General features: G+C 47.3%; 90 protein-coding genes, 14 tRNA genes, 12 rRNA genes, 1 pseudogene and 1 riboswitch (2 of these 118 cut by a window edge). Of the genes and pseudogenes, 31 read left to right on the top strand and 86 right to left on the bottom strand.

The window, feature by feature from the left end; translation table 11 throughout:
* Both J4N39_RS00860 and hupA read right to left on the bottom strand, forming a co-directional pair.
* Positions 1-83: the 5' portion of a DUF1481 domain-containing protein gene (locus J4N39_RS00860; protein ID WP_252021111.1), read on the bottom strand. It extends 637 nt beyond the left edge of the window; the window shows 83 of its 720 coding nt (coding positions 1-83); the start codon lies at positions 81-83; its stop codon lies off the left edge, out of view.
* A gap of 38 nt (positions 84-121) precedes the next feature.
* Positions 122-394, bottom strand: a complete 273-nt coding sequence (gene hupA / locus J4N39_RS00855; RefSeq protein WP_117236022.1) for a nucleoid-associated protein HU-alpha — start codon at positions 392-394, stop codon at positions 122-124.
* 259 nt (positions 395-653) lie between these two features.
* Between hupA and J4N39_RS00850 the strand changes: the two genes are divergently transcribed.
* Entirely contained in the window at positions 654-1,709 is a 1,056-nt protein-coding gene (locus J4N39_RS00850; protein WP_252021110.1) for a CNNM domain-containing protein, read from the top strand.
* A gap of 35 nt (positions 1,710-1,744) precedes the next feature.
* Here the strand turns inward: J4N39_RS00850 and brnQ are convergent, their stop codons facing one another.
* Entirely contained in the window at positions 1,745-3,049 is a 1,305-nt protein-coding gene (gene brnQ / locus J4N39_RS00845) for a branched-chain amino acid transport system II carrier protein (RefSeq protein ID WP_252021109.1), read from the bottom strand.
* Positions 3,050-3,262: 213 nt separating this feature from the next.
* Positions 3,263-3,850: a YjaG family protein gene (locus J4N39_RS00840; RefSeq protein ID WP_252021108.1), complete on the bottom strand. Its 588-nt coding sequence runs from the start codon at positions 3,848-3,850 to the stop codon at positions 3,263-3,265.
* Positions 3,851-3,919: 69 nt separating this feature from the next.
* Between J4N39_RS00840 and J4N39_RS00835 the strand changes: the two genes are divergently transcribed.
* Positions 3,920-4,846, top strand: coding sequence for a D-2-hydroxyacid dehydrogenase (locus J4N39_RS00835; protein ID WP_252021106.1), 927 nt, complete (start codon positions 3,920-3,922; stop codon positions 4,844-4,846).
* An 18-nt stretch (positions 4,847-4,864) separates the two neighbouring features.
* Entirely contained in the window at positions 4,865-5,470 is a 606-nt protein-coding gene (locus J4N39_RS00830; RefSeq protein WP_252021104.1) for a uracil-DNA glycosylase family protein, read from the top strand.
* Between the two features lie 447 nt (positions 5,471-5,917).
* Here J4N39_RS00830 and hemE read toward each other — a convergent pair whose 3' ends face one another.
* Together hemE and nudC are read right to left on the bottom strand one after the other, a co-directional pair.
* A complete protein-coding gene (hemE, locus tag J4N39_RS00825; RefSeq protein ID WP_252021102.1) occupies positions 5,918-6,985 on the bottom strand; it encodes a uroporphyrinogen decarboxylase in 1,068 nt (355 codons plus the stop codon).
* Between the two features lie 249 nt (positions 6,986-7,234).
* Positions 7,235-8,005 carry an NAD(+) diphosphatase gene (gene nudC, locus J4N39_RS00820; RefSeq protein WP_252021100.1) on the bottom strand — a complete coding sequence of 257 codons (771 nt, stop codon included), beginning with the start codon at positions 8,003-8,005 and terminating at the stop codon, positions 7,235-7,237.
* A gap of 175 nt (positions 8,006-8,180) precedes the next feature.
* On the opposite strand from nudC, the gene rsd reads away from it, so the two are divergent.
* Positions 8,181-8,651: a sigma D regulator gene (gene rsd, locus J4N39_RS00815; protein WP_252021097.1), complete on the top strand. Its 471-nt coding sequence runs from the start codon at positions 8,181-8,183 to the stop codon at positions 8,649-8,651.
* Between the two features lie 292 nt (positions 8,652-8,943).
* Here the strand turns inward: rsd and rpoC are convergent, their stop codons facing one another.
* The 13 genes from rpoC to J4N39_RS00750 all read right to left on the bottom strand — a co-directional run bounded on the left by rpoC (position 8,944) and on the right by J4N39_RS00750 (position 22,858).
* Entirely contained in the window at positions 8,944-13,146 is a 4,203-nt protein-coding gene (gene rpoC, locus J4N39_RS00810; RefSeq protein WP_252021095.1) for a DNA-directed RNA polymerase subunit beta', read from the bottom strand.
* A 91-nt stretch (positions 13,147-13,237) separates the two neighbouring features.
* Positions 13,238-17,266, bottom strand: a complete 4,029-nt coding sequence (gene rpoB, locus J4N39_RS00805; protein ID WP_252021093.1) for a DNA-directed RNA polymerase subunit beta — start codon at positions 17,264-17,266, stop codon at positions 13,238-13,240.
* Positions 17,267-17,511: 245 nt separating this feature from the next.
* Positions 17,512-17,880, bottom strand: a complete 369-nt coding sequence (gene rplL / locus J4N39_RS00800) for a 50S ribosomal protein L7/L12 (protein ID WP_252021091.1) — start codon at positions 17,878-17,880, stop codon at positions 17,512-17,514.
* A gap of 57 nt (positions 17,881-17,937) precedes the next feature.
* A complete protein-coding gene (gene rplJ / locus J4N39_RS00795; protein WP_252021089.1) occupies positions 17,938-18,432 on the bottom strand; it encodes a 50S ribosomal protein L10 in 495 nt (164 codons plus the stop codon).
* Positions 18,433-18,695: 263 nt separating this feature from the next.
* Positions 18,696-19,397, bottom strand: coding sequence for a 50S ribosomal protein L1 (rplA, locus tag J4N39_RS00790; protein ID WP_252021087.1), 702 nt, complete (start codon positions 19,395-19,397; stop codon positions 18,696-18,698).
* 4 nt (positions 19,398-19,401) lie between these two features.
* Positions 19,402-19,830 (bottom strand): 50S ribosomal protein L11, encoded by a 429-nt coding sequence (gene rplK, locus J4N39_RS00785; protein ID WP_101114260.1) that lies wholly within the window; start codon positions 19,828-19,830, stop codon positions 19,402-19,404.
* 148 nt (positions 19,831-19,978) lie between these two features.
* Positions 19,979-20,527, bottom strand: a complete 549-nt coding sequence (gene nusG, locus J4N39_RS00780) for a transcription termination/antitermination protein NusG (protein WP_005451123.1) — start codon at positions 20,525-20,527, stop codon at positions 19,979-19,981.
* 12 nt (positions 20,528-20,539) lie between these two features.
* Positions 20,540-20,917, bottom strand: a complete 378-nt coding sequence (secE, locus tag J4N39_RS00775) for a preprotein translocase subunit SecE (RefSeq protein WP_252021085.1) — start codon at positions 20,915-20,917, stop codon at positions 20,540-20,542.
* Between the two features lie 264 nt (positions 20,918-21,181).
* Entirely contained in the window at positions 21,182-22,366 is a 1,185-nt protein-coding gene (gene tuf, locus J4N39_RS00770; protein WP_252021083.1) for an elongation factor Tu, read from the bottom strand.
* Between the two features lie 96 nt (positions 22,367-22,462).
* Positions 22,463-22,538, bottom strand: a tRNA-Thr gene (locus J4N39_RS00765).
* A 13-nt stretch (positions 22,539-22,551) separates the two neighbouring features.
* A tRNA-Gly gene (locus J4N39_RS00760) sits at positions 22,552-22,626 on the bottom strand.
* A gap of 35 nt (positions 22,627-22,661) precedes the next feature.
* Positions 22,662-22,746, bottom strand: a tRNA-Tyr gene (locus tag J4N39_RS00755).
* 36 nt (positions 22,747-22,782) lie between these two features.
* A tRNA-Thr gene (locus J4N39_RS00750) sits at positions 22,783-22,858 on the bottom strand.
* A gap of 205 nt (positions 22,859-23,063) precedes the next feature.
* Here J4N39_RS00750 and coaA point away from each other — a divergent pair.
* Positions 23,064-23,987 (top strand): type I pantothenate kinase, encoded by a 924-nt coding sequence (gene coaA / locus J4N39_RS00745; RefSeq protein ID WP_252021081.1) that lies wholly within the window; start codon positions 23,064-23,066, stop codon positions 23,985-23,987.
* Here the strand turns inward: coaA and birA are convergent, their stop codons facing one another.
* Both birA and murB read right to left on the bottom strand, forming a co-directional pair.
* Positions 23,988-24,959, bottom strand: a complete 972-nt coding sequence (gene birA, locus J4N39_RS00740; RefSeq protein WP_252021079.1) for a bifunctional biotin--[acetyl-CoA-carboxylase] ligase/biotin operon repressor BirA — start codon at positions 24,957-24,959, stop codon at positions 23,988-23,990.
* On the bottom strand, positions 24,956-26,002 hold the full coding sequence (gene murB, locus J4N39_RS00735) for a UDP-N-acetylmuramate dehydrogenase (RefSeq protein WP_252021077.1): 1,047 nt from the start codon (positions 26,000-26,002) through the stop codon (positions 24,956-24,958). The genes birA and murB overlap by 4 nt, the downstream gene beginning before the upstream one ends.
* 57 nt (positions 26,003-26,059) lie before the next feature.
* Between murB and J4N39_RS00730 the strand changes: the two genes are divergently transcribed.
* Positions 26,060-26,485 (top strand): GNAT family N-acetyltransferase, encoded by a 426-nt coding sequence (locus tag J4N39_RS00730; RefSeq protein ID WP_252021075.1) that lies wholly within the window; start codon positions 26,060-26,062, stop codon positions 26,483-26,485.
* Positions 26,486-26,588: 103 nt separating this feature from the next.
* Positions 26,589-27,929 (top strand): CDP-diacylglycerol--serine O-phosphatidyltransferase, encoded by a 1,341-nt coding sequence (gene pssA, locus J4N39_RS00725; RefSeq protein ID WP_252021073.1) that lies wholly within the window; start codon positions 26,589-26,591, stop codon positions 27,927-27,929.
* 395 nt (positions 27,930-28,324) lie between these two features.
* Here the strand turns inward: pssA and J4N39_RS00720 are convergent.
* The 16 genes from J4N39_RS00720 to J4N39_RS00645 form a co-directional block, all read right to left on the bottom strand.
* Positions 28,325-28,401 (bottom strand) — tRNA-Asp (locus J4N39_RS00720).
* Positions 28,402-28,443: 42 nt separating this feature from the next.
* Positions 28,444-28,560, bottom strand: a 5S ribosomal RNA gene (gene rrf / locus J4N39_RS00715).
* 177 nt (positions 28,561-28,737) lie between these two features.
* Positions 28,738-31,627, bottom strand: a 23S ribosomal RNA gene (locus tag J4N39_RS00710).
* Positions 31,628-32,011: 384 nt separating this feature from the next.
* Positions 32,012-32,087 (bottom strand) — tRNA-Val (locus tag J4N39_RS00705).
* A 30-nt stretch (positions 32,088-32,117) separates the two neighbouring features.
* A tRNA-Lys gene (locus tag J4N39_RS00700) sits at positions 32,118-32,193 on the bottom strand.
* Between the two features lie 2 nt (positions 32,194-32,195).
* Positions 32,196-32,271: transfer RNA gene (locus J4N39_RS00695), tRNA-Glu, on the bottom strand.
* 96 nt (positions 32,272-32,367) lie between these two features.
* A 16S ribosomal RNA gene (locus J4N39_RS00690) occupies positions 32,368-33,920 on the bottom strand.
* Between the two features lie 315 nt (positions 33,921-34,235).
* Positions 34,236-34,352 (bottom strand): 5S ribosomal RNA (gene rrf / locus J4N39_RS00685).
* A 90-nt stretch (positions 34,353-34,442) separates the two neighbouring features.
* Positions 34,443-37,330 (bottom strand): 23S ribosomal RNA (locus J4N39_RS00680).
* Between the two features lie 313 nt (positions 37,331-37,643).
* Positions 37,644-37,719: transfer RNA gene (locus tag J4N39_RS00675), tRNA-Ala, on the bottom strand.
* Between the two features lie 124 nt (positions 37,720-37,843).
* Positions 37,844-37,920, bottom strand: a tRNA-Ile gene (locus J4N39_RS00670).
* Between the two features lie 90 nt (positions 37,921-38,010).
* Positions 38,011-39,563 (bottom strand): 16S ribosomal RNA (locus J4N39_RS00665).
* 470 nt (positions 39,564-40,033) lie between these two features.
* Positions 40,034-40,150, bottom strand: a 5S ribosomal RNA gene (rrf, locus tag J4N39_RS00660).
* Between the two features lie 177 nt (positions 40,151-40,327).
* Positions 40,328-43,218: ribosomal RNA gene (locus tag J4N39_RS00655) — 23S ribosomal RNA — on the bottom strand.
* 305 nt (positions 43,219-43,523) lie between these two features.
* Positions 43,524-43,599: transfer RNA gene (locus J4N39_RS00650), tRNA-Glu, on the bottom strand.
* A gap of 184 nt (positions 43,600-43,783) precedes the next feature.
* Positions 43,784-45,335: ribosomal RNA gene (locus J4N39_RS00645) — 16S ribosomal RNA — on the bottom strand.
* Together the 16S, 23S and 5S rRNA genes with 7 tRNA genes alongside form the textbook arrangement of a ribosomal RNA operon.
* A gap of 570 nt (positions 45,336-45,905) precedes the next feature.
* Between J4N39_RS00645 and J4N39_RS00640 the strand changes: the two genes are divergently transcribed.
* Positions 45,906-46,352 (top strand): RNA recognition motif domain-containing protein, encoded by a 447-nt coding sequence (locus J4N39_RS00640; protein ID WP_252021071.1) that lies wholly within the window; start codon positions 45,906-45,908, stop codon positions 46,350-46,352.
* Here the strand turns inward: J4N39_RS00640 and murI are convergent.
* The 3 genes from murI to J4N39_RS00625 are packed head-to-tail and all read right to left on the bottom strand — an operon-like array spanning position 46,324 to position 49,659.
* Positions 46,324-47,139 (bottom strand): glutamate racemase, encoded by an 816-nt coding sequence (murI, locus tag J4N39_RS00635; RefSeq protein ID WP_252021069.1) that lies wholly within the window; start codon positions 47,137-47,139, stop codon positions 46,324-46,326. The two genes, J4N39_RS00640 and murI, sit on opposite strands and share 29 nt — an antisense overlap.
* Positions 47,140-47,190: 51 nt before the next feature.
* Positions 47,191-47,865: a Dph6-related ATP pyrophosphatase gene (locus J4N39_RS00630; protein ID WP_252021067.1), complete on the bottom strand. Its 675-nt coding sequence runs from the start codon at positions 47,863-47,865 to the stop codon at positions 47,191-47,193.
* A 39-nt stretch (positions 47,866-47,904) separates the two neighbouring features.
* Positions 47,905-49,659 (bottom strand): TonB-dependent receptor domain-containing protein, encoded by a 1,755-nt coding sequence (locus J4N39_RS00625; protein ID WP_252021065.1) that lies wholly within the window; start codon positions 49,657-49,659, stop codon positions 47,905-47,907.
* Between the two features lie 66 nt (positions 49,660-49,725).
* A riboswitch (cobalamin riboswitch) is annotated at positions 49,726-49,947 on the bottom strand.
* Positions 49,948-50,123: 176 nt separating this feature from the next.
* On the opposite strand from J4N39_RS00625, the gene trmA reads away from it, so the two are divergent.
* Positions 50,124-51,230 carry a tRNA (uridine(54)-C5)-methyltransferase TrmA gene (trmA, locus tag J4N39_RS00620; RefSeq protein WP_252021063.1) on the top strand — a complete coding sequence of 369 codons (1,107 nt, stop codon included), beginning with the start codon at positions 50,124-50,126 and terminating at the stop codon, positions 51,228-51,230.
* 57 nt (positions 51,231-51,287) lie between these two features.
* Here the strand turns inward: trmA and J4N39_RS00615 are convergent, their stop codons facing one another.
* Together J4N39_RS00615 and fabR are read right to left on the bottom strand one after the other, a co-directional pair.
* Positions 51,288-51,659, bottom strand: coding sequence for a YijD family membrane protein (locus J4N39_RS00615; protein ID WP_252021060.1), 372 nt, complete (start codon positions 51,657-51,659; stop codon positions 51,288-51,290).
* 4 nt (positions 51,660-51,663) lie between these two features.
* The gene (gene fabR, locus J4N39_RS00610) at positions 51,664-52,290 is read right to left on the bottom strand and encodes an HTH-type transcriptional repressor FabR (RefSeq protein WP_252021058.1); all 627 of its coding nucleotides are present in this window, start codon (positions 52,288-52,290) and stop codon (positions 51,664-51,666) included.
* 292 nt (positions 52,291-52,582) lie between these two features.
* Between fabR and J4N39_RS00605 the strand changes: the two genes are divergently transcribed.
* The gene (locus tag J4N39_RS00605; protein WP_252021056.1) at positions 52,583-53,317 is read left to right on the top strand and encodes an RNA methyltransferase; all 735 of its coding nucleotides are present in this window, start codon (positions 52,583-52,585) and stop codon (positions 53,315-53,317) included.
* Positions 53,318-53,369: 52 nt separating this feature from the next.
* On the opposite strand, the gene fdxA is transcribed toward J4N39_RS00605, so the two are convergent.
* Positions 53,370-53,693 (bottom strand): ferredoxin FdxA, encoded by a 324-nt coding sequence (gene fdxA / locus J4N39_RS00600; protein WP_252021054.1) that lies wholly within the window; start codon positions 53,691-53,693, stop codon positions 53,370-53,372.
* Positions 53,694-53,893: 200 nt separating this feature from the next.
* Between fdxA and J4N39_RS00595 the strand changes: the two genes are divergently transcribed.
* Together J4N39_RS00595 and sthA are read left to right on the top strand one after the other, a co-directional pair.
* A complete protein-coding gene (locus J4N39_RS00595; RefSeq protein ID WP_252021052.1) occupies positions 53,894-55,510 on the top strand; it encodes an NAD(P)/FAD-dependent oxidoreductase in 1,617 nt (538 codons plus the stop codon).
* 242 nt (positions 55,511-55,752) lie between these two features.
* Positions 55,753-57,150, top strand: a complete 1,398-nt coding sequence (sthA, locus tag J4N39_RS00590; RefSeq protein WP_252021049.1) for a Si-specific NAD(P)(+) transhydrogenase — start codon at positions 55,753-55,755, stop codon at positions 57,148-57,150.
* A gap of 1 nt (position 57,151) precedes the next feature.
* Here the strand turns inward: sthA and J4N39_RS00585 are convergent, their stop codons facing one another.
* Both J4N39_RS00585 and lexA read right to left on the bottom strand, forming a co-directional pair.
* The gene (locus tag J4N39_RS00585) at positions 57,152-58,000 is read right to left on the bottom strand and encodes a class I SAM-dependent methyltransferase (RefSeq protein ID WP_503063707.1); all 849 of its coding nucleotides are present in this window, start codon (positions 57,998-58,000) and stop codon (positions 57,152-57,154) included.
* A 71-nt stretch (positions 58,001-58,071) separates the two neighbouring features.
* Positions 58,072-58,692: a transcriptional repressor LexA gene (gene lexA / locus J4N39_RS00580; RefSeq protein ID WP_252021047.1), complete on the bottom strand. Its 621-nt coding sequence runs from the start codon at positions 58,690-58,692 to the stop codon at positions 58,072-58,074.
* 283 nt (positions 58,693-58,975) lie between these two features.
* Here lexA and plsB point away from each other — a divergent pair, with 283 nt between their 5' ends.
* A complete protein-coding gene (plsB, locus tag J4N39_RS00575) occupies positions 58,976-61,411 on the top strand; it encodes a glycerol-3-phosphate 1-O-acyltransferase PlsB (protein ID WP_252021045.1) in 2,436 nt (811 codons plus the stop codon).
* A gap of 72 nt (positions 61,412-61,483) precedes the next feature.
* Here the strand turns inward: plsB and ubiA are convergent, their stop codons facing one another.
* The gene (gene ubiA / locus J4N39_RS00570; protein ID WP_252021043.1) at positions 61,484-62,341 is read right to left on the bottom strand and encodes a 4-hydroxybenzoate octaprenyltransferase; all 858 of its coding nucleotides are present in this window, start codon (positions 62,339-62,341) and stop codon (positions 61,484-61,486) included.
* On the bottom strand, positions 62,342-62,881 hold the full coding sequence (locus tag J4N39_RS00565; protein ID WP_252021041.1) for a chorismate lyase: 540 nt from the start codon (positions 62,879-62,881) through the stop codon (positions 62,342-62,344).
* A 139-nt stretch (positions 62,882-63,020) separates the two neighbouring features.
* Between J4N39_RS00565 and J4N39_RS00560 the strand changes: the two genes are divergently transcribed.
* A complete protein-coding gene (locus J4N39_RS00560) occupies positions 63,021-63,431 on the top strand; it encodes a flagellar basal body-associated protein FliL (RefSeq protein WP_252021039.1) in 411 nt (136 codons plus the stop codon).
* Positions 63,432-63,480: 49 nt separating this feature from the next.
* Here the strand turns inward: J4N39_RS00560 and glpG are convergent, their stop codons facing one another.
* The 6 genes from glpG to ftsY all read right to left on the bottom strand — a co-directional run bounded on the left by glpG (position 63,481) and on the right by ftsY (position 68,935).
* Positions 63,481-64,317 carry a rhomboid family intramembrane serine protease GlpG gene (gene glpG, locus J4N39_RS00555; protein WP_252021037.1) on the bottom strand — a complete coding sequence of 279 codons (837 nt, stop codon included), beginning with the start codon at positions 64,315-64,317 and terminating at the stop codon, positions 63,481-63,483.
* A 12-nt stretch (positions 64,318-64,329) separates the two neighbouring features.
* The gene (gene glpE, locus J4N39_RS00550) at positions 64,330-64,650 is read right to left on the bottom strand and encodes a thiosulfate sulfurtransferase GlpE (RefSeq protein ID WP_252021034.1); all 321 of its coding nucleotides are present in this window, start codon (positions 64,648-64,650) and stop codon (positions 64,330-64,332) included.
* Between the two features lie 380 nt (positions 64,651-65,030).
* Positions 65,031-65,888, bottom strand: a complete 858-nt coding sequence (gene rpoH, locus J4N39_RS00545) for an RNA polymerase sigma factor RpoH (RefSeq protein ID WP_252021032.1) — start codon at positions 65,886-65,888, stop codon at positions 65,031-65,033.
* A gap of 206 nt (positions 65,889-66,094) precedes the next feature.
* Positions 66,095-67,027 carry a permease-like cell division protein FtsX gene (ftsX, locus tag J4N39_RS00540; protein ID WP_252021021.1) on the bottom strand — a complete coding sequence of 311 codons (933 nt, stop codon included), beginning with the start codon at positions 67,025-67,027 and terminating at the stop codon, positions 66,095-66,097.
* Positions 67,017-67,691, bottom strand: a complete 675-nt coding sequence (gene ftsE / locus J4N39_RS00535) for a cell division ATP-binding protein FtsE (protein ID WP_252021019.1) — start codon at positions 67,689-67,691, stop codon at positions 67,017-67,019. The genes ftsX and ftsE overlap by 11 nt, the downstream gene beginning before the upstream one ends.
* Positions 67,692-67,702: 11 nt before the next feature.
* Positions 67,703-68,935, bottom strand: coding sequence for a signal recognition particle-docking protein FtsY (gene ftsY / locus J4N39_RS00530; RefSeq protein WP_252021017.1), 1,233 nt, complete (start codon positions 68,933-68,935; stop codon positions 67,703-67,705).
* A 100-nt stretch (positions 68,936-69,035) separates the two neighbouring features.
* On the opposite strand from ftsY, the gene rsmD reads away from it, so the two are divergent.
* Together rsmD and J4N39_RS00520 are read left to right on the top strand one after the other, a co-directional pair.
* Positions 69,036-69,638, top strand: coding sequence for a 16S rRNA (guanine(966)-N(2))-methyltransferase RsmD (rsmD, locus tag J4N39_RS00525; RefSeq protein WP_252021015.1), 603 nt, complete (start codon positions 69,036-69,038; stop codon positions 69,636-69,638).
* On the top strand, positions 69,635-69,901 hold the full coding sequence (locus tag J4N39_RS00520; protein ID WP_252021013.1) for a DUF1145 domain-containing protein: 267 nt from the start codon (positions 69,635-69,637) through the stop codon (positions 69,899-69,901). The genes rsmD and J4N39_RS00520 overlap by 4 nt, the downstream gene beginning before the upstream one ends.
* Before the next feature lie 52 nt (positions 69,902-69,953).
* Here the strand turns inward: J4N39_RS00520 and J4N39_RS00515 are convergent, their stop codons facing one another.
* The 4 genes from J4N39_RS00515 to J4N39_RS00500 all read right to left on the bottom strand — a co-directional run bounded on the left by J4N39_RS00515 (position 69,954) and on the right by J4N39_RS00500 (position 72,639).
* The gene (locus tag J4N39_RS00515) at positions 69,954-70,544 is read right to left on the bottom strand and encodes a YhgN family NAAT transporter (RefSeq protein WP_252021011.1); all 591 of its coding nucleotides are present in this window, start codon (positions 70,542-70,544) and stop codon (positions 69,954-69,956) included.
* Positions 70,544-70,780, bottom strand: a complete 237-nt coding sequence (locus J4N39_RS00510) for a YecH family metal-binding protein (RefSeq protein ID WP_252021009.1) — start codon at positions 70,778-70,780, stop codon at positions 70,544-70,546. The genes J4N39_RS00515 and J4N39_RS00510 overlap by 1 nt, the downstream gene beginning before the upstream one ends.
* 38 nt (positions 70,781-70,818) lie before the next feature.
* Entirely contained in the window at positions 70,819-71,406 is a 588-nt protein-coding gene (locus J4N39_RS00505) for a hypothetical protein (protein WP_252021007.1), read from the bottom strand.
* 867 nt (positions 71,407-72,273) lie between these two features.
* On the bottom strand, positions 72,274-72,639 hold the full coding sequence (locus J4N39_RS00500) for a DUF4145 domain-containing protein (protein WP_252021005.1): 366 nt from the start codon (positions 72,637-72,639) through the stop codon (positions 72,274-72,276).
* A gap of 173 nt (positions 72,640-72,812) precedes the next feature.
* Here J4N39_RS00500 and J4N39_RS00495 point away from each other — a divergent pair, with 173 nt between their 5' ends.
* Entirely contained in the window at positions 72,813-73,145 is a 333-nt protein-coding gene (locus J4N39_RS00495) for a DUF2500 domain-containing protein (RefSeq protein WP_252021003.1), read from the top strand.
* A 10-nt stretch (positions 73,146-73,155) separates the two neighbouring features.
* Here J4N39_RS00495 and J4N39_RS00490 read toward each other — a convergent pair whose 3' ends face one another.
* From J4N39_RS00490 to rhtB, 7 genes are all read right to left on the bottom strand, one after another.
* A complete protein-coding gene (locus tag J4N39_RS00490; protein WP_252021001.1) occupies positions 73,156-74,169 on the bottom strand; it encodes an acyltransferase in 1,014 nt (337 codons plus the stop codon).
* Positions 74,170-74,262: 93 nt separating this feature from the next.
* Positions 74,263-75,492: an organoarsenical effux MFS transporter ArsJ gene (gene arsJ / locus J4N39_RS00485; RefSeq protein WP_252020999.1), complete on the bottom strand. Its 1,230-nt coding sequence runs from the start codon at positions 75,490-75,492 to the stop codon at positions 74,263-74,265.
* An 11-nt stretch (positions 75,493-75,503) separates the two neighbouring features.
* Positions 75,504-75,995, bottom strand: a complete 492-nt coding sequence (locus tag J4N39_RS00480; RefSeq protein WP_252020997.1) for a cyclin-dependent kinase inhibitor 3 family protein — start codon at positions 75,993-75,995, stop codon at positions 75,504-75,506.
* 26 nt (positions 75,996-76,021) lie between these two features.
* Positions 76,022-77,023: an ArsJ-associated glyceraldehyde-3-phosphate dehydrogenase gene (locus J4N39_RS00475; RefSeq protein ID WP_252020995.1), complete on the bottom strand. Its 1,002-nt coding sequence runs from the start codon at positions 77,021-77,023 to the stop codon at positions 76,022-76,024.
* The gene (locus J4N39_RS00470; RefSeq protein ID WP_252020993.1) at positions 77,020-77,370 is read right to left on the bottom strand and encodes a metalloregulator ArsR/SmtB family transcription factor; all 351 of its coding nucleotides are present in this window, start codon (positions 77,368-77,370) and stop codon (positions 77,020-77,022) included. Before J4N39_RS00470 ends, J4N39_RS00475 begins: the two co-directional genes overlap by 4 nt.
* Positions 77,371-77,491: 121 nt before the next feature.
* Positions 77,492-78,718, bottom strand: a complete 1,227-nt coding sequence (locus J4N39_RS00465; protein ID WP_252020991.1) for an EAL and HDOD domain-containing protein — start codon at positions 78,716-78,718, stop codon at positions 77,492-77,494.
* Positions 78,719-78,789: 71 nt separating this feature from the next.
* Complete coding sequence (rhtB, locus tag J4N39_RS00460) at positions 78,790-79,407, bottom strand: homoserine/homoserine lactone efflux protein (RefSeq protein ID WP_252020989.1); 618 nt, start codon at positions 79,405-79,407, stop codon at positions 78,790-78,792.
* Positions 79,408-79,518: 111 nt separating this feature from the next.
* On the opposite strand from rhtB, the gene J4N39_RS00455 reads away from it, so the two are divergent.
* Positions 79,519-80,499 carry an alpha/beta fold hydrolase gene (locus J4N39_RS00455; protein WP_252020987.1) on the top strand — a complete coding sequence of 327 codons (981 nt, stop codon included), beginning with the start codon at positions 79,519-79,521 and terminating at the stop codon, positions 80,497-80,499.
* Between the two features lie 87 nt (positions 80,500-80,586).
* Positions 80,587-81,408: a Cof-type HAD-IIB family hydrolase gene (locus J4N39_RS00450; RefSeq protein WP_252020984.1), complete on the top strand. Its 822-nt coding sequence runs from the start codon at positions 80,587-80,589 to the stop codon at positions 81,406-81,408.
* Here J4N39_RS00450 and J4N39_RS00445 read toward each other — a convergent pair.
* Positions 81,405-81,863: an EVE domain-containing protein gene (locus tag J4N39_RS00445; protein WP_252020981.1), complete on the bottom strand. Its 459-nt coding sequence runs from the start codon at positions 81,861-81,863 to the stop codon at positions 81,405-81,407. The genes J4N39_RS00450 and J4N39_RS00445 overlap by 4 nt on opposite strands.
* 39 nt (positions 81,864-81,902) lie before the next feature.
* Between J4N39_RS00445 and J4N39_RS00440 the strand changes: the two genes are divergently transcribed.
* Positions 81,903-83,408 (top strand): COG3650 family protein, encoded by a 1,506-nt coding sequence (locus J4N39_RS00440; RefSeq protein WP_252020979.1) that lies wholly within the window; start codon positions 81,903-81,905, stop codon positions 83,406-83,408.
* Complete coding sequence (locus J4N39_RS00435) at positions 83,409-84,005, top strand: tRNA-uridine aminocarboxypropyltransferase (RefSeq protein WP_252020977.1); 597 nt, start codon at positions 83,409-83,411, stop codon at positions 84,003-84,005.
* Here the strand turns inward: J4N39_RS00435 and J4N39_RS00430 are convergent.
* The 7 genes from J4N39_RS00430 to lptM form a co-directional block, all read right to left on the bottom strand.
* Positions 83,992-86,523: a bifunctional diguanylate cyclase/phosphodiesterase gene (locus J4N39_RS00430; protein WP_503063702.1), complete on the bottom strand. Its 2,532-nt coding sequence runs from the start codon at positions 86,521-86,523 to the stop codon at positions 83,992-83,994. The two genes, J4N39_RS00435 and J4N39_RS00430, sit on opposite strands and share 14 nt — an antisense overlap.
* A gap of 177 nt (positions 86,524-86,700) precedes the next feature.
* Positions 86,701-87,411: a 5-amino-6-(5-phospho-D-ribitylamino)uracil phosphatase YigB gene (gene yigB, locus J4N39_RS00425; protein WP_252020973.1), complete on the bottom strand. Its 711-nt coding sequence runs from the start codon at positions 87,409-87,411 to the stop codon at positions 86,701-86,703.
* A gap of 6 nt (positions 87,412-87,417) precedes the next feature.
* Positions 87,418-88,347: a tyrosine recombinase XerC gene (gene xerC / locus J4N39_RS00420; RefSeq protein WP_286036821.1), complete on the bottom strand. Its 930-nt coding sequence runs from the start codon at positions 88,345-88,347 to the stop codon at positions 87,418-87,420.
* Complete coding sequence (locus tag J4N39_RS00415; protein WP_252020969.1) at positions 88,316-89,035, bottom strand: DUF484 family protein; 720 nt, start codon at positions 89,033-89,035, stop codon at positions 88,316-88,318. The genes xerC and J4N39_RS00415 overlap by 32 nt, the downstream gene beginning before the upstream one ends.
* Positions 89,036-89,050: 15 nt before the next feature.
* Complete coding sequence (gene dapF, locus J4N39_RS00410) at positions 89,051-89,881, bottom strand: diaminopimelate epimerase (RefSeq protein ID WP_252020967.1); 831 nt, start codon at positions 89,879-89,881, stop codon at positions 89,051-89,053.
* Positions 89,882-89,905: 24 nt separating this feature from the next.
* Positions 89,906-91,159 carry a diaminopimelate decarboxylase gene (gene lysA / locus J4N39_RS00405; protein WP_252020965.1) on the bottom strand — a complete coding sequence of 418 codons (1,254 nt, stop codon included), beginning with the start codon at positions 91,157-91,159 and terminating at the stop codon, positions 89,906-89,908.
* A gap of 17 nt (positions 91,160-91,176) precedes the next feature.
* Positions 91,177-91,296, bottom strand: a complete 120-nt coding sequence (gene lptM, locus J4N39_RS23045) for an LPS translocon maturation chaperone LptM (RefSeq protein WP_503063700.1) — start codon at positions 91,294-91,296, stop codon at positions 91,177-91,179.
* 76 nt (positions 91,297-91,372) lie between these two features.
* Here lptM and cyaY point away from each other — a divergent pair, with 76 nt between their 5' ends.
* Positions 91,373-91,687 (top strand): iron donor protein CyaY, encoded by a 315-nt coding sequence (gene cyaY, locus J4N39_RS00395; RefSeq protein ID WP_252020963.1) that lies wholly within the window; start codon positions 91,373-91,375, stop codon positions 91,685-91,687.
* A 60-nt stretch (positions 91,688-91,747) separates the two neighbouring features.
* Here cyaY and J4N39_RS00390 read toward each other — a convergent pair whose 3' ends face one another.
* On the bottom strand, positions 91,748-94,279 hold the full coding sequence (locus J4N39_RS00390) for a class I adenylate cyclase (RefSeq protein ID WP_252020961.1): 2,532 nt from the start codon (positions 94,277-94,279) through the stop codon (positions 91,748-91,750).
* A 356-nt stretch (positions 94,280-94,635) separates the two neighbouring features.
* Between J4N39_RS00390 and hemC the strand changes: the two genes are divergently transcribed.
* The 8 genes from hemC to J4N39_RS00350 all read left to right on the top strand — a co-directional run bounded on the left by hemC (position 94,636) and on the right by J4N39_RS00350 (position 102,024).
* Positions 94,636-95,598 (top strand): hydroxymethylbilane synthase, encoded by a 963-nt coding sequence (gene hemC / locus J4N39_RS00385; RefSeq protein WP_252020959.1) that lies wholly within the window; start codon positions 94,636-94,638, stop codon positions 95,596-95,598.
* A gap of 2 nt (positions 95,599-95,600) precedes the next feature.
* Positions 95,601-96,335 carry a uroporphyrinogen-III synthase gene (locus J4N39_RS00380; RefSeq protein WP_252020957.1) on the top strand — a complete coding sequence of 245 codons (735 nt, stop codon included), beginning with the start codon at positions 95,601-95,603 and terminating at the stop codon, positions 96,333-96,335.
* A 9-nt stretch (positions 96,336-96,344) separates the two neighbouring features.
* The gene (locus tag J4N39_RS00375; protein ID WP_252020954.1) at positions 96,345-97,487 is read left to right on the top strand and encodes a uroporphyrinogen-III C-methyltransferase; all 1,143 of its coding nucleotides are present in this window, start codon (positions 96,345-96,347) and stop codon (positions 97,485-97,487) included.
* Positions 97,487-98,662 carry a heme biosynthesis HemY N-terminal domain-containing protein gene (locus J4N39_RS00370; RefSeq protein ID WP_252020952.1) on the top strand — a complete coding sequence of 392 codons (1,176 nt, stop codon included), beginning with the start codon at positions 97,487-97,489 and terminating at the stop codon, positions 98,660-98,662. The genes J4N39_RS00375 and J4N39_RS00370 overlap by 1 nt, the downstream gene beginning before the upstream one ends.
* A 117-nt stretch (positions 98,663-98,779) precedes the next feature.
* Positions 98,780-99,355, top strand: coding sequence for an LON peptidase substrate-binding domain-containing protein (locus tag J4N39_RS00365; protein ID WP_252023573.1), 576 nt, complete (start codon positions 98,780-98,782; stop codon positions 99,353-99,355).
* Positions 99,356-99,370: 15 nt separating this feature from the next.
* Entirely contained in the window at positions 99,371-100,732 is a 1,362-nt protein-coding gene (locus J4N39_RS00360; protein WP_252020950.1) for a DUF4397 domain-containing protein, read from the top strand.
* Positions 100,733-100,783: 51 nt separating this feature from the next.
* Positions 100,784-101,368, top strand: coding sequence for a sigma-70 family RNA polymerase sigma factor (locus J4N39_RS00355; RefSeq protein ID WP_252020948.1), 585 nt, complete (start codon positions 100,784-100,786; stop codon positions 101,366-101,368).
* Entirely contained in the window at positions 101,365-102,024 is a 660-nt protein-coding gene (locus J4N39_RS00350) for a ChrR family anti-sigma-E factor (protein ID WP_252020946.1), read from the top strand. The genes J4N39_RS00355 and J4N39_RS00350 overlap by 4 nt, the downstream gene beginning before the upstream one ends.
* Before the next feature lie 101 nt (positions 102,025-102,125).
* On the opposite strand, the gene J4N39_RS00345 is transcribed toward J4N39_RS00350, so the two are convergent.
* The 13 genes and pseudogenes from J4N39_RS00345 to trxA all read right to left on the bottom strand — a co-directional run bounded on the left by J4N39_RS00345 (position 102,126) and on the right by trxA (position 114,000).
* Positions 102,126-102,216: transfer RNA gene (locus J4N39_RS00345), tRNA-Ser, on the bottom strand.
* 160 nt (positions 102,217-102,376) lie between these two features.
* A 5S ribosomal RNA gene (gene rrf / locus J4N39_RS00340) occupies positions 102,377-102,493 on the bottom strand.
* A gap of 176 nt (positions 102,494-102,669) precedes the next feature.
* Positions 102,670-105,558: ribosomal RNA gene (locus J4N39_RS00335) — 23S ribosomal RNA — on the bottom strand.
* A gap of 303 nt (positions 105,559-105,861) precedes the next feature.
* A tRNA-Ala gene (locus J4N39_RS00330) sits at positions 105,862-105,937 on the bottom strand.
* A gap of 43 nt (positions 105,938-105,980) precedes the next feature.
* Positions 105,981-106,057, bottom strand: a tRNA-Ile gene (locus J4N39_RS00325).
* Positions 106,058-106,126: 69 nt separating this feature from the next.
* Positions 106,127-107,679 (bottom strand): 16S ribosomal RNA (locus J4N39_RS00320).
* A 512-nt stretch (positions 107,680-108,191) separates the two neighbouring features.
* Positions 108,192-108,905 carry an NAD(P)H-flavin reductase gene (fre, locus tag J4N39_RS00315; RefSeq protein ID WP_252020944.1) on the bottom strand — a complete coding sequence of 238 codons (714 nt, stop codon included), beginning with the start codon at positions 108,903-108,905 and terminating at the stop codon, positions 108,192-108,194.
* Positions 108,906-108,914: 9 nt separating this feature from the next.
* Entirely contained in the window at positions 108,915-109,187 is a 273-nt protein-coding gene (locus J4N39_RS00310) for a 2Fe-2S iron-sulfur cluster-binding protein (RefSeq protein ID WP_252020942.1), read from the bottom strand.
* On the bottom strand, positions 109,184-109,633 hold the full coding sequence (locus J4N39_RS23040; protein WP_503063889.1) for a hypothetical protein: 450 nt from the start codon (positions 109,631-109,633) through the stop codon (positions 109,184-109,186). The genes J4N39_RS00310 and J4N39_RS23040 overlap by 4 nt, the downstream gene beginning before the upstream one ends.
* An 8-nt stretch (positions 109,634-109,641) precedes the next feature.
* Positions 109,642-111,028: pseudogene (gene ubiD / locus J4N39_RS00305) on the bottom strand (4-hydroxy-3-polyprenylbenzoate decarboxylase); the annotation flags it as partial.
* Positions 111,029-111,116: 88 nt separating this feature from the next.
* Positions 111,117-112,103: a hypothetical protein gene (locus J4N39_RS00300; protein ID WP_252020940.1), complete on the bottom strand. Its 987-nt coding sequence runs from the start codon at positions 112,101-112,103 to the stop codon at positions 111,117-111,119.
* A 110-nt stretch (positions 112,104-112,213) separates the two neighbouring features.
* Positions 112,214-113,473: a transcription termination factor Rho gene (gene rho / locus J4N39_RS00295; protein WP_252020939.1), complete on the bottom strand. Its 1,260-nt coding sequence runs from the start codon at positions 113,471-113,473 to the stop codon at positions 112,214-112,216.
* Between the two features lie 200 nt (positions 113,474-113,673).
* Positions 113,674-114,000, bottom strand: a complete 327-nt coding sequence (gene trxA, locus J4N39_RS00290) for a thioredoxin TrxA (protein ID WP_252020938.1) — start codon at positions 113,998-114,000, stop codon at positions 113,674-113,676.
* A 111-nt stretch (positions 114,001-114,111) separates the two neighbouring features.
* Between trxA and rhlB the strand changes: the two genes are divergently transcribed.
* Positions 114,112-115,343: the 5' portion of an ATP-dependent RNA helicase RhlB gene (gene rhlB / locus J4N39_RS00285; protein ID WP_252020937.1), read on the top strand. The gene runs 61 nt beyond the window's last position; the window shows 1,232 of its 1,293 coding nt (coding positions 1-1,232); its start codon is at positions 114,112-114,114; its stop codon lies off the right edge, out of view.

Here is a 115,343-nt window from a genome sequence, read left to right as displayed (position 1 = left end):
TGATTGGCCTGAACGATTTTATCGCCAGAAGCACATCCTGCGAGAAGAGCAAGAAGTGCAGAAGTGATTAATAGCTTTCTCATAAAAAACTACGCCGGGATAACACCCGGCGTAGATTCAATTACTTCACTGAATCCTTCAGTGCTTTACCCGCTACGAATGCTGGTACGTTCGCTGCTGCAATTTGAATCTCATCACCAGTCTTAGGGTTACGACCAGTGCGAGCAGCACGATGATTTACTTTGAAAGTACCAAAACCGATTAGCTGAACTTGATCGCCTTCTTTAAGAGCGTCAGTTACACCGCCAAGAGTTGCTTCTAGAGCTGCTTTAGCTTGTGCTTTAGAAAGGTCTGCTTTCTCAGCGATAAAATCGATTAGTTGGGTCTTGTTCATTAGGTTTCCCTTCTTATATGTTCTGAAAACTTTTCCACTCTAAATCATAAACGCCTGTCGTGGCAAAGGTTTGTCAGCCACTATTGGCGCTAATGCTGAAGTTTTGCACGATTAATGAGCCACACCTCACAAATTGTTACTACTTTTGTCACTCTAACCATTGTAATTGAGGCATAAAGCGCCAAGATCAGCGTTACCAAAGGGCAAAAACTAAACAGCCAATTTGGTAAACATCACTCATTAAATAACGTAGGACACCATGTTACTGCTAACATTTTACGTTTCGATTGCGATCGGCGTATCATTCATTTGCTCCGTTCTCGAAGCCGTACTGCTGAGTATCACGCCCAGCTATATTGCGCAGCTGCGCCAACAAGGTCACCCATCGGCGGACCGTCTTTCTGAATTGAAAAAAGACATCGACCGTCCACTGGCATCCATCCTGACCCTAAATACTATTGCTCACACCATAGGTGCGGCGACTGCTGGTGCTCAAGCAGCCGTGGTATTTGGTAGCCAATGGCTTGGTGTTTTCTCCGCCGTTTTGACTCTTGGTATCTTGGTGCTGTCAGAAATCGTACCAAAGACCATTGGTGCGACTTACTGGCGCCAGTTATCCCCAATGACCGCTAATGTTCTACGTTGGATGGTGTGGGCACTGAAGCCTTTTGTCTGGTTCTCAGAGCAAATCACAAAACGCCTCGCCAGCGGTCATCAAGCCCCTAAAATGCGTGATGAGCTCTCTGCCATGGCGATGTTGGCTAAAGAGTCGGGTGAGTTTGCAGAAGGTGAGTCTAAAATCCTTAGCAACTTGCTAAAAATTGACGACATACCAGTCACTCAAGTGATGACACCAAGACCGGTGGTTTTCCGTGTCAGCGCAGAGATGACCGTGGATGAGTTTTTACAAGAGCACAAAGAGACGCCGTTTTCACGACCTTTGATTTACAGTGAGCAGAAAGACAACATTCTAGGATTTGTCCACCGCTTAGAGCTATTTAAGCTTCAGCAGCAAGGTTGTGGCCACAAACAGCTTGGTGCTGTGATGCGTCCAATCCACGTGTTACTCAACACACAAACACTGCCAAAAGCATTTGACCAAATGATGGCCAAAAGGCTGCAACTGTCGTTGGTCGTGGATGAATATGGCTCAATTCAAGGTCTGGTGACCTTAGAAGATGTGTTTGAGCACTTGCTAGGAGAAGAGATTGTCGATGAAGCAGACAAGAATCACGACATGCAGGAGCTTGCGTATCAGCGCTGGGAACACTGGAAACACAAACACGGTGTGATAGAAAGCAAAGACGATGAATGACAAAAAGGGGCTTAACGCCCCTTTTTTACAACCTGTTAAGCCACTGCAGCTTGCGCTTGCTTTGGCTTGCTACCTGTCAACACACCAACAGCCAAACTCGCAACCACTGGCAACAACCAGCCAGCATAGTATTGATACAAAGGCCAGTTTGCCTCTAACCACTGGTGAGGAGTTTCTGGCATCATACCGATGATGTGCATCGCATCAGCACTGCCACACAATGCCGCCACCAGCACAACGACCATTGCCATCATACGACCAATACGCTTACGAAAAACCGCCACCAACATCAGTGCGATCGCAATTGGGTGCAATGCAACTACAGCTGGCAAAGTAATGGTTAACAGCTGATTCAAACCAATGTTAGCGACCAATGCCGCAGAGACCATCATAAACGCCACGGCATAACGATATTTAGCCCAGTTGAACGTTTTTGAATAAAACTCAGCGCCTGCAGTCGTGACACCAATAGCAGTAGTCAAACACGCAAGTAAGATAACAATACCCAACAAAATGGTGCCGACTTGACCAAAGTGATACTGCGTATATGCCGTTAAGATTTCACCACCGTTGGCAAATTCAGTCTCTAGATAACCACTGGTTAAGCCAATGTAAGCCAATACCAAATAAACCAAGGTAATCGCCCCTGCGTACATGCTGGCCGCAATCAAGGTGTATTTAGTGATATCTTTTGGCTCACTCACCCCCATACCCTGAATCGCACGGAAAATGATCCAGCCAAAACCAATCGAGCCCAACGCATCCATGGTCATATAACCTTGAGTTAAACCTTCTGCTAAGGCCTCGCTCTGATAAGCACCTTGCGCCATAGTGTGCCCAAGATTCGGGAAGTACATTACAGAGAAAGCTAACGCCCCAAGCAACAACACCAATAAAGGTGTGAGCACTTTACCTAAGCTATCAACTAGCTTGGTTGGATAAAGGGAAAACAGAATTGCCACAATACAAAACAGTGCCGAAAACCAAGCCAGTGCGTCGTCGCCCATAAAAGGAGCAAAAGTAAATTGGTAAGCGACAGTAATTGCACGAGGTACCGCAAAGGCAGGACCAATCACGATAAACAGCATGACCCAAAAACCAACCGCTGCCCGCTTAGGCAAGGCTTTGGTAAGGTTGTCAGAACCGTTCACTAAGGCAATGACCACCAGCGCCGCCGCAGGAAGGCCGACTCCGGTGACAAGAAAGCCAATCATGCTTTCTACAAAGTTTTCACCAGACATATAGCCAAGCAAAGGAGGAAAAATAAGGTTGCCAGCACCCAAATACATGGCAAATGTCATAAAGCCTAAAGCGACTAAATCTTTGGCTGCAAGTTTCATCAAACACCACTTATGTTTTACATCAAAGTATGTTTACTATGCTTTTTATAATTTAACTTGCAATATCTCAGATGAAAATAAGTAACTACGTTCAACCTTAATCCAAATGTTAGCACTTTCCACTAAATTTAATATCAAACCAAAGAATATATGACTAGAGATTACAGGCATAAAAAAGGGTGCGACCAGCGCACCCTAGTGAAATTTAGTTAATTAAAGGCTTAAGCCAATATTACTGACACCTTGGTCTCGAAGCTCGTCACGTAGGTCTTTAATCAGCTCGATATCTCGAGAAGTCGCCTCTTTTAACGGACGGAAAATAGCCCACTGCACATCCCACTCTTCGCAGACTGCTTCGTTTTCTTTTTGATTGGCGTTAGTAACCTCAACACCCGTTTGTGCTTCTTCTAACTGAGCTACAGTCTCAACTGACTGATGGCTCACTTTGATCATTGCCTCAAACATAGCTTCACGGTCCAGTAAGCCATGCAGCATATCAGACAAGCCGACACACGCATCGATAGCTGGATACACACCATAGAAATCAAACTCATCAGCCACTGGGATCAATTCTTCAAGCTTTTCCAACTGACGTTCAAAATTCACTTTTGCCGTCTTAACTGTTAGTTGCTCCCAAATACTGTCTAAAATATCTCTATAGATACGAGCTTCGGCAAACTCAGTATTCTCACAAAAGACCGCATAGTTCGGGTACATGCGCTCACACAAAGACGCCATAAAAGTAATCTGCTGCCAAGGTTCAAGTTTTTCGAGACGCAGATGAAGAGGATTCTGTAACATAGTGGCCTAACAGTTGTTGGAAAAGACAGCGGAAGTGTACTTGATTCACACCAAGGAAAAAACAAACCAATGAATAAAATCGACAACAAAGTCTTTATCTTGTGCCAAGATCCAACCCCTTATGAAACCTTGCTTTCCCAAGCAGAGTGTGAAGATTTAACCCTCACGGATAAACCTGATGAAGCAAACATCTTACTGGCTGATCCCCCACTAGCGGCCAAACGTCTAAGTGAATTTACCCAATTAGAATGGCTTCAGTCGACCTTTGCTGGCATTGATGCCTTGATTGACGAATCACTCAATCAAGATTACGAACTCACCAAGGTGCACGGGATCTTTGGTCAACAAATTTCTGAGTATGTCATTGGCAACACTCTTAACTATTTTAGACACCTACCGCGATACCGCCACCAACAACGACAGCAAGAGTGGCAACCACACCCTTACCAATCGCTGAATGAAAAATCGATCTTAATCCTTGGTTGCGGCAGCATCGGTAGCCATTTAGCCAAAGTATGTAATGCTTTTGGTATGAAAACAGGTGGTGTGAATCAAAGCGGTATCCCACCCAAAAACTCGCCGTTTAAGCACATTTTCCATATTCATGAGCTCGACGTGGTGGTCAAAGATGCGGATATCATCGTGAATACCCTACCTAGCACCCCGGAAACTCGTGGGATGCTTAATATGAAACTACTTAATCAAGCCAATCATGCTTTACTATTTAACGTCGGGCGTGGCGATGCGCTGGTAGAAGAAGATTTGCTGACTGCGATGGAGCAAGGCCATATCGCTCACGCCTATCTAGATGTTTTTAACCAAGAGCCTCTAAGTGCTGAGCATCCATTATGGAAGCACCCGAAGGTGTCGATAACCCCTCACATTGCGGCAACCAGTTTTCCTAATCAGGTGATGGAGATTTTTGTTGAAAACTACAAACGCTGGCACGATGGCTTTCAACTTCAACATCGAGTCGATTTCAACAAAGGTTATTAGGGTGTCTTGGTCTTGAATATGGATTTAGAAAACCTTCTCACCGAAGTAAGGTCTTGCCGCCTCTGCGAAGAAAGTCTAGAGCTAGGCGCAAATCCTGTCGTGCAAGCGGCAAAAAGTGCTAGGCTGCTAATTATCGGCCAAGCCCCAGGAACGAAGGTACACCACAGCGGTATTCCATGGAATGACCCCAGTGGCGATCGCCTACGTCACTGGTTAATGATGGACAAAACGACCTTTTATGACCCAAACAAGGTCGCCATCATCCCGATGGGACTGTGTTACCCCGGTAAAGGACGCTCTGGCGATCTTCCGCCAAGAAAGGAATGCGCCCCCAAATGGCACCAGCAACTACTTGCCGAGCTTCCCAACATCGAACTGACTTTGCTCATCGGTCAATATGCTCAAAACTACTACCTAGACGACAAACCCAAAACTCTCACCGCAACCGTACAACAGTGGCAACAGTGGCAACAGTGGCAGCCCAAAATTCTACCACTACCTCACCCTTCCCCAAGAAATACGCTATGGTTAAAAAAGAACCCATGGTTTGAAGCCGATGTAGTACCAAATCTGCGCCAACAAATTCAGCAGCTTAATCTCGACGTACAGCCTGAGGAGCTTTAGGTCACCAGCAACCCTCCCCTAGAAAAAGCTGCACACCATGAAGAGACAACCACCTAAGCAGCTGTTTAATAGGACTTAAAATACTCACAGAAAGCTTATCTAGCTTTTAGACACCAACAACCCTTCCTTACCAAAAGCTGCACATGTACAGTTTAAATAGCTTTAGGTCACCCATGCACCAAAAGCTATTTAAACTGATTTCAATCTGTAGAACGCACGATGTGTGCTTTGATGTTGATTGAACACAGATGTATTTCGTCTGTAATTCAGTAAGACATGCATTACCACGTAAAATGCGGGAACGAGCTTTACGAAAGCAGATAGCCCTCCCAAATCACCACCAACGCCCCCTTTTACCCTTTTACCCTTTTACCGTTTTACCGTTAGCACCAGCGTCCGCTTTCAAATACAAAAAAAACCGGCCAACTGACCGGTTCTTCAAACTACTTATTTATGATACGGCTTAGAAAGCTCATGCACCGCATCCACAAACACCCCAGCATTCTCTGGTGGCACATCTAGGTGGATACCGTGACCAAGGTTAAACACGTGACCTGTGCCTTCATCGCCATACCCTTCAAGGATACCAGCAACTTCTTTACGAATACGCTCAGGAGAGGCGTAAAGCATGGATGGGTCCATGTTGCCTTGCAGCGCTACTTTGTCGCCAATACGTGCTTTTGCATCAGCAATATTAATGGTCCAGTCTAGGCCAACCGCATCACAGCCTGTTGCGGCGATCTGCTCTAGCCACATACCACCATTCTTAGTGAATAACGTAACTGGCACACGGCGACCATCGTTTTCACGGATAAGGCCATCCACAATTTTGTGCATGTATTGCAATGAGAACAGGTTGTAATCACGAGGTGTCAATACACCACCCCAAGTATCAAATACCATCACAGATTGAGCACCTGCTTTGATTTGAGCGTTGAGGTACTCAATCACACTGTCTGCAAGCTTATCGAGCAATAGGTGCAGTGTTTGCGGCTCAGCGTACATCATCTTTTTGATCTTAGTGAAGGCTTTAGAACTGCCGCCTTCAACCATGTAAGTAGCCAGTGTCCACGGGCTTCCAGAGAAACCGATCAGTGGTACGTCACCGTTAAGGTCTTTACGGATCTGGCGAACGGCATTCATTACATATTGCAGCTCACCTTCTGGATCTGGCAAACCAATCTTCTCTACATCAGCTTTACAGGTGATCGGGTTATCAAACACCGGGCCTTCACCAGTTTCAAAGCGTAAACCTAAGCCCATCGCATCAGGGATGGTCAGAATATCAGAGAACAGGATCGCAGCATCAAGCGGGAAGCGACGTAACGGCTGTAATGTGACTTCAGAAGCCAGCTCTGCATTACGGCAAAGAGACATAAAGTCGCCCGCTTCTGCACGAGTCGCTTTGTATTCAGGTAGGTAACGTCCTGCTTGGCGCATCATCCAAACCGGGGTGTAATCTACAGGCTGCTTCAATAGCGCACGTAGATAGCGATCATTTTTTAATTCAGTCATCCTGGCTGTCTTTACTTTTTTCTAAGAAATTTTGCTCATTCTATCATTATTTATCGGAGGCGATATCAGGGCTTTGCAACCCAGATCAAGTTATTCAAATTTAAAACAATCCCGTAATTGCTTATACATCAGCCGCATGTTAAAAATTTGTTCGCTAGCGAAAACTATAATAAGCGAGCTTTGATCTCGCCGAACATCTCATAACGACATCTTACTTACCCCTCCGGCATCCCCGGAGGTTTTTTTTGTCTATCGATCTTTCTTGATCAGCTCAACCGTGTGCTCGATTAACTGCCGTGCAATTGTTCCGTGCGGAGCCACTTCTGGCATTTCGTCCGTATCGAACCATTTTGCATCGGTTAACTCCCGATAATCAGGTTTTACCACACCACCAGCAAAATCCGCCAAAAAGCCCATCATCAAACTGGAAGGAAAGGCCCAAGGTTGGCTGCCAAAGTATCGAATGTTATCAATGTCGATACCTGTCTCTTCTTTCACTTCGCGGGCGACGCACTGCTCCAAGGTTTCACCGACTTCGACAAAACCTGCGATAACTGTATACATGTTGCCTTTATGTCTCGGATGTTGCGCCAACAGAATCTTATCTTGGTTACGAACCGCCACGATAACGCAGGGGAATATGCGTGGGTAATGCAAAGTTCGACACGATTGACACTGCATCGCAAGCTGGTTGTGATTGAGGTGAGTTCTGCCGCCACATTGAGGACAAAATCGAATCGATTGGCTCATATGACCAAACTGTACGGCTCGGCTGACCAACAAAAATAGCGACTCAGGCAGATGCAATAGCTCTCTAAGTGAGGTCATCTCTAGATCTTGCTCGATGTCGGCACTGTTCAGCCACCTCACATCATGCCCGTTGTAATGGCCTACGGTGATTGCATCGTGAGTATCGAACGGTAAATTCTGCGCACTCAAGCAGGGCAACTCGCCATCTACTAGCCAGACATCACTACCGTTAACAACACACCAATAAGCCAACTCTCCATTTTTGATCATAGGATCCTCCCGATACTTGCAGTCCGACTATTTTACTGGCAATCTAAAATTGTTCTAGATTTGTAGCAAGTGAATCTTGCCGCTATAAATATTATGTAAAGCAAAAGTTTACTTCCGATGGACCCCTCACTCTGTGAGGTTATAAGACCACCGATTGTGGTCGGATCATGAGGACATGGTCATGCTAAATAAATTCAAACAAGTACAAGAACAATGGGGTGGCTCCAGCGAAGTCATCGACCACTGGTTAGAGACAAGGCAGTCTTTGATCGTGGAGTATTGCCAACTCATCACCTCTTCTGACAGCTTGCCGTCAGCAAAAGAGCTGCAAAGCTATTGCCAGCATTTAGTCGATTATATCTCTGAAGGGCATTTTAAAATCTACGATATGGTAATGGATCGATGGAAAGCAACTGGCTTTTCTCCAACAGAAGAGATCGATACCACCTATGGCCGTATCGTACTCACTACAGAGCCTCTGCTCAACTTTACCGACAAGTACGCCAATGTTGACCCAAACGGCTCGCTTGAGGGCTTAGACAGCGATTTATCTTTGATCGGAGAGATCATGGAAACCCGTTTTGAAGTGGAAGATCAACTGATCCAAATGATTGCGGATAGCTTGGCAGTTCCACCTGGGGCTTGATATAAATTAGGCGGTGATACGCCATTGAATAGCCTAACTTCTTCGAAATTTGAAAGCCCTGCTTTTAACCCCCTCTAGCTCCCCCCGGATCGCCGGCCGCGTGAAAAGGGGGGAGGACTGTATTGCACACGCTTTAATTCCACCCGTCAATAATAAACACTTTCGCCCCCTTATACCCTTTCCCTTTTCCCCAACAACCGTACTCCGTTTACCGTTTACCGTTTACCGTTTACCGATTAAAACATACAAAAAAGGCACCCATTCGGGTGCCTTTTCTCATATCCGCTTGCAATTACTCGTCAGACGAGAAACCTGCGTTAAGCAGTGCAGCTAGGTTGTCAGTTGCTTGTTCCGCTGAAGGACCTGCTTGCTCTTCTTCACGCTGAGCTTGACGCTCTTGGTGGTAAGCAAAACCAGTACCTGCTGGGATCAGACGACCAACGATTACGTTCTCTTTCAGGCCACGTAGCTCGTCACGCTTACCAGAAACTGCTGCTTCTGTAAGTACGCGGGTCGTTTCCTGGAACGATGCTGCTGAGATGAACGACTCAGTTGCAAGAGACGCTTTGGTAATACCTAGAAGATCACGCTCGAAACGTGCTGGCTCTTTGCCTTCTGCTTCTAGTTTACGGTTAGCAATCTTAACTGTTGAGTATTCTACTTGCTCACCTGGTAGGAACTCAGAGTCACCAGCATGAGTAATAGTACACTTACGCAGCATCTGACGTACGATAGTCTCGATGTGCTTGTCGTTAATCTTAACGCCTTGCAGACGGTAAACTTCTTGTACTTCGTTTGCGATGTACTCAGTTACCGCACGGATACCACGTAGACGTAGAATGTCATGTGGAGTCTCTGGACCATCGGCGATTACATCACCGCGTTCAACCTTCTCACCTTCAAATACGTTCAGCTGGCGATGCTTAGGAATCATTTCTTCATAAGTCTCACCACCGTCACGGGTGATTACTAGGCGACGCTTACCTTTGGTTTCTTTACCAAAGCTAACGGTACCAGTGTGCTCAGCAAGGATCGCAGGCTCTTTCGGCTTACGTGCTTCAAATAGGTCTGCTACGCGTGGTAGACCACCGGTGATATCTTTGTTACCGCCAGATTTCTGAGGGATACGTGCAAGAGTGTCACCAACGCCTACTTCAGCGCCATCTTCAAGCTGTACGATTGCTTTACCAGGTAGGAAGTAGTGAGCTGGCATTTCAGTACCAGGGATCATTACATCGTTACCTGCAGCATCAACTAGCTTAACTGCTGGGCGCATGTCTTTACCTGCAGAAGGACGAGCTGCTGCATCAGTTACCTCTGAAGACGATAGACCCGTTAGGTCATCAGTCTGACGAGAAACTGTGACGCCATCGATCATGTCAACAAACTGGATGCGACCTGCCACTTCAGTGATGATTGGCATGGTGTGCGCTTCCCAGTTAGCAACTACGTCGCCAGCGGTTACTGCATCATTGTCTTTCTTGCTTAGGATCGAACCGTAAGGAAGTTTGTGCTTCTCTTTCGTACGACCGAACTCATCAATGATGGTTAGTTCAGAAGCACGAGAAGTGATCACTAGTTTGTCATCGTTGTTGATAACGAACTTAGCGTTGTGAAGCTTCACTGTACCTGTCGTCTTCGCTTGGATGCTGTTCTCTGCTGCTGCAGTAGATGCCGCACCACCGATGTGGAACGTACGCATCGTAAGCTGTGTACCCGGCTCACCGATAGACTGAGCAGCGATTACACCAACTGCTTCACCTTGGTTCACTAGGTGACCACGAGCAAGGTCACGACCGTAACACTGTGCACAACAACCGAAGTCAGAGTCACAAGTTACAACTGAACGTACCTTGATCTTGTCAACAGACATCTCTTCCATGATCTGACACCACTTCTCATCAATCAGAGTATTACGTGGGATCAGTACGTCTTCAGTACCAGGCTTCAGTACGTCTTCAGCAATTACACGACCAAGCGCTAGCTCAGATAGTGCAACTTTAACGTCACCACCTTCGATGTGAGGCATCATAGAGATACCTTCGTGAGTACCACAATCGTGTTCGTGTACTACAACATCCTGTGCAACGTCTACTAGACGACGAGTTAGGTAACCCGAGTTCGCTGTCTTAAGTGCAGTATCCGCAAGACCCTTACGAGCACCGTGGGTAGAGATAAAGTACTGAAGTACGTTCAGACCTTCTTTAAAGTTCGCGGTGATTGGCGTCTCGATGATTGAACCATCTGGACGTGCCATCAGACCACGCATACCCGCTAACTGACGAATCTGTGCCGCAGAACCACGAGCACCTGAGTCGGCCATCATGTAGATGCTGTTGAAAGACTCTTGCTGCTCTTCTTCACCGTCACGGTTGATAACCGTTTCAGAAGACAGGTTGTCCATCATCGCTTTCGCTACACGATCGTTGGTCGATGCCCAGATATCGATCACTTTGTTGTAACGCTCACCAGCAGTTACAAGACCCGATTGGAACTGGTCCTGGATCTCACGTACTTCTTCTTCCGCTTCTGCGATTTCAGTGTACTTAGCTGGCGGTACTACCATGTCGTCGATACCAACAGATACACCAGACAGTGCCGCATATGCGAAACCGGTGTACATGATCTGGTCAGCGAAGATTACTGTGTCTTTCAGACCCAGTTTACGGTACGCCTCGTTCAGTAGGTTAGAGATTTGCTTCTTACCTAGCTTCTGGTTTACCAAGCTAAATGGTAGGCCAGCTGGAACGATTTGCCACAGCATTGCACGACCGATAGTTGTATCAACTAGACCAGTCCAAGTAGTGCTGTTGCCGTCTTCGTCTTTCACAGTTTCTGTGATACGAACTTTAACGCGAGTGTGCAGTTCAACGCTCTTAGTGCGGTAAGCTTTTTCAGCTTCCTCAGGGCCAGCAAGGTACATACCTTCGCCCTTCGCATTGATCTTCTCACGAGTCATGTAGTACAGACCCAATACAACGTCCTGAGAAGGTACGATGATCGGATCACCTGACGCTGGCGACAGAATGTTGTTTGTCGACATCATCAGAGTACGAGCTTCAAGCTGAGCTTCCAGAGTTAGAGGTACGTGTACCGCCATCTGGTCACCATCGAAGTCGGCGTTGTACGCAGCACACACAAGTGGGTGTAGCTGGATCGCTTTACCTTCGATCAGTACTGGTTCGAACGCCTGGATACCTAGACGGTGAAGTGTAGGTGCACGGTTCAGTAGTACTGGGTGTTCGCGGATTACTTCGTCTAGGATATCCCATACGATAGCTTCTTCGCGCTCTACCATCTTCTTAGCAGCTTTGATTGTCGTCGCCATGCCACGAGTTTCTAGCTTGCTGTAGATGAATGGTTTGAATAGCTCAAGTGCCATCTTCTTAGGAAGACCACACTGATGTAGACGTAGGTAAGGACCTACGGTGATTACCGAACGGCCTGAGTAGTCTACACGCTTACCAAGTAGGTTCTGACGGAAACGACCTTGCTTACCCTTGATCATATCAGCAAGAGATTTCAGAGGACGCTTGTTCGAACCTGTGATAGCACGACCGCGACGACCGTTATCTAGAAGCGCATCAACAGACTCTTGCAGCATACGCTTTTCGTTGCGTACGATGATGTCCGGAGCTGCTAGCTCTAGTAGACGCTTCAAACGGTTGTTACGGTTGATAACACGACGGTATAGGTCGTTCAGATCAGATGTCGCAAAGCGACCGCCATCTAGTGGTACTAGAGGACGTAGATCTGGCGGAAGTACCGGAAGAACGTCTAGGATCATCCACTCAGGCTTGTTGCCAGATTGAATGAAGGCTTCAACGATCTTAAGGCGCTTAGTAACCTTCTTACGCTTAGTTTCAGAGTTGGTAGTTTCCAGCTCTTCGCGCATTTGCTCAGCTTCGTGCTGAAGATCCATCGTTGAAAGCAGATCTTTGATCGCTTCCGCACCCATCTTAGCGGTGAACTCGTCACCCCACTCTTCTAGGCGATCCAGGTATTCTTCTTCCGTTAGCATCTGACTCTTTTCAAGGTCAGTCATGCCTGGTTCTGTAACAACGTACATTTCGAAGTAAAGTACGCGTTCGATATCACGTAGAGGGATATCCATCAACAGACCGATACGAGACGGCAGTGATTTTAGGAACCAGATGTGCGCTACTGGAGACGCAAGCTCGATGTGGCCCATACGGTCACGACGAACTTTAGTCTGAGTTACTTCAACGCCACACTTTTCACAGATAACACCACGGTGCTTCAGACGCTTGTATTTGCCACAAAGACATTCGTAGTCTTTAACTGGGCCAAAAATACGCGCACAGAAAAGGCCGTCACGCTCAGGTTTGAACGTACGGTAGTTGATAGTCTCAGGCTTTTTAACCTCACCAAAAGACCAAGAACGGATCTGGTCAGGTGAAGATAGACCGATTTTGATTGCATCAAATTCTTCGGTCTTATGCTGTGCTTTTAGAAAGTTTAATAAGTCTTTCACAATCAGCTCCTGTAAGGAGTTAAAAGTAGCTCACCGCTAAGTGAGCTACTTTCTACCGGATAATCGCTTTCTCAATAGATTGAGAAACTGATTACTCTTCGTCTTCTAGCTCGATGTTGATACCTAGCGAGCGAATCTCTTTCAACAGTACGTTGAACGATTCTGGCATGCCAGGTTCCATGCTGTGATTGCCATCTACGATGTTCTTATACATCTTAGTACGGCCGTTCACATCATCCGACTTAACTGTCAGCATCTCTTGAAGGGTATATGCAGCACCGTATGCTTCTAGTGCCCATACTTCCATCTCACCGAAACGCTGGCCACCGAACTGAGCTTTACCACCAAGTGGCTGCTGAGTTACTAGGCTGTAAGAACCAGTCGAACGAGCGTGCATCTTGTCATCAACAAGGTGGTTTAGTTTCAGCATGTACATGTAACCTACAGTTACAGGACGCTCAAACTCGTCACCAGTGCGACCATCAAATAGGCGTAGCTGACCAGATTCTGGTAGATCGCCTAGTTTCAGTAGCTCTTTGATTGATGCTTCTGGAGCACCGTCAAAGATTGGAGTCGCAATTGGTAGACCACCACGAAGGTTCTTAATAAGTGTGCGAACCTCGTCGTCAGATAGTGCAGCGATGTCTACTTTCTGGCGAGTGTCGCCTAGGTCGTAAACTTTTTGCAGGAAGTCGCGGAATTTCGCTAGTTCTTGCTGCTCTTTCACCATCTGGTTGATCTTGTCACCGATGCCTTTCGCCGCCAGGCCCATGTGTACTTCTAGGATCTGACCGATGTTCATACGAGACGGTACACCCAGTGGGTTCAGTACGATATCTACTGGCTGACCTTTCTCATCGTATGGCATGTCTTCAACAGGGTTGATCTTAGAGATTACACCCTTGTTACCGTGACGACCTGCCATCTTATCACCCGGCTGGATGCGACGTTTAACTGCCAGGTAAACCTTAACAATCTTCAGTACGCCCGGCGCTAGGTCATCACCTTGAGTGATCTTGCGACGCTTGTTTTCGAACTTCTTATCGAATTCAGCTTTTAGCTCATCGTTCTGCTCAGCCAGTTTTTCTAGCTGCTCTTGAAGCGCTTCGTCATCAAGAGTTAGCTCTAGCCATTTAGCACGGTCGATAGAGTCTAGTTTCGCTTCTGAGTAACCACCTTGTAGCAGTACTGCACGTACACGTGCTAGTAGACCGCCTTCAAGGATTTGGAATTCCTCAGTAAGGTCTTTCTTCGCTTCCTTCAGCTGCATTTGTTCGATTTCAAGCGCACGCTTGTCTTTCTCTACGCCATCGCGAGTGAAGACTTGTACGTCGATAACCGTACCAGATACAGAGTTAGGTACACGTAGAGATGAATCTTTAACGTCAGATGCTTTCTCACCGAAGATTGCGCGTAGTAGCTTCTCTTCAGGAGTCAGTTGAGTTTCACCCTTAGGTGTCACTTTACCAACTAGGATGTCGCCACCCTTAACTTCAGCACCGATGTAAACGATACCTGACTCATCTAGCTTAGATAGCGCTGATTCACCTACGTTTGGAATATCCGCAGTGATTTCTTCAGAGCCCAGCTTAGTATCACGAGCCACACAAGATAGTTCTTGGATGTGGATAGTCGTGAAGCGGTCTTCTTGAACAACACGCTCAGAAACTAGGATGGAATCCTCAAAGTTGTAACCGTTCCAAGGCATGAACGCGATGCGCATGTTTTGACCAAGCGCTAGTTCACCAAGGTCAGTTGAAGGACCATCAGCTAGTACGTCACCTTTCGACACTGGCTCGCCAGGAAGAACGGTAGGACGTTGGTTGATACATGTGTTCTGGTTAGAACGCGTGTACTTAGTCAGGTTGTAGATGTCGATACCAGCTTCGCCTGGTACTAGCTCTTCTTCGTTTACTTTAATAACGATACGAGAAGCATCTACTGACTGAACTTGACCACCACGTTTAGCAACTGCAGTTACACCTGAGTCAACAGCTACGTTACGCTCGATACCTGTACCTACTAGCGGTTTGTCCGCTTTCAGAGTTGGTACCGCCTGACGTTGCATGTTCGCACCCATCAATGCACGGTTCGCATCATCGTGTTCTAGGAACGGGATAAGCGATGCCGCTACAGATACTACCTGGTTGGTTGCAACGTCCATGTAGTTCACCTGATCGCGTGGGTGCAGACCAGATTCACCTTTTTGACGTGCAGTAACAAGTTCTTCAGCGAAAGTGCCGTCGTCATTGATCGCAGAGTTCGCCTGCGCAATGATGTACTGACCTTCCTGAATTGCAGATAGGTAATCTACTTCATCAGTCACAACACCATCGATAACGCGACGGTACGGAGTTTCTAGGAAACCGTACTCGTTACAACGCGCAAACGCCGATAGTGAGTTGATTAGACCGATGTTTGGACCTTCAGGCGTTTCGATAGGACATAGACGACCGTAGTGAGTTACGTGAACGTCTCGAACCTCGAAGCCAGCACGCTCACGTGTCAGACCACCCGGACCAAGTGCAGAAATACGACGCTTGTGCGTTACTTCTGACAGCGGGTTGTTCTGATCCATAAACTGAGATAGCTGTGAAGAACCAAAGAATTCTTTAACTGCTGCTGAGATAGGCTTAGCGTTGATCAGATCTTGAGGCATGATTGCGTCTAGGTCACCTAGGCTCAAGCGCTCTTTCACTGCACGTTCAACACGAACCAGACCTACACGGAATTGGTTCTCTGCCATTTCGCCGACGCTACGGATACGACGGTTGCCAAGGTGGTCGATGTCGTCCACTTCGCCAATACCGTTACGAATACCGATAAGCTTCTTCATCACTTCGATGATGTCGGTCTCATCCAGCGTGCCTTGCTCTAACGCATCTTCACGCTCGATCGAGCTGTTGAACTTCATACGGCCAACAGTGGATAGATCGTAACGCTCTTCAGAGAAGAACAGGCTTTCAAATAGGGCTTCTGCCGCTTCTTTCGTTGGCGGCTCACCAGGACGCATCATGCGGTAGATTTCTACCAATGCAGAGATGCGATCTACGGTGCTGTCGATACGTAGTGTATCTGACATGAATGGACCGTGGTCCAGATCGTTGGTGAACAGTGTTTCAAGCTGCTTGTGGCCTGCTTGAGACAGGTTCGCAAGTGCTTCCAGGCTGATTTCCTGGTTAGCGCCAACGATGATTTCGCCAGTTGCTTCGTTGATGTAATCTTTCGACGCAACTTTACCCACGATGTACTCAACAGGTACTTCGATGTGAGTAATGCCATCTTTTTCTAGCTGACGAATGTGACGCGCAGTCACACGACGACCAGTCTCAACGTAAGTCTTACCATTCGCCTCGATATCAAACGCAGTAGTTTCACCACGTAGACGCTCTGGCTCAAGCTCCATCATTAGAGTTTGGTCTTTCACTTCGAAGTTAACTTTCTCGAAGAATAGATCCAAGATCTCTTCTGTGGTCTTGCCTAGTGCGCGCAAAATGATAGATGCTGGCAGCTTACGACGACGGTCGATACGAACGTATAGGTTATCCTTAGGATCGAACTCAAAGTCTAACCATGAGCCACGGTAAGGAATTACACGTGCGTTATACAGAACTTTACCTGACGAGTGGGTCTTACCCTTATCGCTGTCGAAGAACACGCCTGGGCTTCGGTGCAGCTGGGATACGATAACCCTCTCGGTACCATTGATAACGAAGGTACCATTGTCAGTCATCAATGGGATTTCACCCATGTAGACTTCTTGTTCTTTAATGTCTTTAACGGTACCCGCTGGCGCGTCTTTATCGAATACAACTAGACGTAGTTTTACGCGTAGTGGTTTCGAGTAAGTGACGCCACGGATTTGACATTCTTTAACATCAAATACAGGCTCACCAAGACGGTAGCTAACGTATTGCAGCTCAGAATTGCCGTTGTAGCTCTGAATCGGGAATACAGAACGAAAAGCCGCTTCTAGACCATATTGTCCTTCAGGATCCTGTTCAATGAACTTGTCGAACGAATCAAGCTGGATCGATAGCAGGTATGGAATGTCCAACACTTGTGGACGAGTACCAAAGTCCTTACGGATGCGCTTTTTCTCGGTATAAGAGTAAACCATGGGGTTCCTCAGCTCGCTGATAAGTGACCCAAACTGTCCGCCCGCTCCTAGTTACTTAAGGGGGGTAAGGGACAGTGACTAACAGCTGTTTACTGTAGTGACATCACACCGGAAGGTGGGATGTTTTTTTGCATGGAGATAGGTGCTTAAACAGCGGAAAATTCACCTATGCCCTACAGCGCAAAAAGGCCGGTGGTTAAATAACCACCAGCCATTAGCCTTTCGGCTAAGCTTTTAAGTAATAATTACTTAAGAGCAACAGTTGCACCAGCTTCTTCAAGCTGTGCTTTTAGAGCTTCAGCTTCAGCTTTGTCGATGCCTTCTTTCAGAGGTGCTGGAGCACCGTCTACTAGGCCTTTAGCTTCTTTAAGACCAAGACCAGTTGCGCCACGTACAGCTTTGATTACAGCAACTTTGTTACCGCCAGCTGATTCTAGGATTACGTCAAATTCAGTTTGCTCAGCAGCAGCTTCGCCACCAGCAGCACCGCCAGCTACAACAGCAGCTGCAGCAGTAACGCCGAATTTTTCTTCCATAGCTTCGATTAGCTCAACAACTTGCATTACAGACATTTCTGCAACTGCGTCTAGGATTTGCTCGTTAGTAATAGACATAACAATTCTCTTTTAAGTCAACAATAAGTTTAAATAGCGTTCAGTGAAAAGCAAGGCTTATGCCGCAGCTTCTTCTTTCTGATCGCGAACAGCGGCGATAGTACGAACCAGCTTGCCAGCAGAAGCTTCTTTCATGCACATCATTAGGCGTGCGATTGCTTCGTCGTAAGTTGGTAGTGTTGCTAGTACTTCCGCATCAGTAACAGCGCCTTCAAATGCAGCAGCTTTTACCTCGAAATTCTCATTCTCTTTAGCGAAGTCTTTGAAAAGACGCGCTGCAGCACCTGGGTGCTCGTTAGAGAATGCGATCAGTGTAGGGCCTGAGAAAGTGTCAGTTAGACACTCAAAATCAGTACCTTCAACTGCACGGCGTGCAAGTGTGTTACGAACGACTTTCATGTAAACGCCAGCTTCACGAGCTTGTTTACGTAGAGTAGTCATCGCAGCAACAGTAACGCCACGAGAATCAGCTACAACTGCAGAAAGTGCATCACCGGCTGCTTCGTTGACTTCAGCAACAATTGCTTTTTTGTCTTGAAGATTTAAAGCCATCTTGGATTTACTCCTGGTTGTCATTACACCACTCACATCAAATTAATGTGAGAGCTACTACGGTGCAGTTCCAGAAGAAAGGCGAAAAATAATCATCTTTCTTTAGGTTCGGACACCGTCTACGCAGGTTAATTAAGTCTGCTAATGCAAACACCTACGGTCTTGGACGGAGACTTGGTCTCTTCTCAGAGAGGAAAAACAAAGTCCCAACCACAATAATTAGGCGCAAAATTATACACTAATTTCACGCCCAATCAAATAAATTATGCTTGAGTGTTCAGGCTCGCCTGATCAACAGCAACGCCAGCACCCATTGTAGTAGAGATGCTAACTTTCTTCAGGAAAGTACCTTTCGCTGAAGACGGCTTAGCTTTCTTAAGAGCCACTAGAAGTGCTTCTAGGTTCTCTTGAAGCTGAGAAGCTTCGAAAGATGCTTTACCGATAGTCGTGTGAACGATACCGTTCTTGTCGTTACGGTAACGAACCTGACCAGCTTTAGCGTTCTTAACCGCGTCAGCAACGTTAGGAGTTACAGTACCAACTTTAGGGTTTGGCATTAGACCGCGTGGACCTAGGATAGTACCTAGTTGACCTACAACGCGCATTGCATCAGGAGATGCTACAACTACGTCGAAGTTCATTTCGCCCTTCTTCACTTGCTCAGCAAGATCTTCCATACCAACGATGTCTGCGCCAGCTTCTTTAGCTGCTTCAGCGTTTGCACCTTGAGTGAACACTGCAACGCGGATTTCGCGGCCAGTACCGTGAGGTAGTACAGTTGCACCACGTACGTTCTGGTCAGATTTACGAGCATCGATGCCTAGGTTAACAGCAACGTCTACAGACTCAACGAATTTAGCAGTTGCTAGTTCTTTAAGAAGAGCAACAGCTTCGTTGATTTCGTATTCTTTAGTTACGTCAACTTTTTCGCGGATAACGCGCATGCGCTTAGTTAGTTTAGCCATCTTATTAACCCTCTACCACTAGGCCCATTGAACGAGCAGTACCTGCGATAGAACGCTTCATCGCTTCGATGTCAGCACCAGTCATATCAGCAGCTTTAGTTTCTGCGATTTCTTGAAGCTGAGCGTCAGTTACAGTACCAACTTTTTCAGTGTTTGGACGACCTGAACCAGACTTAACGCCAGCAGCTTTCTTAAGAAGAACAGCAGCAGGTGGAGTCTTAGTTTCAAAAGTGAAAGAACGGTCGTTGTAAACAGCGATTACAACTGGGATCGGTAGACCTTTCTCAACAGATTCTGTTTTTGCGTTGAACGCTTTACAGAATTCCATGATGTTCACACCGTGTTGACCTAGAGCAGGACCAACCGGTGGACTCGGGTTTGCCATACCCGCTGCAACTTGCAGCTTGATATAAGCTTCAACTTTCTTAGCCATGATATTTCCTAAGTTTTGGGTTCAAACGCGGATCGTTTCGACCAGCTCCCCTTTAAAAGAATTCGAACTTTTTAACTTCCGTAGAAGTAAAAAGGCGCGAAATTATAGCCATAATTCGCGCCTTCGACAACCCTAAAAAGGTGTTTTTTTAATCAAGTTTTTCAACCTGACCAAATTCCAACTCAACAGGCGTTGCACGACCAAAGATCGATACAGACACCTTCAAGCGGCTTTTCTCGTAATCCACTTCTTCAACAGTACCGTTGAAGTCAGCAAATGGACCTTCATTAACACGTACCACTTCACCAGCTTCGTACATGGTACGTGGACGCGGTGCTTCACTCGCTTTTTCAAGACGGTTCAGAATCGCATCTGCTTCTTTATCAGTGATAGGTGCTGGACGGTCAGAGGTACCACCAATGAAGCCCATCACACGCGGCACGCTGCGCACCAAGTGCCATGATTCATCGTTCATGATCATTTGGACAAGAACGTAACCAGGGAAGAACTTGCGCTCACTCTTACGACGTTGGCCTGCGCGCATTTCCACTACTTCTTCAGTAGGAACTAGTACTTCACCGAACAGCTCTTCCATGCTATGCATTTTGATGTGTTCACGAAGAGACTGTGCAACACGACCTTCAAATCCAGAGAAGGCTTGAACCACATACCAGCGTTTTTTTGGAGCTTCACTCATGTATTAATACCCTCACACTCCAGTTACTAGAGATACTAGACGAACCATAATGCCGTCGATACCCCATAGTACCAGAGCCATAACAATACTTACTGCAAGAACAATAAATGTAGTTTGCGTAGTTTCTTGGCGAGTAGGCCAAACCACTTTGCGAACTTCCATTCGAGATTCACGAGCGAACTCGATTGCAGCTTTACCTTTTGTTGTTGTTGCAGCAACACCAAGTGCAGCAGCGATTAGTACAACAACAGCTGTAGCGCGGATCACTACAGACATTTCACCATACAGGTAATTACCCACAACAGCAGCGGCTAGCAGAGCAAAAGCGACAATCCACTTGAACATATCTGCTGCACTTGAGCTATCAGGAGTTTCAGCGTTTGCTTTCATAGAACCAACCTGTGACAAGTCTTAAATATAGACGACAACAACCCCGCTGTTGCAGGGCACATTCCTTCGCATTGAATCCCAACGCATTACCGTGACTTAGATGAGATCTTAATCACAAAATCTTTTCTGCGACTGCCCAGCTGATGGAAAAACCATCATCACTAAACAATAGCGCATAAAAAGGGCATCAAATGATGCCCTTTTTACTAGTGTCTCGTCAAATCTTATTCAAAGATTTTCCGATTCTTCTACTATTCGTAAGAATTAGTCGAAGATCTTAGCAACAACACCAGCACCTACAGTACGGCCACCTTCACGGATAGCGAAACGTAGGCCTTCGTCCATAGCGATTGGAGCGATTAGCTCAACAGTCATTTGAACGTTGTCACCAGGCATTACCATTTCAACGCCTTCTGGAAGCTGGATGTCACCAGTTACGTCCGTAGTACGGAAGTAGAACTGTGGACGGTAGCCTTTGAAGAAAGGAGTGTGACGGCCGCCTTCGTCTTTAGAAAGTACGTATACTTCAGACTCGAACTTAGTGTGTGGGTTGATTGAGCCAGGAGCTGCAAGAACTTGACCACGCTCAACTTCGTCACGCTTAGTACCACGTAGAAGTGCACCAACGTTCTCACCAGCACGACCTTCGTCAAGAAGCTTACGGAACATCTCAACACCAGTACAAGTAGTAGTTGTAGTCTCTTTGATACCTACGATTTCTACTTCGTCACCTACAGTTAGGATACCGCGCTCGATACGACCAGTTACAACAGTACCACGACCTTGGATCGAGAATACGTCTTCGATTGGCATTAGGAACGGCTGGTCTACAGCACGCTCTGGCTCTGGGATGTAAGAATCTAGAGCTTCAGCTAGCTCAACGATCTTGTCTTCCCATTGTTTTTCGCCGTTTAGTGCACCAAGAGCAGAACCTTGGATTACTGGTAGGTCGTCGCCTGGGAATTCGTACTCAGAAAGAAGTTCACGAACTTCCATTTCTACTAGTTCTAGTAGTTCTTCATCGTCAACCATGTCACATTTGTTCATGAATACGATGATGTATGGGATACCAACCTGACGGCCAAGTAGGATGTGCTCACGAGTCTGAGGCATTGGGCCGTCAGTCGCAGCTACTACTAGGATACCACCGTCCATTTGCGCAGCACCAGTGATCATGTTTTTAACGTAATCGGCGTGTCCTGGGCAGTCTACGTGTGCGTAGTGACGAGTTGGAGTGTCATACTCAACGTGAGAAGTTGCAATTGTGATACCGCGCTCACGCTCTTCTGGAGCGTTATCGATAGATGCGAAGTCTTTCGCTTCACCGCCGTACACTTTAGCTAGAGTAGTACAGATTGCAGCAGTTAGAGTTGTTTTACCGTGGTCAACGTGGCCGATAGTACCAACGTTTACGTGCGGTTTCGTACGTTCAAATTTTTCTTTAGACATGGAGTGTCCCTCAAGGTACGGATTTATGGTGGCTTTGAGACCACGCAACCAAAATAATAATGGTGTATATCGAAAGGAAATGGAGCTACTTAGAGCTGGTGCTGATAGGCAGACTCGAACTGCCGACCTCATCCTTACCAAGGATGCGCTCTACCACCTGAGCTATATCAGCACTCTAAAAGGAGTGGAGCGGGCAGCGGGAATCGAACCCGCATCATCAGCTTGGAAGGCTGAGGTAATAGCCATTATACGATGCCCGCAACGCGTAACTCTGAGCGCTATTTCCTAAAGAATATGGTGGAGGGGGACGGATTCGAACCATCGAAGGCGGAGCCGGCAGATTTACAGTCTGCTCCCTTTGGCCACTCGGGAACCCCTCCAAATTTTTTAAGCATTCTTTCTCATTTAGGAAAGAATGGTGCCGACTACCGGAATCGAACTGGTGACCTACTGATTACAAGTCAGTTGCTCTACCTACTGAGCTAAGTCGGCACAAGTGGGGCGAATTCTATTGAATGATTTCCCTTCTGGCAATAGGAAATTTAAAAAAAAACTAAATTTCCTATTTTTTAAGATTGAACGGATGTTTTTTCGGCAATTTCCATCCTATTTTGAACAATTTATGCAGCTTGAGTCGTTTGATTTCAATACGCCATAGTGTATTGTCGTCTGCTCACCATCAACACCAAGGTTTACTATGACCCCGTATATGTCTTTCGACCGTCATAAATGGTCTGAATTGAGAAATGCCGTTCCTATGACTCTTACCCAAGAGGACCTAGAAGAACTGCAAGGGATCAATGAAAACTTAACCATGCAAGAAGCCGTAGAGATCTACTTGCCTCTCTCTAGGTTACTCAATCTGTATGTTGAGGCTCGACAAAGTCGAAATTCCGTGTTGCAGCAATTCCTTGGTGAAAATGACCACACCCCACCGTTTATCATTGGCATCGCAGGCAGTGTCGCAGTAGGTAAAAGTACCACTGCGCGATTACTAAAAGCGCTGCTTTCTCGTTGGGAGAATCACCCAAAAGTCGAGCTCATTACCACTGATGGCTTTTTACACCCCAACAAAGTGCTCAATGAACGTGACTTAATGACCAAGAAAGGGTTTCCAGAATCCTATGATATGCATCGTTTGGTTAAGTTCGTCTCTGACGTCAAAGCTGGCAAACGTAATGTCACGGCCCCAGTCTACTCTCATCTGACTTACGACATTACCGAAGAAGAGAAGGTTGTTGACCAGCCTGATGTGCTGATCATTGAAGGGCTTAATGTGCTGCAAAGTGGTATGGATTATCCTCATGACCCACATCGCGTCTTTATCTCTGACTTTTTAGACTTTTCTTTATATGTCGATGCGGATTCAACACAAATCGAAGAGTGGTATATCGAGCGTTTCTTGAAGTTTCGCCAAGGTGCATTCCGTAAGCCTGGCGCATACTTCAATCACTACACACTCATGAGTAAGGACGATGCCATCAAAAAAGCGCGCAGCATCTGGAGTTCTATTAACGGTAAGAACCTCAATGAAAATATCTTACCGACCAGAGAGCGGGCTCAACTTATTCTACGCAAAGGTGAAAACCATAGTGTAGAACAAGTCTTATTGCGTAAGTAATTACTTACTCTTTGCTCTTAAAGAAATCTCTCCACCGATGAAGGCTTCAACCCCTTTATCGGTCTCTATCAACACCGCACCTTGCTCATTAATGCCTTGCACGATACCAGTGACCTGATTAGGCCCCATTAATAATGTCACCGGACGACCCACATAGTTATCAAACCGATTCCATCGTTCTATAAAGGCGGACATCCCCATGCCCTCATATTGGGCCAACGCTTGTTGCCAATGCTGGAGTATAGTTGCTGCCAACTCATTTCTATCAATAGGCAAAGAACCAGCGCTCAGTTTTTCCAATGCCGTCCAAGGCTGATCTATTGCTTCGGTTTCAGACTCGGGCATAGCAACATTAAGTCCAAGCCCGATCACAAGCTCAGCAGCGCCGCCGGCTTGTCCTGACATTTCCACTAAAATCCCGGCAAGTTTCGTGTCTTGGTAGTAAATGTCGTTAGGCCATTTAAGCTTCACACCGTCATAGCCCAATGAGTCCAAAGCTTCCGTCGTCGCTATGCCAATGACTAAACTTAGTCCCATCGCAGCAGCCATACCCGCTTCCAAACGCCAGTACATCGACATATATAGATTAGTTGCGAAAGGTGAAACCCAAGTACGACCACGACGACCGCGACCACTGCTTTGGTATTCCGCCAAACAAACATGACCACTGTCTAGAGAACCCATCTGGTCCATTAAATACTGATTGGTTGAATCAATGACGGGGAACACCGATACTGGGCGCTCAATTAAAGGCGATATTTTCTCACTGCAAAGCAAAGAGATAGGTTGAGTCAGCTTATATCCTTTTCGTGGCACACTAAACACATCCAGCCCTAGAGATTGAATGCTTTTAATGTGTTTGCTGATCGCAGCTCTAGACACACCAAGCGTATGACCTAGTGCTTCTCCAGAGTGAAACTCTCCGTCTGCGAGTAACTCGACTAACGCATACTTTAACGACGATCCTTTCATTGATGATTTTCAATCCATTGTTGAAGGTGTGTTTCTTCACTTTGCCCCATAAATCGCACTTCATGCTCCAAAGAGACACCATATTCAGATTTAACCCGCTCGGTTACCAACTTTGCTAACCCAAGGACATCTTGTGCACTTGCCCTATCATGATTAACCAATACCAATGCCTGTTGTTGGTGTACTTGAGCGCCTCCAACAGAAACCCCCTTTAAACCAGCATTATCAATCAGCCAACCAGCAGCCAGCTTTACACCATGCTCCACCTCATAGCCGACCAAATTAGGATATTTAAGCTTTAGTGCTTGATACTGGTCTTGGCTAACCACAGGATTTTTAAAGAAACTGCCCGCATTACCCAACACGGCAGGGTCAGGAAGTTTCTCCATCCGAATATCGCAAACCGTATTAAAGATTGTTTGAGCATTACGTTCGCCAGCATCTATCGCTTTTAATGGCCCATACTGTGCCTTCGCTTGCCACTGCTTATTTAAGGTAATGCCAACGGCGGTAATGACAGCTTTTCCATGTAACTGATGTTTAAAGATTGAGTCTCGGTAACCAAACTCACACTCATGCTTAGATAGGCGTTTAATAGTGAAAGTCTCTAAACATAGGTACTCTACGTACTCACACACATCTTTTAGCTCAACACCGTACGCTCCAATGTTTTGGATTGGAGAAGAGCCTACACAACCTGGGATGAGCGCTAAGTTTTCCAAGCCGTCATAACCTTGCTTCAAACTCCAGGCAACAAGTTCTGGCCAGTCTTCCCCACCATTAATATGCAGGTGATAAGCCAACTCACTCTCGGTCACCTCTTTGCCCATTAAGCGATTGAGGATCACTACTCCCTTAAAGTGCTCGGTAAACAGCATATTACTGCCTTTACCCAGCACCAACTTTGGCAAATTGGCCCAATCCGGGTTTTGGTAGCATTGGATAAGCTCGTCGACACTCGTTGCCTCAACCAACACATCACAACCGACTTCAATGGAAAAGGTATGAAATTGCTTTAAACTTGCTTGGTGTTCTATACGCATAATACTTAACGCTAAATCTAAACTTTGGTTATCTTAACCCAACTGCACAGTGATTCCATGACCCAATTACGCTTTGAGCAAATCGAACCGATCAAACTCCCACTGGTAAAACGATTCTACAAACAACACTACCCAGCAGGTAAAGCAAAGTCTGACGAACTCATCATCGCTGCCTACTCAGGTCCTGCCATGGTAGCAGTGGTTAGATTTAGGCATATTGAAGAAACACGTTTACTCACGGGCATGGTCGTTGACACCAAGTATCGCAGTCAGGGGATTGGTGCGGCTCTTATGGCCTACTGCCAACAACAGATCTTAAGGGACCAAGACTACTGTTTTGCTCTAGAACACCTTGAAAACTTCTACTGCCGCTTCGGTTTTGAGACGACGGACACGACAAATATGCCTGGGTGTCTGCAAAATCTTTTCAAACGCTATACTCAATCTGGTAAGTCGCTCAAACCTTTACAATATGTTGCTTAATTTTGCCTCAACAGAACCGTGAAATAGTAGTCACCCTTCGCTAGTTTTTGGTAAAATTTAAAGTTCGCAATTTTGCAAATAGAACAAAGGCTTTTCACGAATTATGATAGCGATTCGGGACAAAATTGGTACATTGCCAACCATCGCAACTGATCCGGCAAACTTTAATATTCTTCACTCAGCAGAACAGTTTCGTACTCATCTGCTCGAAGCGATAAGGGAAGCAAACTCACGCATCTATATCGCCGCCCTTTACTTAGAAGATGACGAAGCCGGTCGTGAAATCCTAACCGCCATGTATGAGGCGAAACAGGCTAACCCTGATCTTGATATTAAGATCTGTGTCGACTGGCACCGTGCACAGCGAGGATTGATCGGAGCGGCACACTCGGAAGGAAACGCCGCGATGTATCGCGAGTTTGCCAAAGAGTACAAATATGACATTCCTGTGTTTGGCATCCCAGTACGTGGTCGAGAAGTCTTTGGTGTTTTGCACCTCAAAGGTTTTATCGTTGATGACCAAGTTATCTACAGCGGTGCGAGCCTAAATAATATCTATCTAAATAAACAAGACAGATACCGATTTGACCGCTACCACATCGTCGATAACGCCGAACTTGCAGACAGTATGGTTCGATTCATCCAAGAAGAAATGATCAGCCATGCGGCAGTAAATAACCTTGCTTCGACAAAGCTGCCAACGACTAAGTCACTAAAGACCGCTATTCGCCAGTTCCGTTCGAAACTCGCTCGTAGCCAATATCACTTTACCCACCAAATCGCCAAAGCGGATCAAATTGCTATCACGCCCATCGTAGGACTAGGTAAACGACGCAATACTCTTAACCAAAGCATTGTGGAGCTGGTCAATCAGGCCAAAGATGAAATCTTTATCTGTACTCCGTATTTCAACTTCCCTAAGGAGTTAGCGAAAGCCGTTAAAAAAGCGCTTAAACGTGGAGTGAAAGTATCGATTGTTGTTGGGGACAAGACAGCTAATGACTTCTATATTCCACCAACTCAGTCTTTTAGCACCATTGGTGGTCTGCCATACCTGTATGAAATGAACTTGCGCCGCTTTGCCAAGATTAATGAAGCATTCCTAGCAAGTCGCCAGCTCTCTTTACACTTATGGAAGCATGACTCTAATAGCTATCACCTTAAGGGAATGTGGGTAGATAAGCGCTACATGCTGCTAACGGGCAACAACCTTAACCCACGCGCTTGGAAGTTAGACTTAGAGAACGCACTGCTAGTACAAGACCACAACGCACTTGTTGTTCCGAAGTTTGAACAAGAAATAGAGAACATTCTGCAACACACTGAGTTGGTATGTACTTATCGCCAGATCGATAAGATCGATACCTACCCGGTAGTTGTTCAAAAGCTCATTCGTAAGATCCGAACGATCAGTGCGGATAGGGTATTGAAGCAATTGCTATAGAAGACGGAAAGAAGAACTTTGAAAGGCCGGCGTATATCGTCGGCTTTTTTATCGGCTATCGGCTATCGGCTATCGGCTTTGCATGATTGTCTCTACGAATAGAAAACAATATCTAACGACCCTATTGCACAAGTATCAGCATCTGTTAGCGTAGCCTTTCTCGAAATACGACAAAGTCCCATCAATGCACAAGGCAACTTCTTATAAGTAAAAGGATTGAACTTGCTGTTTTTGAACTCTGAGCCTTTTTTAGGAGAGCAGCTATTCCCTTTCCCCCTTAGCGCCAGCGTCCGTTAGCGAAGCGTCCCTTTACCGTAATTACGATAAAGCCCCAGCGTTCGCTGAGGCTTATAAACGCAAAAAAGCCTCGTCATTCGACGAGGCTTTCGTATAAGTGGCGGAGTGGACGGGACTCGAACCCGCGACCCCCGGCGTGACAGGCCGGTATTCTAACCAACTGAACTACCACTCCGCAGTGGCGTACTTGCTATTTGAGCAAGTGTCCAAAATTAAAGCCTGGCGATGTCCTACTCTCACATGGGGAAGCCCCACACTACCATCGGCGCTATTGCGTTTCACTTCTGAGTTCGGCATGGAAATCAGGTGGGTCCACAATGCTATGGTCGCCAAGCAAATTCTGTTTATCGGTAAACGGCCATCGGCATTCGGCCAACGGGGTCTAGCGATAATCATCTGGAAAGCTGTTCTTTGTTCTCACGCCGTCGGCCCTTAGCCGCTCGCCGTTTACCGTCTCTACACATTCAATTCGTTCTTAGCTTTGAGTCCATCAAAACCCCTTGGGTGTTGTATGGTTAAGCCTCACGGGCAATTAGTACAGGTTAGCTCAACGCCTCACAACGCTTACACACCCTGCCTATCAACGTTCTAGTCTCGAACAACCCTTTAGGACACTTAAAGTGCCAGGGAAGACTCATCTCAGGGCTCGCTTCCCGCTTAGATGCTTTCAGCGGTTATCGATTCCGAACTTAGCTACCGGGCAATGCCATTGGCATGACAACCCGAACACCAGAGGTTCGTCCACTCCGGTCCTCTCGTACTAGGAGCAGCCCCCTTCAATCTTCCAACGCCCACGGCAGATAGGGACCGAACTGTCTCACGACGTTCTAAACCCAGCTCGCGTACCACTTTAAATGGCGAACAGCCATACCCTTGGGACCGACTTCAGCCCCAGGATGTGATGAGCCGACATCGAGGTGCCAAACACCGCCGTCGATATGAACTCTTGGGCGGTATCAGCCTGTTATCCCCGGAGTACCTTTTATCCGTTGAGCGATGGCCCTTCCATACAGAACCACCGGATCACTATGACCTGCTTTCGCACCTGCTCGAATTGTCATTCTCGCAGTCAAGCGGGCTTATGCCATTGCACTAACCACACGATGTCCAACCGTGTTTAGCCCACCTTCGTGCTCCTCCGTTACTCTTTGGGAGGAGACCGCCCCAGTCAAACTACCCACCAGGCACTGTCCTCAACCCCGATTAGGGGTCTAAGTTAGAACATCAACACTACAAGGGTGGTATTTCAAGGACGGCTCCACTTGAACTGGCGCCCAAGTTTCAAAGCCTCCCACCTATCCTACACATGTAGGGTCAATGTTCAGTGCCAAGCTGTAGTAAAGGTTCACGGGGTCTTTCCGTCTAGCCGCGGGTACACTGCATCTTCACAGCGATTTCAATTTCACTGAGTCTCGGGTGGAGACAGCGTGGCCATCATTACGCCATTCGTGCAGGTCGGAACTTACCCGACAAGGAATTTCGCTACCTTAGGACCGTTATAGTTACGGCCGCCGTTTACCGGGGCTTCGATCAAGAGCTTCGACTTACGTCTAACCCCATCAATTAACCTTCCGGCACCGGGCAGGCGTCACACCGTATACGTCATCTTACGATTTTGCACAGTGCTGTGTTTTTAATAAACAGTTGCAGCCACCTGGTATCTGCGACTCTCGTTAGCTCCATCCGCAAGGGACTTCACCCACAAGAGCGTACCTTCTCCCGAAGTTACGGTACCATTTTGCCTAGTTCCTTCACCCGAGTTCTCTCAAGCGCCTTGGTATTCTCTACCCGACCACCTGTGTCGGTTTGGGGTACGATTCCTTACAATCTGAAGCTTAGAGGCTTTTCCTGGAAGCATGGCATCAATGACTTCACTACCGTAGTAGCTCGACATCGTATCTCAGCGTTAATGAAGAACCGGATTTACCTAATTCTTCCGCCTACGTACTTGAACCTGGACAACCGTCGCCAGGCCCACCTAGCCTTCTCCGTCCCCCCATCGCAATTGTAAGAAGTACGGGAATATTAACCCGTTTCCCATCGACTACGCCTTTCGGCCTCGCCTTAGGGGTCGACTTACCCTGCCCCGATTAACGTTGGACAGGAACCCTTGGTCTTCCGGCGAGGAGGTTTTTCACCCCCTTTATCGTTACTCATGTCAGCATTCGCACTTCTGATACGTCCAGCAGCCCTTACGAACCACCTTCAACCGCTTACAGAACGCTCCCCTACCCCGCAATATAAATTGCAGCCGCAGCTTCGGTTTACTACTTAGCCCCGTTACATCTTCCGCGCAGGCCGACTCGACCAGTGAGCTATTACGCTTTCTTTAAATGATGGCTGCTTCTAAGCCAACATCCTGGCTGTCTGAGCCTTCCCACATCGTTTCCCACTTAGTAGTAATTTGGGACCTTAGCTGGCGGTCTGGGTTGTTTCCCTCTCCACGACGGACGTTAGCACCCGCCGTGTGTCTCCCGGATAGTACTTACTGGTATTCGGAGTTTGCAAAGGGTTGGTAAGTCGGGATGACCCCCTAGCCTTAACAGTGCTCTACCCCCAGTAGTATTCGTCCGAGGCGCTACCTAAATAGCTTTCGGGGAGAACCAGCTATCTCCAGGTTTGATTGGCCTTTCACCCCTAGCCACAAGTCATCCGCTAATTTTTCAACATTAGTCGGTTCGGTCCTCCAGTTGATGTTACTCAACCTTCAACCTGCCCATGGCTAGATCACCTGGTTTCGGGTCTATATCCAGAGACTACATCGCCCAGTTAAGACTCGGTTTCCCTACGGCTCCCCTAGATGGTTAACCTTGCCACTGAATATAAGTCGCTGACCCATTATACAAAAGGTACGCAGTCACCCCACGAAGAGGCTCCTACTGCTTGTACGTACACGGTTTCAGGTTCTATTTCACTCCCCTCACAGGGGTTCTTTTCGCCTTTCCCTCACGGTACTGGTTCACTATCGGTCAGTCAGTAGTATTTAGCCTTGGAGGATGGTCCCCCCATATTCAGACAGGATATCACGTGTCCCGCCCTACTCGATTTCACTGATGATGCGTCGACAACTACGGGACTATCACCCTGTATCGTTGAACTTTCCAGAACATTCGTCTAACGCATTAAAAGCTTAAGGGCTAATCCAATTTCGCTCGCCGCTACTTTCGGAATCTCGGTTGATTTCTCTTCCTTCGGGTACTTAGATGTTTCAGTTCCCCGAGTTCGCTTCACTAACCTATGTATTCAGTTAATGATGACCGCTTATGCGGCCGGGTTTCCCCATTCAGAAATCCCAGACTCAAATGGTTTTTACTACCTAATCTGGGCTTATCGCAAGTTAATACGTCTTTCATCGCCTCTGACTGCCAAGGCATCCACCGTGTACGCTTAGTCACTTAACCATACAACCCGAAGGGGTCTTTACGTATGGCAAACAACCAAGGTTCGTTATCTCATTATTGAATGAGCGAGATAACATTCGATTTTGCCGGACTCAAATATAAGCAACTTTCGTTACTTCCAAGAACACTTGAATGTGTGTTGGTACCTAATGACTAAGTCACTAGGATTTGAGAACTTTTAATTTGAATAACAACGCATATCCGAAGATATGGGGATTGTTGTTATTCGTCAGCTTTCCAAATTGTTAAAGAGCATGTTTTCGCTTTGCTAATAGATAGCAAAGAAATACATTTTCTAAGGACTCTCAGGCGACAAAAATTCCAACCACATATTCATTAAACTGAAGTGGTTTGGAAAATCCTAATCCAAAAATTCTTAGAGAATGGTGGGCGATACCGGGCTCGAACCAGTGACCCCCTGCTTGTAAGGCAGGTGCTCTCCCAACTGAGCTAATCGCCCACATAAGTTTTAATTCTTCGTGGAGAAGAATGGTGGGTCGTGCAGGATTCGAACCTGCGACCAATTGATTAAAAGTCAACTGCTCTACCAACTGAGCTAACGACCCAATGGTATCCCGTAGGGGAGTCGAACCCCTGTTACCGCCGTGAAAGGGCGGTGTCCTAGGCCTCTAGACGAACGGGACACTGCGCGAACATGTCTTGGGGGACATATTCAAAACTCTCTTACTTAATAAACCTAATCAATCTGTGTGGACACTAGTCAAAGCTAATCTTTCGTATAAGGAGGTGATCCAGCCCCAGGTTCCCCTAGGGCTACCTTGTTACGACTTCACCCCAGTCATGAACCACAAAGTGGCAAGCGTCCTCCCGAAGGTTAAACTACCTGCTTCTTTTGCAGCCCACTCCCATGGTGTGACGGGCGGTGTGTACAAGGCCCGGGAACGTATTCACCGTGGCATTCTGATCCACGATTACTAGCGATTCCGACTTCATGGAGTCGAGTTGCAGACTCCAATCCGGACTACGACGCACTTTTTGGGATCCGCTCACCATCGCTGGCTGGCAACCCTCTGTATGCGCCATTGTAGCACGTGTGTAGCCCTACTCGTAAGGGCCATGATGACTTGACGTCGTCCCCACCTTCCTCCGGTTTATCACCGGCAGTCTCCCTGGAGTTCCCGACATTACTCGCTGGCAAACAAGGATAAGGGTTGCGCTCGTTGCGGGACTTAACCCAACATTTCACAACACGAGCTGACGACAGCCATGCAGCACCTGTCTCAGAGTTCCCGAAGGCACACCTGCGTCTCCGCTGGCTTCTCTGGATGTCAAGAGTAGGTAAGGTTCTTCGCGTTGCATCGAATTAAACCACATGCTCCACCGCTTGTGCGGGCCCCCGTCAATTCATTTGAGTTTTAATCTTGCGACCGTACTCCCCAGGCGGTCTACTTAACGCGTTAGCTCCGAAAGCCACGGCTCAAGGCCACAACCTCCAAGTAGACATCGTTTACGGCGTGGACTACCAGGGTATCTAATCCTGTTTGCTCCCCACGCTTTCGCATCTGAGTGTCAGTATCTGTCCAGGGGGCCGCCTTCGCCACCGGTATTCCTTCAGATCTCTACGCATTTCACCGCTACACCTGAAATTCTACCCCCCTCTACAGTACTCTAGCCTGCCAGTTTCAAATGCAGTTCCGAGGTTGAGCCTCGGGCTTTCACATCTGACTTAACAAACCACCTGCATGCGCTTTACGCCCAGTAATTCCGATTAACGCTCGCACCCTCCGTATTACCGCGGCTGCTGGCACGGAGTTAGCCGGTGCTTCTTCTGCAGCTAACGTCAAACACTAACGCTATTAACGTTAATGCCTTCCTCACTGCTGAAAGTACTTTACAACCCGAAGGCCTTCTTCATACACGCGGCATGGCTGCATCAGGCTTGCGCCCATTGTGCAATATTCCCCACTGCTGCCTCCCGTAGGAGTCTGGACCGTGTCTCAGTTCCAGTGTGGCTGATCATCCTCTCAGACCAGCTAGGGATCGTCGCCTTGGTGAGCCATTACCTCACCAACTAGCTAATCCCACCTGGGCTAATCTTGACGCGAGAGGCCCGAAGGTCCCCCTCTTTGAGCCGAAGCTATTATGCGGTATTAGCTATCGTTTCCAATAGTTATCCCCCACATCAAGGCATATTCCCAGGCATTACTCACCCGTCCGCCGCTCGACGCCGTTATCGTTCCCCGAAGGTTCAGATAACTCGTTTCCGCTCGACTTGCATGTGTTAGGCCTGCCGCCAGCGTTCAATCTGAGCCATGATCAAACTCTTCAATTTAAGATTTTGTCGACTCAATGAATACTGAACATTACATAGTAATGTTTGAATTGACTGTGCCGAATCTTTCGATTCGAATTGGTCACTCTGTTCATTGAAATCATTGTTGATACCGAAGTATCTATTTTGATTATCATCAACGAGTGCCCACACAGATTGATAGGTTTAAATTGTTAAAGAGCTTTGCTTTCAGCACCTTAGTGCGTCAGCGAGGTGCGTATAATACGCTTCTCACTTCGAAAGTCAACATAAAACTCTAAGTTTTTTTAGAGCTCTATGGTGACTCGCTTACTTTGTAAGCAAATCGAAATTAAAGCCTGGCGATGTCCTACTCTCACATGGGGAAGCCCCACACTACCATCGGCGCTATTGCGTTTCACTTCTGAGTTCGGCATGGAAATCAGGTGGGTCCACAATGCTATGGTCGCCAAGCAAATTCTTTAATTCGGAAAGCTGTTTTTGTGTTCTCTACACATTCAATCGTTCTTAGCTTTGAGTCCATCAAAACCCCTTGGGTGTTGTATGGTTAAGCCTCACGGGCAATTAGTACAGGTTAGCTCAACGCCTCACAACGCTTACACACCCTGCCTATCAACGTTCTAGTCTCGAACAACCCTTTAGGACGCTTAAAGCGCCAGGGAAGACTCATCTCAGGGCTCGCTTCCCGCTTAGATGCTTTCAGCGGTTATCGATTCCGAACTTAGCTACCGGGCAATGCCATTGGCATGACAACCCGAACACCAGAGGTTCGTCCACTCCGGTCCTCTCGTACTAGGAGCAGCCCCCTTCAATCTTCCAACGCCCACGGCAGATAGGGACCGAACTGTCTCACGACGTTCTAAACCCAGCTCGCGTACCACTTTAAATGGCGAACAGCCATACCCTTGGGACCGACTTCAGCCCCAGGATGTGATGAGCCGACATCGAGGTGCCAAACACCGCCGTCGATATGAACTCTTGGGCGGTATCAGCCTGTTATCCCCGGAGTACCTTTTATCCGTTGAGCGATGGCCCTTCCATACAGAACCACCGGATCACTATGACCTGCTTTCGCACCTGCTCGAATTGTCATTCTCGCAGTCAAGCGGGCTTATGCCATTGCACTAACCACACGATGTCCAACCGTGTTTAGCCCACCTTCGTGCTCCTCCGTTACTCTTTGGGAGGAGACCGCCCCAGTCAAACTACCCACCAGGCACTGTCCTCAACCCCGATAAGGGGTCCAAGTTAGAACATCAACACTACAAGGGTGGTATTTCAAGGACGGCTCCACTTGAACTGGCGCCCAAGTTTCAAAGCCTCCCACCTATCCTACACATGTAGGGTCAATGTTCAGTGCCAAGCTGTAGTAAAGGTTCACGGGGTCTTTCCGTCTAGCCGCGGGTACACTGCATCTTCACAGCGATTTCAATTTCACTGAGTCTCGGGTGGAGACAGCGTGGCCATCATTACGCCATTCGTGCAGGTCGGAACTTACCCGACAAGGAATTTCGCTACCTTAGGACCGTTATAGTTACGGCCGCCGTTTACCGGGGCTTCGATCAAGAGCTTCGACTTACGTCTAACCCCATCAATTAACCTTCCGGCACCGGGCAGGCGTCACACCGTATACGTCATCTTACGATTTTGCACAGTGCTGTGTTTTTAATAAACAGTTGCAGCCACCTGGTATCTGCGACTCTCGTTAGCTCCATCCGCAAGGGACTTCACCCACAAGAGCGTACCTTCTCCCGAAGTTACGGTACCATTTTGCCTAGTTCCTTCACCCGAGTTCTCTCAAGCGCCTTGGTATTCTCTACCCGACCACCTGTGTCGGTTTGGGGTACGATTCCTTACAATCTGAAGCTTAGAGGCTTTTCCTGGAAGCATGGCATCAATGACTTCACATCCGTAGATGCTCGACATCGTATCTCAGCGTTAAGAAGAACCGGATTTACCTAATTCTTCCGCCTACGTACTTGAACCTGGACAACCGTCGCCAGGCCCACCTAGCCTTCTCCGTCCCCCCATCGCAATTGTAAGAAGTACGGGAATATTAACCCGTTTCCCATCGACTACGCCTTTCGGCCTCGCCTTAGGGGTCGACTTACCCTGCCCCGATTAACGTTGGACAGGAACCCTTGGTCTTCCGGCGAGGAGGTTTTTCACCCCCTTTATCGTTACTCATGTCAGCATTCGCACTTCTGATACGTCCAGCAGCCCTTACAGACCACCTTCAACCGCTTACAGAACGCTCCCCTACCCCGCAACATAAGTTGCAGCCGCAGCTTCGGTTTACTACTTAGCCCCGTTACATCTTCCGCGCAGGCCGACTCGACCAGTGAGCTATTACGCTTTCTTTAAATGATGGCTGCTTCTAAGCCAACATCCTGGCTGTCTGAGCCTTCCCACATCGTTTCCCACTTAGTAGTAATTTGGGACCTTAGCTGGCGGTCTGGGTTGTTTCCCTCTCCACGACGGACGTTAGCACCCGCCGTGTGTCTCCCGGATAGTACTTACTGGTATTCGGAGTTTGCAAAGGGTTGGTAAGTCGGGATGACCCCCTAGCCTTAACAGTGCTCTACCCCCAGTAGTATTCGTCCGAGGCGCTACCTAAATAGCTTTCGGGGAGAACCAGCTATCTCCAGGTTTGATTGGCCTTTCACCCCTAGCCACAAGTCATCCGCTAATTTTTCAACATTAGTCGGTTCGGTCCTCCAGTTGATGTTACTCAACCTTCAACCTGCCCATGGCTAGATCACCTGGTTTCGGGTCTATATCCAGAGACTAATCGCCCAGTTAAGACTCGGTTTCCCTACGGCTCCCCTAGATGGTTAACCTTGCCACTGAATATAAGTCGCTGACCCATTATACAAAAGGTACGCAGTCACCCCACAAGGAGGCTCCTACTGCTTGTACGTACACGGTTTCAGGTTCTATTTCACTCCCCTCACAGGGGTTCTTTTCGCCTTTCCCTCACGGTACTGGTTCACTATCGGTCAGTCAGTAGTATTTAGCCTTGGAGGATGGTCCCCCCATATTCAGACAGGATATCACGTGTCCCGCCCTACTCGATTTCACTGATGATGCGTCGACAACTACGGGACTATCACCCTGTATCGTTGAACTTTCCAGAACATTCGTCTAACGCATTAAAAGCTTAAGGGCTAATCCAATTTCGCTCGCCGCTACTTTCGGAATCTCGGTTGATTTCTCTTCCTTCGGGTACTTAGATGTTTCAGTTCCCCGAGTTCGCCTCACTAACCTATGTATTCAGTTAGTGATGACCGCTTATGCGGCCGGGTTTCCCCATTCAGAAATCCCAGACTCAAATGGTTTTTACTACCTAATCTGGGCTTATCGCAAGTTAATACGTCTTTCATCGCCTCTGACTGCCAAGGCATCCACCGTGTACGCTTAGTCACTTAACCATACAACCCGAAGGGGTCTTTACGTATGGCAAACAACCAAGGTTTCGTTATCTCATTATTGAATGAGCGAGATAACATTCGATTTTGCCGGACTCAAATATAAACAGCTTTCGCTGTTTCCAAGAACACTTGAATGTGTGTTGGTACCTACATCTCTAAGAGACATAGGATTTGAGAACTTTTAATTTGAATAACAACGCATATCGAAGATATGGGGATTGTTGTTATTCGTCAGCTTTCCAAATTGTTAAAGAGCATGAGTTTCTTATCGAAACCATTTTTAAATATTCTCTATCGAGAAAACACTTAAAGATGGTGGAGCTAAGCAGGATCGAACTGCTGACCTCCTGCGTGCAAGGCAGGCGCTCTCCCAGCTGAGCTATAGCCCCATTTATGTAGAATCATCTACTAAACAGTCATTGATGACTGGGAATCTTTTCGTATGCAAGGAAACAAGTGAGGCCGTGTACACTAGTACACAACAAGCTTGTTGACGCCGCAGACGGAAAGATTTGGTGGGTCTGAGTGGACTTGAACCACCGACCTCCCGCTTATCAGGCGAGCGCTCTAACCAGCTGAGCTACAGACCCCCGTTACTAAGTGCAAAGCACTGAGTAAATCTCTTTACTTTCTAAACCGTATCAATCTGTGTGGACACTAATCGAAGTTAATCTTTCGTATAAGGAGGTGATCCAGCCCCAGGTTCCCCTAGGGCTACCTTGTTACGACTTCACCCCAGTCATGAACCACAAAGTGGCAAGCGTCCTCCCGAAGGTTAAACTACCTGCTTCTTTTGCAGCCCACTCCCATGGTGTGACGGGCGGTGTGTACAAGGCCCGGGAACGTATTCACCGTGGCATTCTGATCCACGATTACTAGCGATTCCGACTTCATGGAGTCGAGTTGCAGACTCCAATCCGGACTACGACGCACTTTTTGGGATCCGCTCACCATCGCTGGCTGGCAACCCTCTGTATGCGCCATTGTAGCACGTGTGTAGCCCTACTCGTAAGGGCCATGATGACTTGACGTCGTCCCCACCTTCCTCCGGTTTATCACCGGCAGTCTCCCTGGAGTTCCCGACATTACTCGCTGGCAAACAAGGATAAGGGTTGCGCTCGTTGCGGGACTTAACCCAACATTTCACAACACGAGCTGACGACAGCCATGCAGCACCTGTCTCAGAGCTCCCGAAGGCACACCTGCGTCTCCGCTGGCTTCTCTGGATGTCAAGAGTAGGTAAGGTTCTTCGCGTTGCATCGAATTAAACCACATGCTCCACCGCTTGTGCGGGCCCCCGTCAATTCATTTGAGTTTTAATCTTGCGACCGTACTCCCCAGGCGGTCTACTTAACGCGTTAGCTCCGAAAGCCACGGCTCAAGGCCACAACCTCCAAGTAGACATCGTTTACGGCGTGGACTACCAGGGTATCTAATCCTGTTTGCTCCCCACGCTTTCGCATCTGAGTGTCAGTATCTGTCCAGGGGGCCGCCTTCGCCACCGGTATTCCTTCAGATCTCTACGCATTTCACCGCTACACCTGAAATTCTACCCCCCTCTACAGTACTCTAGCCTGCCAGTTTCAAATGCAGTTCCGAGGTTGAGCCTCGGGCTTTCACATCTGACTTAACAAACCACCTGCATGCGCTTTACGCCCAGTAATTCCGATTAACGCTCGCACCCTCCGTATTACCGCGGCTGCTGGCACGGAGTTAGCCGGTGCTTCTTCTGCAGCTAACGTCAAACACTAACGCTATTAACGTTAATGCCTTCCTCACTGCTGAAAGTGCTTTACAACCCGAAGGCCTTCTTCACACACGCGGCATGGCTGCATCAGGCTTGCGCCCATTGTGCAATATTCCCCACTGCTGCCTCCCGTAGGAGTCTGGACCGTGTCTCAGTTCCAGTGTGGCTGATCATCCTCTCAGACCAGCTAGGGATCGTCGCCTTGGTGAGCCATTACCTCACCAACTAGCTAATCCCACCTGGGCTAATCTTGACGCGAGAGGCCCGAAGGTCCCCCTCTTTGAGCCGAAGCTATTATGCGGTATTAGCTATCGTTTCCAATAGTTATCCCCCACATCAAGGCATATTCCCAGGCATTACTCACCCGTCCGCCGCTCGACGCCGTTATCATTCCCCGAAGGTTCAGATAACTCGTTTCCGCTCGACTTGCATGTGTTAGGCCTGCCGCCAGCGTTCAATCTGAGCCATGATCAAACTCTTCAATTTAAGATTTTGTCGGCTCAATGAATACTGATTACATTACATAGTAATGTTGAATTGACTGTGCCAAGTCCCCTAATGTTTCCAAAAGAAGTCTTGATTGGTCACTCAGTTCATTGAAAACCATTTTTGATTCCAAAGAATCAGTTTTGATTATCATCAACGAGTGCCCACACAGATTGATAGGTTTAAATTGTTAAAGAGCTTTGCTTTCAGCACCTTAGTGCGTTAGCGAGGTGCGTATAATACGCTTCCCACTTTGAAAGTCAACATAGAATTTTAAGTTTTTCTAAAACTCTATGGTGACTTGCTTGATATTCAAGCAAGCAACATCCAAAGACTGATATCTCTTCGCTTTGGACTTCAAATTGTTGTTGTAGCGCCGTCAGATTTTGATTTGAGAAGCGCAATGTACGTATGTACATGAGCATCGCAGAATCAAAAGATGCAAGCTACAGCAGCAATTTGTGTTCAAAGCCTGGCGATGTCCTACTCTCACATGGGGAAGCCCCACACTACCATCGGCGCTATTGCGTTTCACTTCTGAGTTCGGCATGGAAATCAGGTGGGTCCACAATGCTATGGTCGCCAAGCAAATTCTGTTTATCGGTAAACGACCATCGGCATTCGGCCAACAGAGTCTAGCGATAATAATCTGGAAAGCTGTTCTTTGTTCTCACGCCGTCGGCCCTTAGCCGCTCGCCGTTTACCGTCTCTACACATTCAATTCGTTCTTAGCTTTGAGTCCATCAAAACCCCTTGGGTGTTGTATGGTTAAGCCTCACGGGCAATTAGTACAGGTTAGCTCAACGCCTCACAACGCTTACACACCCTGCCTATCAACGTTCTAGTCTCGAACAACCCTTTAGGACACTTAAAGTGCCAGGGAAGACTCATCTCAGGGCTCGCTTCCCGCTTAGATGCTTTCAGCGGTTATCGATTCCGAACTTAGCTACCGGGCAATGCCATTGGCATGACAACCCGAACACCAGAGGTTCGTCCACTCCGGTCCTCTCGTACTAGGAGCAGCCCCCTTCAATCTTCCAACGCCCACGGCAGATAGGGACCGAACTGTCTCACGACGTTCTAAACCCAGCTCGCGTACCACTTTAAATGGCGAACAGCCATACCCTTGGGACCGACTTCAGCCCCAGGATGTGATGAGCCGACATCGAGGTGCCAAACACCGCCGTCGATATGAACTCTTGGGCGGTATCAGCCTGTTATCCCCGGAGTACCTTTTATCCGTTGAGCGATGGCCCTTCCATACAGAACCACCGGATCACTATGACCTGCTTTCGCACCTGCTCGAATTGTCATTCTCGCAGTCAAGCGGGCTTATGCCATTGCACTAACCACACGATGTCCAACCGTGTTTAGCCCACCTTCGTGCTCCTCCGTTACTCTTTGGGAGGAGACCGCCCCAGTCAAACTACCCACCAGGCACTGTCCTCAACCCCGATAAGGGGTCCAAGTTAGAACATCAACACTACAAGGGTGGTATTTCAAGGACGGCTCCACTTGAACTGGCGCCCAAGTTTCAAAGCCTCCCACCTATCCTACACATGTAGGGTCAATGTTCAGTGCCAAGCTGTAGTAAAGGTTCACGGGGTCTTTCCGTCTAGCCGCGGGTACACTGCATCTTCACAGCGATTTCAATTTCACTGAGTCTCGGGTGGAGACAGCGTGGCCATCATTACGCCATTCGTGCAGGTCGGAACTTACCCGACAAGGAATTTCGCTACCTTAGGACCGTTATAGTTACGGCCGCCGTTTACCGGGGCTTCGATCAAGAGCTTCGACCTAAGTCTAACCCCATCAATTAACCTTCCGGCACCGGGCAGGCGTCACACCGTATACGTCATCTTACGATTTTGCACAGTGCTGTGTTTTTAATAAACAGTTGCAGCCACCTGGTATCTGCGACTCTCGTTAGCTCCATCCGCAAGGGACTTCACCCACAAGAGCGTACCTTCTCCCGAAGTTACGGTACCATTTTGCCTAGTTCCTTCACCCGAGTTCTCTCAAGCGCCTTGGTATTCTCTACCCGACCACCTGTGTCGGTTTGGGGTACGATTCCTTACAATCTGAAGCTTAGAGGCTTTTCCTGGAAGCATGGCATCAATGACTTCACATCCGTAGATGCTCGACATCGTATCTCAGCGTTAAGAAGAACCGGATTTACCTAATTCTTCCGCCTACGTACTTGAACCTGGACAACCGTCGCCAGGCCCACCTAGCCTTCTCCGTCCCCCCATCGCAATTGTAAGAAGTACGGGAATATTAACCCGTTTCCCATCGACTACGCCTTTCGGCCTCGCCTTAGGGGTCGACTTACCCTGCCCCGATTAACGTTGGACAGGAACCCTTGGTCTTCCGGCGAGGAGGTTTTTCACCCCCTTTATCGTTACTCATGTCAGCATTCGCACTTCTGATACGTCCAGCAGCCCTTACAGACCACCTTCAACCGCTTACAGAACGCTCCCCTACCCCGCATACAAAGTATGCAGCCGCAGCTTCGGTTTACTACTTAGCCCCGTTACATCTTCCGCGCAGGCCGACTCGACCAGTGAGCTATTACGCTTTCTTTAAATGATGGCTGCTTCTAAGCCAACATCCTGGCTGTCTGAGCCTTCCCACATCGTTTCCCACTTAGTAGTAATTTGGGACCTTAGCTGGCGGTCTGGGTTGTTTCCCTCTCCACGACGGACGTTAGCACCCGCCGTGTGTCTCCCGGATAGTACTTACTGGTATTCGGAGTTTGCAAAGGGTTGGTAAGTCGGGATGACCCCCTAGCCTTAACAGTGCTCTACCCCCAGTAGTATTCGTCCGAGGCGCTACCTAAATAGCTTTCGGGGAGAACCAGCTATCTCCAGGTTTGATTGGCCTTTCACCCCTAGCCACAAGTCATCCGCTAATTTTTTCAACATTAGTCGGTTCGGTCCTCCAGTTGATGTTACTCAACCTTCAACCTGCCCATGGCTAGATCACCTGGTTTCGGGTCTATATCCAGAGACTACATCGCCCAGTTAAGACTCGGTTTCCCTACGGCTCCCCTAGATGGTTAACCTTGCCACTGAATATAAGTCGCTGACCCATTATACAAAAGGTACGCAGTCACCCCACAAGGAGGCTCCTACTGCTTGTACGTACACGGTTTCAGGTTCTATTTCACTCCCCTCACAGGGGTTCTTTTCGCCTTTCCCTCACGGTACTGGTTCACTATCGGTCAGTCAGTAGTATTTAGCCTTGGAGGATGGTCCCCCCATATTCAGACAGGATATCACGTGTCCCGCCCTACTCGATTTCACTGATGATGCGTCGACAACTACGGGACTATCACCCTGTATCGTTGAACTTTCCAGAACATTCGTCTAACGCATTAAAAGCTTAAGGGCTAATCCAATTTCGCTCGCCGCTACTTTCGGAATCTCGGTTGATTTCTCTTCCTTCGGGTACTTAGATGTTTCAGTTCCCCGAGTTCGCCTCACTAACCTATGTATTCAGTTAGTGATGACCGCTTATGCGGCCGGGTTTCCCCATTCAGAAATCCCAGACTCAAATGGTTTTTACTACCTAATCTGGGCTTATCGCAAGTTAATACGTCTTTCATCGCCTCTGACTGCCAAGGCATCCACCGTGTACGCTTAGTCACTTAACCATACAACCCGAAGGGGTCTTTACGTATGGCAAACAACCAAGGTTTTGTCTCTCATTATTTAAATGAGCGAGAGACATTCGATTTTGCCGGACTCAAATATAAGCAACTTTCGTTACTTCCAAGAACACTTGAATGTGTGTTGGTACCTAATTCTAAGAATTAGGATTTGAGAACTTTTAATTTGAATAACAACGCATATCTAAAAGATATGGGGATTGTTGTTATTCGTCAGCTTTCCAAATTGTTAAAGAGCAAGTTTCTTATCGAAACCATTTTTAAGAACACTTAGCAAATGTGCTTAAAGATGGTATCCCGTAGGGGAGTCGAACCCCTGTTACCGCCGTGAAAGGGCGGTGTCCTAGGCCTCTAGACGAACGGGACACTGTTTTTCGTCGTGCTTTTCCTTATTTCAGCGTCAGTCGGCGCTCTTCACTCAGTCACATACTGGTGTATGCTCCTTCGCTCATCACTTGCCTTCCTCGAACTAAGAAAAATCACTTAGTAAAACTCTTTTAATCAAACCTAATCAATCTGTGTGGACACTAATCGAAGTTAATCTTTCGTATAAGGAGGTGATCCAGCCCCAGGTTCCCCTAGGGCTACCTTGTTACGACTTCACCCCAGTCATGAACCACAAAGTGGCAAGCGTCCTCCCGAAGGTTAAACTACCTGCTTCTTTTGCAGCCCACTCCCATGGTGTGACGGGCGGTGTGTACAAGGCCCGGGAACGTATTCACCGTGGCATTCTGATCCACGATTACTAGCGATTCCGACTTCATGGAGTCGAGTTGCAGACTCCAATCCGGACTACGACGCACTTTTTGGGATCCGCTCACCATCGCTGGTTGGCAACCCTCTGTATGCGCCATTGTAGCACGTGTGTAGCCCTACTCGTAAGGGCCATGATGACTTGACGTCGTCCCCACCTTCCTCCGGTTTATCACCGGCAGTCTCCCTGGAGTTCCCACCCGAAGTGCTGGCAAACAAGGATAAGGGTTGCGCTCGTTGCGGGACTTAACCCAACATTTCACAACACGAGCTGACGACAGCCATGCAGCACCTGTCTCAGAGTTCCCGAAGGCACACCTGCGTCTCCGCTGGCTTCTCTGGATGTCAAGAGTAGGTAAGGTTCTTCGCGTTGCATCGAATTAAACCACATGCTCCACCGCTTGTGCGGGCCCCCGTCAATTCATTTGAGTTTTAATCTTGCGACCGTACTCCCCAGGCGGTCTACTTAACGCGTTAGCTCCGAAAGCCACGGCTCAAGGCCACAACCTCCAAGTAGACATCGTTTACGGCGTGGACTACCAGGGTATCTAATCCTGTTTGCTCCCCACGCTTTCGCATCTGAGTGTCAGTATCTGTCCAGGGGGCCGCCTTCGCCACCGGTATTCCTTCAGATCTCTACGCATTTCACCGCTACACCTGAAATTCTACCCCCCTCTACAGTACTCTAGCCTGCCAGTTTCAAATGCAGTTCCGAGGTTGAGCCTCGGGCTTTCACATCTGACTTAACAAACCACCTGCATGCGCTTTACGCCCAGTAATTCCGATTAACGCTCGCACCCTCCGTATTACCGCGGCTGCTGGCACGGAGTTAGCCGGTGCTTCTTCTGCAGCTAACGTCAAACACTAACGCTATTAACGTTAATGCCTTCCTCACTGCTGAAAGTACTTTACAACCCGAAGGCCTTCTTCATACACGCGGCATGGCTGCATCAGGCTTGCGCCCATTGTGCAATATTCCCCACTGCTGCCTCCCGTAGGAGTCTGGACCGTGTCTCAGTTCCAGTGTGGCTGATCATCCTCTCAGACCAGCTAGGGATCGTCGCCTTGGTGAGCCATTACCTCACCAACTAGCTAATCCCACCTGGGCTAATCTTGACGCAAGAGGCCCGAAGGTCCCCCTCTTTGAGCCGAAGCTATTATGCGGTATTAGCTATCGTTTCCAATAGTTATCCCCCACATCAAGGCATATTCCCAGGCATTACTCACCCGTCCGCCGCTCGACGCCGTTATCGTTCCCCGAAGGTTCAGATAACTCGTTTCCGCTCGACTTGCATGTGTTAGGCCTGCCGCCAGCGTTCAATCTGAGCCATGATCAAACTCTTCAATTTAAGATTTTGTCGGCTCAATGAATACTGAACATTGCTCTTGCTAAATAAATAGCATAAGTAATGTTTGAATTGACTGTGCTGAGTCTTTCGACTCAATGGTCACTTCGTATCATTGAAACCAAGTTGAAACCGAAGTTTCTATTTTGATTATCATCAACGAGTGCCCACACAGATTGATAGGTTCTAATTTTTAAAGAGCTTCCTAACTGATTCAGCGCTTGGCGCCTCTTCGTTAGGGGTGCGTATGATACGCTTTCAATTTTTAGTGTCAACAAGTTTTTTCAACTTATTTTTCACTTCCTGATTTCGGATTGTGACTTGCGCCTCATTCCGTGTCAGTGAGGGCGCATTATAGAGAGGTTTATTTCTATGACAAGGCTTTTTCCGAAATATTTTTTCGTTCGGTTAAATTTAAATCAATATGAGTTATTTCGATTAAAAATCCAACATTTGAAGGCGGTCACAGCAATAGGTTGGCAATGCGTAAAGCTTATATTTATGATCTATGTGTCCTATATGTTAATAGGTATAGATATTCATTACCTTTCATTCAACAAGTAGTATTCAAATATGAACTCAAAAAAATCGTACTTAATGATAATCGCTCTAGCGGTCTTAGGTGCTGTCGCTTTTTCTAAGATTGCTATTTCACCTGCGATTACTTTTGTTATTGGTGTTTTTGCTTGTGCACTCGTGCTTTCTTTTTCAAACACTACCTCTGCAGAGCAAACAAGTAATAGTAAATCCGCAACTACCACTCTTTACGTAGGCAACCTGCCTTACAAAGCAAATGAATCTCACGTTCGCCAATTATTTGCAGAACACGGTCAAGTATTCGCAGTACGTTTAATGAAAGATAAACGTACTGGTAAAAGAAGAGGCTTTGGTTTTGTTGTTGTCGCAAGCAGCGATTCAGACAAAATTATCGCTGGGCTTAATGAGAAAGAATATATGGAGAGAACTTTAAAGGTTCGTGTTGCTAACGATCCTAAACACCCTGAGTCGGAAGAGTCTTAATTTTAGAGAACCCAATCTTCATCACGGCTTCATTGAGTGCATTCTCTCCCGCAGGGGATGCACTCGCAAAAATCTCATTCTCCATCTGGTTTACCACACGATTAGTGCCACTCAGCAGATCGGCAACTCTCCTTGCAATAGCTTCCCCAGAATCAACTAAACGGATCTCTTTACCCAGTACTTGTTCAATTTCTGCTTTAAGCAATGGAAAATGAGTACAGCCCAATACTGCGACATCTATCTCACTTGCGATCGGCTTGAAAATTTCTCGTAAACACTCAAGGTCGACTTGTTGACCACGAAGCTTGGCTTCCGCCATGTCGACAAGCTGAGTTGAACCCAGCAAATGCACAGACTTATCTGAGGAAAACGCTTTTATAAGCTCGTGTGTGTATTCTCGTGTCACGGTTGCCGGGGTTGCTATCAAACCGACGCCTTTCTTCGATATGAGTGAAGCAGGTTTAATCGCTGGCACGACACCGACCACAGGTATAGACAGCATTTGGCGAAGTGGTGGCAATACAATTGTGCTTGCGGTATTACAGGCAATCACCACCAGATCTATGTTCTTTTGCGCAACAATATGGTCAATCAGTCGTGTTACTCGTTCAATAAGAGTGTCTTGAGCCAACTCTCCGTACGGGTAAGCTTGATTATCGAATAGGTAGGTATAGCGAGCACCTGGCAGTTTCTTGGCGATTTCCTGATAAACCGATAGACCGCCAACACCCGAGTCAAAGACTAAGATGTGGGAAGGTTCTAGTGCTTGTGGTTTATCTTTACTCACGGCAGTTTAAGGCTCAGCTATAAATTTTCGCTCATCATACTCGCAGGCAGGCTAATCGCAAAGTACCGCCGTGTATCTTTGATGGATAAAGCGATCTTGTTGCTCTGTAGCCGTTAGGGTCACTTCTATTTGGCCAGAAAAACAGGGGGCTTTTGTCACTAAGGTGTGAAACTCTCCGTGTTCTCCACACGGATCAACATTTTCAGGCAACTGGCTGATTAACTGATGAGAGTATCGCTCACCAATAAAGCTAGCGCCAAGACGCTGGGTATCAACGGTGACTAAGCAGGTCTCAATACCTCTGTCGATGATCTCTGCTGCTAACTGTTCACTTGGCACGTTAAGTAATGGAAATAGACAGCGCCAACCCGCTTTTTCAATGTAGCTTTGACGGTATTCTACAATGCCATTACAGAACATATCTCCGAAGGCAACGGCATCTACTTTCAAACCTGACTGCTTGATACCTTCAACGACGGCCGCTTGATAAATCTCGTTTGATGGGAATACTTCCGGCAGCTCAATAAGTACCAAGGGTAAACCCACCAGCTTGGCTTGCATTTTTACAACACTCAGTGGCGTGACCTGATAAGGTACCTCCTCTCCAACATAAGTGGTGTAAAGACCAACGACTTCTACGCTAGGGTCTTCTAATAACTTGATCAGGGTTAATGTGGAGTCTTTGCCTGACGACCAACTTACGATGACTTTGGTTTTAAGGGACATAGTTACCTCAAGAAAAAACCGCCCGTAGGCGGTTTAGAATTAAAATTTGTAATCTACATTTAGGTAATAGCTTCTACCTTGAGTGTTGTAGTTGGTTGCCAGGGTGTAATCTTCATCTAAAAGGTTAGCAACTCGCCCACGTAAGGTTAAGCTTTCTGTCACTGAATAACTGGCAGCTATGTCCACCAATGAGTAGCTATCTAACTCAGCCTTATTTGTATCTATGCGTTTCCCCTGATAAAGGTAACTTAAGTCTGCTCGCCAATTACCCTTAGAGTAAGAAACATTCCATTTTGCGCTCTCTTTAGCTCGTCTTGCTAGCTGAGAATTTTTGCTAGTATCAACAGGATCCATGATATCAAGGCTCACATCGTGACTAAAGGCACCTGTTGCGAACTGTGCCGCAAGCTCAATACCTTTGATATCAGCCTTACCAATATTTTTAGATGGCCAACCTATAATCATGTTTTCAATCTGATTATGGTAAGCAACAACGCTCCAGTCGAAACTGCCTTGATATCCTTCGACGCCAACTTCATAACTAAAGGACTCTTCAGGCTTTAAATTTGGATTTCCTGTATCCGGCCAGTACAAGTTATTAAATGTTGGAGCTTTAAAAGCCGTACCTGCATTGGCAGTCAGTCGCATAGTATCTACTACCCACCAGCCTAACCCCGTTTGCCACGTGTTATTACGCCCGTACCTTTCATTGTCATCTGTGCGCAACGCCAACTCTGCCTGAACGCTACTATTATCAAAGTAAGCGCCAACATACGCAGATTTGTTATCTCGAGATGATTCATCGTAAGCAACAGAAGATGCGGATACATCGTCTTGCTGCCAATCAATTCCTGCACTTAACGTCCAGTCTGATGTAAGCAAATAATGATTGGTAAAAGAAATCGATTCATGCTCTGTGTGGTATTTACTTTTATATCCACGGTTGTAACTAGAGTCGACTGATTTTGCTATAGATAACAACGCTGAGTATTTATCAGCTTTGTACTCAGCACTACCAATCACAGTGTACAACTGCTGATCTTTACTTGAGTCAGTTGGATCATACTCAACAAACCCTTCCGAGTATGTTGAATTTAGTTTTAGAGCTAGCTGGTTGCTTAGTTGGTATTTAGCGTTAGCAGCAAACTCTGTGACTTTGTGTCCATCATTATCTTCATTTCCTTTAGTATTTTGAGCAGAAAACCCTTCAGCTTGAGAATACCGTGAAGAAAAAGAACCACTTAGTTTGTCGTTAAGCTCTCCAGATACAGCGACAGATGCTTTGCGTAGTTGCTCAGAACCAATACCTGCACTCAGCTTTTTCTCTTCACGCTTAGTATCTGTAATAATGTTAATCACACCACCAACAGCATCTGAACCATACATAGCAGCACGCGGGCCTCGAATAAATTCAATGCGCTGGACTGCCACTAGAGGTAACGCAGAAATCGTAGCTCCGCCAGAGGTCGCACTAGCTGTTTTAACTCCGTCGATTAAAACCAATACATGACTTGAGTTTGTACCACGAACGAAAAGAGATTGAGTTTGACCGTATCCACCATTGCTAGATACTTGGACACCAGGTAAGCGACGTAGCACTTCAAAAAGGTCATTAGCTTGAATAGCTTCTATCTCTTCTTTATCAACAGTCACAACTGCCGCTGTTGAACTCTGGCTAGACTGCTCAAAACGGTTCGCCGTCACCACCATGGTTTCATCAGCACTTTGCGCTTGAGCATAAGAAGACATAGAAAGTAGCGACACCACTGTGGTCGCTAGTAGAGATTTTTGCATTTTCGGTTCATCCTAAATCGCGAGAATTACAGCAAGGCTTTAATGAATTATTGAGTGTTATAAAAAGCCTTACTCATTTTGCTGGCAGATATTCGGACTTAAGAGCACGCCATCAAAACTTATGGCACCTAGAGTCTCACTTCCCACTTAGCAAGCTAAACAGTGTTTGGGTCTTACCCGAGACGTTCGTTCTCTCTTACCGCTGCGCGTCAGTTCCGGATTCTCACCAGATTCCCTATTAAGCCAAAGTGTGACATGCACCCCAGCACCAGCGTTGGCGAGATAGTAGTGACTTACCACTATGTTGTCTAGTTGTTATTTATGCAGCGCAGATTGTTAACTATCATTAAATGTAACTGCGCTAGAGCACATCCCGTCAGTTGTTTGCGCCTACACTGGACAATTTGGCGGAATTGAATAAAATCTGCGCTCCTTGTTTTAAGTATTCGAAAAGGCATGATTTCATGGCGACACTTGATGTAACCCCAGAGCTATACCAACAGCAACTGGCAGAGAAAACCCAACGTCTAACCAGTATGTTTGCGCACTACCAAATGCCAGAGTTGGAAGTCTTTGAGTCGCCAGAACAGCACTACCGCATGCGTGCTGAGTTCCGTGTTTGGCATGAAGGTGATGATATGTACTACATCATGTTCAACCAAGAAACTCGTGAAAAGTATCGTGTGGACCAGTTCCCTGCTGCAAGCCGTCTTATCAATGATCTGATGCCGCTTTTAATGGATGCGATGAAAGACAATGACGTATTGCGTCGCAAACTGTTCCAAGTCGATTTCCTATCGACCTTAAGCGGTGAAGTGCTAGTGTCATTGCTTTATCACCGCCAGCTTGATGAAGCATGGATTGAGCAAGCCAAAGCATTAAAGCAGCGTCTTAATGATGAGGGCTTCAACCTCAACTTCATTGGCCGAGCGCGTAAAATGAAAATCGTGCTGGACCGAGACTTTGTGGTTGAGAAACTGAATGTTAATGGTGATAGCTACATCTACCAGCAAGTAGAGAATAGCTTTACCCAGCCGAACGCAAAAGTTGCTACCAAGATGCTTGAGTGGGCAATCGACTGTACTCAAGACTCCACGGGTGATCTGCTAGAGCTGTACTGTGGTAACGGTAACTTCTCGCTGGCACTGGCACAGAACTTTGAGCGTGTACTTGCAACTGAGCTGGCGAAGCCATCGGTAGACTCAGCGCAATACAACATTGCCGCCAACAAGATCGACAATGTACAGATCATTCGTATGTCGGCAGAAGAGTTCACTGAAGCGATGGAAGGTAAACGTGAGTTCCGCCGCCTGAAGCAAGCGAACGTGGATCTGAAGAGCTACAACTGCAACACCATTTTTGTTGATCCACCACGTGCAGGTATGGACATCGACACTTGCAAGATGGTTCAAGGTTACGAGCGCATCATGTACATCTCTTGTAACCCAGAAACATTAGAAGAGAATCTAAAAGTATTGAGCGAAACTCACCGAGTGACTCGCTTTGCACTCTTTGATCAGTTCCCATATACCCACCATATGGAAGCAGGTGTATTGTTGGAACGTAAGTAATCACTACAATTAAACAAAAAGCCGCTAGAAGCGGCTTTTTTTACATCTGTTGTCAGCTTACTGAGGTTTAGCAACGTAACCTAGCTTCTTGCCCACCCACGCTAATAGCAGCAGGGTGACCATGATGGCAAAGAAGTTTGAACCAACTTCTGGGTGCTGAGCGCCCATAAATGCTGAGTAGCCAAACGCACCTACAAAGAAACACGCTAGGCCAACCATTGGAATGTCTTCCGCTACTGGCTTACGTAGGTATTCTTGGTAAAGGTTCTGAACCGCAAGTACCAGTGCGATCAAAGGAAAGATCGAGAATGATACGGCTTCCATGGTCAATCCCGCTAACAGTGCGTTACCACACATGCCAGCAATCAATGCCAAAAGTAGAGTCTTTTTTTCTGCCGCTTTGTCCGGGGTTTGAGTTTCTGTAGTCATAATTTTAACCTGCACTTTTTTTGACAGTTTCACGTTCCTTGCGATAGGTATCGGCACCTTTCGCTACGATCCTTAATTGTGCCACCAGCTTTTCTGATAGCGCTTTACGTTCAGCCGTGGTGAGGTCAAGGGCGTCCGCACCAGAGCTAAATACTAACGTAACCGAAGCGTCGGCCTGAATGGCAGCCTCTTCTCGGGTCAGTCCTGTGCTTTCTAGGTAATCCGTTAATTCCGCAACAAAATGGTGTAACTCTCGGCCAACCGCAGCACGAAATGCCGCCGATGTGCCCGAACGTTCACGTAACAACAGGCGAAATACGTTAGGGCTACTTTCAATGAATTCCATAAAGGTCTCCACCGACGTACGAATCACACTACCGCCTTTCACGATACGTTGTCTTGCTTGACGCATTAATTGACGAAGTAGCAAGCCGCCTTCATCCACCATGGTCAAACCCAATTCGTCCATATCTTTAAAGTGGCGATAGAAAGAGGTCGGTGCAATACCGGCTTCTCTCGCCACTTCACGCAAACTTAAATTGGAAAAACTGCGATCGGCACTTAGTTGACTAAAAGCCGCATCAATCAGCGAACGACGTGTTTTTTCTTTTTGTTGAGCTCGTATTCCCATATTCCAGCACTAATCTCTCAAACTGTGTCTACTATACCGCGAAAAAGAAGCGACCGGATACGCTAGTCGCCCTACTTTACCCCAATTAGTTTTTATTACTCGCCCAATGCTAGGAGATCTTAACCAGTTCACAATTTTCTATTTCCGCCCTACCCACTCACGGCTAATATGTGTAGGCAATACTTACTCTATTACCTTAATAGCCCGTGGTGAGGTCTTTTTACTTAGCTTGGGCTTTACTCTATAATTGCCGCCGCTTTTATCTGGGCAACGCCTTTACTGTGGAAAGATTATGATTTCAAAAAACCAACTTAAACTCCTTCGAGCTCTGGGCCAAAAGAAGCAGCGTAAAGCGCACGGCCTATTTCTGGTGCAAGGTGAGAAGAATGTGCTTGAGTTGGCCAATAGCACTCTGGTAGTGAAACAGATCTTTGCTACTCACGAGTTCATTGAACTACACCGCAGCGAACTGAGTAATTTTGAATGCATCGAAGCATCTCTGGATGACTTAACCAAGGCGAGCACACTTGTCAGTAATAATGCCGCCATTGCGGTGGTCGAGATCCCAAACACAGAGACCCCCAAAGCCCAAGGCTTAATGATTGCACTCGATGGTGTGTCTGATCCTGGTAACCTCGGCACGATTATCCGTGTTGCTGACTGGTATGGTATTAAGCACATTGTCGCCAGTCGTGATTGTGCGGACCCGTACAACCCTAAAACCATCAGTGCGACCATGGGCAGTTTTGGCCGAGTCACAGTAAGTCAGCTAGACCTTCCTAGCTATTTGGAACAATCTAACCTACCCGTTTATGGCGCTTTTCTAGAAGGGGATAGTGTGCATAAGACGGACTTTGCCGCAGAAGGTATTGTACTGATGGGTAGTGAATCTCACGGTATTCGTGAGCATGCTGCTAAGTGTGTAACCGATAAGATTACGATTCCAGCGTTTGGCGGTGCTGAGTCTCTGAATGTCGCCATGGCGACTGGAATTATCTTAGATAACCTTCGCAGGCAGCATAGCTAAAATAGCGTTATTGTTGGGTCGTGTTGAGAAACAAGTAACAGCGCTATGACGGTTACTTTTCCAGCATGCCCAACTTATCAGGCACACCATTCCACTTTTCAGCCTCTTCCATTGCGGGCTTAACCTCGGTTTGCACCGGCCACAGCTCAGCAAGCTCGGCATTAAGCTCAATGTAGACTTTTTGATCTTCAGGCACTTCATCTTCTTGGAAGATTGCTTGCGCATCACACTCGAACACGCATAAACCACAATCGATGCACTCGATTGGATTGATCACCATAAAGTTTGGCCCTTCGTGGAAGGCATCTGCTGGGCATACTGCGACACAGTCGGTGTATTTACATTGGATGCAGTTATCGGTTACGACAAAGGCCATGATGATCCGCTCTTAAGTTAGTCAAAATTGAAGAATGGGGATAATACGCATCCCGAGCCAAAATTCAATACGCTGAGACACCTTGGCTCTATCGGATTTAGTATGACAGATAAACCGATTTTACGTAAAATACGCCGCTATTGTGAGCTAACCGCCCTTAAAACGGTAGTGGCTAAGACACCTAACTACGAGACATCACTATGATACGTTTAAACGAAATCAAGCTTCCTCTTGATCACGAAGAAGAGGCGCTCACCGCCGCCATTACCAAGAAACTTGGTATCTCTGAAGATCAAGTTATCTCTTACAATGTATTTAAACGTGGCTATGATGCTCGTAAGAAAACTCATATCCTGCTGATCTACACTCTCGATGTTATCGTTGAGAACGAAGCGCAGCTGCTAGAGCAGTTCAGCAACGACCCACATGTAAAGCAGACTCCAGATATGGAGTACAAGTTCGTCGCAAAAGCACCAGAGAACTTAACCGAGCGCCCAGTAGTGATCGGCTTTGGCCCTTGTGGTCTATTCGCAGCGCTTATCCTGGCACAGGCAGGTTTCAAACCTATCGTGGTGGAACGTGGTAAAGAGGTGCGTGAGCGCACCAAAGATACCTTCGGCTTCTGGCGTAAGCGCACCCTTAACACCGAATCAAACGTGCAATTTGGTGAAGGTGGCGCTGGTACTTTCTCTGATGGCAAGCTATACAGCCAAGTGAAAGATCCAAACTTCTACGGCCGTAAGGTAGTCAATGAGTTCGTTGCTGCTGGTGCACCTGAGGAAATCCTCTACGTGAGTAAGCCGCACATTGGTACCTTTAAACTGGTCACCATGATTGAGAAGATGCGTGCAAAAATCATCGAGCTGGGGGGTGAGATTCGCTTCAGCACTCGTGTGGATGATATCCATATGGAAGGCGAACAAATCACAGGCCTGACGCTATCGAATGGCGAAGAGATCAAATCTCGCTACGTCGTACTGGCGGTAGGTCATAGTGCACGTGATACGTTTGAAATGCTGTACGATCGTGGTGTATTTATGGAAGCGAAGCCATTCTCAGTGGGTTTCCGTATCGAACACAAACAATCAATGATCGATGAAGCTCGCTTTGGTCCTAACGCTGGTAACCCAATCCTAGGCGCTGCTGACTACAAACTGGTGCATCACTGTAAGAACGGCCGTACTGTATACAGCTTCTGTATGTGTCCTGGCGGTACTGTCGTTGCAGCGACATCGGAAGAAAATCGTGTCGTAACCAACGGTATGAGCCAATACTCTCGTGCAGAACGTAACGCCAATGCGGCCATCGTTGTTGGTATCGACCCTGAGCGTGACTACCCAGAACACCCACTGGCAGGTATCGAGCTGCAACGCAAACTTGAGTCGGGTGCTTACGTTCTTGGCGGCGAAACCTATGATGCACCAGCGCAGAAAGTTGGTGACTTCCTTAAAGGGCGCGATCCAAGTGCCATTGGTGATGTTGAACCTTCGTTCACACCGGGTATTCACCTTACCGACATCTCCAAAGCACTGCCTGACTTTGCGATTGAAGCGATCCGTGAAGCAATTCCTGCCTTCGACCGTAAGATCAAAGGCTTTGCTAGCGAAGACGCACTACTTACAGGTGTTGAAACCCGTACTTCCTCACCGGTTTGCATCAAACGTGGCAAAGACTTCCAGAGCGTTAACCTAAAAGGTTTCTACCCAGCTGGTGAAGGCGCAGGTTACGCTGGCGGTATCTTGTCAGCGGGCATTGATGGCATCAAGGTTGCGGAAGCACTATCTAAAGCCATGGTTGCAGATCTGGAAAATGAATAACCTCGGTAATCGGTAATCGGTAATCGGTAATCGGTAATCGGTAATCGGTAATCGGTAATCGGTAATCGGTAATCGGTAATCGGTAATCGGTAGGATTAGAGCTCTTTTGCTTCGGTAAAGGAGCTTTTTTTGTATTTAAATTTCTGTGGCGTGATGTGAGGCAGGGGCTTGAGTTGTTCGTAATCAACAGGATCACTACAATAGCTAACGCAATGTTAACAAAAATAAAAAGGGCAAAGGATATGACCGTAACTCATTTTGATGCAATTGTGATTGGTAGTGGCCCCGGAGGTGAAGGGGCAGCTATGGGCCTAACTAAGCAGGGCTTGAATGTGGCTATCATTGAGCGTGAACCGACCGTTGGTGGTGGGTGTACTCACTGGGGCACCATCCCATCCAAAGCATTGCGTCATGCGGTGAGCCGTATTATTGAGTTCAACAACAACCCTCTCTTTTGCCACAACAACACCAGCCTTCATGCCACTTTCTCAACCATTCTAGGTCATGCGAAAACGGTCATCGATAAGCAAACTCGTATGCGTCAGGGATTTTATGACCGTAACGAGTGCCAACTCATTTTTGGCGAAGCCAAATTTATCGACACCAATACGGTTGCAGTCACTCAAGCAGATGGCAGCGTTGATCAATACAGTGCCGACAAGTTTGTCATTGCCACAGGCTCTCGCCCGTATCGCCCAGCCGATGTCGACTTTACCCATGACCGTATCTACGACAGTGACTCTATCTTGTCACTAGAGCACGACCCTCGCCACATCATTATCTATGGTGCGGGTGTTATCGGTTGTGAGTACGCCTCAATTTTCCGTGGCCTTGATGTCAAAACAGACCTTATCAATACCCGTGACCGCTTATTGTCTTTCCTCGACAATGAAGTTTCCGACGCTCTCTCTTACCACTTCTGGAACAGTGGTGTGATTATTCGCAACGACGAAACTTATGAAAAAATCGAGGGGACTGACGAAGGTGTTATTGTGCACCTTGAGTCTGGTAAGAAAATGCGCGCCGACTGCATCTTATATGCGAATGGTCGTACAGGTAATACCGATAAGCTAGGGCTGGATAATGTCGGCTTAACCCCAGACTCTCGTGGTCAGCTCAAAGTAAACAAAAACTACCAAACGGAAGTCGACCATATCTATGCGGTGGGCGATGTGATTGGTTACCCAAGCCTTGCTAGCGCTGCTTATGACCAAGGTCGTTTTGTCGCTCAGGCGATCGTACATGGTCAGAATGACAACTACTTGATCGAAGATATCCCAACAGGGATCTACACGATCCCTGAGATCAGCTCGGTAGGTAAAACAGAGCAAGAACTGACGGCAGCAAAAGTTCCGTATGAAGTCGGCAGAGCATCGTTCAAACACTTAGCTCGAGCGCAAATTGCTGGCAAAGATATCGGCTCGCTAAAAATCCTATTCCACCGTGAAACCAAAGAAATTTTAGGGATTCACTGTTTTGGTGAGCGTGCGGCAGAGATCATTCATATCGGACAGGCGATCATGGAGCAAAAAGGCGAAGCAAATACCATCGAGTACTTCGTCAACACCACCTTCAACTATCCAACCATGGCAGAAGCCTACCGTGTGGCAGCGTTAAACGGACTCAATAGACTGTTTTAAGCTACCAACGCATCCGCAACACAACAGGCGTATAGGCATGCGCCTGATGACTTAACTTTGCCAACCAACGCTGCCACGGTTTCCAACGTAAGCAGCGTTTGTTGTGCAGCGGTGAGTGCAAACTCACCGACTCAGCCCAAGGCAACCAACGGAAGAAACTCTCTTGAGGGGATTTCAACCCATGAGCGTATTGCTGATTGCCTAGCTTCTTGCCCAGCCAAGTATTGGTTTTGTTGCCCGCCACGACGAAACAACATTGAGCGTGCAAGAATCGTTTGGCCAACCCAACCATAAATTTTCCCAGTTGTTCTTCAGTGCATTGCAATAACGCGGCATCACATACAATCAATAGAGGAACTTGATCGGAAATCGACAGTTCTTGTAGCCAACCTAAGTCTGTCACGCTTCCGCAGCGTAGCTGGTAACGCTCACTCGGATGGAACAGACGCTGTCGCCACAGCAGGTGTTCACTCACATCCAACTCCATCCAATGGCAACGTCCATTATCTAAACGATAGAAGCGGGTATCTAATCCAGCCCCAACATTGAGTACCCAAGCATCTGGGTAGCGTTTTAGAAATGCACTGATCTGCTCATCACAAAGCTGAGTGATCGAGGCGTAGAGCAGTTGGTCTTGCTCTAGGTTGGAGGTTTGACATTCTGGGGAAAGATGACAGCTGCGACAGGCGCTAGCGGCAATTGGATCGTACACCAAGCCTTCATCCAACATGCTTTCTCGGCTACGAAGCCACATTGGACGCAACAGGTGAATGGGGATCTGCCAAGGTGCTTGAGTTGAATGCGACGGCTTAGTCGATGGCGCTTGTATATGAGATTGGTGTCGAGTCATTGTCATCTTCCCTATGAACACAAAAGATGATAATGACTCTCATTTATATTTGCAACTTTATAATTGTGCGATTACATCCAAGTCGCATTTCGGATCACGCCAACAGCAAGACCTTCAATGTTTAACTCTTGGCAAGTAAGATCGACTTTAATCGGCTCGAACTCTTCATTCTCTGCGTGCAGTAATACGGTTGAGCCTTTGCGCTCCAAACGTTTTACCGTCACATCTTCTTCTACACGCGCCACCACGACCTGACCATCACGCACATCTTGCGTTTTGTGCACAGCAAGCAGGTCTCCATCAAGGATACCAATGTCTTTCATACTCATGCCGTTAACACGTAACAAGAAATCAGCTTGCGGCTTGAACATCGAAGGGTCAACTTGGTAATGCGTTTCTACGTGCTCTTGCGCCAAGATAGGTTCACCCGCAGCCACCTGACCAATCAGAGGTAATCCATCCTCGGTTTGATCATCGTCATTCGCAACCACTCGAATACCACGGGAAGCCCCCGGAATGATTTCGATAACGTTTTTACGTGCGAGCGCTTTAAGGTGCTCTTCTGCCGCATTGGCAGATCGGAAGCCGAGCTCTTTCGCGATTTCAGCACGAGTCGGTGGCATCCCTGATACTTCTATCTTGTCTTTGATTAACTCAAAGACTTGCTTCTGGCGTGGCGTCAGCTCTTTCATTACAGTCACCTGTCTGTTTATACAGTTAACTGTGAGTATATCCAGTGATATTGGAATTGAAAAGCCAATTGTTTATTTTTTAACTGTTTTTAAACCTAATCTCCTAATTATTGAGCTAGGCTATGAGGCGTAACCTTCTTAGCTCATGAGACAAATCAATAAAGGTGGTGACTTTCTTTACACAAGCTATCAAAGGTTAGACCAGTTTCTGGTATCCTTGCTGCGCATTTTTTGGTGGCGGGGTGTAACCTGTCATGTAAACCTAATCGAGGCAGAGAACAGTATGTCTTCTGGAGACACCTTTTCCCGCTCTTTACTAAAGCTTCCTTTATCGGTTTTAGTAAAGGGTAATACGATTCCGTCTAACCCTGTGGAAGATCTGGGCATCGACGTATCCAAACCGATTGTCTATGCATTGCCGTTTCGCTCTAACGTCGATCTGTTAACGCTACAGAGATATGCGCTAGAGTCAGGCTTGCCAGACCCACTCTCGCCACTGGAAATTAACGGCAAGTCTTTCGGCCGCTTCGTCTTCATTGCATCTCGTCCAACGGTGATGCAAACCGACAGTGACGCACCACAAGAGTCCGTATCCCTGTTCTCTGAGCTACTTCAATTACATGCCCAGAGCAAAGACCTCGACGTACAAATGCTGCCAATCACAGTGATGTGGGGACGAAAGCCAGGTAAAGAGGATCGTCAGAAACCCTACCTTGAAGCGCTAAATGGTCCGCAGAAAATGTGGGCAACCTTAGCCTCAGGTCGTGATTGCATGGTCCGATTCAGCCCGGTCGTATCACTACGCTACATGGCTGATCATCATGGTGTTGATGAGAACATCGCCCATAAACTGGCCCGTGTTGCTCGCATTCACTTTTCACGTCAAAAGCTTGCCGCTTCTGGTCCAAACCTTCCTAACCGCCAAGTGCTGTTTAATCGCCTACTAAAATCTGAAGCGATCAAAAAAGCAATTGAAGATGAAGCCAGCAGCAAAAACATCTCCATTGAGAAAGCACAAAAAGAAGCGCACGCCATCATGGATGAGATCGCCGCTAACTTCTCATACTCATTGGTGAAGAATGGTGACCGAATTCTTGGTTGGCTGTGGAACCGACTTTATCAAGGCTTAAACATTAATAATGCAGCAGCGGTACGTCGCCTTGCACAAGACGGCCATGAGATCGTCTATGTACCATGTCACCGCAGTCACATGGATTACCTGCTGCTTTCCTACGTACTTTATCAAGAAGGCATGGTGCCGCCGCACATTGCTGCAGGCATCAACTTAAACTTCTTCCCAGCGGGGCCAATTTTCCGCCGTGGTGGTGCATTCTTTATCCGTCGCTCGTTCAAGGGCAATAAACTCTACTCGACCATTTTCCGTGAGTACTTAGCCGAGCTATTTGCCAAAGGTTATTCGGTAGAGTACTTCAGCGAAGGTGGCCGCTCTCGAACAGGTCGTCTGCTTCCGGCAAAAACGGGCATGCTGGCGATGACTATACAAGCCATGCTGCGTGGTCTAAACCGTCCTGTGACCTTAGTACCGGTGTACATCGGATACGAGCACGTGATGGAAGTCAGTACTTACGCTAAAGAGCTACGTGGTAAACGCAAAGAGAAAGAAAATGCGGGCCTTGTGATCCGTACGATTCGCAAACTACGTAACTTTGGCCAAGGCTATGTAAACTTTGGTGAGCCGATTCAGCTCAACCAATACCTCAATGAGCATGCGCCAAGCTGGACCAGTGAAATCGATGCCGTCGAGTCGCAAAAGCCACAATGGATGACGCCAGTCGTCAACCAACTTGCAGATAAGATGATGACTCATATCAACGATGCTGCAGCCGCAAACGCTTTAACCTTGTGTGCAACGGCATTACTGGCATCTCGTCAACGCGCACTATCTCGTGACACGCTAGAAGCGCAAATCGAGTGTTACTTGCAACTGCTGCGTGGTGCGCCCTACTCTCCAACCAGCACCGTACCTGATAAAAGTGCCCATGAGTTGGTTGAACATGCGGAGAGCCTAGATAAGTTCATCATTGAAGCGGACAGCATGGGGGATGTGATCTCTCTTGACCGTCACCAGTCAGTGCTAATGACTTACTACCGCAACAACATCATCCATATGTTGATCTTGCCATCTTTAATTGCCCAACTGCTTGTGCAGCGCCAAAGCATGAATATGGCAGAAATCCATCGCTGTGTTGCGATGCTTTACCCATTCCTGAAGAAGGAGCTTTTCCTTCGTTACGAAGAAGGTGAACTGCAAGCGGTCGTTGAGCAAATCACTACTGAGCTTGAGCGCCAAGAGTTAATCACCCGCAGTGTTGACCAAGTCACCATGAATCAAGCTAAGATCCAAACCATGCTATTGCTATCTCGCACCAGTATGGAAACCATGCAGCGCTACTCTATCGCCGTCAATCAATTGGTGGCAAATCCTGAGCTGAGCAAAGCCGATCTTGAGCAAAAGAGTCAGCAACTGGCACAACGCCTTGGCCAACTGCATGGAATCAATGCTCCAGAGTTCTTCGATAAAGGGGTGTTTACCACCTTGTTCAATACCTTGAAGCAACAAGGCTATGTGAGCCGTGAAGGGGAGTGTGACCTTGCCAAGACGCAGCAACTGGCTGATCTACTAAGTAGCATGGTGTCGGTGGAAGTGAAGCTCACCATTCAAGAAAGTCTTTACCAAGACAGTCTTGAAGACGAGTAATCCGATACAGGACTTTATATAAAAAAGGGGCGATTCGCCCCTTTTTTATATCTTCATTTTGCAGGGCAAACCCTACATGAAAGCATTGATGACCAAACCAAAGGTCAGCACCATACCTACATAGTTGTTGTTGAGAAAAGCAGTGAAACAAGCGTCTCGCTCTCGACCACGGATCAACCACTGCTGGTAGACAAACAAGCCTGCGGCAACTAGTACTGCCCAATAGAATACACTGCCCAAAGCGAGCAACTCTCCGAGGCCAATCAACATAGCAATCACGACAAGCTGTAATAGGCCGATGATCAATTTGTCAAAGCGGCCAAACATTATCGCCGTCGATTTTATTCCGATTTTTAGGTCATCATCTCGATCAACCATCGCATACTGAGTGTCGTAGGCGATCGTCCATAAAGCGTTAATCACAAACAGTAACCATACTTCAGAAGGCAAGGCATCGGCCTGTGCTGCCCACGCCATAGGAATCGCCCAACTAAATGCCAACCCTAAAAACAGTTGCGGTAAGTGAGTAAAGCGCTTCATAAATGGGTATATAAAGGCCAAAGCAATACCAGCAAACGACAGCTTGATGGTCAGCGCATTCATACTCAACACTAATACAAACGATAGTAAGGCGAGTACCACGAACAACAACAAGGCCTCTTGCGCAGAAACTAACCCGGAAGGTAGCGGACGTGACTGAGTACGTTTCACGTGCCCGTCAAAATTTCGGTCGGCGTAATCGTTGATCACACAACCTGCCGAGCGCATCAGGAATACCCCAGCGATAAACACCAATAACACGTTCCAATCTGGCAGGCCATCGGCTGCGAGCAACAGTGCCCATAAGGTAGGCCACAACAAAAGCAGAGAGCCAATCGGACGGTCAAGACGCATCAATTGGCAATAAGCACGCACTTTGGTGCTAATCATTTATGCCTTCTCCTTGATATAAATCGGGGCATCTGGCAGAAATAGTTCTGCCACTAACATAGGTTTATTGTTCATCCACAAACGTGAACGGCGGGCTAGCAGTTCACCATTGGGTGTATTTGCAATGCCGACTTCCAGTGCATCTCGACGAACATCCTCGGCACTAAATACCGTCAAACCCAAAGGAATATCGCCTTGGCGGGATAGATCATATTGCTGGTCAATGAGAGAAGACTCAGGGATCAAAGTACGCCCCAATACCCAAGCCTTATCATCACCTTTTAAGATCACTTCTCGCAACCAACAGGATTGGTCGCTAATTTTATGACTTTCTTGCGCTGTTAGCTCAGAGGCGGCCATGTTTTGGTTGGTCAGCAGGTCAACACTCAATGATTGACACTGCTCGGCAAGCATTCGTGATAACGAGCCTTGTTCCAACAGCCAACGGCGAGACCTACTACAACTAAAATCAAAATTCTCAGGCTGACACCACTGCACATCCTTGAGTGCAGTAAAGTACAAGGTTCTCAACTCTTCCATACCATTATTCTACTTATCGCATTACAATTAGCGCACGACGCAATTTTTTTGCTTTCTTTTTCGCCACTGTTGACTCACTATTGTAACAGACAAATTCGTCACTCGGCTCATCATTAACGACAACAAAAAAGATACAATTATGTACCAACATATGTACGCCAAGCTGCTGCTTATCCTAGCGGTATTGTTACCATTTAGCGCTCACGCTGAAGAGGAAAAAGCAGGGCCACAATTTTCTTACTACACGCTTCAGCCTGACCTTACGACCAACTTCCATACCACGGGTAAAAAGCTGGGCTATTTGCAAGTACGTATCGACATCATGGTCAACGACCCAACTTACGTGCCTATGCTAGAGCAACATAACCCGCTGATCCGTGACGCTATCGTCGAAACTCTCGGTCAGCAAAGTGAAGATATGGTGCGTTCACTTTCCGGACGAGAAGATTTACGTAAATTGCTGATTGATGAGCTCAACGAGCTACTACTGGCGGAAACAGGAAAAACCGTCATTTCCGATCTACTGTTTACTAAATACCTGTATCAGTAATGCTTCAAGACAAAAAAACGGCTCATCGTTAGGTGAGCCGTTTTTTTATTCAGGCACGCTTTGACGTGCTGTTTGTATCCCATAACCCTAAAGCGATACCACTCAGCAGTCCCAATAGGTGGGCGGTGTTGGCTATTGCCATGAAAGATTGAGCATATCCAAGCACCAACCAAACCAACATAAAGCCTACAATCGGCTTAGCGACGATGACACCCTTCTCAGGTGCTCGCCAGGTCAACATCCAGATGTAACCGAGCAAAGCGTAAACGACGCCAGACAGCCCACCAAAATTAGCCCCTTCGAACCAAAACTGACCCGCACCAGAGACCGCACCTGACAACAAAAACAGTTGCAGCAGTTTGCCACTACCAAGCTTTTGCTCGATATCACCTCCAAACTGCCACCACCACAATAAATTAAACACGATGTGAGTGACGGAGAAATGCAGCACAGCATGAGAAACCCAGCGCCACAGCTCTAGTTTCTGCTCAGCGTATGCAGGAAAATGCAACGCAGTAAATACTTCTCGACCAAACCCAAACTGCTGGAGACCAAACACAGCCATGGCAACCACCATAATCAACAGGGTCAATGGCCCCGCTTTGGCTTTCACCATCTTAAGCAGGCTTGGCGTTTGGTAGTGAAAGTTACTGGTCCTCGTTTCTGCCATATCCCACGATGCCGCCTGGTATTTGGCAGCTTGTGGATTGGCGAGAAAGTGCTTCAGTTCTGCTTGAGCTTCAACTAGGTACTGATCGTCCATCAACCACAACGCAAATTGACCACCACCTTCGGGCATCATGTTGAGTTCAATCTGACGTGAAGCCATGTAATCAATAAATGCCTGACCTAAACGAGGATTATCAAGCACAAACAGTCGCTGCATAGGCAACCTCTCTTATTGGCCTTGCACAGGAAGTTGGTGTTTTTGCCACTCAGCAAATCCGCCATCCACACTATAAACCTGTTCAAAACCTTGGTTAATCAAATACTGTGCCGCCCCTTGGCTACTGACACCGTGGTAGCACATGACCAAGACAGGGTGTTCAAAATCATACTGCTGCATAAACTCGACGATCGAATCGTTGGTCAAATGAAACGCATCACTTGGGTGACTAATGGCAAAAGACTGTGGGTCACGAATGTCCACCATCACCGCTTGTTGCTCAGCAACCATCTGCTGCGCAGCCTTTACATCAATATGTTGAAACGATTCCATGCTCTTCCTTATTTTTGCTGACTATTTTTGCAATCATTGTAACGTATCCAAAGGCTCACAGGGAAACACCCTATAAAACACGCCCAACCAGTGTGCAGATTTTCACCTTTTGTGGATAAAACTGTGGATTGCGTTGATAAAGTGTTTTTTGGATCTTTGATCCACAAGATATAGTAATGATCCTGATTTAAGTGTGAGTAATAAAAACAATATCCCCAAAGCCGCAGCGACGACAAAGGCCGATCAGATGGGGTTTTCACTCAATTTTCGAACCATCAACTCACAGAGTTATCCACAGAAAGCTGTTCCACTCTCGATCTACAGGTATAAAAAAACCGAGATCCTAAGATCTCGGTTTTTTCAAATTCTATGCTTGGGGATCAGAAATCGCCAACGGCTTGCTTAAGCTTTTTCATCGCATTTTTTTCTAGCTGACGAATACGCTCTGCGGACACACCATAGGTATCTGCAAGCTCTTGCAAAGTCGCTTTTTGGTCATCTAGCCAACGAGAGCGAACAATGTGCTGACTGCGCTCGTCTAGGCTCGACAATGCTTGGCTCAAGCGATTGTTAGTATGCTGCTCCCAGTTAGACGCTTCGACGTTGTCTGCAACATCAGAATGTTTGTCTTCTAGGTAATACATTGGTGCCGAGTAGTTGCTAGAGCCTTCGTCATCATCGTTTGACATATCAAACGCCGCATCTTGCGCTGCGAGACGAGATTCCATCTCTCGCACTTCTGATGGCTCAACACCCAACTCACGGGCAACGGTTTCTACTTCACCACTATTAAACCAGCCCAAGCGCTTCTTGGACTTACGTAGGTTGAAGAACAATTTACGCTGAGCTTTTGTGGTGGCTACTTTAACAATACGCCAGTTTCGTAGCACAAACTCATGAATTTCGGCTTTGATCCAATGCACTGCAAACGAGACTAGACGGACACCCACCTCTGGGTTGAAGCGTTTAACCGCTTTCATCAGTCCGATATTGCCTTCTTGAACCAGATCAGCCATTGGTAAACCGTAGCCAGAATAACCACGTGCCACATGAACAACGAAACGCAAGTGTGACAAGATCAGCCCTTTCGCTGCCTCAATCTCACCTTTGTAGTGCAATCTCTCAGCCAGTTCACGCTCCTCTTCAGCCGTCAGCATTGGGTAGCTGTTCGCCGAACGGATATAGCTATCTAAGCTATCTTGAGTTACTAGTGCCATTGGATATGCTTGGTTAGTCATTCAGTTGGTACCTCGGATATCTCTACAATTTACTTTTTGCTAGGTTTGAAAGTCTAGCGGGACTTTGTTGAACCTAATATGAACGGCATTTAATGCACAATCTTTCACAGTTCATCAAAGGGAAGCCTATTATTCATAGATCTTTGCCCAGCACAAGTCAATAGTTTTGAGTAATGCGAGCTAAGCAAAGGTAAGACCTAAAAATGCTACACAGGTTCAATTTCATTTAGATGACGCTGAGCAGAAAGCTTGGCAGCAGCCAGTCCAAGGCCTGTGCCAATCATCAGGAGTAGAAAGGTTTCGTCCCAACTCATGCCGATCAATCTAAAGCTACTGTCATAAGAAATAGCTAAATCTTCTACCGCACCGTTGAGCAAAATGGTGATAACCGCCGTGACGATCCATGCGCATACGGCACTTAACCCACCAAACCATACCCCAGTGTAAAGATAAGGTCGCAGGATAAAGCTGTCTGTTGCGCCGATAAGTTTCATCACTTTGATTTCTTCTTTATGTGCCAATACGTTAAATCGCAACGTATTACCCACGATCAAGAAAACCGCTCCCAGCATCAGTACCCCTAATGCCAACGCTAACCCTGTCGCTAAGCGGTAAATGGCACTTAAGCGCTCAAACCAATCTTGATCCATGCGCACATCCGTCACTTCTTGGATATTTTGCAGCTCATTGCGCAGCTCTCCCAGCGAAGGTTGCTTATCCACTGACGGTGTGACTACTAACACAGCGGGTAAAGCAAACTCTTCTAACATAGACAACGCTTGTTCAAGGCCAGCATGACGACTCATGTCTTCAAGACCTTGCTGCGAAGAGACATAGTCAATGGTTTGGATGGTGTCCCAACTCTCCAGTTGATCTTTAAGCACCATGATGCGAGCTTCGGCTAAGTCTTCTTGCAAGAAAACATTCACTTGCGATGAAGCACTCATGCCTTGTGCCACCACAGATAGATTTTTGCCGACCAAATACAAGCTAGCAGGTAATGTCAGTGCGACACTGATCACCGCGAGGGTCAGTAAACTGCCTAAAGGTCGCTGGGTCAGTTCAAATAAGGCTCGACGCGCTTGCTTGATATGGACCTTAAAAAAGCCATCGGTCTTTGGCCCAGATTTAGCGCCCATAAGAGTCTACCTCACTTAAAAAGCCTTGATTGAGTTCTAAGCGTCGGTACTGCGGACGAGTATTCATCATGTCGACATCGTGAGTCGCAAACAAGACGGTCACACCGGCGCGATTAAACTCACCAAACAGGCTAAGTACTCGGTTGGATAGGTCGCTGTCCAAGTTACCTGTCGGCTCATCAGCCAACAGCAAGGTTGGTCGATTCACAACTGCTCGAGCTATCCCTACTCGCTGCTGCTCACCGCCAGAGAGTTGGCTTGGGTAACAGCGAGCTTTATCTAACAAGTCGGTTTTATCTAGTGCGGCGTTTACTCGGCGTTTGATTTCATTTTCAGACACCGACTCAATGCGCATTGGCAACGCAACATTGTCATAGACCGTGCGGTCCATGAGTAGACAATGGTCTTGAAACACGATGCCAATGTTTCGACGCAAGTAAGGGATATCTTTAGGCTGAATACGAGTCACGTCATGACCATTAAAGCTGATCTTGCCGTCGGTCGGTCTTTCTATCGCACAAATGAGCTTAAGCAAGGTACTTTTGCCCGCCCCTGAATGCCCGCCCAGAAATGCCATTTCGCCACGACGCAGGTGGAAGTCAACTTTTTGCAACGCTTGACGACCACCCCGATAGGCTTTGCTTACCTGCTGAAACCTAATCACTCAATCATCCTTTATTCTTCGCGGCTAAATAGCGCTTCGATATAATCTTTGGACGTAAATGGACGAAGATCGTCAATGCCCTCACCCACACCAATGTAGCGGATTGGGATCTTAAACTGATCTGCAATAGCGAAGATCACACCACCTTTAGCAGTACCATCAAGTTTAGTCAGGGTGATACCTGTTAGCGGCGCAACATCGCTAAATAGTTTAGCTTGGCTAATCGCATTTTGGCCTGTTGCTGCGTCCAAGGTCAGCATGATTTCATGCGGCGCACTATCATCAATCTTTTTCATCACTCGAACAATTTTGCGCAGCTCTTCCATCAGGTTGGCTTTGTTCTGTAGTCGACCTGCCGTATCAGCAATCACCACATCGACACCACGCGCTTTGGCTGCTTCAATGGCATCGTAAATCACCGATGCGCTGTCCGCTCCAGTATGTTGAGCAATCACTGGCACGTCATTGCGCTCGCCCCAAACTTGTAGCTGCTCAACCGCCGCTGCACGGAACGTATCGCCCGCCGCCAGCATAACTTTCTTGCCTTCGCTCTGGAACTGTTTTGCCAGCTTACCAATGGTGGTGGTTTTACCCACACCATTCACACCCACCATTAGAATAACGTAAGGGGTTTTGCCACTGTCCACGACCAAAGGCTGCTCGACCTCAGACAAGATCTCAGCCATCTCTTCTTTGAGTAAGCCGTATAGGGCTTCACCATCTTTTAGCTGTTTGTGGCTCGCTTTCTCGGTCAGGCTGTCGATAATTTTCATGGTGGTATCCATGCCAACATCGGCGATCAAAAGCTGCTCTTCAAGTTCTTCGAAAAGCTCGTCATCGATCTCTTTGCCTTTAAACAGACCAAAGAAGCCTGCACCAATGTTTTCTTTGGTACGACGTAAGCTACGTTTTAGGCGCTCAAAAAAGCTCTCGGTGGGTTTTTGTTGTTCTTGTACGCGAGCAACTGTTTGCGGCTCTTCAACCACTTCCTCGCTCTGCTCTGCTTGTGCTACTGGTTCTTGCTCTGCCTCAAGCTCTGGTTTAATTTCTTCCTGAGGCTCTACGATGTCTGATTGCGCAGGCGCTTGCTCAGCGTCTGCACTTGGCTCAGATTGCTCAGTGGATTCAGAAACTGGGTTTTGCTCAGCTTCTTCAACTGGGGTTTGTGGCTGTTGGTTTTCTTTTTGCTCTTCATCACCAAAACCGAGCCACGACAGCAATCCGCGCTTTTTCTTCGATGTCATTTGGGTTCCTAACGATCTTTCTACCAAACTCCTAGTAGAGTTTTGGTACACTTCGGTAAATTCTAACCATACTATCATTTTATTTGCGGTCAAAAAATCTATGAGAAGACGTCGCCAGCCAAACCCATCACAAAACCAAAAAGCCAGTGGTTTTATTCGAATCATCAGTGGGCTATGGAGAGGCCGTAAACTACCAGTACACGACGCAGAAGGTCTACGCCCAACCACAGACCGAGTAAAAGAAACCTTGTTTAACTGGATTGCAGCCGACGTAGGGTACGCAAATTGTTTGGATGTCTTTGCAGGCTCTGGTGGCCTTGGTTTTGAAGCGGCGTCGCGCCAAGCAAAAAAAGTCACTATGCTTGAAATGAACCCAACTGCTTATAAGCAGTTGTGCCAAAACCGTGATCAGTTAAAAGCGGATAATATCGACGTGGTCAATACTGACGCACTCAAGCACTTAGAAGCCCAAGGACAAGCTGATGTAGACCTAGTGTTCCTTGATCCTCCATTTCGACAAGGCTTACTTGATGAGGCGATCACTAAGCTTGAAGACAATGGTTGGCTTTCTGATAACGCACTGATATATATCGAAACAGAAAAAGAGCTGGCGCTACCAAGGTTACCGACACAATGGCAGCTACACCGCGAAAAAACCGCCGGCCAAGTTAGCTACCGTCTATACATTAGGGAGAATGGATGAAATATTTAATCTGGCTTGCGAAAGCCGCCATTGGATTTGTCTGGTTTGTACTGCTAGTCAATATCGTGCATCCATTTCCAGGTAATGCGGCGATTGCTCTGTACATCATGACAGGTTTTTTACTGTTTATGCATGCTATTCAAATGCTGATTTTTATCGGTGCCTTTGGCGAGAAAGTGCCGATGACGCGCTGGGAAAAGTGGTCGATATTGGTCTTTGGTATTTTTGCCATGCTCGACCTTAGACGCAAATACATGACCTAACACCTATCTACGACTAAATACCAAAAGGGGGAGCCAATCGTGCTCCCCCTTTCTATGCCAGTTTAAAATATCGACTGATGCCATCTAAGAACATTTGAGTCGAGATGATCACCAACAACAAGCCCATCAAGCGTTCGATGGCACGCAGGCCACGCTCTCCGAGTAACTTGTGGAAGAAGTCATAGAACATCAAAATGATGAAACTCGCTCCCCACGCCATCAATACCGCTAGCGCCCAATCCCCAATGCGGTCAGGCTCTTGGTTGGAAAGTAGCAATAGCGATGCAATCACCGAAGGCCCAGCAATCATAGGAATAGCGATCGGGACGATATAAGGCTCTTCCCCCGCCGCCAATCCAGTCACCCCTCCTGGGGTTGGGAAAATCAAACGGATAGCGATAATAAACAGGATAATGCCGCCTGAAATGCTGAGTGTTTCTGGTTGAACGTGCAAGAAGGTCAAAATCTTCTCACCAGTAAACAAAAACAGCATCAAGATAAGAAGCGCAAAAAATAGCTCTCTTATCAGAATCTTACGGCGACGCTTTGGATCAAGGTGTTTGAGAATCGACAGCAGAACTGGCAGGTTTCCCAACGGGTCCATGATCAAAAACAGCATCACTGCTGCGGACAAAATATCCATTAGTGGTTACACATTCTGTCTTTGTTGAGCATAAGGCCCGCTTCTGTTTCGACGACTTTGCTGCGTGAAATCAGAAACTCTAAAAGCTGTTCTAAGCTGAGGTCGCTCATTTTACAGGTATGAAAGCGAGCTTGTGGGCCAAACTGCTGAGCAGCCTGAGCTTTCAGCTGTTCGAGAGTCAGTGGTGATGTCGCAATGAGTGCCATTAGATCATGGCCGTGTACTGAGTCAGACAAAGGGGACTCCTTAAGAAGTGGAAAAGGTCCCCTCTATTTTAGCCGAATAATGCGCTTAGGGTCACCACCACAATACCGATGATGTATATCAAACTCATCAAATAAGGCTTGAATTGATGCTTGGAAACTGACGTGAGAATGGCAGCAGATAACAGCAGACAGCCTAGTAAACTGGTTAATGGGAAACGGCCACTGTCCACCAGCCATAACTCACCCACAGCACAGATTAACTGAGTTGCACTCACGCCCAGCAACAACACTGGCAGTAAAATGTTATCTAATTTAGGTAATAAGAGTAAGAAAGCCATGGTTGCAGCGGCGAATACCAAAGCAGGAAACCACCAAATCATCGATTGGTCCAACTGCCACCAATAGTGTTGTCCTAATAAGAAAAGTCCTGCAGCACGTCCAAGTGTGGACCACACTGATGCACTTTGAGGCCGTACGATCCCTGCTTCAGCAAAAAGCAAAGCGCCCAAACCTAAACTCAACCAAACCACTGATTCGCTTTCCATGCGCAAAAGAGTAAGCACAAGCAGAACACATAACGTGATAACGCGGATCCCTGTCCCTGGAGCCGAAAGTTTTAGCTGCTCATTCCCACTTGTTCGCAATGTTTGCCACACAGAAAGCTACCTCTTGATACTGCAAAGAAGGCTTAAGTCTAATCAAACCGCACTCAGAGTCTAGAGTCGGATGCGGAGAACACGATCTCTACCATCAAAAATTATACAAATATGAATTTTAGCCACCAGCTGTGTCTTGCTAAAATAAAACCTAAACCTTTCACCCCAAAGATAAAAGGCAATCGTTTGCTCAAGCATTTACCAATGCAAAAATACCAAATTAAGTTTATGTTTTTATTATAAAAATAATAATTTATAGCCAGGTAAACAAGGCAAGCGCACTAGGACCCTATCAACGCTAATAAACAACCTCAACCAGTAGCAAAACTAGAACACTAAATAGAACTCAGTCTTATCAAGCACTATTAATCAGGAAATCACCTGCAAAAATTCACTTTTACAGTCATCTGAACTACCAGAAAGCCACTAAGCCCCCAAAACCCATGAACACTAATTCGCCCGATTAAAACTCAAATTAAATCAAATAAAAACAACCAGTTAAATCAATATTAAACTCTAAATGTGACAAGTGACTAATATACGAACTATCAAAAACATCAGTAAACTTCGCCAATTCACTCCAAATAACCCAATTAAACTGTGTTTTTTAAGGTCTAGATAATAAATGTTGACAAAATACACTTAAAAGCACTATTATCTACATCAACGGTTTAACCAATAAGATTTAGGAGCAGTGTTATGATTTCTTCTTCACAAAAACAAGGGCTAGTGATGCTTGCGGTAGTTGTAGGCTTGATGACACTGCCGATGATGTACTAACTCGCACTGAGTCAGACATAAAAAAACGGGGACGCATGTATGCGTCCCCGTTTTTTTATGTCTGACTTTTAAATCAATGGCTCACCATCACAAATGCTGGCTCAAGGTGTTCCAATGAATGTAATAGAAACCTGCCGCCGCTGCCGTCATTAATGCCATTAAAGCAATAGCAACACCCCAGATAAACCGGCCACTGCGAGGGGTGAGTTCTTTTTCACACTCATCACATACACGCAGAAAATCTTTTTGATTATCGAGTTGATAGTTATCTTCATGAACAATTTTATTGCGAATGGTGGCGACATAACGCAGTTTTCCAATCACATCATGCGGTAAGCGCTCTTCACAACTGGTGATCAACTGATGCAGCCCTTTTCCATCGGCATGGTATTGACTGCGCAGCAATTTCTCCAACCTACGGGTTCGGGTCACCACTTTTTCTATCTGTGACATTTATCTGCCTCCAACACATGCTTTCTCAGGTGGATACTCCACTCATGACAACTCTTTTAAACTTAGTCTAGGCGAATTGAGATTTTCTCTAGTGAGATCACGAAAACAATCTTATCACTGGTAAGCCCTCTCGTGAGCGGTAAACTTATTGAAATTGATAAGGATATCCCACTATGCCAGTTACATTACTTCTGACCATGTTTTGCTTTGCCATCCTTGCGGGCTGGCTATTTGTGCGTTTCCAACGAAAACACACGCTGGGGGAAAATGCGCCAGAACAAACGGCTCATGTCACCATCATCGATAAACAAGCCATCGATAATGACAACTCCGAACCCGGTGAAGAGCCACAAGAGTATTGGATCTACGTACAAAAAGGACGCTTAGGACCTAAACGTGAATTCCAAGTCGGCATACACTACTTCTCGGCCTTAAACCCTGGTGATCAGGGGGTTCTGACGTATCGTGGTGATAAGTTTGTACACTTTGCAATGCAAAGAGACTAAACAGATCGACCTAAGGCGTCAGCCAGCGAGTCTTACTCGATTTCGCCAATACCCAACTCAACCACAGAGCAGCACTGCCTGCGACCAGAGTCCACAATGGTATCGATAGCCAAGCTGGCAATAGTCGATACCACTCAAGCTCTATCATCGGCCACAAAAAGATCGGATGGAGCAAATACACACCTAAGCTATATTGGCTGACAAAGCTCACCACTTGCTTGCTCGCCTCACTCAGCCTTGGCGCAAAGTAACGTGCAGCGATGAATATTGCTGCGACTATAACAATGGTATTTATGGTTTTATAAGATAGCCAACGCCCGACCTTATACTCTTGCAATGCCAGGCTAGGCTCTATCACCATCATCACTGTCACTATGGCGGCAATGATTCCAGCGGCTACAAAGCCCTGCATAAGACGTTTGGTTAACTCAACGTGGTAAAGATACCAACCCAGCAGCAAATAGCCCGCATACAGCCACAGTTCATGGCTCCATGGGCCATCGATTTTGAATAGGAACAGTGTTGTCGTTAGTAACCAAAGACCTGCGTATGCCGCTAATGCTTTGTGATCGTAATTGGCCATTAACCACTTAAACACTGGCACCACAAAGTAAAGCGGCAAAAAATAATAGAAAAAACCAAGATGGTAATAAGTCGGGTGAGAAAAGAACTCTAACAGCACCTGAGTCGATGTTTGCGCGGCATACCCACTGATACTCCAGCCACTAAACCAAGCATAAAATAGTGACCAAACGAGAAATGGCACCAGAACCTTACCCAAGCGACGCTTAAAAAAGGTAACGGGGTCAAATGGCCTTTTATCAGAAAGCATCAACGCCCCTGTGATCATAATGAACACAGGTACGGCCCAACGGCTAAGGCTATTTAAGCCCACAGCAGCGATCCATTCTGGGGTTGGGATCTCGCCCAATAAATGACGATAGGGTCCTAATGCGTGGATAGCTACAACGGCAATCGCTGCCACAAAACGCAATAGGTCAAAAAAGAAAATACGATTGGACACTTCTGTTTCCCTGCAATCTCGGCCAACAAAAAAAGCCTATACCAATTAAGGCATAGGCTCACTCATTTTCTTTTACTGGCGGTCAACGTCAGGTTAAGTTTTGTTCAGCGACAAGTCATGACTATGGCGTGGAAGCCAGATACTGATGACGACGGTCAGCGCCAAAAAGGCAAAAGAGACCCACAAACACGCAGCTAAGCCTGCTATTTGGAACACCCAGCCAGATAATACTGTACCTATCAAACGCCCCATGGCATTGGCCATGTAGTAGAAGCCAACGTCCAAGGAAACGCCATCTTCTTTAGCATAGCTGACAATAAGGTAAGAGTGCAGAGAAGAGTTCACAGCGAAAATCGCCCCAAACACCATCAGTCCCACCACGATCACAAGCTGCTGCTGCCATTCAACTTGCACAGCGTAAGCAATTGCAGCTGTGATAACCGCTAGGCCAGCGGCCCACCACATTGCTGCACGCCCGTCTGGTACCTTGCCTTGTGCTTTGCCCGTCAAACGAGGAGCAAAGCCTTGCACAAAGCCGTAGCCAATCACCCAGCAAGCAAGAAAACCGCCTACCCACAAGTGATCCCAGCCAAACACGCTACCAAGATACACAGGCAATGCCACAACAAACCATACGTCACGAGCACCAAACAAGAACATGCGCGCTGCCGACAGAATATTCACGCTGCCAGATTTAGAGAAGATCTGCGAAAACTTAGGCTTATTCTTCGCTTTACCGATCTCGCTTTTAAGGCCAATCATGCTACCAATCCACACCAGGACCAGCACGCCTGCCATCGCAGCAACAGCATATTGGAAACCCACCAAGGTGAGTAGCATACCACCAAGGAAAAAGCCGACACCTTTCAGCGCATTCTTAGACCCGGTCAGGATAGCAATCCACTTGTATAGCGCACCTTGCTGATCCCCTGGAACCAAGGTTTTTATCGCACTCTTGGCACTCATCTTATTGAGGTCTTTAGCAATACCAGACAGCGCTTGAGCCGCCATAACCCAAGGTATGGTTAACCAAGCATTAGGAACCGCCAACATCAAAAGCGCGACTATTTGCATCCCCAAACCAATGTTCATGGTTCGATTCAGCCCTAAGCGCGCACCGAGCCAACCGCCCACAAGGTTAGTAACAACGCCAAAGAACTCGTAAAACAAGAACAGTGACGCTATTTCTAAGCTGCTGTATCCCAAATCATGGAAGTAAAGCACCACCAGCATACGCAGGGCACCATCGGTGATGGTGAAATTCCAGTAGTTGAAGGTCACCAGCATATACTGGCGAACACTTTGGCTAAGATTTGACAGCATCTCGACCTCGATTAAGCTTTTGCGACTGCTTGAATGTATTCCACTTGTACCGATTTAGTGAAAGCACCAGGGCGCAATGCCTGCACCTTAGTGACAATCTCATCCAGTGGCCATTGTTTCTCTAACAATAAATGCGCAGCAAGCAAACCTGTGCGGCCCGAACCGCCCATGCAGTGCAGGGCAACCTTATCGCCTGCATCAACAATGGCGTGCAGCGTTGGACTTGCAGCTTGCCACTTGGCAGCAAAATCTGCTTCAGGCGCTTTATCGTCTTCAATGACGATTTGGAACCATTTCATTCCAAGTTGCTCGGTAATATGGCCAAGTTCGGCAACATTCTTAGATGCCATCTCTTCATCACTCAATGCGGTAACAATTGCGGCAACCCCTTGCGATTTCAGCTGCTCTAGTGATGTCTGCAGATCCGCTTCTTTAGTGCCCGGGCACGGCGTCAGGATCAGCGCACCTAAATCTAAGTCAAGTTGCCAAGTTGGGTGTGTCATTTGAATATTCCTTTTGCAATTCTCAATTAAGCGAGACCGACAGTACGAATAAGCTCTGCGGTACGAGTTGCGTAGCCCATCTCGTTATCGTACCAAGCGTAGATTTTTAACATACGAGGGCCAACCAGCATGGTAGATTGTGCATCAACGATGGTAGAACGTTGGTCACCTTTGTAGTCGATAGAAACCAGTGGACGATCTTCAAAGCCAAGGATGCCTTTCAGCTCACCTTCTGACGCTTCTTTTAGCATCGCATTCACTTCTTCCACACTGGTATCACGCTTCACGTCAAACACGATGTCAGTCAGCGATGCGTTGGCTAGTGGTACACGTACCGCATGGCCATCAATCTTGCCTTTTAGCTCAGGGAAAATTTCTACAATCGCTTTAGCGCTGCCCGTTGTGGTTGGGATAAGGCTCATACCACAAGCACGTGCACGACGTAGGTCTTTGTGCGGCGCATCTAGGATGGTTTGAGTGTTAGTTAGGTCATGAATGGTGGTGAAAGCGGCTTGCTCGATGCCTAGTTTCTCGTTGATCACTTTAACCACAGGAGCAATACAGTTAGTCGTACATGACGCTGCAGTGACGATGCGGTGCTTCTCTGGATCAAAAATTTCATCGTTCACACCAACAACAATATTTGCCACACCGTCTTCTTTCACTGGTGCAGATACCACAACACGCTTAACGCCTTGGTCTAGGTATTTGTTTAGGAACTCTGTCTTGCGGTGAACACCGGTAGACTCAAGCACGACGTCACAGCCCGACCAATCGATCGCATCAATATCACGCTCTTGGGTAGTATGGATCGTCTTACCATTGATAAGCATGTCCGTGCCTTGTGTGGTCACTTCATGATGCCATGTGCCCTGTACTGAATCGAACTGCAGTAGGTGAGCTAAGGTTGCTGCATCGCCAGCAACGTCATTGATTTGAACGATTTCAAAACCTTCCCAATCGAAGCTTGCACGCATCGCAAGACGACCAATACGACCAAAACCGTTAATACCTACTTTAATTGTCATAGCTTTTCTCCTGCTAATAGACACGGACGCTCGGAGGCGGCCAAACGCTGAATATCTTGTTGGTACTGACCTGCAAGGCAATTAGATAGCTTAAGGTCTTCAATTATCTTTAGCATCCATCCCGGCAGATCGGTAGAAATCTGGTAATAAACCCATAACCCGTTGCGCTCATCGGTCAGTATGCCGGATTGGCGCAACATGGCTAAATGTCGAGAAATCTTCGGCTGACTCTCATCGAGCGCTGCCGTAAGCTCCCCAACACATAACCTTTTTTCTCGAGCGATCAGCAGTAAGCAACGCATTCGAGTTTCATCAGAGAGCAGCTTAAAAAATTGATGGGGTAGCATTTGTTACCTCTCATATATCTGCATATCCATATATATAAACAAATAAAAAAAGCAGGTCAACAAAATGACCGGCTTTGTCACAAAACTTTCATCTGAGCCTTCAGATGAAAAAGTGGGTGCGTTACTCCAGTGACGCCTGAATTTGCTCACTCCACGCCATGGCTTGAACCAGCTCGTGCTTTACATCGCTGACTTCCAACTTGAGCTGCTTACATAGATTCTCGACCTGCAACCAGTTCGCTTGCTCGAACTGCTCTTCTAATGCTAACAAGCGACCCAACACTCCACCTCGTTCTAACAAAGCTACGTTGAGCTCGGTGCTTAACGGCAACTGGCTGAGCAGATGGTCCATCGATTGATCGAGAAAGCTATCGAGCAATGACAGCAGCCCGAGCAGAAAGGCTTGGTCACGCTGATCACTGAATGGTTGGTAGCGAGTCATCAAATGGCAAAATCGTGCTCGTTGCAAACTGAGCTTACGCAACTCGGCGGGCTTATTTATCGCCACGTAAGAGGCCACCACCAGCGATACAAACTGTTTTAGTCTGTCTTGTCCTAGATAGACCAACGCCTGCTTAAAAGAGGAAATTGGCACCGTAATGCGATGGCTAAACCCATTCACGAACTTCAGCAACTGATAACTTAATGACACATCACCAGAGATAAGGAACTCCACTTTCTTGTAATCCACTTGCGGCTTACACACCTCGTAAAACAGTTGCATCGCCAGTACTTGTTCTGGTTTTACAGCGCGATTACGAATGATCTCTGGCTTGCTAAAGAAATAGCCTTGGAAAAAATGAAAGCCTGCGGCTTGAGTGGCGGCAAACTCTTCGGCGGTCTCGACTCGCTCCGCCACATATTTACGACTGCACCCTTGGCTGCGACGGGCTTGCACATACTCACACGCCTTCTCGACGCCCACTTGCATTAAATCGATCTTGATGATGCGAGCAAATGGCAAAAACCGTTGCCACTCTGGCCCTAAGTCAAAGTCATCTAAGGCGATTTTGTAGCCATTGCGGTGCAGATAACGAACAGCTTGCAGCAGCTCATCGGTTGGACGACAGGTCTCTAGAATTTCCACCACGATATGCTCTTTTGGCAGCGCCATCGGCAACAGACGCACCAAACTCTCGTGGGAGAAATTAATAAAATAACGCAGTGGTTGCGCTGTGGTCAGCTCTTGAAAAGAGAGGAAATTTTCGGCGATTAACCGGTATGTCGCACGGTTAGAATCTACATGCGCTGGAAAGGCATTATTTTCACCATCACGAAATAGAAGTTCATACCCTAAAGTATGGCGCTTTCCATTAAGAATGGGTTGCCTAGCAACGTAAGTATACATATTGGTACTTCACATGTTTATCGCCGAATCAAGAAGCGCTAAGAATAGCTTAAAAGTCCACCGTCCGACAACTAAGCTCTTGCTCCAGCAAGCAAAAATCCGCACCCAACGAACATTCCGCCAAATAATTTGTTTAATTTCGCCATCTGTGAAGACGAACGCACAAATCGGCTTAACTGAGAGGCCAGCCCGGTATAAAACACCATCACGATAGAATCAATAATAACTGTGGTCACACCAAGGATCGCCAGTTGGGTCAATTGACTGCCCGCAGGGTCAATAAACTGAGGAAACAGTGCCACCAAAAAAACGATAGATTTAGGATTGGTTAAATTGATCAGCACTGCTTTCTTAAGCAGCTTGCTTCCTTGTACCTCACCTGTGCCTTGATCAATAGCAAGCGAGCTGCTATCACGCCATTTGCTGATCCCCAAATAAACTAAGTACAGCACCCCTACCCACTTGATGATAGTAAATGCCGTTGCGGACTGAGCGACCAGAGTACCAATACCTGCACCGACCAGCAGAATATGAATCATCAAACCGACTTGCAGACCTACAATGGCTGGCACAGAGCGTTTAAGCCCTAAGCTAATACCATTGCTGACCGAATTTACAGTGCCCGAACCCGGCGCCAAACTAAATACTATCGCCGTCAATACATAAGCCAGCCAAACTTGAATATCCATACTACTCCCCGCAATACAATTATCATCACCCCGTCATTGGAGTGGCATACTATATCGGTAATCAATCCTGATATACTCTAACTTGCTGTACATAATCGAATAAGAGCCGATATGACCTTTGCCTTGAAACCTTTTACCCAAGAAGACCAATTATTAACCACCATGGAAAGCCAGATTGCGCCTTTTTGGCAGCAAAGGCAAGACGGTTTTATCGTAGGAAAAGCAGGACGACAAATCTACCAAGTGAAACTCACCCACCCTGAGCACACCAAAGCAGTCGTCGTCGTCAATGGGCGCATCGAAAGTGCTTGGAAATACCAAGAGCTGTTTTTTGACCTATTCAATCAAGGATATGATGTTTATAGCTTTGACCACAGAGGCCAAGGAAAATCAGATCGGTTGATAGACGATGTTCAAATGGGATATGTCGACAAGTTTGAAGACTACATTGAAGACCTAAATAGCGTACTCTCCCATTGGAATATCGAGGGCTACGAGCACTGGTATATGCTAGGTCACTCTATGGGTGGTGCCATCGCCACTCGCTACCTTCAGCAACAGCCGGAAAGTAGCTGCAAAGGGCTTGCACTGAGTGCTCCCATGTTTGGAGCTCACGTCGCATGGTATCTCAAACCCTTTGCCATTGCGCTAAGTGCGGTGATTGCAAAGTTATCCACCAAGCCAAACTACGCTCCGGGTCATCAGCCGTATTATCCGAAACCTTTTGCAACCAATCCGCTCAGCAGCAGTCAGGCTCGATATACGTGGTTTCGCAATCTATATGATCAGATGCCAGAGCTACAACTCGGTGGTCCAAGTGCCCACTGGGTGTACCAAGCTCTTAGTGCGAGTAAACTCTGTATTGATCAAGCCAAAGCATTGAAAACGCCCACACTACTTATCCAAGCAGGCAGCGATACCATCGTAGACAATAAGGCGCACTTACGCTTTGTTGACCAGCGGCCGGAAACTGGCTTCATCACCATTGCTAGCGCCAAGCATGAGCTACTGTTTGACGTTGATGGCGTAAGAAATCAAGCACTTGAGGCAATCTGTGACTTTTTCCACCAGCGCCAAAACCAGAATCACTAAAAGGGGAAACTCTGGTTTACCCTCTTTAAACGCTGCGAAATAGATTAAAATCTCTTTCCGAATCGTTGTTAACCTATTGGACGTGTTATGACTCAAGTACAAAAACCTGCTCAGTTTAAAATCGTTGCCTCAGACCTTGATGGAACCTTGCTTGCCCCCGATCACCAACTGAGTGCGTTTACCAAAAAAACTTTGGTCGACTTACACAATCAAGGCTTCCACTTTATTTTCGCCACCGGTCGTCACCACATTGACGTTGCAGGCATTCGCAGTCAGGTGGGGATCCCTGCGCACATGATCACCTCCAACGGTGCTCGTGTACATGACCACAACGATGAGCTGATCTACAGCCAAAATGTACCGAGTGACTTAGTTCAACCGATCGTTGATCTGTTCAAAGAAGACAAAGATGTGGTCATTCACGTCTACCAAAACGAAACTTGGTTGCTAGACCGTGAAGACGAGAGGCTGAAAAAATTCCACAAAGACACAGGCTTCACTTACACCAAGTTTGATGTCGACAATGCCCCAAGCGACGGCATCGCCAAGCTTTTCTTTACCAACCCAGACCACGACTACATGGTAGCTTACGAAGAGAAGCTCAATGCGCACTTTGGCGATCGCCTGAATGTAGCGTTCTCAACGCCTTGGTGTCTGGAAGTGATGGCAAAAGAGGTATCAAAAGGGGAAGCGCTTAAAGCGGTAGCGCAGTCACTTGGGTATCAATTAGAAGATTGCATTGCGTTTGGTGACGGCATGAACGATGTGGAGATGCTATCCATGGCAGGCCGAGGTCTAGTGATGGAAACCTCCCACGAAAAAGTAAAAAAAGCGCTGCCGACCAATCAAGTCATTGGCAGCAACGCAGATGATGCAGTCGCCCACTACCTACTTGAGCACCTAATCTAACTCTGTCCCAATGAGGTGATCGCCTGCCACTGTTGCTCGGTAACGGGCATAATAGAAAGGCGATTGCCCCGTTTCACCAAAGGCATGTCAGCAAGCTCTGGCATCGACTTCATCTTGGCAAGACTCACTCGCTTATCAAATTTAGCGACAAACTCGATATCAACCATCCACCAGCGCGGATTTTCTTCGCTCGCTTTCGGATCATAGTAGTCACTTTGCTCATCGAACTGAAAATGATCCGGGTATGATTCCTTGACCACTTTACCGATACCGACTGCGCCAATGTGCTTGCACGACGAGTGATAGAGTAAAACCAAATCACCTAATTTCATCTCATCACGCATCATGTTGCGAGCTTGATAGTTTCTCACGCCTTCCCAACAGGAGACTTGTTTTGTCAATAAGTCGTCAATAGAGAAGGTGTCTGGTTCTGTTTTAAATAACCAATATGCCATAATAAAAACTCTTCAAATTCTCCGCCGCAAGGAATCGTTATGTTAACACGTTCGCTGTTAGTCTCGTTTGCAGGCTTGGCATTTCTGTCGGGTTGTAGTCAAAGCTTACCGTCAACAGAAACTGACTCGACACCAGAAAGCAAAATTGAGTTAAATCAGCAAAAAATCACGCCTCAAACCTTCGTTCTTGCTGGTGAAATCGTGCTCGGTCATGAGGCTCGCTCAATTCAGCCTTGTGGCAGCAGTGCTCAGTACTGGCTAGATATCAGCACGGAAGACTATGCCCGTGCACAAACCTTGATTAACGAGCCTTATGAGCCAGTCTACGGCGAAGTGATTGGTTACTTACTTCCACCGGGCAATGATGGCTTTGCGGCAGATTTTGATGCTCGCTTTGTAGTGCAAAGAATCAATGTATTAAGCAAAGAGGTGAGCTGTAACTCTCGCCAAGTGCCAACACAGGCGATGGGTAATGAGCCTTTTTGGGTAGCAAGTCTAGGCCAAGGCGTCATAGATATTGCCCAGCTCGGCGAAGAAGCCAAACAGTGGAAAATCCAAGATCAGCAGTTTACCCTCACGGCTCGTCGTTACATTGCTGACCAAGGTGCACTGATCTTATCCAATCAAAACTGCCGCGATAGCATGAGTGGTGATATTTTTAGTTGGTATGCTGAGCTTAAAGATAACGATGGCACATCACTCGAAGGCTGCGCTGCACTCAGCAACCAAGACCCAACACAAGTATGGACAGGGATCTATCTGGCGCAATCAAATCACAACCAAGGTTTTTCTGTCGAACTAGAGCTTGAGGCTGACCACACAGCAATCACTCGCTATGTCTACACTAATGGTGAACGTGCCCGAGAAGAGCGTGGTTTTTGGCAGCAGCTCAATGATCAGCAGCTCTATGTCACAACGACTCACCATCAGCAGCAGCCTTTGTTAAGTGAGCGCATATACGACCTTCAAGATGACAAGCTCATCGCAAAGAAAGAACGGATCAATGGCCAAATCTACACCTTGTCTGATGGTGGGCTGGTGCTTTACAAAGCAGACCCGAGCCAAAACAGCGAGGAACCCGAGCAGATTCAGTCTCGCACTGATTTTCAAGCCGATGTTGACCAAGCGGTGCGCCAGTATGCTCGCAGCGTCAACGAGACCACTGACGATACCAAATACCTCTGGCTCAACTATGACCTTAACCAAGACGGTAAGCCTGAGCTGCTGACACTGCTCAACTGGTGTGGCAACGCCGGCTGCAAAATGGTGATTTTCGATCAAGATGACCAAGGCGAGTGGCAATTAAATACCGAGATGACACTAGTTCGAGCCCCGGTACTGGTGAGTGAAGCCCAACATCAGGGATGGAACGACCTGATACTATCAGCGAAAGGGGTACCGAGCTCTACTGAACACCGCTTGAGGTTTGAAAATGGTAAATACCCACTGAATCCAAGCGTCGAACCGGAAATTCTTTCGCGCCCAGCGCTAAAAGCGGTGCTATTTGCCGATGAAAGATCCCCTTTTGACGGAGTGTCGATGTAAATGGCAAGATGTGAAGGTTGTGGTTTGCAGCACCAATGCATTTGTCACCTGATCCCCAAGCTCACACCCGACTGGTCGATGCTGCTGTTAACTCACGCCAATGAACTAAGGCGTGAAACCAACACTGGGCGCTGGCTTACCGCTAGTATGGATAATTGCCAACTTGAGGTGTGGGATCGTACTTGCCCACCTCAAGCACTGATCGACAAAATAAACAACCAACAGGTATCGCCATTACTGCTCTACCCAGCAACGGGCAGCAGCCAATTGACTGCGAAGCACCTTAATGACCCCCCTCATCCACTAGTCATTATTTTGGATGCGACTTGGCAAGAAGCTCGAAAGATGTATAACCGCACTCCTTGGTTACAGGCCTTGCCGCATTTTCATTTAGTCCCAGAGCAAAACTCTGAGTACCATTTGCGACGCAATCAGCAACAAGGGCATTTGTGCACCTGCGAAGTGGGTATTGAAGTATTAAAATGCAGTAGGCTTGATGATCAAGCCCATCAGTTGGAAAGGTTTTTTGCGTTATCCCTAGATGCATTTAAAGCGGACAAAAGCGGTCACGCCTTAAAATCGATCACAAGTAGCTAACGCTGCACGGCACCTGCGGTGCGGCGCTTACCTCTAGCAGCTCAGGTTTACCCAAGTAGTAGCCTTGTAAGAAGTCGACTCCCAGGTCTTCAGCGATTTGGCACACTTGCTGGTTGTGCACAAATTCTGCCACTGTCTTTGCTTCAAACACGTGACACAGGCGCACTAGCTGCTGGGTGATCTGACGCTGCCTTGGATCTTTATCAAGATTACGAATAATGCTGCCATCAAGCTTGATGATCTGAGGCTCTAGCTTGATCAACTCATCGATATTCGAGTACCCAGAGCCAAAATCATCGACAATAATACGTGCGCCTAATCGACGGAAGTGGTCGCACACTTCCTGCATACGACCATAATCTTTGATTTGCTCAGTTTCTAACACTTCCAGTCCGACCCGGCTGGCACTACTGAGCTTACGCATCGACTGCTCAAGCAGATACAAGGTCTTGTCGCTCATCAAATCTTGCGGCGACAGATTGATCGAAAATGACTCATTACTGTGCTGCATCTGAGCGAAGGTATGACTAATCATCTGACGGCTCAAGCGAGTGTAAAGGTGCGTTCCTTGAATGATTGGCAGGAACTTGGCCGGTGGAATGATTTGCTCATCATCTTTGATCCGAACCAAACACTCTTGAGACACTTTCTTGTGGTTGTGAGCTGAGAAGATAGGCTGTGCATAAGCAACGACTTTTCGATTCAATACCGCTCGGCTGACGCAGGACAACCACTCTAGCTGGTCTTGACGCATCTGCTCTTCACCCGCCAACAACTTGGCATTGCACATGTGGCGATTATTCTTCATGCCATGGCGGCGCGCTTCGATCGATTTCAGCAGTAGTTCATCGACACTGGCTTCAGGAAAATCACGACGACTGGCTAAACCACCACACGCAGATACCGATAAGTAATCAAGCTCAGGAAGGCCATAAGGTTCGAAATTGACGTGTTCAATTTGGTCAATAAAGTCGGTGAACTTCTGTCGAATGAAGGCACTGGTGCGCTCTGAGTAGAAAATTGCCGCCCATTCTCCGACACCAATAGAGTACAAAGAGGCCGCTTCTCCAAAGCCATCTTTTAGCTGCTCAATGAAGTAATGGCTCAAATCCATCAGCAGCTTATCGCCCACTTGATAGCCATACTTCTCATTCACTTGACTCAAGTTGGTCAGTTTAACCGTCAATAAGTGTTCATTTTGCAGCATCTTACCCAGACGCTCTTTAAGTACCTGACGGTTCGGCAAGCCAGTGCGACGGTCAAAGCGGTAGCTTTCGGTCAACTTATGCGCCTGCTCCATCAATTTCTGCTCCATGTTGTTGTTCATCTCTTCCACATCGCTAATGGCGTTACGGATCAGAGTAAACAACGGGGAGACTTGGTGGCCGGCATAATAGTTTGAACTAGAGTGCAGCTCAGTGACGTTGGATTCTTCACTCAAGGCGAGATAGGTCAAGCTGTGGTGGAGAATATGTTGACCGGTGTGGTCCCGAAACAACTCCCCCATACAATAGCTACCGTTGGCATCAGCCACCGACGATAACGGCTTGAGCTCGTCAATCCCTTCCATAAACTCTAAGCGAGAGGAGCAGTTATAGATAAACAAGCTCTCAGGACGATGCTGAGCAAGTCGCTGGGCGCCCAAACGCACCTGCTCTAATGTCAGTGACGGGTGGTTATAGCAAAAGCGCACCTCGTCGCCGATTTTCCACTCAGTATTGAATTCAATCGCACCATCATCAAGGTAGCGGATTGGCAATGTGACCGACTGATCAGCTTCATCTCCCTTCATCAGAGGGAAATCTTGGATTTGCTCAAATGGCAACTCAGTATTATTAGCTAGGTAACGGCGATAGACGCTCTGAGCAGGTTGATGGTCGAGGGTCTTTAGCACACCATTTTCGGCATCGGTAATACGAAAGCGTCGCCCAACAGGACTCCACTCAGCGTATGCCTCGCGCCAAACTTTGAGCTTTTCATTGTGCAGTGCAATCGCTACGCACGCTCCGGTCAGCACCTGCTGATTGAGCATCACCCAACGCCCAGTTAAGTTAGGGTGGGCCAGCCCACCTGCTACCGGAATCTCATGACTGAGTTTATTGAATGCACCAAACAGTGGATAGTCATTGGCGTCCACTTGATCGGCGAAGCTTATCACCGCTTTGGATTTTCGATTGAGAAATAAACCGTCGACTAGGAGCTGACTGTCACGAGTAAAGTCACCCGTGTAATAAACCGCAGCGGCGGTGACATGCGTGGTGGTGAGTTCGGTCAAGACCAACAAGGTACCGCTGTCGACAATCTTGCCATGATGAATAATATGGCTGGCACTATGCCCTATCAAGGTCACTTGGTCGCCAAAACGCTGGCGTAGCGCTTGACTGTACTCTAGCGCTAACTCTGCTGACTGTGTTGAAAAGAGTTGCACCAAATAGCTCGAATGCTCAGCTACCTGCATGTTCAGGAGCTCAGCATGAAGCTGGTGCATATCTTGTATCAGTAGAGTGTGGCAGTGCATATTACAACTTATTAACAGAAAGCGATTGCATCACTATAAAGGCACTGCTTAGCTAACTCAGTCGTTTGGGATCAACTTTTGGTAATTATCTGTCTGCTGATACGTCAATTAGTGACCTAGCTCGAAGAATGTAGGTAATTTATCAGCCAAATACCATTGAGTTACGAGCCAGATAACCTACCGAGCCAGAGCAAGTAACTCATCCAAGGTTGCAATAGATAGATCGGGCAGGATACGCATCTTATCTGCTGGCAGAGCATTGTGATGGATCCAAGCCGCACTCATGCCAGCGCTCTTTGCACCTAACACATCAGATGTCAGGTGATCGCCCACGTGCAAAATGTGCTTAGCTGGCACTTTAAGTAATCGAGCAGCCTCATCAAACATATCCGAGTGAGGCTTTTGGCGGCCATCAGGACCTGCCCGCAACACGTGAGAGAAATAGCCAGACAAACCTATCGCCTCCACATCAACGTTGCCGTTGGTGATAGCAATCAGCGGCATGTTGGCACTCAACGCTTGCAGCACATGATGAGTAAGCTCTGGCACCTGTACCTTATTGCGCCAATAACTGACTTGCTCCATCGCTCGTTGAGCCGCTTGCTCGGCTTGCTGTGGCGAATAGCCACAGCGTGTAAGCCCCACTTTCAGCTGAGTGTAACGCCACAAGCTCACATCATGCACCAGTTCTGGCTGCTCAACGATAACCTGGCGCTTAAGTGCTTGCCACTGGGAGTAATCTAGGTCGAAAGATTTAGGGTAGTGTTGATTGACCCAAGCCCGCACCTCTTTCTCTAGTCGCAAGATCACTGGCAAGTTATCGTAAAGCGTATCATCGAGATCAAAACTCATCGCCTTTACAGCGGGCAACTTACGGTAAAACTGCATAACGGATTAACCTTTTTTGTTCTTACGTGCTCTTGGGTGCGCTTGGTCGTAGACGTCAGCAAGGTGCTGGAAGTCTAGATTAGTATAGATTTGGGTAGTGGAAATATTCTCATGGCCCAACAGCTCTTGAACCGCACGCAAGTTCCCACTTGATTCAAGCATATGAGTAGCAAATGAATGTCGCAGCTTATGTGGACTGACGTGGCTATTTAAGGACTGTTTTTGCCCCCACTCTGCCATACGCTTTTGTACGTTACGGTGGGAAATGCGTGTCCCTTGTTTAGACACAAATAGGCCCTGTTCGTCGCCATTGGCTAACTGGCCTCGTACTCGCATCCAGTGACCCACCCACTCTTTGGCTTGACCTGCAAAGGGAACTTTCCGCTCTTTGTTGCCTTTACCTATGACTCGGATCTCGCCACGGCTAAAAGAGATATCTTTAACATTGATATCCACCAGCTCCGCCAATCGTAACCCCGCCCCGTACATCAACTCCATCATAGCTCGGTCTCGAATCGACAGGGGATCATCAGGGTCAACTTCTAGCAATTGCCCCACCTCATCAACATCGAGGTTTTTTGGTAATGGTCGCTGCTTTCTTGGTGCAGAAACGCCTTTGGCTGGATTGGCCTGCAAAGTGCCACGTAAGATCAAAAAATCGAAAAAACTGCGCAATGAGGAAAGGCGAGTCCCTATGCTGCTGGGTTTCATTCCATCGCGCATGCTTTTACTGGCCAACTGACGAACCCACCCTGCATCGACTTGAGTCCAATCGGTTACGCCCATCTCAACCAAGGTTTGCGCCATGCTGGTCAGGTGCATTTTATAATTGCGCTGGGTGTGCAAGCTCAAGTCTCGCTCAGCACGCAAGTACTCGTAAAAGCGCACCAAAGGGCGCGCTAATTCATTGGGCAGTGGTGTGGCTGACATGCGCACTCTTCTCTTCTCGTCGCCATGGTAAAATTTGCACCATGTGCGCCAATACCAAACATAAGTGGCGCAAGAATAAGGTATCCATATTGGGTTGGAAATGCCCCCCATCTTCGCTCGCAAAGGCCACCAATCCCAATGGTTTACCAAAAGGTTGGCGACTGAGCATCGGTAGCACCACGTAAGAGCCCATTTCTGGTACTCGCTCGTCACCAAACAGCGCCTCTCGATCAGCACTCTTCATTCGCCCAAGGTAGGCTGGTTTGCCATTAAAGTGATTCATGGCAAAACGCTGGTAGGTTTCGGTGCTCAACTGGTGTCTGGACTCAGCAGAGTCCAACAGCTTAACCCAACCTTGCAAGCCGAGTTTAACTGCAGTCTTTGTCACGCAAGTGATGGCTTCTTCCAAGTAATCACATTGCAAAATCTGCTCTTGCAACTGCATGAAATCATGAAAGGTTCGATCATTGCTTGCTGCCAGAGACATCAAAGTGGTGATCTCTTCTTCAAGCTCTTCGATGCGCTGGCGTTGGCGGCGCATCTGGATCTCAACCAAAGAGACCGCACCTTGTTGTTGATGCGGGATCTGTAGTGAAGAGACCAACTCACTGCGAGTTTGAAAAAAGTCAGGATGGTCTTGGAGGTATTGAGCGACAACTTCCGCCGTCAACGCATCCGCTTCAGGGTAAGACAAAATGACTCCTTAGTCTTAGCAGCTGAGCTGCCCATCAAACACATGGGTGGCAGAGCCCGTCATCCACAGAGGATGGCCTTCCCCTTTCCACTCAATCAACAAGTCACCACCAGGAAGGTGCACTTTCACTTGATTGGCTAATAGACCTTGCAAGATTCCGACGGCAACAGCACCACAAGCTCCCGTGCCACACGCTTGAGTTTCACCTACACCGCGCTCATAAACGCGCAGAGAGATTTCATCTCGGCTGATAAGCTGCATGAAGCCTGCATTGACTCGCTCTGGAAAACGCTCATGGTTCTCTAAAAGTGGGCCAATGCTTTCTATATCTAATGCATCAATGTCATCGACCGTGGTTACGACATGCGGGTTGCCCATACTGACAGCACCACAAAACAGAGTATGCTCACCAGCACGCAGAATGTAGGTTTTTTCCTGCGACTTCGCTTTGAATGGGATCTTGTTTGGCTCAAATACAGGTTCCCCCATATTCACTCGCACTTGATCACCCTCTTCTATATGGAGAGTAATCTTACCCTTTTTGGTGCTGACATTGATCGAGTGCTTGTTGGTTAGCCCTTTCATGCGAACGAAACGAGCAAAACAGCGCGCACCGTTACCACACTGCTCCACCTCACTACCATCGGCATTGAAGATGCGGTAATGAAAGTCGGTTTCAGGGTCATAAGGGGCTTCGACGACCAGTAATTGGTCGAAACCTACACCTGTATGTCGATTACCTAAACGGCGGATCAACTCGGTCGAAAAAAACACGTTCTGGGTGATACAGTCAACCACCATAAAGTCATTGCCCAGACCGTGCATTTTAGAAAAATGAAAGTGCATAGTGTTTTCGGGTACTCCGCCTGATTACTCCGGTAAAATTTGCTCAAGCTCCCACAAGCTTGAAAGCGCTTCACGCTGACGCACTAGGTGAGACTGATCGCCATCCACCATGACTTCAGCCGCACGCGCACGAGTATTATAGTTTGAGGACATCACGAACCCGTATGCACCTGCGCTGCGAACTGCCAGTAAGTCACCTTGGGCAAGCGCAAGATTACGATCTTTACCCAGGAAGTCACCGGTTTCGCAAATTGGGCCCACCAGATCATAGCATTGCGCTTCTTCATCACGAGGCTTCACAGGAACAATGTCTTGCCAAGCTTGGTAAAGCGCTGGACGCATTAAATCATTCATGGCTGCGTCAATAATTGCAAAGTTTTTGTGTTCGGTGTGCTTTAAGAACTCTACCTTGGTCACCAATACACCGGCGTTAGCCGCAATCGCACGCCCAGGCTCAAAAATAAGTTCAAGATCAGGATGGTTGTGCAGACGAGCCAGCAATGCCGAAGCGTAATCCGAAGGCTGAGGAGGCAACTCATCACGATACACCACCCCAAGACCGCCACCCACATCAAGGTGTTTAATCTCAATACCTTGTGCTTTTAGCTGTTCGATCAGTGCCAGCAGACGATCAGTTGCATCGATGAAAGGCTCAATATCGGTTAGCTGTGAACCAATGTGGCAATCAATGCCTTGTACGTTCAAGTTCGGTAGGCTTTGGGCAAATTTATACACTTCTGGCGCGCGGTCAAAAGCGATACCAAATTTGTTTTCAAGCAAACCTGTCGAGATGTACGGGTGGGTGTTTGCATCCACATCGGGGTTAATACGCAGCGAGATCGGCGCAATCACACCTAGCTCACCAGCCACTTGGTTAAGTAGCTCTAGCTCAGGCTCGGACTCAACATTGAAACATTTAATTTTCAGCTCTAGTGCACGCTTCATTTCCGATGCGGTTTTTCCCACACCAGAGAATACAACTTTGGCAGGGTCACCACCTGCGGCGATTACTCGCTCCAGCTCACCTTGCGAGACGATATCAAAGCCACTGCCCAAGCGAGCCAACACGTTAAGTACACCAATATTTGAGTTCGCTTTTACGGCATAACATACAAGGTGTGGGTGCTCTGACACAGCACTATCAAAAGCGTTCCAGTGACGCTCTAGCGTAGCACGAGAATAGACGTATAAAGGCGTGCCGTATTGCTCGGCAAGATCGGTAAGTGCGACATTTTCGGCCCAAAGCTGGCCATCATCCTGATAATTAAAATAATCCAATGTTTATTCCTTAGCATTTATTCCGATTGTGGCTGCTGCGCCGGTTCTTCCTGAGGTAAATAGAGAGCACCTGACTGACCACAGCCAGTGAGCCCCAAGACTGATACTAAAATCAGTGCTGCGAAAGACTTTTTCATTTTGCAGTTCGTGATTAATCCATCAATGCCCCCTATAATCGCACCAACAACAGGAAAAGCAATAGGACAGAGCAGGATGAATGATACTGAATATCATCAATTGGTAGACCAAGTGATGGAAGCGATCGAAATTGCGATCGATGATTCGGGCGCAGATATTGATTATGAAGTGAATGGCAACGTCATGACGCTGGAGTTCGAGAACCGAAGCCAGATCATCATCAACCGCCAAGAGCCAATGAAAGAGGTCTGGTTGGCTTCTAAATCTGGCGGGTTCCACTTCCAGTATCAAGAGGGTGAGTGGATCTGTTCAAAAACCCAGCTAGAGCTGATGGAGATGGTGAAACAAGAGTGTGAGAAACACGCTGAAGAAGCTATCGACTGGGAATAAGCTTTGGCTAATGCCTTGAACACCCAATCAAAAATGCCAACCACAATAGGTTGGCATTTTTTAAGCGTTGACCGCCTTGTCTTGACGACTAGAGCAGTGCTCACTTCGATATGGCACCACATAAGCATCGCCATCTTGAGGGCGAAGAATTTGGTAGTATTGTGGCAAGTTAAAGTTGGTAAATGCCGTGCCCACTTTGAGATCATCTTGATATGAAGAAGAGGTATAGAAACGGTTTACGTTAGCCACCATCTCATCTTTGCTACCACTGAACTGGTGATAAACCTCAACTCGGTTTGATTCATCTAATACATAGACATTAAAACCGTTCTCAATATCTTCGAAGAAGAATTGGATCAGACCTTCACTAGCAAAGCTATCCACAATATCAGGCAATGGGTGATCTTGCTCTTTGTCCAACATCACCAGTGGAGAGCCTTTAAGCTTGTTGGTAGAAATACTGCGATAAAACTCGACGGAATTCTCCAGCTTCTGAACCGACACTCCACGACGTTCGAAAAACAGGCCATACACTTGGTCACACACACGAATCGCTTTAAAGCGGCGGCGTTTTTCTTGCTCAATCGGCTTCAAACGCAAATCAATGCATTCAGCTAAAAGCTGATAAACCATATTGCGCATTACGCCTCGTAGGTTCTTGCTGTAGCAGAACACATCGACTGACTCTGGTGGAATGGCGTCTTGGTGCATCTTGCCCAATACCGTTTTAAGCGCATCTAGCATCGCGGTATCACCAGTAAAATGCAGGGTACGCACTTCATGCCAAGAGTTGCGGTAAACCAAATCAACGCTGCCAACCAAGCACTGATTGTTATCACCAAAGCTAAAGATATCTGGGTTTTTCATGTCCGCTTTAAGGTCGCGAGCAGACAAGGTATCTGTTGGATCATTTTCAAAGTTAATGAACATGGCCAACTGACTGATCTCACAAGGACTCGCCAATGCTTGCATGGTTGGACGACGCTTATGCAATGAGAAGGTGTTTCGTAAGTCACTGACCATTTGGTAGAACTTATCAATATCTAAATCAGCGTCTCGAACCACAGAGTGTAAGCGGGTTGATTCGGTGATCAAACCGTTGAAAAATGACCAAGCCACTAGCTTACTTAAGTACTCGTTGTGCTCCAGATATGGCTGACCAATGATCTGTGGCGCTTCTAGTGGTTGCTTATACAAATACCAGCCAGCACGATTACTGCGGCCTTGACTGACTTGAATAAAGCTAAGATCAGATTCGTGCAAGTCAGGTGATATTTGCGGATTGAGCAAGGTCACCTTACCCGGCAACACTTCAAACGCAGCATAGAGCTTACGTGCCAAGATACTGATATCTTGCGGGCTAATGGCGGAGGTGATGTCATTACGACGGGCGAATTGAATCAAGTTGCGGTAGCTTTGCATCAGAGCGCCTAATAGCTGCTCATGCATCACTTTGACTTGTTCCACTTTCCAATTACGGCGATCATCAAGATGTACGTGTACATCCTGACCCCAATTCCATTCTTGACTCATCAAGGTCAGCGCTTCACGACGCCATGCGACTGAGCCTACACCTGGTTCGCGAGAAAGTTTCTCGTGAGTTTTCAGGTAGAAACAGCGACGCACTAAGTCCAGACGCTGAGTATCACCGACACGCTCTAAGTAGCGGGTCACTTTCTCGAGCATCAAATAGTATGCATCCATGCCATAGAGATCAGGCTCATGAGCAAAGAAGCGACGCTTAGAGTCAATGCACAACAGCTGAGTTGACGGGTACTCCCACGAATACGCCTCTAAGAGAATCGCTTTTAACACCGACTTATAAGGTGCATCGATACTCTTATAAAGCTGCCACAAACTCGAGCCAAAATACTCTTCGGCTGGAATGCGGTTCAATTGGCCAAAGTTAATCCATTGACCACAGTCGATCGATCCATCTGAACACAATCGACCTACGTATTCGTCGTAGCACTCTTCCATTTCAGGTGGCACGATCTGCCACAGCAACCTTTGCCCTGCTAACCTTACCGCTGAACGATAAAACTCATCCAACAAAAGTAGATGTTGAGAAGAACCGCAGTTATCCCCGGTCATCTCCTCTGAGCGATTACTACGAAAACGCTCTTCATCCATCAAGAAGAAGTTAGCTTCAACGCCAAACGTCATCGCCCACTCAGTAATCAACAGACACTTATTGGTTAATTGGCTGCGCTCATCAGCACTCATGAGAGGCGAGACACATACCCAAATATCTAAATCACTCGAGGTACTTTGACCAATCGATGAGGTACTGCCCATCGTATATAGCGCTAGAATTCCCGCAGAAGGAGCAGAGGTTAGCTTCTCTCCGAGCGCGCGCTCAGTTTCTTCGATGAATTGTTGCTGGGAAGGGTTTGGGGAAAAATCGAAAACACCAAAAGGGACTTGCTGTTCGTAATACCCCGGGACAGAAGGGTGGTTGTAATTAAGAAGGACAGGTAACAAATGAAAAACACGCTGACTCTGCATATCCATCAGCGCCAACGCACGGTCTATGCGCTGCTGATTAAGCAGATCGAGTCGTTTTATCAATGTTTCAATATGTGCCTGCAAAGGGGCTATCCTTGACTTAATTTAATCTGTTACTTCTGTTTAAAAGACATTCATAACCACGCTGAAAACGTGATCAATTTAACACTTTAGTGTCAGAAGGTAAAGAAATAGCGTACTACGCATCCATTTTTATTCATCCATGACATGGATTCACGCCAAATATAGTCTCAGTATATTTTCCCAAAAATGAGTAATTTGACACTCTACAAATGTGAGTGGCTTCACATAATATTTTCCGAGTGTTTAATTTGTGGCGCTGATTCACCACCTTACCAAGGAAACAGTAAGATTTTGTTGATCTCAGTGGTAGGATGAAGTCTGTTTGTTATAACTAGAATGTATTGAACGGAACGTCTATGTCACAAAGTGCAGCTCATCAGGCATCTAGCCAAGCACCTATTCGCATTGCCACACGTAAAAGCCCTCTTGCCCTTTGGCAAGCCCATTATGTTAAAGACGCACTTCAAAGTGCCCATCCGGGTTTAGAGGTTGAGCTGGTTACCATGGTAACTAAAGGCGATATTATTCTCGACACGCCGCTGGCAAAAGTTGGCGGTAAAGGGTTGTTTGTTAAAGAACTCGAAGTCGCGATGCTGGAAGGTCGTGCGGACCTTGCGGTGCACTCTATGAAAGACGTTCCTGTCGATTTTCCACCGGGTTTAGGTTTGACCACTATTTGTGAACGTGAAGACCCAAGGGATGCCTTTGTCTCGAATACCTATTCATCCATCGATGAACTGCCGCAAGGCGCTGTGGTGGGTACCTGTAGCTTGCGTCGTCAATGCCAACTAAAAGAGTATCGCCCAGATCTGGTGATCAAAGAGCTACGTGGCAATGTGGGGACTCGCCTATCGAAACTCGACAATGGCGATTACGATGCCATCATTCTTGCGGCTGCTGGCCTCAAACGCCTAAAGCTTGAAGAGCGCATCCGCAGTTTTATCGAACCTGAACAGTCTCTACCTGCGGTGGGTCAAGGGGCTGTCGGCATTGAATGCCGCCTCGATGATACCCGTCTACATGAGCTATTAGCCCCACTAAATCACCAAGAAACGTCTGATCGCGTATTGTGTGAACGCGCTATGAACCTAACTTTAGAAGGCGGCTGCCAGGTACCTATTGGTAGCTATGCTCTGTTAGAGGGTGACGACATTTGGCTGCGAGCGCTGGTTGGCGAACCCGATGGTTCTAAGATTGTTCGTGGGGAAATACGTGGTAAGCGCAGCCAAGCTGAGCAGCTCGGTGTCACGCTTGCACAGCAGTTACTCAACGATGGGGCTAAAGAAATTCTAGAAAAGCTTTACTGCGAACACGAGTAATCATGTCGAGCATCTTAGTCACTCGATTTGGTGAAGAGGGAGATGCCCTATGCCAAGCGATAACCTCGCTTGGCAACATTGCTATTCACCACCCTCTTATCGAAATCCAGCCCTGGGGTGATCGCAGCCAGCTTTCACAGCAACTTTATCAAAGCGACATTATTATCGCCGTCAGCCAGCACGCCGTAGAAGGTGCACAACGGTTACTGGTTGATTTAGCATGGCCTACACAGCCCATATATGTTGCCGTTGGTCAAAAAACCGCACACAAATTAAGCAAAGCGACGCAACTAAAAGTACACTACCCTGACGTGAGTGACAGTGAACACCTACTCAAACTGCCACAGCTCAACCAAGTAGAAGGTAAACGTATTACGATTCTGCGAGGCAATGGTGGGCGAGAGTTAATATTCGATACCCTTGTATCGCTAGGGGCGAATGTCAGCTATAGCCAAACCTACCAACGAGTCGCACTACCTTTTGATGGCAAGGTTGCAGTGAGGCATTGGCAACAATATCAGGTCGACTCCGTCATAGTGACGAGCGGAGAGCAACTCTCTCAACTCGTGCGTAGCATTTCTCCCGAGCATACCGCTTGGCTACGTCAATTGCACTTGATAGTCCCCAGTCAACGCATTGCCGACTGGGCTCTTGAACACGGCTTTACTCGGATCGTAAATGCTAATGGTGCAGCAAATCAGGCTCTGCTAACCGCTCTTGGCAAAGCTCAACAATAGGACAACAGCATGACAAGTAAAAAAAACAATAATGAGCAAATAGACGCTGAACTAAGCCCAACCGAAGATACTCAAGCTGAAGTGGAAGCGCCTGCCGCTCCATCGCCTTCACAGGAAAAAGAACAAAAGAACAAAGGTAGCAAACTAGGTGCTATCGCCATCGTGCTCACCATTCTGTTCGGTGGTGGTCTTAGCTACCATATCCAACAAAAAGACCATGCCCAGCAACAAGAAATCGCAGCGCTTAAGCAGCAACTTTCTTCTTTGCAGTCAGAACTTAGCTCCCGTGTCTCTAATGCCCAAACCGAGCTTACAGCCAGTGTGAATGATGCAACGACTCGCATGCAGGTTGAAATGGGGCAGCAACAAAAGAGCATAGAGAGTTTGCAAGTGGCCATTAGCGACGTCAAAGGCCGCCGACCAAATGACTGGCTATTAGCCGAAGCGGATTATCTGGTGAAGCTGGCCGGACGTAAGCTTTTTCTTGAGCATGATGTCGAGAGTGCGACACGCTTAATGGAAAGTGCCGACCAACGTATTGCTGCACTGAACGACCCAAGCCTAGTACCACTGCGTAAGAGCATGGCGACAGACATCACCAAGCTGCGTGCCTTACCATTGATTGACCGCGAAGGTCTGGTCCTTGCGATTACTAGCTTACAACAACAAGTTGACGCACTGCCACTGGCCAATGCTATCTTGCCGGAAGCGCAAGAGGTTGTAGAGCAAGAGGTATCTGAAGACATTAACGATTGGCAAAATAACCTTAAGACTTCGTTAAAAGATTTCTCAGACCAGTTCATCACCTTCCGTACTCGTGATGGCAATGTCGTTCCACTGCTCTCTCCTGAGCAGCATTTCTACCTACGTGAGAACGTTAAAAACAAACTAGAAAGCGCCATCAAAGGGGTTTATCTAGAAAACGGTGAGCTATTTGACCAAGGTTTGGTCACCGCACAGGAATGGTCAAAGCAGTTTTTCAACCAAAGTGATAATCAAGTTTTAGAGTTCCAAAAACGCCTTGAGCAATTAGCGAAAAACAAAGTTCACGTTGATTACCCTGATAAGCTGCACTCTCAGCAGCCACTGACTGATGTAATTCAAGACCGTTTGCGCCGTGAGGTGACTGTATTGGTTACGGAGGATAAGTAATGATTAGACTCATTCTGTTATTTGTCTTCTTAGGGGCCGGCCTCTACGTTGGCACCCAATTTTCTGGCCAACAAGGCTATGTACTCATTTCCATTGCAGAGCGCACCATTGAAATGAGTGTCACCACCCTAGTTGTGCTCGTCGTCGCATTGCTAGCGATCCTCTTTGGCTTGGAGTTTATTGTCAAGAAAATCCTTCGAGCCAGTAATGCCACTATCAGTTGGTTTAGTTTACGTAAGCTAAAGCGAGCACGCCGCGAAACCAACGAAGGTATGATTTTGCTGATGGAAGGTGACTGGCAATCAGCTGAGAAGAAAGTTACTCGTTTAGCCAAGCATCATGACACACCACTGCTGTGTTATCTTGCCGCTGCTGAAGCTGCGCAGGGACTTGGTGACACGGCCAAACGCGACCATTACCTGACTCTCGCCTCTGAGCAAGAAGACTCCGATCTGGCAGTGATCTTAACTCGAGCGAAGCAGCAAGTCGCCGATGGTGCCTACCAAGATGCTCTCACCACCATAGGTGAGCTGCATGGCCGTTACAATCCAATCGCCTTGAAACTGCAATACCAATGTTACCAAGCGCTTAATCAGTGGAGCTCATTACTTGAGTTGCTGCCACAAGTGAAAAAAGCCAAGCTGATTAACGCAGAGCAACAAGAACAAATGACTCGTGCCGCTCACCTAGGTTCTCTGGCTTCTGTCGCTGAGCAGCAAGGAAGCGATGGCTTAATGAAAGCGTGGGAGAAGTTGCCGCGTAAACTCAAACAGGACCGAGAGCTGATCTTGGAACTTGTAAAACAACTAGTGGGCCGAAAAGCAGATTCTCAAGCGTATATTATTTTGCGCGATAGCCTCAAGAAAACGCCTCATGACGATCTATATGCAGCAATAGCTCAGTTGGACCTGCCAGATATTCACCCTGCGGTGGTATTGCTACAAGCAGCCCTTCAACGCGACGGTCGCAATGCCACTGTTCACAGTACCTTGGCACAACTGTTGATCCGTCAGGAGAACTGGGGTGATGCTCAACAACATCTAGAGCAAGCACTGAAAGTTCGACCACTGGTCATCGACTATGCAAACCTTGCGCTAGTACTAGAGAAACAGCAGCAGACACAAGCGGCTAACGATGTTTCTCGCCAAGCTTTGGCGTTGGTAGAAAACTTGTAACCAACCACAATTATTCCTAAGCCGATGCTAGTAAAGCATCGGCTTTTTTTTGCTTTCAATTTGTGATCCTCTCCCGTACCTATGCGTACCAGTAAACATGACAAAGAGGGAGAAATGATGAACGAGATCATGCTGTTTCCATTGCGTTCAGTGGTACTTCCACGAGGAATGATGCACCTGAGAATTTTTGAGCCTCGCTACCAGCGAATGGTCAAAGAGGCCTGCTTAAGCCAATCTGGTTTTGGCATCTGCATGGTGGAAGAAACCCAAGCGATAAGTAGCAAAGCAAACGTCTCCAGTATTGGGACTCTCGTTAACATTGTCGACTTTGAATCCCTTAACGATGGTTTACTCGGTATTACAGTGCTCGGAGAAAAGCGCTTCAGCGTCAAACGTGTATGGAGCGACAGTGATGGATTACGCCGGGCAGAAGTCGAATGGCTGCCAGAGTGGGCTTTCCCATCCACTACTCCCGATCATGGTTTCCTTATCGAACAGCTTGAAGAAATTTATGAGCAGATCCCACGCATTGGTGAGTTATACACCCAGCGTTATTTTGACGACCCAAGTTGGGTCACTCAGCGCTGGCTGGAGCTGTTACCACTAGAGTGTGATCTTTTTGAACAGCTAGCTGGAGCGCATGATTGTTTGCCTGCGCTGCGTTTCTTGACGGAAACCATAGACGCTGGCTAACGGGAGAGAAAAGGTATGAAAAGGTTAAAGGTAGCTGCGCTTGCTCTGTTGAGTGCATTGGGTCTCACCGCTTGTGAAGACGACGACACTAAGTATGTTCAGTTTCAAGCGGTACATGCATCGGTTGACGCTCCAAAGGCCAACGTTTGGGTTGATGGAAAGGCTCGCTTTACCGGAGTGGACTATGCGTCCGGATCAGGTTACGTCAGGCTAGAAGAAGGCCACCGCACTTTAAGAGTGGATGTCGCTCTTCCAGCAAATGCTACCGCTACAGTGATTCCATCGACCACCCTTGACCTACATTCTTCGATGAAATACACCGCTTTTGTTGTCGGTGATGCTGCAACAGGAGCGAGCAACGCAGTTGAAGCATTGGTTGTCTCTCGCAGTGCCACATCAACAGCAACTTCTTCCACTCTAGATGTACAAGTGCTTCATGCTGCGGCAGGTATTCCCGACGTCAATGTTTACGTCACAGCACCTGGAGCCTCGTTATCCGCATCTCAACCTGTTGCAACCCTTGGATATAAAGACTCCTCTGGGGTACTCAATATAGCAGGTGGGAGCTACCAAGTTCGCCTTGTGACAGTATCCGGCAGCTCTGTCGCATACGATTCGGGCTCGATAAATTTGGCTTCTGGCAGTGAACTTACCATCGCCGCAATCAAAACTGGTGACACTGGCAGCAGCTCTCCGGTCAAACTTCTAGTTTTAGATGGTACTAATAGTACTGTGGTGCACGATACAGGTAGTGTCGCTGAAGTACGGGTTGGCCATTTGGTAGACGGTGCGCCACTGGTTGATGTATACATCGACGGCAGTGCGGTCACAGCGCTAGATAACCTCGCTTACAAACAGATCAGAGGGTACCTAGACCTTTCTCCAAAAAGTTATGACATCGATGTCTATGCTGACGGTACAACCACGTCTCCACTGATTGATGTTAATGGCCTGGCGCTCGATGCGGGCAAAGATTACAGCATCTATGCGGTGGGGGTTGTGTCGCCGAGCGTTGCTTTAGAGCCTATCGTCGTAACAGATAACCGTCGCCCAATTTCCACTAGTGCTGTTCTCAATGTGACTCACGCAGCCGCCAATCCGGTTGCAGCTAGTGTCGATGTGTATTTGACCTCATCTTCAGGTATCGCTGGTGCTCAGCCTGCTATTTCAGGGCTTGCATATAAAGCAAGCACTCAAGATATTTATGTTGCCCAAGGTAACTACTTTGTCACAGTCACTGTCGCTGGCGATCCGAGTACGATTGCGATCAACTCGGTGCCAGTGACACTAAACTCGGGCAGCGTATATCAAGCGGTAGCAATTGATGACAGTGGTAATGGTGGGTTTAATCTGTTGCTGAGTGACATTAGCGACTAAATTAAATAGTGTGGGGAGCTATCTCCCCCAAACTCTAGGAGGGGTTATGTAATGTCTGATACTTCACAAAACCTGAGCAAGGAAGAGTGGTCCCAGTGCATGGCTAAAGTGCAGGCACGAGACAAAGAGTCTTATGCGGTGATATTTCGCCACTTTGCGCCCAAGCTCAAATTATTTGCTTATAAACAGTTAGGAAATGAGCAAATCGCCATGGAAATGGTTCATGAAACCTTGGCAGTAGTGTGGCAAAAGTCAGAACTATTCGACCCAAGTAAGAGTGCGCTTTCAACTTGGATATATACCATCATCAGAAACAAGTGCTTCGACTTTTTGCGCAAACAGAAGGGCAAAGAGCTTTCAATTCACTCTGAAGATATTTGGCCGAGTGAGAGTTATCCGCCAGATTTAGTTGAGCATTATTCACCTGAGCAAGATCGTTTCAAACAGCAGGTGCTCAAGCACATTCATCAATTACCAAAAAAACAACGAGAAGTTGTTCAGGCCGTCTATTTGCAAGACCTGCCTCAACAACAGGTAGCCGAGCAATTCAATATTCCTTTGGGGACCGTTAAATCTCGATTACGAACGGCTATAGAACAATTGCGCAATTCAATTCAAACGGAGGGACTGCGATGAGCAAACATGTGAACCAAGAAATGCTCGAGGCATACGCAGCTGCCAATATCGATGCAGCATCAGGACTCTTAGTCGCTACCCATTTAGAGATGTGTGAAGAGAGCCGATCACGTGTAGATCAGCTTGAGCAGCATCATGCTGACCAACTCAATGCCCTTGAGTGCAACTACACCAGTGACTTTGACGGTATGCTCGAATCTATTATGAGTACTAAACCGCATTTTCACCTTACCCCGAGCCGGACAACGACGACTACAACGATTGCAGGAAAATCATTTGAGCTACCTAGTACCCTGACGAAGTTTGCCGATCGAATCAGTGAATGGCGTCGTTACGGCAGTAAAGTCATGAGTGCGCAAATAGAAGTAGAAGAAGATGTACGAATGAACCTGCTATACCTTGCAGAGGATGCTCAAGTACCACAGCATACACACAAAGGCATTGAAACAACCTTGATACTGCATGGTGGGTTCAGCGACGAAGATGGTCATTATCATGAGGGAGATCTACTGGTAAAAGATGCCAGCGATAAACATGCTCCATTCACCCGTAAAGGTGAAGATTGTTTGTGTTTGGTGGTACTGACTGAACCAATGATTTTTACTCAAGGTGTCGCCCGGATATTTAACCGTTTTGGGCGAGGCATGTATCCATAAAAGATAAACCAGAGCTTGGAGGTAATTGATGGCTGAGCTCTGGTTTTTAAGCACAGCAAATAGCAAAAAGCCCGCTGATTTCTCAGCGGGCTTTTCGTATGTGGCGGAGAGATAGGGATTTGAACCCTAGATACGCTATTAACGTATGCCGGTTTTCAAGACCGGTGCTTTCAACCACTCAGCCATCTCTCCACAATTTTTTATATCCAAAGTCTTACTATCTAAAACCGCTTTGGACTTCAAATTGTTGTTGTAGCGCCGTCAGATTTTGATTTGAGAAGCGCAATGTACGTATGTACATGAGCATCGCAGAATCAAAAGATGCAAGCTACAGCAGCAATTTGTGTTCAAAGCCTGGCGATGTCCTACTCTCACATGGGGAAGCCCCACACTACCATCGGCGCTATTGCGTTTCACTTCTGAGTTCGGCATGGAAATCAGGTGGGTCCACAATGCTATGGTCGCCAAGCAAATTCTGTTTATCGGTAAACGACCATCGGCATTCGGCCAACGGGGTCTAGCGATAATCATCTGGAAAGCTGTTCTTTGTTCTCACGCCGTCGGCCCTTAGCCGCTCGACGTTTACCGTCTCTACACATTCAATCTGTTCTTGCTTTGAGTCCATCAAAACCCCTTGGGTGTTGTATGGTTAAGCCTCACGGGCAATTAGTACAGGTTAGCTCAACGCCTCACAACGCTTACACACCCTGCCTATCAACGTTCTAGTCTCGAACAACCCTTTAGGACACTTAAAGTGCCAGGGAAGACTCATCTCAGGGCTCGCTTCCCGCTTAGATGCTTTCAGCGGTTATCGATTCCGAACTTAGCTACCGGGCAATGCCATTGGCATGACAACCCGAACACCAGAGGTTCGTCCACTCCGGTCCTCTCGTACTAGGAGCAGCCCCCTTCAATCTTCCAACGCCCACGGCAGATAGGGACCGAACTGTCTCACGACGTTCTAAACCCAGCTCGCGTACCACTTTAAATGGCGAACAGCCATACCCTTGGGACCGACTTCAGCCCCAGGATGTGATGAGCCGACATCGAGGTGCCAAACACCGCCGTCGATATGAACTCTTGGGCGGTATCAGCCTGTTATCCCCGGAGTACCTTTTATCCGTTGAGCGATGGCCCTTCCATACAGAACCACCGGATCACTATGACCTGCTTTCGCACCTGCTCGAATTGTCATTCTCGCAGTCAAGCGGGCTTATGCCATTGCACTAACCACACGATGTCCAACCGTGTTTAGCCCACCTTCGTGCTCCTCCGTTACTCTTTGGGAGGAGACCGCCCCAGTCAAACTACCCACCAGGCACTGTCCTCAACCCCGATTAGGGGTCTAAGTTAGAACATCAACACTACAAGGGTGGTATTTCAAGGACGGCTCCACTTGAACTGGCGCCCAAGTTTCAAAGCCTCCCACCTATCCTACACATGTAGGGTCAATGTTCAGTGCCAAGCTGTAGTAAAGGTTCACGGGGTCTTTCCGTCTAGCCGCGGGTACACTGCATCTTCACAGCGATTTCAATTTCACTGAGTCTCGGGTGGAGACAGCGTGGCCATCATTACGCCATTCGTGCAGGTCGGAACTTACCCGACAAGGAATTTCGCTACCTTAGGACCGTTATAGTTACGGCCGCCGTTTACCGGGGCTTCGATCAAGAGCTTCGACTTACGTCTAACCCCATCAATTAACCTTCCGGCACCGGGCAGGCGTCACACCGTATACGTCATCTTACGATTTTGCACAGTGCTGTGTTTTTAATAAACAGTTGCAGCCACCTGGTATCTGCGACTCTCGTTAGCTCCATCCGCAAGGGACTTCACCCACAAGAGCGTACCTTCTCCCGAAGTTACGGTACCATTTTGCCTAGTTCCTTCACCCGAGTTCTCTCAAGCGCCTTGGTATTCTCTACCCGACCACCTGTGTCGGTTTGGGGTACGATTCCTTACAATCTGAAGCTTAGAGGCTTTTCCTGGAAGCATGGCATCAATGACTTCACATCCGTAGATGCTCGACATCGTATCTCAGCGTTAAGAAGAACCGGATTTACCTAATTCTTCCGCCTACGTACTTGAACCTGGACAACCGTCGCCAGGCCCACCTAGCCTTCTCCGTCCCCCCATCGCAATTGTAAGAAGTACGGGAATATTAACCCGTTTCCCATCGACTACGCCTTTCGGCCTCGCCTTAGGGGTCGACTTACCCTGCCCCGATTAACGTTGGACAGGAACCCTTGGTCTTCCGGCGAGGAGGTTTTTCACCCCCTTTATCGTTACTCATGTCAGCATTCGCACTTCTGATACGTCCAGCAGCCCTTACAGACCACCTTCAACCGCTTACAGAACGCTCCCCTACCCCGCAACATAAGTTGCAGCCGCAGCTTCGGTTTACTACTTAGCCCCGTTACATCTTCCGCGCAGGCCGACTCGACCAGTGAGCTATTACGCTTTCTTTAAATGATGGCTGCTTCTAAGCCAACATCCTGGCTGTCTGAGCCTTCCCACATCGTTTCCCACTTAGTAGTAATTTGGGACCTTAGCTGGCGGTCTGGGTTGTTTCCCTCTCCACGACGGACGTTAGCACCCGCCGTGTGTCTCCCGGATAGTACTTACTGGTATTCGGAGTTTGCAAAGGGTTGGTAAGTCGGGATGACCCCCTAGCCTTAACAGTGCTCTACCCCCAGTAGTATTCGTCCGAGGCGCTACCTAAATAGCTTTCGGGGAGAACCAGCTATCTCCAGGTTTGATTGGCCTTTCACCCCTAGCCACAAGTCATCCGCTAATTTTTCAACATTAGTCGGTTCGGTCCTCCAGTTGATGTTACTCAACCTTCAACCTGCCCATGGCTAGATCACCTGGTTTCGGGTCTATATCCAGAGACTACATCGCCCAGTTAAGACTCGGTTTCCCTACGGCTCCCCTAGATGGTTAACCTTGCCACTGAATATAAGTCGCTGACCCATTATACAAAAGGTACGCAGTCACCCCACAAGGAGGCTCCTACTGCTTGTACGTACACGGTTTCAGGTTCTATTTCACTCCCCTCACAGGGGTTCTTTTCGCCTTTCCCTCACGGTACTGGTTCACTATCGGTCAGTCAGTAGTATTTAGCCTTGGAGGATGGTCCCCCCATATTCAGACAGGATATCACGTGTCCCGCCCTACTCGATTTCACTGATGATGCGTCGACAACTACGGGACTATCACCCTGTATCGTTGAACTTTCCAGAACATTCGTCTAACGCATTAAAAGCTTAAGGGCTAATCCAATTTCGCTCGCCGCTACTTTCGGAATCTCGGTTGATTTCTCTTCCTTCGGGTACTTAGATGTTTCAGTTCCCCGAGTTCGCCTCACTAACCTATGTATTCAGTTAATGATGACCGCTTATGCGGCCGGGTTTCCCCATTCAGAAATCCCAGACTCAAATGGTTTTTACTACCTAATCTGGGCTTATCGCAAGTTAATACGTCTTTCATCGCCTCTGACTGCCAAGGCATCCACCGTGTACGCTTAGTCACTTAACCATACAACCCGAAGGGGTCTTTACGTATGGCAAACAACCAAGGTTTCGTTGTCTCTATTTAGTGAGTGAGACAACATTCGATTTTGCCGGACTCAAATTTCCAAGAACACTTGAATGTGTGTTGGTACCTAATGACTCTTTACTTAAAAAGAAACACTAGGATTTGAGAACTTTTAATTTGAATAACAACGCATATCTAAAGATATGGGGATTGTTGTTATTCGTCAGCTTTCCAAATTGTTAAAGAGCAAGTTTCTTATCGAAACCATTTTTAAATATTCTCTATCGAGAAAACACTTAAAGATGGTGGAGCTAAGCAGGATCGAACTGCTGACCTCCTGCGTGCAAGGCAGGCGCTCTCCCAGCTGAGCTATAGCCCCATCGACGTTTAATGTCTTAACCAGCCTCTTCTGGGAGAAGAAGTGGTGGGTCTGAGTGGACTTGAACCACCGACCTCCCGCTTATCAGGCGAGCGCTCTAACCAGCTGAGCTACAGACCCAACATTAAAACTCTTTCTTTCTAAACCGTATCAATCTGTGTGGACACTAATCAAAGTTAATCTTTCGTATAAGGAGGTGATCCAGCCCCAGGTTCCCCTAGGGCTACCTTGTTACGACTTCACCCCAGTCATGAACCACAAAGTGGCAAGCGTCCTCCCGAAGGTTAAACTACCTGCTTCTTTTGCAGCCCACTCCCATGGTGTGACGGGCGGTGTGTACAAGGCCCGGGAACGTATTCACCGTGGCATTCTGATCCACGATTACTAGCGATTCCGACTTCATGGAGTCGAGTTGCAGACTCCAATCCGGACTACGACGCACTTTTTGGGATCCGCTCACCATCGCTGGCTGGCAACCCTCTGTATGCGCCATTGTAGCACGTGTGTAGCCCTACTCGTAAGGGCCATGATGACTTGACGTCGTCCCCACCTTCCTCCGGTTTATCACCGGCAGTCTCCCTGGAGTTCCCGACATTACTCGCTGGCAAACAAGGATAAGGGTTGCGCTCGTTGCGGGACTTAACCCAACATTTCACAACACGAGCTGACGACAGCCATGCAGCACCTGTCTCAGAGTTCCCGAAGGCACACCTGCGTCTCCGCTGGCTTCTCTGGATGTCAAGAGTAGGTAAGGTTCTTCGCGTTGCATCGAATTAAACCACATGCTCCACCGCTTGTGCGGGCCCCCGTCAATTCATTTGAGTTTTAATCTTGCGACCGTACTCCCCAGGCGGTCTACTTAACGCGTTAGCTCCGAAAGCCACGGCTCAAGGCCACAACCTCCAAGTAGACATCGTTTACGGCGTGGACTACCAGGGTATCTAATCCTGTTTGCTCCCCACGCTTTCGCATCTGAGTGTCAGTATCTGTCCAGGGGGCCGCCTTCGCCACCGGTATTCCTTCAGATCTCTACGCATTTCACCGCTACACCTGAAATTCTACCCCCCTCTACAGTACTCTAGCCTGCCAGTTTCAAATGCAGTTCCGAGGTTGAGCCTCGGGCTTTCACATCTGACTTAACAAACCACCTGCATGCGCTTTACGCCCAGTAATTCCGATTAACGCTCGCACCCTCCGTATTACCGCGGCTGCTGGCACGGAGTTAGCCGGTGCTTCTTCTGCAGCTAACGTCAAACACTAACGCTATTAACGTTAATGCCTTCCTCACTGCTGAAAGTGCTTTACAACCCGAAGGCCTTCTTCACACACGCGGCATGGCTGCATCAGGCTTGCGCCCATTGTGCAATATTCCCCACTGCTGCCTCCCGTAGGAGTCTGGACCGTGTCTCAGTTCCAGTGTGGCTGATCATCCTCTCAGACCAGCTAGGGATCGTCGCCTTGGTGAGCCATTACCTCACCAACTAGCTAATCCCACCTGGGCTAATCTTGACGCGAGAGGCCCGAAGGTCCCCCTCTTTGGCCCGAAGGCATTATGCGGTATTAGCTATCGTTTCCAATAGTTATCCCCCACATCAAGGCATATTCCCAGGCATTACTCACCCGTCCGCCGCTCGACGCCGTTATCGTCCCCCGAAGGTTCAGATAACTCGTTTCCGCTCGACTTGCATGTGTTAGGCCTGCCGCCAGCGTTCAATCTGAGCCATGATCAAACTCTTCAATTTAAGATTTTGTCGGCTCAATGAATACTGAACATTGCTCTTGCTAAATAAATAGCATAAGTAATGTTTGAATTGACTGTGCTGAGTCTTTCGACTCAATGGTCACTTCGTATCATTGAAACCAAGTTGAAACCGAAGTTTCATTTTTGATTATCATCAACGAGTGCCCACACAGATTGATAGGTTTAAATTGTTAAAGAGCTTTGCCTTGCGGCTCGCTTTGTGAGGTCTCTCTCAAAGCGGACGGCCATTTTAGCGAGTTAAGTTTTAGTGTCAACCACTTTTTCAAAACTTTTTCAAGCAATTTGCTTGGCTAAGTGACCTTGCTAACTCGTTAGTGCTTTCTTTCGAAGCCATCCCGTGTCAGCGAGGTGGCATTATAGAGATCCGAACCTCGTTGGCAACCACTTTTTCGAAGTTTTTTGTCTTTTTTGCCTCATTTGAACAAAAAGCCTTCATAAAGCGCAAAAAAGGACCATAAAGGCCCTTTTCTAGCGTACTTTTACTAAGAAAACTTAAATAAAAGCGTAAGCATCTGCGTAGATATGATCGCGTTTCGCTGCTTTACGCTCGGTAAATTGTTCACGAGCCGCTCCCGCCATTTCAAAACGTCCAGCAATATAGATGTCATATTGCTCCAACGATTCGAAATCACGCTCAACGGCTTGCAGTACATTACCCACTTTTCCAGACCAATCTGCAGGCGCTTGCTCTACTACCGCTTCAAAGTGAATATTGCTGTATTTTGCTTCTATATCTAAAAGCTCTTGTTTCGCATAAAGCTGGCGTTCATCTTTAGCGCCCCAATATAGATAGATAGGTTGTTGGATATCTTGGCTGATGCAATGATCTAAAATTGAACGTACATAACTAAAGCCTGTACCACCAGCAATAAGTAATACTGGTCGCTGCGCATCTTGCTTAAACCAAGCGTCACCATGAGGTGCTTCAATTTCGATATCATCACCGTTTTCTAGTGCAAGGCGCATGGCCTCGACCACTTCTAGCGCATAAGCATTTTCTTGCGCAGCACCAATATGAAGCTCTAGTTCACCTTCGTGGCGACAAGGACTACTAGCAATAGAGAAAGGACGACGGTCTTTCTCTCCCATTACTACCATCAGATATTGGCCAGCCTTAAAAGAGACTGGTGTTTCTGGATGCAATAGGATCTCATACGTATTACAGGCTAAAGGTTCAATCGACTTTACTTTACATTTTATTGTCATGGTTTCCTCTTACTCACTCTCTAAGGTGAGCAATAAGTCAGTTTCGGCGTATGCCAAACAGGGAAAGATCCAACCTTGTTCTCGCTCCTTCTTGGTGAGCATAGGTTCTAGTTGGTAATCGACTTTCCCATCTAATTTCCGACACAAGCAGGCGGTACATGCGCCAACTTGGCACCGATGAGGGAAGCGGATGTTTTGGTTGAGCGCCGCTTCCAACACGGTTTGGTTGTCATCGACATCAAATTCGATGCCTTGAGGCTCTAGTCTTACTCTATGTGTCATAAGATGTCGAGCTGAGTCCAATAGCTGTCGACTTTCGCCACCAGCTGAGGGTCTTTCTTAATTGGTTTTCCCCACTCGCGGGTAATTTCACTATCAAATTTGTTGGTCGCATCCATCATTAAGGTTGCTTCCCCTTCAAATTGGCTGTCTCGCGATGGATCCATACGTGTAGTAATCGCCCAGATTATGTCATTCCAGTCTCGGATATTCACATCGCCATCACAGCAAATGAGATAACTAAATCGATGACGTCCATCGAGTGTAGCGACTAAGCTTTTCATTACTTCATACGCCTGCCCCACACGGTGTTTATCGATATCTATCACCGCCAACCCTAGTTGCTCGGAACCGATATCAATGTGAACATCTTTTATATCGTCATTGGTTTGCTTCCAATCCTCTACTATAGAGAGTAGCTCTTGGCTTGGCAGCTGACTTGTTCTCATTTCTTGAGTCATCGCTAACTCAGCGTCCCATTTTTCAGTCGCATCCAAACCCATTTTGGAACCCAAACCAGCAACTGGGGATACAAAATCAAGCGAGTCTATCGGTGTATGGTCAATAAACAGATTGTCTCGTTTAGGCAACATGTGGCTCGTCATTGCGTTAACCACTTCTCCCCAATCTCGAGTATTGACGTTTTCATCGACTATGATGACAAACTTGGTGTACATGAATTGGCGTAAGAAAGACCAAACACCCATCATGACCCGTTTAGCATGTCCAGGATATTGCTTCTTAATTGAAACTACTGCCATTCGATAGGAACAACCTTCTGGTGGTAAGTAGAAATCAATAATTTCTGGGAACTGCTTTTGCAAGATGGGCACAAACACTTCATTGAGTGCCACACCTAGCACCGCTGGCTCATCAGGTGGTCGTCCCGTATAGGTACTGTGATAAATAGGATTTTCACGCATGGTGATATGAGTGATGGTAAAAACGTGATGTTTTTCCGCCTCATTATAGTACCCGGTGTGATCGCCGTATGGTCCTTCGTCAGCAAACTCATTGGGGTCTATATAACCTTCCATGACTATCTCTGCACTCGCAGGGACTTCGAGATCATTGCTCACCGACTTAACCACTTCGGTGCGACTGCCACGTAGTAAGCCCGCAAAAGCATACTCAGACAAGGTGTCTGGTACAGGTGTCACCGCCCCCAAGATGGTGGCAGGGTCTGCACCAAAGGCAACTGAGACTGGAAAGGGTTTGCCCGGATTCGCCTCCATCCAATCACGCAGATCGAGCGCACCACCACGGTGAGCTAACCAACGCATGATTATTTTGTTCTTGGCAATTTTCTGCTGACGGTAGATCCCTAAGTTTTGGCGCTTTTTGTTTGGCCCCTTGGTCACAGTCAAGCCCCACGTTAATAGCGGCGCAACGTCTTCAGACCAACAACTCATTACGGGAATTTTATCCAAGTCAATTTGCTCACCTTGCCAAACGACTTGCTGACAAGGTGCTTTACTCAATCGCTTAGCTGGCATATTGAGCACTTGTTTGAATAAAGGGATTTTGCTCAAGGCATCTTTGAAACCGCGAGGAGGTTCTGGTTCTTTTAGATAAGCGAGCAATTTACCCACTTCTCGAAGGTCCGAAACACTTTCTCTTCCCATGCCCATGGCCACACGCTCAGGAGTACCAAATAAATTGGTTAATACTGGCATGTCATACCCGACAGGGTTTTCAAACAGTAATGCAGGCCCCGCCGCTCTTAGTGTGCGATCACTAATTTCTGTCATTTCGTAGGCAGGGTCGACCGGGTGACTAATACGCTTGAGCTGTCCATTGCGCTCAAGGTAGTCCAAAAACTCTCGCAAATCCTTAAAATTCATAGGCCTTTAGCTGGCTAAGTAGTCTTTGGCCAGTATAACAAAAGCGAAACATCAGCATAAGCTGCACAAAGCCCTGTTTATATCAGGGCTACTCGGAACGCCTCAATACTCTTAACAAAGTTTTAGAGTCAATTCCCGACGACTGAGTGGCTAACTGCTCAAGCCAGTTGCTATGCCCCTGCTCACGAAGTTTAGTCGCGACTAACTCGGTAAACTCTTTTTGCTGAAGCTGTTCAACAAAGAAGGTTTTCACTTCAATCGGCATCGGGTGTATGCGTGTAAGTTGGTTCAGTGCAATGTCATTAAGCGAAGGGTTCGTGGTTGCTGCAATCATCTGGCTGACCGCAAATTCATCACCTTGTTTAGACAAACGTTGCAACTCTTTACGACTATGACTGTCGGCACGCATTCGCCAAAGCAGGTCATAGATGCGTTGATCTTGACTTAATTCTGCGAACTTGGCGACTACTGAGCTCGATGGCACCCAACTGGCTCTAGAGAGATCGACCAACTGCTCGGTTAACACATTGAATGCCTGAGGTGAGAGTGAGTCGAGCTCGTCCACCAGCAAGTTTTCTCTTGGCTTTCGCTCTTGTCCTGACAACCAATCTTGCAGATGCAATTTATTTTGCTCAGCCAGCAGCACAAAATCTAATACGGCGTGATCTTCTGCTTGCTGTTTAAGCAATCGGTGAGCAACGGCACTGCTGTTGTATACGGGCACGACAATTTCATAGCCATCTCCTTGTTCACGGATCTTGTAAACTGGGGTATGACTTAATTGTGATTGCACAAAGCGAGTGACTTGAGGGGAGAGTATCAAGTGTTGCTCTTCCATGTGTTCAAGCAACAAAAAACGCACAACCTCCTGTTGAGGTAGTGTTAAGCGCGCAAGGGCAAACTCCAATGAACTGATGTCATTGGACAATATGTACTGGTAAAACTCATCAGCTTTTGTGAGCACCTGCAGGTCTTGTTCCCAAGCTGCCACTTCCTGTGGGGTTATCTCTTTTGCCAGAGCATTAGGAACTATGAGTAACCCAGCGAGGAGCCATGCTGACCATCCGTGTCGCATCGAACCATCTCCAAATATTGGCTACAGCAATATTATGGTAAGGCTTCTTAGCTGAGGCAAATAAAAACGCCACCCGTGTGGGTGGCGTTGCAATTTTTAAACGCTGAAGCTTATTGACGGCGCATTGCGTCAAAAAACTCATCGTTAGTCTTGGTCATCGCTAGCTTGTCGATTAGGAACTCCATTGCGTCGATTTCGCCCATTGGGTGAACAATCTTACGCAAGATCCACATTTTCTGTAGTTCATCGGCTTTGGTCAGTAGCTCTTCACGACGAGTACCTGAGCGGTTGAAATCAATCGCAGGGAAGACACGTTTCTCAGCAATCTTACGGTTTAGGTGCAGTTCCATGTTACCTGTACCTTTAAACTCTTCGTAGATAACTTCATCCATCTTAGAACCAGTATCTACTAGCGCAGTTGCGATGATAGTAAGGCTACCGCCTTCTTCTACGTTACGAGCCGCACCGAAGAAACGCTTTGGACGATGCAATGCGTTAGCATCCACACCACCGGTAAGAACTTTACCAGATGAAGGGATCACTGTGTTGTATGCGCGCGCTAGACGAGTAATTGAGTCAAGTAAGATAACCACGTCTTTCTTGTGTTCAACAAGACGTTTTGCCTTCTCGATCACCATCTCAGCAACCTGTACGTGGCGAGACGCTGGCTCATCAAATGTTGATGCGACTACTTCACCTTTAACTAGGCGTTGCATCTCGGTTACTTCTTCTGGACGTTCGTCGATAAGAAGCACCATTAGCTCAGATTCTGGGTTGTTACGAGCAATGCTCTGCGCAATGTTTTGCAGCAGCATGGTTTTACCCGCTTTTGGCGGAGCAACGATAAGACCACGTTGACCTTTACCAATTGGTGATGCGAGATCAAGAACACGCGCCGTAATGTCTTCTGTAGAACCATTACCACACTCCATCACCATACGCTCATTCGCGTGCAGAGGGGTTAAGTTTTCAAACAGGATCTTGTTGCGAGCGTTATCTGGTTTGTCGTGGTTAACCGTGTTTACTTTTAGTAGAGCAAAGTAACGTTCACCATCTTTAGGAGGTCGAATCTTACCGGCAATTGAGTCACCAGTACGTAGGTTGAAGCGGCGGATCTGGCTAGGAGAGACGTAGATGTCATCAGGGCCAGCAAGGTATGAACTATCGGCGCTACGTAGGAAGCCAAACCCGTCTTGAAGAATTTCCAGAACCCCGTCACCAAAAATGTCTTCACCACTTTTTGCGTGAGCTTTCAGGATAGCGAAGATGATGTCTTGTTTTCTTAAACGCGCTAGGTTCTCAAGACCTAGGCTTTCACCCAGTTTCACAAGCTCAGACACAGGTCTGTTCTTAAGTTCTGTCAGGTTCATAGTAGTGGATACTTGTTTAGTCAAAATAGGATCTGTTGTGTTAGTTAAGAGGGATTTGGTCTCAGGATCGACCAAGAAATGAACATTTGCTTAAATTCCGTGCGATAAATTAGCACTAAAAACAAGCCTAGTCTAGCTATATGGAAAAATCAAAACCGTGCAAAATGTGATAATGCACGGCTTTTTACTTGAAGGCGAGATTAAAGGTTCGCGTCTAGGAACTCTTTAAGCTGAGTTTTCGATAGTGCGCCAACTTTTGTCGCTGCAACACCACCATCTTTAAATAGTAGTAGCGTTGGGATACCACGAATACCGTATTTCGGTGGCGTGCCAGCGTTCTGATCAATGTTTAGCTTACCAATGGTTAGCTTGCCTTCGTACTCATCAGCGATTTCGTCAAGAATCGGTGCGATCATCTTACAAGGTCCACACCATTCAGCCCAAAAATCCACTAATACTGGGCCTGCAGCTTGGATCACGTCTTTCTCAAAACCGTCGTCGGTCAGCTGCAAAATCTTGTCACTCATCTTCCACTCCAATGTGTTTTTTAGAACTGGTTGGACGATAACCAGCAAATAGATGCCTTATTGGAATGTATTTACTTCCGTATTGCAAGCTTATACTGATATTCTATAGTGATGAAAAAGACGCATATCACAGAGCAAAAGTTCGCCGATTTGGATCTTCATCCCCAAATCATTGAAGGTCTTGAGAAAAAGGGGTTCGAGTTTTGTACCCCTATCCAAGCCTTGGCGCTGCCGGTACTGCTCACCGGCCAAGACATCGCAGGCCAGGCCCAAACAGGGACTGGTAAGACACTCGCTTTCCTTACTGCTACCTTTAACCACCTACTGAATACACCAGCTCATGAGGATCGCAAGCCGAACCAACCTCGTGCGATTATCATGGCACCTACCCGTGAACTGGCCATTCAGATTTTTAACGATGCAGCGCCGCTGATGGAAAGCACTGGCATCCGTGCCGCACTTGCTTACGGTGGTGAACCCTACGAGAAGCAGCTAGGTGAGATCGAAAAAGGGGTAGATATCCTGATAGGTACCACGGGCCGTATTATCGATTTCTTCAAGCAACGTATATTCAACCTAAACGACATCCAAGCGGTTGTGCTTGATGAAGCGGACCGCATGTTCGATCTTGGCTTCATTAAAGATATTCGCTTCTTGTTCCGTCGCATGCCTCAACCAAACGAGCGCTTAAACATGCTGTTTTCAGCAACGCTTTCTTACCGAGTGCAAGAGCTAGCGTTTGAACACATGCATAACCCAGAGCACGTTGTGGTTGAACCTGAACAAAAAACCGGTCATCGCATCCAAGAAGAGCTGTTTTACCCATCGAACGAACACAAGATGGCGCTACTGCAAACCTTGATGGAAGAGGAATGGCCAGACCGAGCGATTGTGTTCGCCAACACCAAACATAAGTGTGAATCTATCTGGGGCCACCTTGCGGCCGATGGTCATCGTGTAGGTCTTCTGACTGGTGATGTTCCGCAGAAGAAACGTGAGCGTATCCTAGAGCAGTTTACTCAGGGTCACGTTGATATCTTGGTTGCTACTGATGTTGCAGCGCGTGGTCTACATATCCCACAAGTTACCCACGTATTTAACTTCGATCTTCCTGACGATTGTGAAGACTACGTACACCGTATCGGTCGTACTGGTCGTGCAGGTGCTAGCGGACACTCCATCAGCTTTGCTTGTGAAGACTATGCTATCAACCTAACCACTATCGAAGAGTACATCGAGCACGCTATCCCAGTCTCTGACTACGATGCCGATGCACTACTGACAGATCTGCCTGCCCCACTACGCATGCGTAGCCGCAACCCGCAGAACCGTCGCACCAATAC

Origin of the sequence: Vibrio sp. SCSIO 43136 (assembly GCF_023716565.1) — a bacterium.
Lineage (GTDB): Bacteria > Pseudomonadota > Gammaproteobacteria > Enterobacterales > Vibrionaceae > Vibrio.
Note: the sequence above shows the minus strand (reverse complement) of the source record. Positions and strands in the feature narration are given on the sequence as shown.

What these genes read in the sequence shown, in the direction of transcription:
- hupA (WP_117236022.1), bottom strand. Translation starts at nt 394, where the DNA reads ATGAACAAGACCCAACTAATCGATTTTATCGCTGAGAAAGCAGACCTT.
- fre (WP_252020944.1), bottom strand. Translation starts at nt 108,905, where the DNA reads ATGACAATAAAATGTAAAGTAAAGTCGATTGAACCTTTAGCCTGTAAT.
- plsB (WP_252021045.1), top strand. Translation starts at nt 58,976, where the DNA reads ATGTCTTCTGGAGACACCTTTTCCCGCTCTTTACTAAAGCTTCCTTTA.
- J4N39_RS00440 (WP_252020979.1), top strand. Translation starts at nt 81,903, where the DNA reads ATGTTAACACGTTCGCTGTTAGTCTCGTTTGCAGGCTTGGCATTTCTG.
- J4N39_RS00500 (WP_252021005.1), bottom strand. Translation starts at nt 72,639, where the DNA reads ATGTCACAGATAGAAAAAGTGGTGACCCGAACCCGTAGGTTGGAGAAA.
- trxA (WP_252020938.1), bottom strand. Translation starts at nt 114,000, where the DNA reads ATGAGTGACAAGATTTTGCAGCTGACCGACGACGGTTTTGAGAAAGAC.
- J4N39_RS00450 (WP_252020984.1), top strand. Translation starts at nt 80,587, where the DNA reads ATGACTCAAGTACAAAAACCTGCTCAGTTTAAAATCGTTGCCTCAGAC.
- rpoH (WP_252021032.1), bottom strand. Translation starts at nt 65,888, where the DNA reads ATGACTAACCAAGCATATCCAATGGCACTAGTAACTCAAGATAGCTTA.
- J4N39_RS00480 (WP_252020997.1), bottom strand. Translation starts at nt 75,995, where the DNA reads ATGACACACCCAACTTGGCAACTTGACTTAGATTTAGGTGCGCTGATC.
- J4N39_RS00520 (WP_252021013.1), top strand. Translation starts at nt 69,635, where the DNA reads ATGAAATATTTAATCTGGCTTGCGAAAGCCGCCATTGGATTTGTCTGG.
- fabR (WP_252021058.1), bottom strand. Translation starts at nt 52,290, where the DNA reads ATGGGAATACGAGCTCAACAAAAAGAAAAAACACGTCGTTCGCTGATT.
- rhtB (WP_252020989.1), bottom strand. Translation starts at nt 79,407, where the DNA reads ATGGATATTCAAGTTTGGCTGGCTTATGTATTGACGGCGATAGTATTT.
- murB (WP_252021077.1), bottom strand. Translation starts at nt 26,002, where the DNA reads ATGCGTATAGAACACCAAGCAAGTTTAAAGCAATTTCATACCTTTTCC.
- J4N39_RS00605 (WP_252021056.1), top strand. Translation starts at nt 52,583, where the DNA reads ATGATTTCAAAAAACCAACTTAAACTCCTTCGAGCTCTGGGCCAAAAG.
- brnQ (WP_252021109.1), bottom strand. Translation starts at nt 3,049, where the DNA reads ATGAAACTTGCAGCCAAAGATTTAGTCGCTTTAGGCTTTATGACATTT.
- J4N39_RS23040 (WP_503063889.1), bottom strand. Translation starts at nt 109,633, where the DNA reads ATGAGAACAAGTCAGCTGCCAAGCCAAGAGCTACTCTCTATAGTAGAG.
- ftsY (WP_252021017.1), bottom strand. Translation starts at nt 68,935, where the DNA reads ATGACATCGAAGAAAAAGCGCGGATTGCTGTCGTGGCTCGGTTTTGGT.
- J4N39_RS00615 (WP_252021060.1), bottom strand. Translation starts at nt 51,659, where the DNA reads ATGACTACAGAAACTCAAACCCCGGACAAAGCGGCAGAAAAAAAGACT.
- rpoB (WP_252021093.1), bottom strand. Translation starts at nt 17,266, where the DNA reads ATGGTTTACTCTTATACCGAGAAAAAGCGCATCCGTAAGGACTTTGGT.
- ubiA (WP_252021043.1), bottom strand. Translation starts at nt 62,341, where the DNA reads ATGATTAGCACCAAAGTGCGTGCTTATTGCCAATTGATGCGTCTTGAC.
- J4N39_RS00630 (WP_252021067.1), bottom strand. Translation starts at nt 47,865, where the DNA reads ATGTCCCTTAAAACCAAAGTCATCGTAAGTTGGTCGTCAGGCAAAGAC.
- yigB (WP_252020973.1), bottom strand. Translation starts at nt 87,411, where the DNA reads ATGCAGTTTTACCGTAAGTTGCCCGCTGTAAAGGCGATGAGTTTTGAT.
- dapF (WP_252020967.1), bottom strand. Translation starts at nt 89,881, where the DNA reads ATGCACTTTCATTTTTCTAAAATGCACGGTCTGGGCAATGACTTTATG.
- J4N39_RS00430 (WP_503063702.1), bottom strand. Translation starts at nt 86,523, where the DNA reads ATGCACTGCCACACTCTACTGATACAAGATATGCACCAGCTTCATGCT.
- J4N39_RS00465 (WP_252020991.1), bottom strand. Translation starts at nt 78,718, where the DNA reads ATGTATACTTACGTTGCTAGGCAACCCATTCTTAATGGAAAGCGCCAT.
- J4N39_RS00435 (WP_252020977.1), top strand. Translation starts at nt 83,409, where the DNA reads ATGGCAAGATGTGAAGGTTGTGGTTTGCAGCACCAATGCATTTGTCAC.
- nudC (WP_252021100.1), bottom strand. Translation starts at nt 8,005, where the DNA reads ATGATCAAAAATGGAGAGTTGGCTTATTGGTGTGTTGTTAACGGTAGT.
- secE (WP_252021085.1), bottom strand. Translation starts at nt 20,917, where the DNA reads ATGAAAGCAAACGCTGAAACTCCTGATAGCTCAAGTGCAGCAGATATG.
- J4N39_RS00380 (WP_252020957.1), top strand. Translation starts at nt 95,601, where the DNA reads ATGTCGAGCATCTTAGTCACTCGATTTGGTGAAGAGGGAGATGCCCTA.
- J4N39_RS00470 (WP_252020993.1), bottom strand. Translation starts at nt 77,370, where the DNA reads ATGCTACCCCATCAATTTTTTAAGCTGCTCTCTGATGAAACTCGAATG.
- rplA (WP_252021087.1), bottom strand. Translation starts at nt 19,397, where the DNA reads ATGGCTAAACTAACTAAGCGCATGCGCGTTATCCGCGAAAAAGTTGAC.
- rsd (WP_252021097.1), top strand. Translation starts at nt 8,181, where the DNA reads ATGGTCATGCTAAATAAATTCAAACAAGTACAAGAACAATGGGGTGGC.
- hemE (WP_252021102.1), bottom strand. Translation starts at nt 6,985, where the DNA reads ATGACTGAATTAAAAAATGATCGCTATCTACGTGCGCTATTGAAGCAG.
- glpG (WP_252021037.1), bottom strand. Translation starts at nt 64,317, where the DNA reads ATGCAGCGACTGTTTGTGCTTGATAATCCTCGTTTAGGTCAGGCATTT.
- J4N39_RS00850 (WP_252021110.1), top strand. Translation starts at nt 654, where the DNA reads ATGTTACTGCTAACATTTTACGTTTCGATTGCGATCGGCGTATCATTC.
- J4N39_RS00830 (WP_252021104.1), top strand. Translation starts at nt 4,865, where the DNA reads ATGGATTTAGAAAACCTTCTCACCGAAGTAAGGTCTTGCCGCCTCTGC.
- J4N39_RS00835 (WP_252021106.1), top strand. Translation starts at nt 3,920, where the DNA reads ATGAATAAAATCGACAACAAAGTCTTTATCTTGTGCCAAGATCCAACC.
- J4N39_RS00365 (WP_252023573.1), top strand. Translation starts at nt 98,780, where the DNA reads ATGAACGAGATCATGCTGTTTCCATTGCGTTCAGTGGTACTTCCACGA.
- J4N39_RS00475 (WP_252020995.1), bottom strand. Translation starts at nt 77,023, where the DNA reads ATGACAATTAAAGTAGGTATTAACGGTTTTGGTCGTATTGGTCGTCTT.
- pssA (WP_252021073.1), top strand. Translation starts at nt 26,589, where the DNA reads ATGATAGCGATTCGGGACAAAATTGGTACATTGCCAACCATCGCAACT.
- J4N39_RS00585 (WP_503063707.1), bottom strand. Translation starts at nt 58,000, where the DNA reads ATGACTCGACACCAATCTCATATACAAGCGCCATCGACTAAGCCGTCG.
- J4N39_RS00625 (WP_252021065.1), bottom strand. Translation starts at nt 49,659, where the DNA reads ATGCAAAAATCTCTACTAGCGACCACAGTGGTGTCGCTACTTTCTATG.
- hemC (WP_252020959.1), top strand. Translation starts at nt 94,636, where the DNA reads ATGTCACAAAGTGCAGCTCATCAGGCATCTAGCCAAGCACCTATTCGC.
- rplJ (WP_252021089.1), bottom strand. Translation starts at nt 18,432, where the DNA reads ATGGCTTTAAATCTTCAAGACAAAAAAGCAATTGTTGCTGAAGTCAAC.
- J4N39_RS00565 (WP_252021041.1), bottom strand. Translation starts at nt 62,881, where the DNA reads ATGGAAGAGTTGAGAACCTTGTACTTTACTGCACTCAAGGATGTGCAG.
- J4N39_RS00375 (WP_252020954.1), top strand. Translation starts at nt 96,345, where the DNA reads ATGACAAGTAAAAAAAACAATAATGAGCAAATAGACGCTGAACTAAGC.
- J4N39_RS00840 (WP_252021108.1), bottom strand. Translation starts at nt 3,850, where the DNA reads ATGTTACAGAATCCTCTTCATCTGCGTCTCGAAAAACTTGAACCTTGG.
- nusG (WP_005451123.1), bottom strand. Translation starts at nt 20,527, where the DNA reads ATGAGTGAAGCTCCAAAAAAACGCTGGTATGTGGTTCAAGCCTTCTCT.
- J4N39_RS00370 (WP_252020952.1), top strand. Translation starts at nt 97,487, where the DNA reads ATGATTAGACTCATTCTGTTATTTGTCTTCTTAGGGGCCGGCCTCTAC.
- rplK (WP_101114260.1), bottom strand. Translation starts at nt 19,830, where the DNA reads ATGGCTAAGAAAGTTGAAGCTTATATCAAGCTGCAAGTTGCAGCGGGT.
- tuf (WP_252021083.1), bottom strand. Translation starts at nt 22,366, where the DNA reads ATGTCTAAAGAAAAATTTGAACGTACGAAACCGCACGTAAACGTTGGT.
- J4N39_RS00455 (WP_252020987.1), top strand. Translation starts at nt 79,519, where the DNA reads ATGACCTTTGCCTTGAAACCTTTTACCCAAGAAGACCAATTATTAACC.
- J4N39_RS00310 (WP_252020942.1), bottom strand. Translation starts at nt 109,187, where the DNA reads ATGACACATAGAGTAAGACTAGAGCCTCAAGGCATCGAATTTGATGTC.
- J4N39_RS00350 (WP_252020946.1), top strand. Translation starts at nt 101,365, where the DNA reads ATGAGCAAACATGTGAACCAAGAAATGCTCGAGGCATACGCAGCTGCC.
- J4N39_RS00595 (WP_252021052.1), top strand. Translation starts at nt 53,894, where the DNA reads ATGATACGTTTAAACGAAATCAAGCTTCCTCTTGATCACGAAGAAGAG.
- sthA (WP_252021049.1), top strand. Translation starts at nt 55,753, where the DNA reads ATGACCGTAACTCATTTTGATGCAATTGTGATTGGTAGTGGCCCCGGA.
- trmA (WP_252021063.1), top strand. Translation starts at nt 50,124, where the DNA reads ATGGCGACACTTGATGTAACCCCAGAGCTATACCAACAGCAACTGGCA.
- J4N39_RS00495 (WP_252021003.1), top strand. Translation starts at nt 72,813, where the DNA reads ATGCCAGTTACATTACTTCTGACCATGTTTTGCTTTGCCATCCTTGCG.
- lptM (WP_503063700.1), bottom strand. Translation starts at nt 91,296, where the DNA reads ATGAAAAAGTCTTTCGCAGCACTGATTTTAGTATCAGTCTTGGGGCTC.
- rplL (WP_252021091.1), bottom strand. Translation starts at nt 17,880, where the DNA reads ATGTCTATTACTAACGAGCAAATCCTAGACGCAGTTGCAGAAATGTCT.
- J4N39_RS00355 (WP_252020948.1), top strand. Translation starts at nt 100,784, where the DNA reads ATGTCTGATACTTCACAAAACCTGAGCAAGGAAGAGTGGTCCCAGTGC.
- J4N39_RS00445 (WP_252020981.1), bottom strand. Translation starts at nt 81,863, where the DNA reads ATGGCATATTGGTTATTTAAAACAGAACCAGACACCTTCTCTATTGAC.
- J4N39_RS00640 (WP_252021071.1), top strand. Translation starts at nt 45,906, where the DNA reads ATGAACTCAAAAAAATCGTACTTAATGATAATCGCTCTAGCGGTCTTA.
- J4N39_RS00300 (WP_252020940.1), bottom strand. Translation starts at nt 112,103, where the DNA reads ATGCGACACGGATGGTCAGCATGGCTCCTCGCTGGGTTACTCATAGTT.
- fdxA (WP_252021054.1), bottom strand. Translation starts at nt 53,693, where the DNA reads ATGGCCTTTGTCGTAACCGATAACTGCATCCAATGTAAATACACCGAC.
- J4N39_RS00730 (WP_252021075.1), top strand. Translation starts at nt 26,060, where the DNA reads ATGACCCAATTACGCTTTGAGCAAATCGAACCGATCAAACTCCCACTG.
- J4N39_RS00515 (WP_252021011.1), bottom strand. Translation starts at nt 70,544, where the DNA reads ATGGATATTTTGTCCGCAGCAGTGATGCTGTTTTTGATCATGGACCCG.
- J4N39_RS00360 (WP_252020950.1), top strand. Translation starts at nt 99,371, where the DNA reads ATGAAAAGGTTAAAGGTAGCTGCGCTTGCTCTGTTGAGTGCATTGGGT.
- arsJ (WP_252020999.1), bottom strand. Translation starts at nt 75,492, where the DNA reads ATGCTGTCAAATCTTAGCCAAAGTGTTCGCCAGTATATGCTGGTGACC.
- coaA (WP_252021081.1), top strand. Translation starts at nt 23,064, where the DNA reads ATGACCCCGTATATGTCTTTCGACCGTCATAAATGGTCTGAATTGAGA.
- glpE (WP_252021034.1), bottom strand. Translation starts at nt 64,650, where the DNA reads ATGGAATCGTTTCAACATATTGATGTAAAGGCTGCGCAGCAGATGGTT.
- J4N39_RS00560 (WP_252021039.1), top strand. Translation starts at nt 63,021, where the DNA reads ATGTACCAACATATGTACGCCAAGCTGCTGCTTATCCTAGCGGTATTG.
- lexA (WP_252021047.1), bottom strand. Translation starts at nt 58,692, where the DNA reads ATGAAAGAGCTGACGCCACGCCAGAAGCAAGTCTTTGAGTTAATCAAA.
- cyaY (WP_252020963.1), top strand. Translation starts at nt 91,373, where the DNA reads ATGAATGATACTGAATATCATCAATTGGTAGACCAAGTGATGGAAGCG.
- rho (WP_252020939.1), bottom strand. Translation starts at nt 113,473, where the DNA reads ATGAACCTGACAGAACTTAAGAACAGACCTGTGTCTGAGCTTGTGAAA.
- birA (WP_252021079.1), bottom strand. Translation starts at nt 24,959, where the DNA reads ATGAAAGGATCGTCGTTAAAGTATGCGTTAGTCGAGTTACTCGCAGAC.
- ftsX (WP_252021021.1), bottom strand. Translation starts at nt 67,027, where the DNA reads ATGGGCGCTAAATCTGGGCCAAAGACCGATGGCTTTTTTAAGGTCCAT.
- rsmD (WP_252021015.1), top strand. Translation starts at nt 69,036, where the DNA reads ATGAGAAGACGTCGCCAGCCAAACCCATCACAAAACCAAAAAGCCAGT.